Genomic DNA, 92,457 nt, shown 5'->3' with positions numbered 1-92,457 from the left:
AACACGCCTCTAAGCAAGGCAGATGAGTCGGTCAACAAGAAAATGACAAAGAAACGACACTGCCCTGAATTTGCCGCGCAGGCCCGTCCAAGCGACCAAGTGGCCCCACTCTATATATGCGAGCCTTGAAACGGCATACCGCGGCTCCGCTGCCGCACCTTGCCCACGGCGCGAAATCATCGCGCGTGTACTGCGCAGAGCAGTTGACCAAGTGAACGTTATCAATTAGGTGAACGTTCACAACAAAGACGTCAGACGCCGATTCGCGGCGCGGGGAGGATAAAATGACGATTTCCAAGACTCGTACTCTATCTGCTTATGTGTCGGGTGCGTCTGCCCTGGCGCTGGGCATGGGGCTGCAGCCAGCTTTTGCGCAGGATAGCACCGCCGACGAACAGCCCGCTGAAATCGTGGTGACAGGCATTCGCGCGAGCTTGAACGCCGCCAGCGACATCAAGCGCAACGCCCAGGGTGTGGTCGATGCCATCTCCGCCGAGGATATCGGCAAGTTCCCCGACACCAACTTGGCCGAATCGCTGCAGCGTATCACCGGCGTGTCGATCGACCGTTCGAACGGCGAAGGTTCAACCGTGACCGTTCGCGGCTTCGGTCCTGAATTCAACCTGGTGCTGCTCAATGGCCGCCAGATGCCGACATCGACCTTGGGCGATGGAGCGAGCGCGCCCGCCAGCCGTTCCTTCGACTTTGCCAATCTGGCATCGGAAGGCGTTGCAGGCGTCGAGGTCTATAAGTCGGGGCGGGCTACCCTGCCCACCGGCGGCATCGGATCGACCATCAATATCAAGACGCCCCGCCCTCTCGATCGGCCGGGCCTCAAAGGCAGCGTCGCGGTCAAGGGTGTCTATGACAGCTCGCGCAATGAGGGTGACCCGATCACGCCTGAAATATCCGGCATCATTTCCGACACTTTCGCCGACGGTCTGTTCGGCATTGCGGTCAGCGGATCGTGGCAGAAGCGGAAGGCCAGCGTCAACCAGGCCAATGTCGGCTGGCGCGACGGATATCTTGGCTCCGAAAATAATTGGGGATCACTGCCCCAGGCAGGCGATCCACGTTTTGCCAATATTGAAAACCGCCCCGGCCCCAATGACGTCTATCAGGTCCAGCAAAATGCCAGCTACGACCTTAATGATATCGAGCGCGAGCGGCTGAACGGCCAGATCGTGTTGCAGGTTCGTCCCGCTGACAATCTGACCGCGACGTTAGACTATACCTATTCGCGCAACACCGTGCAGGTGCGCAATTCCAACGTCGGCATCTGGTTCAACTTCAATGATGTGTCGAGCGCCTGGACCGATGGTCCGGTGGCCGGTCCGAAATTCTATTCCGAACAGTTCGGTGCCAATGAAGGCAAGGATCTGTCCTATTCCGGTTCGCTGGTGGAAAACCAATCGACCAACAAGTCGCTGGGCGCAAACCTGGCATGGGATGGGCCGGGCGGACTGCGCCTGGAACTCGACGCGCATCATTCGACGGCAGAGTCGGGCTCAAACAATCCCTATGGCACCAGCACCTCGGTCGGCACGGCTGTGTTCGGCGTGCGGAGCCAGACGGTCGATTACACCAACGACCTGCCCATCATTTCGGTCGAAATGCATCCGGGCAACAATGCGTTGGACGCCGGGAACATCCAGGCGACCGGCAATGCGTTCCGCAATGCCTATTTCAAGGATCGCATCAACGAAGGCCAGCTGCGTGGCAGCTATGATTTCGAAGGCTCGATCCTCGACAGCCTCGATTTTGGCGTCACCTATATCGAAAACAAGGTGCGGTCGGCCTACGGCTTCATCCAGAACGACACATGGGGCGGATCGACCACGAAGGACCAGCTGTCCGACGACCTCTTCACGCTCGAAACCCTGCCGGACAAGTTCAAGGGCTTGTCGGGCGCGGGCGACGCGGCGATGCTCCAGCAATTCTATACGTTCAATTTCGAGAAGATGGTCGGTTTCCTCGACGATCTGAACGGCATCTGCGGCGGCGATGGCAATTGTCTGTCGAGCTTCACGGTCGATCGCCGAATCCGCGAACGCACCATCGCGCCTTACCTCCAGGCCAATCTGGCCTTCGACGTTGCCAACCGTCCGGCTCATTTCCGTGCGGGCGTGCGCTATGAAAAGACCAAGGTCCGTTCGTCCGCGCTGGTGCCGATCCCGACCGGCACGCAATGGGTGTCCGCCAACGAGTTCAACCTCACCTATGGCACTGGCAGCGACTTCACCACCTTCCGGGGTGATTACGACAATTGGCTACCCGCCATCGACGTCGATTTCGAACCGATCGAGAATGTGAAGCTGCGCGCAAGCTATAGCCATACCATTACCCGCCCGGACTATGCATCGATGCAGGGTGGTCGTACTGTCGATCAACTGTTCCGCATCGGCGGCGGCACCGGCAGCCAGGGCAATCCGGGCCTGCTTCCCTATAAATCGAAGAATATCGATCTGTCGGCCGAATGGTATTATGCGCCATCCAGCTATCTGTCAGTCGGATTTTTCGACAAGCGGGTGCGCAACTTCATTTCGAGCACCCGGATCGACACCGATGCGTTCGGCCTGACCAACCCGGCGGATGGCCCACGCTATCAGGCGGCCGTCGCGGCATTGGGCGCCAATGCCAGCACGACCGATCTGCGCAACTATATCTTCGCCAATTATCCGGCCTCGGTCATCGTCGACAGCTTCGATCCTGCGACCGGCAATTATACCGGCAAGATATTGGGGCTGCCCGAAGATGGTGCGGTGAATTTCCAGGTGTCGACCCCGATCAACTCGGATCAGAGCGCGCATCTCTATGGCTTTGAATTCGCCATCCAGCATAATTTCTGGGACACGGGATTTGGCACGATCCTGAACTACACGATCGTTCGTGGCGACGCGACATACGACAACAGTCAGCCGTCCAGCGTTCCGCAATTTGCGCTGACGGGCCTCTCGGACAGCGCCAACGCCGTCCTCTTCTATGACAAAAAGGGTATTCAGGCGCGTATCGCCTATAACTGGCGCGACAAGTTCCTGGGCGGAACAGGTCCCAACCCCTTCTATATCGAAGCCTATGGCCAGGTGGATGCCAGCGCGAGCTGGGAGTTCAAGAAGGGCTATACCGCCTTTGTCGAAGCCATCAATCTAAACGGCGCCAGCCGCCGTGGCCATCTGCGTAGCGAAAACAACGCCTTCTTCGCTTCGCCCGGCTATGCCCGATATGGCGCGGGCCTTCGCGTCAACTTTTGACGGGATGACTTGATTGAAGTCCGGCACGATGGAACAAGGCCGCACCTGAACCGGTGCGGCCTTGTCCCGCATCAGCCGGGTGGAGAGACAGCGGTGATGTGACGGGACACCGGCACCTCCGCCAAGGAGCCATTAGAGCGTCATGACCCAGCACCAGATCCTTGATTCCCTGACCCATCGCACCCTGCGTGTTCGGACCGACAGCGGAGCGGCATTGGGTGATGCCGTCATGGCCTGCCTGTTGATGCCCGCCGAATTCCGCCAGGCGCAGGCGCATTTTCCCATATTGTTCCGGCGCGACCTGGAAAGCGGCACCCTCTCGGCCGTGGCGTTGTTCGGCTTTGCCAATGGCGAAAATCTCTTTCTGGAAGCAGGTCATTGGGATGCGGCCTACAAACCACTGGCGCAGGCGGTGCAACCCTTCCTGATCGGCCGTTCGTCGGATGGCAGCAGGCCGCCGCAGGTCCATGTCGATATGGGCAGCCCCCGACTCATCCATGAAGGGAACGAAGGCGTTGCCCTGTTCGACGAGGCAGGGCAGCCCTCCCCCTGGCTGGACAGCATTGCGCAACGGCTCGGCGACCTGGATGCCGCCTTTCAGGCCAGCGCCGATTTCTTTGCTGCGCTGGAACGTCATGCGCTGCTCGAACCCTTTACGCTGGACGTGCCATTGGTCGATGGGACGCGGAACAGCCTGGTCGGCTTTCACATCATCGACGAGGAGCGGTTGCGCGCGCTCGATGCCGTCGCGTTGGATGAGCTGCACCGGGCCGGACATTTGATGCCATTGTTCATGGCGGTGGCGTCGATCGCGCAGTTCAACGAACTGGTCGCGCGCAAGAATCGTAGAGTGGCCGGTGGCTGAGGCGGCTCTGGTCGGCCTGCCTGCGGTCAGGGTGCTACAAGCCACCGACGATGCAACGCTGGATACTTTGCTGCGGGAAGAAGATACGCCTTTTGTCGTGCGGGGACTAGTGCGCGACTGGCCGCTGGTGCAGGCCGGTCTGGAATCGTATGGCGCCGCCCGCGCCTTTTTGCTGGCCCATGCGCGTGACCGCGACTTTGTGGTGTCGATAGCGGAGCCGGATGCCAAAGGACGCCTGTTCTACGATGACGCCATGGCGGTCAATTTCCGCATGGGCAAAGGCAGGTTGTCCGACATCTTTGCACAATTAGATGCGGCCGAAGGACGAGATATGGCGCAAGCCCCCACCGTCTATCTCGGCTCCGTCGATATGCAGGAGTTTTTCGACGGACTGGCCGACGTACACCCCATGCCGATGGGTTCGCGCGTCCCGTTGACATCCCTGTGGATCGGCAATGCCAGCCGCATCGCGGCGCATAACGACTTTCCCGATAATCTGGCCTGCTGCGCCGTGGGGCGTCGCCGCTTCACCCTGTTCCCGCCAGACCAGTTCGCCAATCTCTATCTTGGCCCGATCGACATCACCCCGGCGGGACGGCCGATCTCCATGGTCGATTTTGCGGCCCCCGATTTTGCAACCTATCCGCGTTTCCGCGATGCGCTTGCGACCGCCCAGGTTGCCGAACTGGAGCCGGGGGATACACTCTTCATACCATCCCTTTGGTATCATCATGTCGAAGGGCTGGCCGATTTCAACATATTGGTGAACTATTGGTGGCGCGACACGCCGCGTTATCTGGGCCAGCCCTATAATGCGCTGCACCATGCGATCATGACCATCCGCGACCTGCCGCAAGAGGAGCGCGCGATCTGGCAAGCGATGTTCGACCATTATGTATTTTCGGGCGGTGAGGCAGCCCGCGCCCATCTGCCGGCAAAGGGCCGTGGCGTGCTGGCCCCGCTCGACGCAGAATCTGCGCAACGCACGCATCATTTCCTGCTGAGGAGCCTGTCGCTATGAGCACGCTACCCCCGCCTCGTCGCATCGTCGTCGCCGGTGGCGGCACGGCCGGTTGGATGACGGCCGCCGCACTCGCCCGCACGCTGGGACCAGTGGCGCAAGTCACCTTGGTCGAAAGCGAGCAGATCGGGACGATCGGCGTGGGCGAAAGCACCATCCCGCCGTTGGTCGCCTATAATCGCATATTGGGCATCAACGAAGCCGACTTCATGCGCGCGACCCAGGCGACGTTTAAGCTGGGGATCAATTTCGAGAATTGGCGCGTGCCGGGCGAAAGCTATTTCCACAGTTTCGGCGGGACCGGCAAGGATCATTGGTCGGCGGGATTCCAGCATTTCTGGATGCACGGGCAAGCCCAAGGGCATGACGCGCCCTATGGCGACTATTGCCTGGAGTTGAAGGCGGCGGAGGCAGGCCGCTTTGCGCATCTGCCCGACGACCGGATGAACTATGCCTATCAGCTCGATTCGGGGCTTTATGCCCGCTTCCTGCGGAGGATGGCGGAAGCGGATGGCGCCCAGCGGATCGAAGGACGCATCGCCAAGGTCGAACTCGACAGCGAAAGCGGCGACATTGCCGCGCTGCGACTGGACGGCGATCGGCGGATCGAAGGTGACCTATTCATCGACTGCACCGGCTTTCGCGCATTGCTGATCGAAGGTGCCCTGCATGTCGGCTATGACGACTGGACCCATTGGTTGCCTTGCGATGGCGCGGTGGCGATCCAGACCAGCAGCGTGCGGCCGCCCGTCCCCTACACCCGCGCCATCGCGCATGAGGCGGGCTGGCAATGGCGCATCCCGCTGCAGCACCGGCAGGGCAATGGCATCGTCTATTGCAGCAGCTTCCTGGACCCGAACGCTGCGCTCGAAAAACTTCTGGCCTCGGTCGAAGGCGACAAGCTGGTGCAACCAAACCCGATCCGCTTCCGCGCCGGAGCGCGACGGCGGCAATGGCATCGCAACTGCGTTGCGGTGAGCCTGTCGGGTGGATTCATGGAACCGCTCGAATCCACGTCCATCCACCTGATCCAGCGCGCCGTGCTGCGTATCTTGCGGATGCTGCCCGCGGGCGCCGTCAGCCCGCTCGATATAGCAGAGTTTAACGATCAACAGATGACGGACATGGAGCAGATCCGTGATTTCCTGATCCTGCATTATAAAGCGACCGATCGGCGCGATACCCCCTTTTGGCGCCATTGCGCGGCCATGGCGGTCCCCGACAGCCTTGCCCACCGCATGGAATTATTCCGGCAGACCGGCCGCGTCTTCCGCAAGAATGAGGAACTGTTCGCGGAAAATAGCTGGGTCCAGGTCATGATGGGTCAGGGCATCACCCCGCAAAGCCATCACCCCATAGCCAGCAAGCTGCGGCCCGACGAACTGACCCATCTTCTGGCGTCGCTCAAGGACCAAGTGTCCCGTACCGTGGCAAACCTGCCGGAGCATGCAGCCTATATTGCGCGCTATTGCAGCGCGCAGGAGCCGGTGGCGGCATGATCGCGCGCATCCTCATCGCCGCGCTACTGTGCGCCAGTGCCGGTGAGGCTGCTGCCGCGCCGGAACAGCCGGACTGGCACAAGGTCTGGGCCGATGAATTTGATGGTCCGGCACTGGACCCGCGCAAATGGAACCTTGCCGACAATTGCTGGGGCGGCGGCAATGAAGAGCGGCAATGCTACACCCCCTCTGCGACCAACCATCGCGTCGCCAATGGCATATTGGACATCATCGCTCGGCAGGAAACGCATGATGGCCCCGCCTTCCCGCAGGACCAGCGCACGACGCCGGACAAGGCGCGCGCCACCCGCACCAAGCCCTTCACATCGGCGCGCCTCTCGACCGATGGCAAGGCATCGTGGCTTTATGGCAAGGTGCAGGTTCGCGCGAAACTGCCGCAGGGTCAGGGAACCTGGCCCGCCATATGGATGCTGCCCGAAGGATGGGATTATGGCGGCTGGGCGCAGTCCGGCGAGATCGACATCATGGAGGCCGTCAATCTGGGCACGCCTTGTGACACCTGCCGAGGGCAGGTCGAAGATCGTGTCCTGGGGACGATCCACTTTGGCGGTCTCCCGCCGCGCAACCGCTATATCGGCGACGAAACGCCCATGCCGCCCCCGCTTGATGGCTTCCACGTCTATGAAATCGAGTGGGACGCCACCGGCATCGTCTGGCGAGTGGACGGCGTGGATTTTGCGCGGCGCGCGCCACATGAATGGCACAGCCTGGGGTCCGACAAGCCAGGCGCACCGTTCGACCGTCCCTTCCATCTCATCCTCAACCTTGCCATCGGCGGCCACTTGCCCGAAGGACGCAACAGCAAGGGCGTCGATCCCACCGGCTTTCCCAAGACGATGCAGATCGATTGGGTGCGTGTCTGGCAGAAAGACGCCACTCCCCCGACGGAGAATGGGCAGTAAATGGCGCGACGGCGGCTGGCAGTCACGATCAAACATGTTGCGGCAGATGCGGGCGTATCCCTGCAGACGGTGAGCCGCGTCATCAACAGCGAACCCAATGTCCGCCCGGAAATGCGCGACCGGGTACAGGCGTCGATCGATCGGCTGGGCTATGTGCCGTCGATCGCGGCGCAACGTATGAGCGGATCGCGCTCCTACCTCATTCTGGCGCTCAATGACCGCGAACGCACGATCGCGGACTGGCGCGCGCGGCAGGGCACGGACTGGGTCGACCAGATGCTGCTGGGCGGCATGCTGGAATGCGCCGAACATGGCTATCGGTTGATCTTCGAACTGGTCGATACCCATGCCGATCATCTGGAGCGTGAACTGGGTGCCGCCCTGTCCGCGCTGCAACCCGATGGGGCGATCCTGACCCCGCCCCATTCGGACAATCCGCGCATATTGGCGACGCTCAAGCGCCATCATGTCCCCTATGCACGTATCGGGGCGCAAGGGCGGGACGATGGCGCGCTGCCTGCGGGCATCCGCGTGTCGATGGATGACGAGGGCGCGGCGCGACGCGCGACACGGCACTTGCTGGACCTCGGCCATCGACGCATCGGCTTCATTTCAGGGCCCGCCGAATATCGGCTGTCGGGCTGGCGCGTCGATGGCTGGCAGGCGGAAATGGCGACGGCGGGCCTGCCTACCGAAGCCCTGCTGGAAACCGGCGATTTCGGCTATGCGTCGGGCCTGCGCGCGGCGCAGGCGTTGCTGGCGCGGGTGGATCGACCAACGGCTATCATCGCCAGCAACGACCAGATGGCGCTCGCCACGATCGAGGCGGCGCGCGACGCAGGCCTCGCCATCCCCGCCGACCTGTCGCTGGTCAGTTTCGATAACACGCCACTGGTCCGCTTCACCACGCCACCGCTGACCGCGGTGGACCAGCCGATCGCCGAAACGACGGCGATGGCCGTGCGACTGCTGATCACCGCGCCCAGTGTAACGCTCGATCCGCCTGCGCCCGTCATCATTCCCATGGGCCTGGTCGAACGAGCTTCGACAGCGCCACCGCCCGATGTCGCCTAAGCAAGCAGCAGCGGGCAGCGATAGCCGATTCCTGTTTCTCTATGCCCTCGCATGGGCGGGTGCCGCCATCGCCTACACCCCGCTTCTAACCATCCTGCTGCCGGTGCGCGTCGATCTGCTGGCGGGGACCGACAATGTGCGGTGGCTGGCTGCGACCACCTTCCTTGGTGCCATCGCCGCCAGTCTCGCCAATATCCTGTTCGGCTGGCTCAGCGACGTGACAGGGCATCGCCGCCTCTGGGTCGCAACCGGCTTGCTCTTGTCCAGCGGGCTACTTTGCCTGTTTTCCCATATCGAGCGATTGGGGCCACTGATCCTGCTGATTCTGGCGTGGCAAATGGCGCTGAACATGATGTTGGGACCGCTAGCCGCCTGGGCGGGCGATTGCGTCCCTGATAGGCTAAAGGGTCGGCTGGGTGGACTACTCGCCTTTGCGCCAGCGTCCGGGGCACTGGCCGGGGCCTTGGTTACAATGCCCGGCCTCGCCGATCCGCCTTGGCGCTTCGCGATGGTGGGCATGATGGCGATGGCTTGCGTCCTGCCGCTAGTGCTGTTGGGCCCATCGGGCGAGGTCGCCACACGGCGCTCGCACGGCGCGGCCATAGCCCCGCTACCCTGGTTGCGCGCGATGATCACGCGCATGTGGTGCGCCCGCCTGCTGGTCCAGATCGCGGAGGCCGCCCTATTTGCCTATCTTTATTTCTGGTTTCAGACGATCGACACACGCTTCGACGACGCCATTACGGCCCGCATCCTGACCATGGTCCTGTTCCTGGCGGCACCCTGTGCCTTGATGGCCGGACGCTGGGCCGACCGTCGCGATCGGCCGATAGCCCCGCTCTGCATCGCAGCCCTGATTGCCGCAATTGGCCTCACCGCCATGGCCCTGGCGCGTGGGCCAGTGGCGGCGATCGCCGGATTCATGCTGTTTGGCCTTTCCACCAACATCTTCCTGGCGCTGCATAGCGCGCAGACGTTGCGGGTGCTGCCCGACGATGGACGACGGGGCCGCAATCTTGGCCTGTTCAACCTCACCAACACCGTGCCCTCGCTGATCATGCCGTCGCTGACCCTCGTGCTGGTGCCGACGCTCGGCTTTTCAGGACTATTCGCAGTTCTGGCTTTGCTGTCCGCCATCGCAGCCATCTTGCTGCGCGATACAAAACGGCACTGACGACCAATCGGCGCAAAAGGCTTGATCATGCTCGCAAGCCATGACAAACAAGCGTTGAGAACGTTCACAGAAAATTACGAGGAAGGATGCCGATGCGCTCAGCAGCGGGAATCATGATCATGGCGCTGGCCATTGGCGGCAATGTACAGGCGTCGGGGCAACCGCGGACATCCGCCAATCCCGTCGTTGTGCCACCGGAAGCGAAGGCAGACCCGTCAGTCTGGCCCGCGGCCCACAGCCCGGCCGCCATTACCGATCGCCAGACCGAAGCGGCCATCGACCGCCTGATCGCGCGCATGACGGTGGAGCAGAAGGTCGGACAGACGATCCAGGCCGACATCAGCGCGATCACTCCGGCCGAGCTTGCCCGTTATCCCCTGGGATCGATCCTGGCAGGCGGCAACTCCGGCCCATTCGGCAATGAGCGCGCCGACGCCGCGACCTGGATCAAGCTGGTCAGCGACTATCGCGCCGCGTCCGAAAAAGCGGGGGCTGGTGTCCCCATCCTGTTCGGCGTCGATGCTGTTCACGGTCATTCCAACCTGCCGGGCGCGACCATCTTTCCGCACAATATCGGCCTTGGTGCCGCGCATGACCCCGAACTGATCCAGCGCATCGGCGTTGCCACCGCAGCGGAAATTGCCGGGTCCGGGATAGAATGGACCTTTGCCCCGACATTGGCGGTGCCGCAGGATCTGCGCTGGGGCCGCAGTTATGAAGGCTATGCCGCCGACCCGGCGCTGGTGAAAGCCTATTCCAAGGCGATGGTGGAGGGTCTACAGGGCGACCTGCTGCCCGGCAAGCCGCTCGGTTCGGTCCAGGTCGCGGCAACCGCCAAGCATTTTCTGGCCGACGGCGGGACCGAAAATGGCAAGGATCAGGGCGATGCCCGACTGCCCGAAGCAGAGTTGATCCGCATCCATGCGCAGGGCTATCCCGCCGCCATCGACGCAGGCGCGCTCACCGTCATGGCCAGCTTTTCCAGTTGGAACGGCGCGAAGAACCACGGCAATCCGACGCTGCTGACCGATGTCCTAAAAAAGCGGATGGGGTTTGAAGGGCTGATCGTCGGCGACTGGAACGGTCATGGACAGATCCCCGGCTGCACCGTCACGGATTGCGCAGCCTCGATCAATGCGGGGCTGGACCTGTTCATGGCTCCCGATAGCTGGAAGGGATTGTTCGATGCCACGCTGCGCGATGTGCGCAACGGCACCATCCCGATGGCGCGACTGGACGACGCCGTACGGCGCAATTTGCGGGTCAAATATAAGCTTGGCCTGATGGGGCCGAACCGGATCGCGCGCGGTGACCCGGCACTGGTCGGGGCCGATGCGCATCTGGCGATCGCCCGCGAAGCTGTCGCCAAGTCGCTCGTTCTCCTCAAAAATGAAGGCTCATTGCTCCCCATCCGTCCAGGCGCGAAGGTGCTGGTCACCGGCCCCGGCGCCGACAATATGGCGATGCAGGCCGGCGGCTGGACCATCACTTGGCAGGGCACGGACACGAGCGCTGCGGATTTCCCCAAAGGAAGCACGATCGGCCGTGCCATCATCGATGCCGTCAAGCAGGCGGGCGGCAGTGGGCAACTGGCACCCACCGGCGATTTTGCCGACAAGCCGGACGTCGCGATCGTCGTCTTCGGCGAACAGCCCTATGCCGAATTTCAGGGTGACGTGTCGAACCTCATCTTCCATGGTCAGGATGGCGAACGCGAACTGCTCGCCAAATTGAAGGCGCAGGGCATTCCGACCGTCGCGCTTTTCCTGTCGGGCCGCCCCTTGTTCGTCGGCCCAGCGTTCAATCTAGCCGATGCTTTCGTTGCCGGCTGGCTTCCCGGATCGCAGGGCCAGGGCGTTGCCGATGTGCTGGTGGCGGGCAAGGACGGCAAACCGCCACGCGACTTTACCGGTCGGCTGCCCTTTGCCTGGCCAGCGGACGCCCGCTCTCCTGTCACTGCGCCCCTTTTCCCGGTCGGCTATGGCTTGGATTATGCGCACCCCCATGCCCAAGGCCCCGTGAATGAAGATCCCCGCGTCGAACAGGGGCCAGCGGTCAGCAACAGCCTGTTCCTGCGCACCGGGCGGGTGCTCGATCCATGGCGGCTGGGTCTCGACAGCAGCGTGTCCATGCGCGCCGTCGACATCGCGGCGCAGGAAGATGCGCGCCAGTTCAAGTGGAGCGGCAAGGGCGATATCGCCATTGACGGCCCGGCCGTTGACATGTTGCGGCAACTCAATGGCGGCTTTGCCCTGCGCATCGACTGGCGGATGGATGCCCGTGGCACTGGGCCCGTTTCGATCGCGATGGGCAATGCGCGGCTGGATGTCAGCGCACTGGCGGCGGCAGCGCCGCTGGGCCAGGAAAGCAGCATCCAAATCCCGCTCCAATGTTTCAAGGATAAGGGTGCCGATTTCAAGGCGATCGGAACCCCGTTCCGCATGGGAGCGGATGCGCCGATGACGGTCAGCCTGCGCAATGTGCGGATTGAGGGCATCGGCACGCCTGTTCCCTGTCCCCCATCCCTCCCCTGACGCTGCGAATCACCGCGAGACGCTGAAGCCGTAAACGGCATCGCGACATGGCCCGCCTCTTCACCAGGAGGCGGGCCATTTTTTGATATTTGATGTTGGGCACGCGAAAACCCGGCGCTTGCGGTCGGCTCACCGGGTCAAACCGGCTCGCGCAAGCGGGTCGACAACGACATATGTTAGCGCTATCACATAGCGAAGCGATGGCGTGAGACGTTTCAAGGCGTCCACTCCATCATGCCGCGTCGGATAGAATGAGGAGAGGGATTGATGGATATTGGCCTGGGAATGATGGGTCGGCTGCTGCCATTTGCCGCATTGGCACTATCCAGCACGGCGGCGCAGGCCGAGCCAGCACGCTTCGAGCGCTTCACCTATGAAGGCCAATCGATCGAGCAAGTGAAGGCCGGGCCGGGCGAATATATCAATCCCATATTGTCGGGCTATTATCCCGATCCGACCATTACCCGCGTGGGCGACGACTATTATCTCGTCAACTCCTCCTTCGCCCATTTCCCCGGCCTGCCGATCTTCAAGTCGAAGGATCTTGTGAACTGGGTCCAGATCGGCAATGCGATCGACCGGCTGAGCCAGCTCGATTTTACCGGCCGCCGCACGTCGGAAGCCGTCTTTGCGCCAGACATCAGTTGGCATGATGGCGTCTTCTACATCGTCAACACCTGCGTCGCTTGCCGCAACAACTTCGTCATCACGGCCACTGATCCGGCCGGTCCTTGGTCCGACCCCATCTGGCTACCCTTCGAAGGGATCGACCCATCCATCTATTGGGAAGGGGATAAAGCCTATATCGTGAACAATCGCGCGCCCGATGAACCGCCGCGCTATGACGGGCATCGCGCCATCTGGATTCAGGAATATGACTGGCGCGCCGGCAAAATGGTCGGCCCCAGCACCCAGTTGATCAATGGCGGCGTCGACATCAGCAAAAAGCCGGTATGGATCGAAGGTCCGCATATTTTCCGCAAGGATGGCTATTATTATCTGACTGCAGCCGAGGGCGGCACCAGCGTCAATCACTCCCAGGTCGTGCTGCGATCGAAGAAACTGCGCGGCCCCTATCTCCCTTATGCGGACAATCCCATTCTCACCCAGCGGGATATGGACCCCAACCGGCCCAATCCGATTGGGTCCGCCGGGCACGCCAAGTTGATCCAGACGCAAAAGGGGGACTGGTGGGCGACCTTCCTGGCGGTACGCCCCTATGAGGGCGACTTCTACAATATCGGGCGTGAAACCTTCCTGCTGCCCGTAACATGGAAAGATGGCTGGCCGATCATTCTGCCCCGTGGCGAAAAGATACCCCATGTCGGCAAGGTGCCTGACCTGCCCGCCCAGCCTAGCCCTGCGCTGCCGATGAGCGGCAACTTCACCTACACCGATGATTTCGACGGCGATCGTCTGGCGATGCAGTGGATCGGCATCCGCACGCCCCACCAACCCTTCTATCGCGTGAGCAACGGCGCGCTGGAACTGGACAGTGGCACGCCGCTTGGCGATCTGAACGGAGTTCCGGCCTTCGTCGGACGGCGGCAGCAGCATGCTGTCGCCACCATGTCCACGACCATGCGCTTCACCCCGGAGAAGGACGGCGACACCGCCGGGCTGGCGGCGGTCCAGAGCGACCGCAGCCATATAGTGTTCGGCATTACCCAGGTTGGCGGTAAAAAGATGGTCGCGCTGACGTCGCGCGACAATGCCGATACCGATATGCTGGTCGCCTCCGCGCCGCTGACCGCCACCGGCCCCGTAACGCTCACCATCCGCGCCGATGGTGGCAAGATGGCGTTCGACTATGAAGTGGAGGGAAAACGGGCGACGCTCAAATCCGATCTGGACGCGACGCTACTGAGCACGCGCAAAGCAGGGGGGTTCGTTGGGACTGTCGTCGGTCCCTATCGCTACACCCCTGCATCCTGAAAAGGGCTTCTCATGACCATCAAGTCATCCATCGCCCTGCTGGGGCTGTCGCTGGCCGCCACTGCCCTGCCCGCGCAAGTCTGGCGCGCGGACCAAGGCGATGGCACCTATCGCAATCCTGTCCTCTTCGCCGACTATCCCGATCCCGACATCATTCGCGTCGGAGAGGATTTCTACTTCATCACCACCACCTTCGCCAATGCGCCAGGCATGACCATCCTTCATTCGAAGGATCTGGTGAACTGGCAGATTGCCGGCCATCTGATGGACCGGCTGGAGGGCAACCCCCGCTATGATCTGAGCGATGGCGGCGATTATCGCCGGGGCTTCTTCGCGGCCAGCATGCGCCATCACAAAGGCACTTTTTATGTGGCCGTCAGTCCGATCGGGCTCAACACGCGCATTTATCGCGCGAACAGCCCGACCGGCCCCTGGACCTATACCGAACTGGATCGCCACGCTTTCGACCCGGCGCTGTTCTTCGAGGATGATGGCCAAGCCTATCTGATGACGTCGATCGGGACGGACGGCACAGTGACATTGCTGACGATGAACGAGGACGTCACCAAGATTACCGCGTCCAAGGTCGTCCATTATAACAAAGGCGCTGAAGGATCGAAGATCATCAAGCGCGCGGGCTGGTATTATCTGTTCAACGCGCTCCCTTCCAAACTGGCGCTGAGCGTCTCGCGGGCGCGCAGCTTGCAGGGACCGTGGGAGACCCGTCCGCAGATCGACGACACCAGCGGCGGCCATCAGGGCGCATTGGTTGATCTGGCCAATGGCGAATGGGCCGGCTTTGTCATGGTCGATGCCGGATCGATCGGCCGGATGACCAATATCAGCCCGGTATATTGGCAGGACGACTGGCCGATATGGGGCACGCCCGACGCACCGGGCCGCGTACCCGACCGCGCGCCCAAGCCGATCATGGGCCACCCCTTTGCCGAACCGCCCGCATCGGATGATTTTTCCGCATCGACATTGGGCCTGCAATGGCAATGGAACCATAATCCCGATGACCGCCGCTGGTCTTTGCGCGAACGGCCAGGCTTCCTGCGGCTTCACGCAACCCAGGCCGACCGGCTGTGGACGGCACGCAATACGCTGACGCAAAAGGGGCAGGGGCCTCGCAGCAGCGCTATCGTCAAAGTGGACATGCGCGGGTTACGCTCAGGCGATGTGTGCGGCTTTGGCACATTCGGCAAGATCAGCGCGCAATTGTCGATCGTCGGAAGCGACAAGGGTCGCCGCGCCCTGACGATGATGGTGACCGATTCCACGGAGGATGGCCCCCGCACCGAAACCCGCGTCGCATCCGTACCCGTGTCTGGCCAGACGCTCTGGCTGCGCACCGACATGGACTTCGTCCGTGACGAGGGCCGCGTCGCCTACAGCAGCGACGGACGAAAATGGACTGGCGTAGGCGATCATTTCCCGCTGAAATTCGACTGGCGCACCGGCACGTTCCAGGGGCAGCAATTCGCCCTATCCTGCTATAATGCGCGGCCGGACGGCGGCTATATCGATATCGACAGCTTCACCCTGTCGCCCTTGCCCGAAGCGGTGGAGGAAGCAAGGCCATGAAATTCAGCCGTCGCGAGAGCGTTGCGGCGATAGCAGCGGGCACCGCTGCCCTCTCAACCGCGCGCGCGCGTGGGGCAGTCGCTCGCCCGCCCTCACCTCTTATGCTCTGGTATGAACAGCCCGCATCGGTGTGGACGGAGGCGCTGCCCGTCGGCAACGGGCGAATGGGCGCGATGGTCTTTGGTGGTATCCGTCAGGAACAATTGCAACTCAACGAGTCCACCCTATGGGCGGGCCAGCCCTATGACCCGGTCAACCCTGCGGCGCGGGCCGCGCTATCCAAAGTCCGCGCGTTGATCTTCGAAGGCAAGATTGCCGAGGCCGAAGCCCTGGCGAACGACGCCGTCCTCGCCACACCATCCACGCAAATGCCCTATCAGGGCTTTTGCGATCTCATGCTGGATTTCCCTGGCCTGGGGCAGACGTCTAACTATCGGCGCAGCCTGGATCTGGACAGCGCCATGACAACTACCCGATTCACCGCCGATGGCATCGATCATAAGCGCCAGGTGATTGCGTCGGCAGACGATCAGGTCATCGCAATGCGTGTGACGGCATCGGGCGAAGGACAGCTCAACGTCGATATCGGCCTGGCGTCCCCGCACAAGATCGTCGCGGTCGAGGCCGACGGATCGGCAAGCCTGTTGATGACCGGCCGCAATGGCGATGCCGCCGGCATTAACGGCGGCTTGCAGTTCGCCGCCCGCCTGTTCGCTTCGGCAGAGGGCGGGCGGATCGAGCCAGGTGCAGGCGGCAGATTGCTGGTGCGCGGCGCCGATGCGGTCACGCTGATGATCGCCATGGCGACCAGCTATCGCCGGTTCGACGATGTCAGCGGCGATCCCGTAGCTGCGACCCAGGCCACGCTGGATCGCCTGCGTGGCCGTTCCTTTGCGCGGGTCGCGGCGGACGCGACCGACGCGCATCGGCGGCTCTTTCGCCGCGTGTCGATCGACCTTGGCCGATCGGCCGCCGCAGACCTGCCGACCGACAAGCGCATTGCCGCGTCGCCGACCCAGGACGACCCGGCGCTTGCAGCGCTCTATTTCCAATATGGTCGCTACCTGCTGATCTCTTCCTCACGGCCGGGCGGCCAGCCTGCCAATCTGCAAGGCCTGTGGAACGACAGCCTCAACCCGCCCTGGGGGTCGAAATATACGATCAACGTCAATACCGAGATGAATTATTGGCCCGCCGAGACCACGCATCTGGGTGAGTGCGTCACACCGCTGGTCGATATGGTCCGCGACCTCGCCGTCACCGGCGCGCGCACGGCAGCGACCATGTATGGCGCCCGCGGCTGGGTCGCGCATCATAATACCGACCTGTGGCGTGCCAGCGCCCCCATCGACGGTGCACAGTTCGGGCTATGGCCGACCGGCGGCGCATGGCTCTGCACCCATTTGTGGGATCATTATGATTATGGCCGGGATCGCGCATTCCTGACCTCCATCTATCCGCTGATCGCCGGAGCCGCCCGCTTCTTCCTCGATACGTTGCAGCCAGAACCAAAGACCGGCTACCTCGTCACCAACCCGTCGATGAGCCCGGAAAATCCGCATGGTCATGGCGGCACCCTATGCGCCGGGCCGACCATGGACATGGCGATCCTGCGCGACCTGTTCGGTCAGACGATCGAGGCCGCGCAAATCCTGAATGTGGATGCTGACTTCGTGGCCGAACTGGAAGCAGCGCGCGCGCGCCTGGCGCCTTATCAGGTTGGCCGACAAGGACAGTTGCAGGAATGGCGGGAGGATTGGGATGCCGATGCACCCGAACAGGATCATCGCCATGTCTCTCATCTCTATGGGCTTTATCCCTCGCACCAGATCAGCGTCGAAGACACGCCGGACCTGGCCGCCGCGGCGCGCCGGACGCTGGAAATTCGCGGCGATCGGGCGACCGGCTGGGCAACGGCATGGCGTATCACCCTATGGGCGCGGTTGCGCGATGGCGATCATGCCCATCGCATATTGGGCTACCTGCTCGGCCCCGATCACAGCTATCCCAATATGTTCGACGCCCACCCGCCCTTTCAGATCGACGGTAATTTCGGCGGAACGGCCGGGATCGTCGAAATGCTGCTTTACAGCCGTGGCGACGTCATCGACCTGCTACCCGCTTTGCCAAGCGCATGGCCGGAAGGACGTGTCACCGGACTGCGCGCGCGCGGACGGTGCGGCGTCGATCTCGCTTGGCGCGATGGGCGGCTCACGCGCGTCACGCTGCACCCCGACATGGATGGCCAAAGGACCATAAGGCTCGGTAGTCGTCGCGCAACGGTATCGCTCAAGGCCGGACGCGCCCTCATGCTTGAAGATGGAGATTTTGCCTGATGACGAAGGTTTATGTCCGGGGCTTGCTGCTCGGCCTCACTGCCCTGGCGGCCAGCACCAGCCTGTCTGCCCAGACAGCCGATCCGCTCGCGCCGCAAGGCCGTTGGAGCGCCTATCAGGGGGGCAGTGCCGCCCTGCCGCCCATGGGGTGGAACAGTTGGAACGCCTTTTTCACCGAGATTGATGAGGAAAAGCTACTCGGATCGGCGCAGCGGATCATCGACAGCGGCCTCGCCAAGAAGGGCTATCAATATATCAATATCGACGATGGTTGGTGGCTCAAGCGCCGGACGAATGACGGCAAATTGCTGATCCGTTCGGAGAAATTCCCATCGTCCCTGCGCGCGGGCAAGGGCGACCCGTCTTTCCGTCCCCTGACCGACAAGCTCCATGCGATGGGGTTAAAGGCGGGCATTTATTCGGACCTTGGCCGCAATAGCTGTTCGCAGGCCTATTCGACTGGCGAAGCGCAATTGCCCGAAGGGTCGATCGCTGAACGCGAGGTCGGACTCTATGGCCATATCGATCAGGATATTCGGCTCTTCTTCGCCGATTGGGGTTTCGATCTCATCAAAGTGGACGGATGCGGCATCCGCGCCTTTGGCGATGGCAGCGCACCGGTGAAATCCGGTAAATATCGCATGCTCGCGCCCCTGATCGACCAGGCGTCGGTCACCCGCTCGGATGTTCCCGCGGTGCAGGGACTGTTCAGCCAGATCAACCAGTCGCTTACCCGTCATAACCCGGACAATGACTATCTGCTCTCGCTCTGCGTGTGGGGTAGCGCCAATGTGCGCGCCTGGGGCAAGGATTATGGCAATAGCTCCCGCACCAGCGACGATATCACGCCCCATTGGGCGCGGATGCTGACGAACTACGACAGCGCGGTACGCCGGGCGCTCTATGCCCATCCAGGGTCGTGGAACGATCCCGACATGCTGTTCATCGGTCAGGGCGATTTCGACGCTGAGCATCTGACCGAAGCGCGATCGCATTTTGCGCTCTGGGCGATGATGAACGCGCCGCTGCTGATCGGCGCGGACCTCCGCAAGACGCCGCAATCCTTGATGGATATTTTCGGCAATGCCGACCTGATCGCCGTCAATCAGGATCCCGCTGGCCATCAGGCCATTGTCGCCTTCGACAGCGATTCATTGCAGATATTGGTCAAGACATTGGCCAATGGCGACAAGGCGGTCGCGCTGTTCAACCGGGGCCTTGCGCCGGTCGATGCCATGCTGACGGCCGGTCATCTCAAATTCCGCGACGACAAGGCTGTGGCTTTGACCGACCTTTGGACGGGCGAACAGAGCCGCTTCACCGGAGAGCAAGCCTTGAAGGTTGCGCCACGACAGACGCTTGTCTTCATCGCAAAAGGCGATCGGGCCTTGGCAGATGGCCTTTATCTGTCGGAGCAACCTGGCAATATCAACCCGGCCGTCGATGGGGTTACCGCACCTGCGGCTGATCCCACGATCTTCCGCTCCATCCCCGGCTGGCGCAGCACGAGAGGATTGGGCGAACGCCCCATCTATGCAGGCTGGGGCGGCGCACAGCCCGATGCGACCCCCTATAACCAGCCGCTCGCGATCGCTGGCAAGACCTATGCGTCCGGCATGGCGTCCTTGCCAATTCACGGCTGGAAATTCGGAACAAAGGCTATGGCCGCCTGACGGCCATGGCTGGGGTCGATGACAGTGCAGCGGACTCGCGCCATGGTGTCCGCTTCGCTGTCTATGGCGACGGCAAGCTGCTGACGCACACGCCGGTAGTTCGCCGCGGCGAAACGCCAACGCCGATTGCCGTCGATGTAAAAGGCGTCGCCCTCATCGAGATGGTCGCGCAAGCCGATGACGGGGTTCCGGGCGAAATGCTGCCCGTCAGTTGGGGTGACGCGGCCCTGCTACGCTGATCGCCATGATGGGTGGGCGGTGTAGTAATCCGCCCGCCCAACATAGCCTCATTCCCTAACGACCTGTACCGATCGGCAGCTCGAACGAACCGACCGGTAGAGGGGCCTCGTCATAGAGGTTGGTGACCGGCGAATCCGCCCAGCCATATCGCACCCGCACGGCTGGCTGACCATCACCTGCCAGCCGGATGCGCAATCCTTCCACCTCGCCGCCGACATAGCGACAGCTATCCGCCGCTTGCCCGCACAGCTCAAAGCCGATCGCCTGCGCGGCGCTACGCGTCTGAAGGGCGCCCGTTAGCCCTGAAAATTCGATCATGGCCCCGCCGTCCGGCGTAGCAATGGCCTTTGCCGCCTGCGGACCGCTAGCGGAATGCCGTTCGCCATAGGCAACCGCCCGCATCGACCGCGCGAGGCGGCGACCCAATTCCTGCTTCTCTCCGGGATGAATATCGAACGGATCGCCCAGATCGATCGCCGTGGCCAACGCCGCATTGGGGTCCGCTGCCACGGCCCGATATTGCGTATCGCGCATCCGTGCCCAGCCGCTCTCCGACGGTTTCGTCGTCGGCTTGCCATAGGCGGCGAGCTGCACGATGACGAAGGGCAGGTCGGGCGCGCGAAATTGTTCGCGCCATTCGGCCATCATTGCCGCCAGCCGATCGGCATAGCCAGGCAGATCGACATCGGACTCGCCCTGATACCAGGCAACACCCTTCAAGCCGATCGCACCCAGCGGCGCGATCATGCCATTAAAGAGCGTGCCCGCGCCGGTCACATCAGCCCATGGCACACGCGGCGCGCCGGGGGGCGATTTGGCTGCCACGGCATAGCGCCACTTGTCGCCCAACGGCACATCGCCCCCATCGGCAAACCGCAAGGCCATGTCGCTCGCCGGTCCCAGCAGCCCACCATTGGCATAATTATCCATCACATTGATGATCAGGACATTGCGACCCGCCTTCAACAGACCCGGTGGCACGGTCAGGCTGGTGGGCTGCCATGCCTTGGCGCTCATCCCCACGGGACTGCCATTGATCCAGACCCGGCCGACATCATCCATGGTGCCCAAGGACAGGGTCGCCGCCTCGGCTGCCTGCGCAGCCGTCAAAATGATTTCCCGCCGGAACCAGACCATGCCGTTGAATTCGGAGAGAGCACTGACGCCCCATTCTTCCCATGGCCCCAATTTCGGCACATCTGCCCAGCCAAGGGTACTGCCGGGCTGCCAAGGCTCTTGGCCGACAGCATCGCCGGTGGCTGCGCGCCACCAACCTTCCCATTCGGCGCTCGCCGCCCGTTCGGCTCCGATGGGATCGCTGGCGTGCAACTTCACCATGGCGGAGCGATCGGCGCGACCGATCGCGGCCTGGGCCACTTCCCCCATCCAGGGGCTGATCTGCGATCCGCCCCAACTGCTGGAGATGGCGCCGATCGGAACGCCCGCCGTCTTGCGCAGGTCTCGCGCCATATAATAGCAGGCAGCGGAAAAATCGGGCACGCTTTCCGGGCTGGCCGTCTTCCACGACACCGCACTGGCAAAGTCCTGCCGTGCCTGGTCCGCCGCTTCGCGCGGAACCGTAATCAGGCGCAGTTGCTCATCCGACGAATTGCGGATCTGCCCCATGGCATCCTGCGCATTGCGCACTTCCAATTCCATGTTCGATTGGCCTGAACATAGGAAGACGTCGCCCACGACCACGTCCCGCGCCGTCACCTGCCCCTTGTCGCTGCGCGCCGACAATGCGATCGGTCCAGCCTTGGTAAGCGCGGCAAACCCCGCTTGGAACCGCCCCTGCGCATCCGCCGTCACGACCTGGGTCGCCGCGCCCAATGTTATCGTGATCATCTCGCCCGGATCAGCCCTCCCACGGATCAGGGCCGGACGATCGCGCTGGATGACCGAATGGTCACCAGATAGCGCATCGAACACAGGTGCTGCAGCCGCAGGCATAGCCATCACCGGGAGGAATCCCATAGCTACAGCCGTGATATACCGATTTGAGCGCTTCATATGTGATCCTCCCGCTATGCAAATTGTGCCGTTCCGCGCTTGCAGAACATCCGAACGGCGCCGCTTAGAAGCGCCGATCAGGCTATTAATGTTAACGCTACCTTTTGGTGCCGTCATTTTCATTCGTTTGACAAACTGGAGGTCTGACCCGCCCGCTTATCGCGCGCCCTGAAAGGCGAGATGCGCGCTGAAGAAGGGCAGCAGCTTATCCTGAAATCGCCAAGCCACCCGGTTGGTATGATCGCCCTCATAGATTTCGAAACTGTTGGGAATGCCATAGCGATCAAGCACGCCATGCAGCGTCTGCGCATCAGCTTTCAATCCATCCTTGTCGCCGACATCGATGGCGATCGCGCGATAGCGGCGGAGATTGCCGATATATTGATCGACGAACGCCAGCGGCGCATTCGCTGCCCATTTGGCCACGACATCGGGTTGCACCACCCCGTCCTTGACCGGCATGTCCAGATAGAGGGGCGGCTTTTGCGGGTTGGGCGACCAGGCGGCAGCCGTCGCCAATTGCGCGCGCAACATGAAGGATAGCCCAGCCGAATCGGCGGGCGACTTTACCGATTCGAGCTGTTTGAACACGGCCGGATCGATCTGCGCCGGATCGCGCGGCGACAGGCAGCAGGGGCTCATCATATAAAGCGCACCGAATATATCGGCATGTTTCATGCCGATGCGGCTGGTCCCGTAGCCGCCCATGCTATGCCCTGCCAGCCCCCGGCTTTCGCGCTGCGCGATCGTTCGATAATGGTCGTCGATATAACGGACCAGATCGCGCGCCACGAAACTTTCGAAATCGCCGGTCGTCACCGAACTGGAATACATCGACCCATTATGGATCGTCTTGGAATCGGGCAGCACCAGGATCATCTCCTGCGTGCCTTTGGCAAAGGCGCCTTCCACGGTCCGGGGAATGTGGATTTCCTTCGCCCATTCCTCCGCGCCGATCGAATAGCCGTGCAGCGCATACACGACCGGATAACGCCGTGATGGTTCGCGACCATAGCTGGGCGGCAGGATCACCAACACATCGCGGTCGCCCGCTTCGCCTTCCAGATTGCCCTCGATCGTCGGAGCATGCACCTTGATGCGCTCGATCGTTACCGGCTTTGCACCGGCGACAACTGGCGGCGCACCCGTCGCCACCTGCGCCAAGGCAGGCAGCGACGCCCCGGCCATCGCCAACGCCGCAACGACCATCATCCGTGTCTTGAACGTCATGCCAACCCCTCCATTTTCGTCGTCATTGTCCGCGCAACAGGCGCATCACCAGGGCACGGATCCGCCCATAATTTCCTTGGCCTAGCGGCCCCAACACCCCATGCTGCCCGTCCGGCATATGGGCCAAAGGATGGCCGTCGGGGCGAAAGACATAATGGTCGAAATAGGCGCGCCAGGCGTCCCGCTCGGCCGCTGGCCGTTCGGCAATGGCGATCATGGCGAGCAGCATGGCGGTGTGCGGCGCATCCGGCCCGGCGCTGAAACCATCCCACCAGTAATTGACCAGAATGTTGACGGGATCGAGCGCCTCGACCTGATGCCACCATAATTTGGGGAGGTAGAGCGCGTCTCCGGGGTCGAGGTCCACCATAACGGCCCTCGCTCGCGCGGCCGCAAAGCGAGGATATTGCGGATCGTCGCTCGCCGCCCCCGTGGCCAGCGATATCGGCTGGCCCGACAATGTATGGTCGATCGGCCCGACATAGAGATCGCCGATCGCATCGGGCGGATAGAGGGTGAAGCGTCGCCGCCCGGCTACTGCGCAGGCCAGATTATCATAGGTGTCATAATGGCAGGCAACGGTCGAGGCATTGCCCAGCCATATCCGGGGGCGGACGTTCGGCGGCAACAACGCGCATGGATTCGCCTCGGCGAAACCGGGGAAATGATGATCGGTCGGCAGCGAACCCAGATAGCCGGTCTCGCCCGCATCCTGCGCGTTGGCGGCGATACGCGCGATCGCTTGCCGCACGGCGATGGTTTCCCTGGAAAAGTTGAAGCCGCCAGGCCCATCGCCATAATGATAGCGCCCACATAAATTTGGCGGACCAGCGAAATATTCCGCTGTCGATCCGCTGTCGAATCGCGCCAGATAGGCAAGCACGGCGTCATCGCTTTGCGTGCCCATCTGCATCGCAGGCCAGTCGCTACAGACTCCCCGAATCACAATGGGGTGGCACGCCTGCGCCAAATGTCGCAAACCTTCGACACCCCCGATCTCGGTAGCGGTTCGTTCCAGGGTCGGGACAGCGGCACTGGCCATCGGTCAGCCGAACCGTCCCAGCCTGTCGTTCCGCCGACGCGCCATCAGGCTTATATGCTGCAGCGATCCGGCGATGGCGTAGGCAAGGCGCAGATGCCCGGATCGAAACAGCATCATAACGGCCACATCGTCCAGATCATCGAGACTATCGAGGCTCACCGTATAGAGCCCATCCAGCCGCACCGTCTCCCCATCATCAAAGCTGAGCGCGATGTCGATCGGCTCGATCAGCTGGTGCGCAAGCAAGGCGGCGATGAAGGCTTCGGTCGCCTCCATCCCCGCAACCAGGCGGCTTAGCGCCTGTTGGACGACGCGCAATTGTAGGGTGGGCTTCCCTTCCGCATCGAACAACGGGTCACCATCGCCGGATGCAAAGCGGGGATGATCCGGGTCGAAGGCGATATTCTCCTCGGCCGTGAAGAAGCCTTCGCGATCCGCCTCCAGCGCCCGAAAGGCGGGACGATCATCGGGCGAATCCACCAGATGCTCGCCAGGCTTCAACCCGGTTAGCGCCCCCAGATAGAATCGGCCCGTCTCGGCATGTTTGGAAAAAAGAATCGGGCAGGCAGCGGCAGCGGCCAGGATTTCACCAACGACGATTCGCACGAACGGACCAGATCCATGGTCCGGTGCCCGCATCCGCAAACCGGCGTGCGCCACATTATTGAGCAACTGAAGCGATTCCATACCCTCTCCTCCTGCGGCACATTCTCACGCTGCCGCCGCCCTGTCTGGACGCATTTTTCGTGTCCGACCGCCTAATCACACGGGGCGATATTTACACATACAATTTCGCTTGATCGCCCGTTTCGATAGCGCTACCATTTACGCCTAGAAAAGAAAAGGCTTGGGTGAGGATCAAATCCGTTCGTGCGACGGTCCCTCCCCCCAAAGTCTGAAACTGTGATCGTGCGTGACAATAGTGTCGCGACGTTCGGGCGAGAAGAAGTGGGAGTAAGGGGAGGATCATGAAGACAGATTTCGATCGCGCTCGTTTGGCGAAGCGCAGCCGCAAGAGCCTGGCGGCGACAGCCAGCGGCTTGGCCCTGGCAATCGCCTTTCCGGCCGTTGCGCAAGTGGCCGAACAGGCGACCATCACGAACCCTGCCAGCGAAGCGGACATCGTCGTCACCGGCATCCGTGGGTCGCTGCAACGCAACCTAGACATCAAGCGTAACTCGGCTGGTGTCGTCGACGTCATTTCGGCGGAAGATATCGGCAAGTTCCCGGATTCCAACGTCGCCGCATCGCTGCAACGCCTTCCGGGCGTGTCGATCAACCGGTCCGGTTCGCGCGGCGAACCTGATGGCATCACCGTGCGCGGCTTCGGCGGCGACTTCAACGAAACGCTGATCGATGGTCGCCGCATCTCCACCGCGACCGGTGGCCGTTCGGTCGACTTCTCCTCGGTCGGTGCCGATTTCGTCGGCCAGCTCGCCGTGCTCAAGACGCCTGACGTATCGCTGTCGAGCAGCTCGATCGGTGCGACCGTCAACATCTCCTACCCCAAGCCGTTCGACAGCCCCGGCACGCGCGTCGCGTTCAGTGCCGCTGGCTCGATCCAGGACGATGCGGGCAAGGTGGTGCCGACCGTCGGTGCCCTGTTCAGCAAGACCTTTGCCGATGACACGCTCGGCATCCTGATCGACGGCATCTACACCCGCCGCGATACGCAGGTGAACCGCGTCTATGTATCCGGTTGGCAGGGCGGCCTGTACGATCCTTGTCAGTTGGCAGGTAGCACTGCGACGGTTTGCAATCCTACTCCTGCCAGTAAGACTGTTGTCGGCTGGTACGGCCAGCAATATGGCGCCGATCAGCGCTATACCAAGGATGAGCGTATCGACGGCCGCATCGCCCTGCAATGGGCACCGTCCGACGACATCGTCCTGACGCTGGACGACAATTATTCGCGACAGAAGATTGTCACTGACATTTCCGGTTTCGGCGTCTGGTTCAACCAGGACTCAATGCGTAATGTCCAACAGGATGAAAACGGCACGACGATCGACTTCGTACAACAGGGATCGCCAACCGATTTCACCGCTGGCACCGATACCCGTGTGCTGGAAACCAACCAAATCGGTTTGAACATGGTGTGGGACGCGACGTCCAACCTCAAGATCGAGGCGGATGCCAGTTATTCGAAGAGCCGTCAGAACCCGGATGGTGAAATCAGCAGCGAAAATGGCGATATCGGCTATGGCGGCGCGCTGGGCACTGCAAACGGCATTCGCGTGTCCGGTAACAGCAGCAAGGCGTTCCCGGAACTGACGGCCTTTGGCCCCAATGGCGATGCTTCGCGTTGGCTGGACCAGACCATCATCGGCTCGCACGTCACCGTGCGGCAGCAGCAGGTCAACAGCGACGAGATCAAGCAGTTCCGCCTCGGCGCAACCTGGGAACAGGATAATCTGACCATCAAGTTCGGTGGCCGCTATATGGAGGATGAATTCACGCTCCAGAACAGCAGCACCTTCACCAATAACTTCTGGCAGGCTTATGCGGGCTATGGCGGTCCGTCCGGTCAAGGCAGTGGTGTTCTGATGCCCGCCAGCCTGATCCAGGGCGTGATTGGCACCAACAACTTCATCCCCGGCTTCTCCGGCGTCCTGCCACCCGGCCTGCTGAAATATGACGCTAAGGAATATCAGCGTATTCTGGAAGGCCTCGGCAATCCATATGCGCAGAATGTGCCGGGCTTTAACTATCCTCCCCCGACCGACCCTAACAACGGCCTGCTCAATTATCGCGGTATGTTTGATCTGTTGTTAGACCCAGGCAGCGTTCAGAATGTGCGCGAGAAGACCTGGTCGGCCTATGTTCGGGTAAATTTCGAAGCCGATGTCGCGGGTATGCCCTTCTACTTCAATGCAGGCGCGCGAGAAGAAATCACGAAGCTCGTATCGGCTGGCATTGGGCGATTGCCAACCTCGATCACAGGCAGCACAGCTGATCCAACTTTGCTCACGGTAGGCTTCGGTGAATCTCAGCCTATCTCCACGAAGAGCAGTTATTCCTACTTCCTGCCGAGCCTCGACATGAAGCTGGAACTGACCGACAGCCTGCACCTGCGTTTCGACGCTTCGCGCACGCTGACACGCCCGGCGCTGAATACGCTTACGCCGGTTCTTAACGTTGGCGTCGGCCAGCGCGTCGGCGCCCTGACGGCAACGGGCGGCAACCCCAACCTGAAGCCCTATCTGGCCGATAACTTCGACCTCGCGATGGAATGGTATTACCAGCGCAATTCCTACGCCTCCGTCAATTTGTTCCTCAAGGATGTGACGAACTTCGTGGTTGCGGGTACTCAGCGGCAGACGATCAACGGCGTCGTTGATCCGACCACCGGCGCGCCTGCAGTCTTTACCGTGTCGCAGCGGGTCAATGGACCGTCGGCCACAATCAAAGGCGTCGAACTGGCATGGCAGCATGTTTTCGGCGACAGCGGCTTCGGCTTCAACGCCAACGCCACCTTCGTCGAAACCAACAAGCCCTATGACGAAACCAATTTGTCGCAGAGCGGCTTTGCCGTGACCGGGCTTGCCAACTCGGCCAACCTTGTCGCCTTCTATGACAAGGAAGGCTTCCAGTTCCGTACCGCCGTCAACTGGCGCGACAAATATCTGCAGGTCTTTGGTCAGGCCCAGAACAACTCGGCCTTTGGCGCGGAACCGACCTTCGTCAATTCCAGCCTGCAGATCGATTTGAGCACCAGCTACCAGCTGACCGAACGGTTCAGCCTGTTCGGCGAAGCGCTCAACATCACCAACGAAACGGTCAGCACCCATGGCCGCTTCTCCAACCAGTTGCTTGATGTGTACGCGTATGGCCGCCGTTTCACGGCGGGCGCACGCTACCGCTTCTAACGGTTCTCGCCCTGGAGGGGATGTCGATTGACATCCCCTCCTTTTTAATGGTGACTTCTCTCTTATGGTTCATCCTGTCCGCAACATCGTGATCGTCGGCGGCGGGACAGCCGGCTGGTTGACCGCTGGCATCATCGCGGCCCGCCATCGCACCCGCATTGGCCAGGGTTTCAGCGTCACTCTGGTCGAATCCCCCAACACCCCGATCATCGGCGTGGGAGAGGGAACATGGCCGACGCTCCGCACCACCCTATCGCGCATGGGCGTGTCGGAATCCGATTTCTTCCGCGAATGCGACGCCGCTTTCAAACAAGGCGCACGCTTTGATGGCTGGACCACCGGCGCGGTCGATGATGGCTATTATCATCCGCTCATGCTCCCGCAGAATTTCGGGCAGGTGAACCTTGCCCCGCATTGGCTGGCAAGCAATCAGGGCGAAAGTTTTTGCGACAGCGTCAGCGCGCAGGGCCGCATCTGCGACGACGGCCTGGCCCCCAAAACAATTGCGACGGCCGAATATGACGCCCTCGCCAACTATGCCTATCATCTGGACGCGGGTAAATTCGCGCCTTTCATCCAACGCCATTGCTGCGAAACGCTGGGCGTGCACCATGTACTGGCGGATGTCCAACAGGTGCTGATGCACGAGAATGGCGACATCCGCGCCATACAGACCGCTCAGGCAGGCGAGATCGAAGGCGACCTGTTCGTCGATTGCACCGGCTTCAAGGCGCTGCTGATCGAAGGCGCGATGAAGGTGCCGTTCAAGGACTGCAACGACGTCCTGTTCTGCGATACGGCATTGGCGATGCAAGTGCCCTATGAGCGGCCGGATAGCCCTATGGCATCCCACACCATCTCGACGGCGCAGACATCAGGCTGGATCTGGGACATCGGCATCCAGACGCGCCGCGGCGTCGGCCATGTCTTTTCCAGCAGCCATATTTCCGACGAAGAGGCCGAACGCGAACTGCGCGCCTATATCGGCCCGGCGGCCGATGGGCTGAATGCCCGCAAGATCAAGATCCGTTCGGGCCATCGCGAAACCTTCTGGAAAGGCAATTGCGTGGCCGTGGGCCTGGCCGCCGGTTTCCTCGAACCGCTCGAAGCCTCCGCGATCGTGCTGATCGAATTGTCGGCCAAGATCATTGCCGAACAAATGCCCGCCTGTCGCGAGGTGATGGACATCATCTCCTCGCGCTTCAACGCGACGACCCACTATCGCTGGGGCCGCATCATCGACTTCCTCAAGCTCCATTATGTGCTGACAAAGCGCACCGACAGCGATTTCTGGCGCGACAATGTGCGCGATGAAACCATACCGGATCGCTTGAAGGAATTGCTGCTGCTCTGGCGCTACCAGTCCCCCTGGTTCCATGACGAGTTCGACCGCGTGGAGGAGGTCTTCCCGGCCGCCAGCTATCAATATGTCCTGTACGGCATGGGCTATCATACCGAAGTCGATCCCGCCTCGCTCAGCCGGGATCATCGCCTGGCCGATCGCGCCCGCCGTGAAAACGCCGCGCTGACCGACAAATTATGCGCCGGGCTACCCCGCCACCGGGATCTGATCAACAAGATCGTCGCGCACGGACTGCCGCCGGTCTGACCGGCGGCAACCGTTACCGCTTACTGCGTCCCCTTGCTCAGATGGTTGGCCGCATTGGCCAGTTCGATCCACGCTGCGCCTTCAGGAATGACATATTCATTCTGGCCCCAGAAATAGGGCCAATCCTCGTGATTTTCGGGGAAGTCCGGCTTGATCACCAATATGCCCGGCACGACGCCGCCTGCGATGAAGGAAAAGTCCGCCCGGTTATTGCCATAGGCGACTTCCTTCGACATCGTGCCGACACCCGACACGAAGGATATGTCCGACGCGGGATGGTGGCCGGTCAGGAACGCCATGCCATGAAATAGCGCGTCCGGCCCGACAATATCAGGGAAGGCCCGATGCAAAGCCTCGACCGTCAGCGCATAGCCAAGGACGGTCCCTGACCCCGCCCATCCGCCAGTGGTAATCGGGACGGCGAAGGGGTTGGCGCGTGCCATCTCCACGCTCTGCGCCTGCCAACGGCGCACCGCCGGGATCATCCCGGTGCGATAGGAAGCGGGCATGTAGGGAATCGCCGCGACAGCCGTCTGCGCGTTGAAGCCAAAACCCTTTTCGATGGCGGGCCAGAGCGCCTGCACCTTGGCGGCATAGACCGGCTTGCGGGTGGTGCGCAGCAGTTCCACCGCCGCCGCGAACATCTCCGCATCAAGCGGCCCGCCGGTGGTGTTGCCATGGCTGAACAAATCGGGCGCCTGCCCCTGTTCCTGCTGCCAGACCCGCTCGGCAGTTGCCAACGCGTGCTGCGCCAGCGCATCATCCTGCCCGCGCAACACCCGCACGGCGGCCGCCAGTCCTGCGATCGATCCATAGTTGAGCGCCGATGATTTGCTGGTGAAGGCCCAGCGATCGTCCGGCGTTCCGCTCCGCCCATTGCGAACCTCGCCCGGTTTCAAGGCCGGGTCATAGGGCAGCCCATCGGTCTTGTTCACTGCATCGCCCAAATGCGTATATTGGGCGACATCGGGCTCCACGATGCCATGAATGGCATGGCCGACCGCGTCGAATTGCGCCAGCAATTGCAGGGTGCCATGCGCCACCTGTTGCACCATGTCGGGCTTTCCGTCGGGCACATGCATTTCGACATACCGCCGCGCCTGGTCGACGCTTACCGTATCGCGATCCAGCCGATACCGCTCCGCCGCATCGGCAAGCGAGCGCACCACCTGATATTGGGATTGGGTGCGGATATCGAAATCGCCCGCATCATACCAGCCGCCGACGTTGAGGCCCGGAATATGCTCGCCCGGCTTGAAGCGCGTATCGGTCGTCGGTCCCTGCCGGTACAGGTCGATATGTTCATGGTTCAGCGGTGCCTGACGCGCATCGTCGCGATGGGAATCGCCGTGCCAGCTGCGATAGGCTTCATTGACCGACATATGGTCCATCGCGACCGGGAAATAGACATCGTTGGTCGGATGCCAGGCATCGGCATAGACATCCTGCGCGATGCGAAACGGCGCGGTGCGGACATCGCCATATTCCAGCATATAGAGTCCCGGTTGTTTAACGGCGCTGAAATCGAGTTGCAGATAATGATAACGCAGATAGTCGCCCCAGGGCTTCAGCGGCCCGGTTGCCACCGGCACCGCCGCGCCGTTGGCGTCCAGGCGCAGCAATTTGAGCGGTGGCCGTCGCTTGTCGTTGCGATCCAGTTCCACCGTGGCGATCTTGGGGCCATCGGGCGCATAGCCAAGCTGGGAATGCGCGATGACCGGCGTGCGCAGCCAATCGGGGTCGGCCTGCGGCTTCACTGTCCACTGCAGCACCGTACCGGTCTTGTTTGCGGGCAGGATCGATCGCAACACGAACCAGCCATTTTGCGCCTGATTGCGTCCATCATAGAGCTCGATCGGCTGATCGCTGCTCACGCTGATCCGGCGCGCGGGGTCTTCCGGTGCCAGGACGAAGCGGCGACCGCTGGCCATCGGCAGGGGTTCGGCACCCGGCCCTTCGCTCCGCCCGCTGGCCGCATTACGCTCCGCTGTCATCTCCATGGCGCTTGCAGGATAGATCGGGAAGGTGCCGGTTCGCTCGTCCGCCATATAGGCATGGTGGAAATAGGCCGACGGCAGTAATTCCAGGTTGAACCCGGCCTTGCCCGCCAAGGCCTGCGGCACGGGCTTGTCGAGAATGATGCTCAGTTCGACCGTACCCCCGCGCCGCTCGGCGCGAATGACATATTGCCAATCATGGGCGGCATAACGCAGCGTCGTTTCCACGACCCCGGCCTTGGCATCCACCTTGCGACCCACCAGCGCACCGATCGCATCCCATTGTCCGGGTGTCGCCGACAAGCGCACGTCGCCATTGGTCGCGGTGCGCATACCCTGCTGGATGATTTCGATACCGCTGATCTTTGCATCCGCAAACAGGCCGTCATACCAGTTGGAAAAGGCCAGAACATTGACCGCCGGGCCTTCGAAATAGCCCTTTTCGTTCAACTGCAAGGCGGGTTCGCTCGGCGTCTGCGCGATTGCCGCCGTGCTGCTCAGCAGCAGTGCAATCCCGACGCAGGAGGCTCGTAAACGCTTCATGTCTCTCTCCCTTGATTGCGCTACCATCATCCGGGCCGCAATTCTCACACCTTATATCGCAGCGATTATAGATGGGCACAATATCCAATAGGCTGATTGCCATGCGCTTATGATAGCGCTATTCATGATCGAAACATGAAGGAGAGACTGATGCCCCGGACGCGACGGATATTGCTCGGAACCCTGCCCTTGGCGATGGCCTTGTTGACCGCCGGGTGCCAGCAGAGCGCGGACAATGCGCAGGCGCCAGCCGCCAATGCCGCAGACGCTTCGAAATATCTGTCCCAGCCGCTGGTCAAGGACATCTATACCGCCGACCCGTCCGCCCATGTCTGGGATGGCAAAATCTATGTTTACCCCAGCCACGATATCGACGGACCAACTGCCGAGGATGATCTTGGCAGCCATTTCGAGATGCGCGACTATCGCGTGCTGTCGATGGACAAGATCGGCGGGCCGGTAACGGTCGGGCCAGTGGCGTTGGACGTCAAGGATGTGCCGTGGGCGGATCGCCAGATGTGGGCACCCGACGCCGCGCGTAAGAATGGCACTTATTATCTCTACTTCCCGGCCAAGGACAAGGAAGGCGTGTTCCGCATCGGCGTTGCAACGTCGAAGGATCCGATGGGGCCGTTCAAGGCGCAGCCACAGCCGATCAAAGGCAGCTATTCGATCGATCCCACCGTCTTCACCGATGATGATGGCGCAAGCTATATGTATTTCGGCGGCATCTGGGGCGGCCAGTTGCAGCGTTATGCCAACGGCAAATATGATCCGAACGGGTCGAAGACCGACCTGGAACAGGATGACAAGCCCGCGCTGCTGCCCCGCGTGGCCAAGATGACCGGCGACATGCTGGAATTCGCCGAAACGCCGCGGCCGTTGCAGATCGTCGATGAACAGGGCAAGCCTCTGCTGGGCGGCGACCATGATCGCCGTTTCTTCGAAGCATCGTGGATGCACAAATTTAACGGCAAATATTATTTCAGCTATTCGACCGGCGACACCCATTATCTGGTCTATGCGGTAGGCGATTCGCCCTATGGTCCCTTCACCTATAAGGGCCGCATCCTTGAACCGGTGGAAGGCTGGACCACCCATCATTCAATCGCCGAATGGAATGGTCGCTGGTGGCTTTTCTATGCCGACACACAATTGTCGGGTCAAACCCGCCTGCGTAACGTCAAGGTTACCGAACTGCATCATAATGACGATGGCAGCATCCGCACGATCAACCCGATCCTAAGCGGCGCAGCGACGAAGAGCGCAGCCCAGTGATTACTACGGCCGGGGAAGCCATTGCTTCCCCGGCCGCTGCTTGTGCGCCGACGCCATGAGCGACGACAATGCCCAAGGGCCACGCAGCCCTTTTCGACAAGACCGACGTCGCAACGACTCATTCAGGGAGACATGAGGATGAAGGCATCTTTGCTACGCTGTGCTGCGGGCGCGATGATCCTGGCCGGCTTGACTGTGCATAGCGCGGCTATGGCCAATGACAGTTGGAAAGAGGCGGATGCCAAGGCGCGGGCCATCGTTGATCAATTGACGCTGGACGAAAAAGTCGAACAACTCCTCAACGTGGCACCGGCCATCCCCCGGCTCAAAATCCCGGCCTATAACTGGTGGACCGAATCGCTGCATGGCGCGATCGGCGCAGTTCCGACCACCAATTTCCCAGAACCGATCGGGCTCGCCGCGACATTCGATGCGCCGCTGATCAAGACGGTTGCGGCCACCATCAGTACGGAGGTGCAGGCGCTTCACACACTCGGTCGCCAGACCGGCCATCTCGGCAAGATCGGCACGGGCCTCAACACCTGGTCGCCCAACATCAATCTCTTCCGCGATCCCCGATGGGGCCGCGGCCAGGAGACCTATGGAGAAGACCCGTTCCTGACGGCCCGGATCGGCGTGGCCTTCATTCAGGGGATGCAGGGCGACAATCCCGATCTGCCCGACATCGTCGCCACACCCAAGCATTTCGCCGTCCATAGCGGGCCGGAACCAAGCCGCCACACCGACAATATCTTCGCGACCAAGCGCGATCTGGAGGACAGCTACCTGCCCGCCTTCCGCGCCGCCATCGTCGAGGGCAAGGCCGGGTCGATCATGTGCGCCTATAACCGGGTCGATGGCCAACCCGCCTGCGGGAGTCCTATGTTGTTGCAGGATTATCTGCGCGATGCATGGGGCTTTACCGGCTATGTCGTGTCCGATTGCGACGCCGTCGTTGACATATATGACAACCATAAATTTGCGCCCGACGCCGCAACCGGTGTCGCGGTCGCACTGCGCCAGGGTGTCGATAGCGAATGCAATAATGCGACGCTCAATGGCCAGACAGGTCTGGGCGATCGCTACAAAGCCTCGCTCGCGCGCGGCTATATCGGCATGAGCGACATCGACACCGCGCTCGTCCGGCTGTTTTCCGCGCGCTATCGCAATGGCGACCTCCCCGGCCTCTCGACCCGCAAGCCCAATGCCATGCCGGTCAATCGGATTGGGACGGCGGAGCATCAGGCGCTTGCCCTGACCTCGGCGGAAAAGAGCCTGGTCCTGCTCAAGAATGACGGCATCCTGCCGCTGAAGGCCGGAACGAAGATTGCCCTGGCCGGCCCGCTGGCCGACGCCACGCGCGTCTTGCGCGGCAATTATTCCTCGCCCCGCAGCGCTCCGCCCATTTCGGTAGCCGACGGCATCCGGCAGGCGATGCCCGGCTCTGCGCTCACCCTCATCCCCTTTGGCCCCTCCATTACCGATGGCGATCCTGTTCCCGGCACAGCGCTGTTGACCCCGGACGGCAAGCCCGGTCTGCGCGCCGAATATTTCAATGCCAGCGGGGATGTTGATTTCGAAGCCACGCCCGTGCTGACCCGCGTAGAAACAAGCCTCGTTTCCCGCGCGAGTGAATTCCAGCAGGTGTCGAAACGCTATAAGGTCGTCTGGACCGGCTATCTGGTCGCGCCGGAAACGGGGCTGTATCGCGTCGCGCTGACGGGCGTCAAAGGCACCGTCTCGCTCGAGGGCAAAGCCGTGGTCAGCGCCGAAGACTATTCGCGCTGGGCCGAACCGCTCGATCTGACCGATGTTCGCATGACCAAGGGCCAGCGCTATGCCATCCGGCTCCAGGGGGAGAGCAGCATCGCGCCAAGCCCTACCATCTTCTGGAAGCGCATTTCCGACAATGTCGATCGCGACCTGGCGGACGGCGCGAAGGATGCCGATGTGATCGTCGCCGTCGTCGGCCTGACGTCCGATATCGAGGGCGAGGAAATGCCGGTCAAGATCGAGGGCTTTATCGGCGGCGACAAGACATCGCTCGACCTGCCCAGCGATCAGCACGCCTTTCTGGAAAAGGCCAAGGCGCTGGGTAAACCGCTGGTCGTGGTTGTCATGAACGGCAGCGCGGTCGATCTATCCTGGGCCAAGGATCATGCCTCGGCCATCGTCGAGGCCTGGTATCCCGGCCAGTCGGGCGGGTTGGCGGTCGCCAATGTCCTGTCGGGAAAGACCAATCCGGCCGGACGCCTGCCCGTCACTTTCTACAAGAGCGTCGATGATCTCCCACCCTTTACCGACTATGGTATGGACGGGCGCACCTATCGCTATTTCAAGGGGACGCCCGTCTATCCGTTCGGCCACGGCCTCAGCTATACACAGTTCAGCTATGCAGCACCCACATTGGGCGCGACGGACACCATTGCCAAGGACGGCCTGACCGTACGCACAGTCGTCACCAATAGCGGCGCACGGGCGGGCGATGATGTCGTCCAGCTTTACGTAACGCCCCCCGGCTTCGATGGCGCACCCCGCACAGCCCTGCGTGGCTTTGCCCGCGTTTCGCTCAAGCCGGGCGAAGGGAAGGAAGTCGCCTTCACCTTGTCGCCCCGCGACTTGAGCTTCGTCACGCGGGATGGCGTGCGCGCGCTCATCCCCGGCGACTATCAATTGAGCATCGGTGGCGGGCAGCCGGGCACCGGCAGCCCGGTCCAGACCGTCGGCTACACCATCCGCGAGAGGGTCGACCTGCCAAAATGACAGGCGGCCATCTGGGACAGCTAAATAGATAAAAGGCAAAGGAGAGATGCAGATGAAACGCATATTTGGTTTCGCCACAATGATCGGAGCAGCCACTTGGCTCATCACAGCGCCGATCGCGGCCCAGGCCCAGGACGACAAGATGGTGCCGATCGCCATCCCCGCCCAGCCGACCGCCATTGAACTGGGAACGCCTGCCCTCCCCGGTGCCACCGCCAAAGAATCCTGGCACAGCCAATATGGTAGCCTGTTCGCCCGCAACGTCACGGTCGCAACCCTCACACCCTTCCTGCCCGATCCCGCCAAGGCGACCGGCGCAGCCATCGTCGTGGCGCCGGGCGGCGGATTTCGAACCCTGTCGATGAACAATGAAGGCTGGGATGTGGCCAAGGCGCTGGCTGATCGCGGCGTTGCCGCTTTCGTCCTGAAATATCGCCTGCGCCAGACGCCAGCGGACATGCCGGCCTTTGAAAAGTCGATGCAGGAGATGTTTTCCACTACCGCTCGACCACCCCGCCCAGCCCCCGACCCCAATTTCGGCGACCTCTCGCCTCAGATCGCCGATGCCCGCGCCGCCTTCGCGCTGATCCGTCAGCGCAAGACCGAATGGGGCGTCGATGCCGATCGGATCGGCATGGTCGGCTTTTCCGCCGGGGCCATGCTGACCATGGCGACGGCGCTTGCGGGCCAGGATGCCAAGCCTGCCTTCATCGGCAATATCTATGGCCCGCTATCCTCCATGAAAGTCCCGGCCGACGCGCCGCCGCTGTTCGTGGCCCTGGCCGCCGATGACCCATTCTTCGCCAATGGTGGCATCGCCCTGGTCGACGATTGGCGTGCCGCCAAGCGCCCGGCCGAATTCCATCTCTACGAACGCGGCGGCCATGGCTTTGGCATGTATCAGAAGGACACGACCAGCACCGGCTGGTTCGACGCCTTCGTGCGCTGGATCGGCATGCACGGCGCGCTCACGCGCTAGGCCTATTCATTCACCTACGCTCTGCGTCAATCTTCCACTACCGTTCAGGCTGCATGTTCGATAACGCTGGGCATGCAGCCTGCGAATCCGGGTAGAAGGACAGAGAGCGGATAATGACGATAGCGCGTATTTTTGCCGGATCTTTGCTTGCCTTGGCGACAATCACGCCTGTAGCGGCCCTCGCGCAAGCAGGCGATGCCGTGAAGGGCAAGGTGGTATTTGCCCGTTGCGCGCTCTGTCATGACGTAAAGCCTGGCCCCAAGAAAATGGGTCCGGCACTCAACGGCCTGTTTGGGCGGACGTCAGGAACCATCGCAGGCTTCACTTACTCGCCCGCCATGCAAAAGGCGAAGATACGGTGGGATGCCAAGACATTGGATGCCTTCCTCGCCAAACCCAGCGCTGTCGTTCCGGGCAATCGCATGGCCTTTGCCGGTGTGCCGCAGGCTGCGGACCGCGCCAATCTCATCGCATATCTCAAGGGTGCCACGAAGTAGCTTCCGGCATCAATCATGGCGGTAGAGGTGGGCGATCTGCGCGGCGATGTCGCGTGGCGTCAGCCGCCCCGGACGATACCAGTCCGCCACGCTGTTGAGCTGCGACAGCAGCAGATTGCGATAGAGCGACCGGTCGATCTTAGCCGGTAGCGGCAGCGCGGCGACGATAGCGCGGAACAATTGTTCGAACCGGTCGCGCCGTTCGACCAGCGCCACGCGCACGGCGTCGGGCACTTCGCGAAAATCATTCATCATCGGCATGGTCAGCGAATCGGGATCGAGCTGGACTTCCAGCAGCGCGCCACAGGCCGCTTCCAGCTGTGCCCAAGGATCGTCCTGCGCCGCTACGGCCGCTGCGATCCGCGCCTCGGCACCGTCCAGCGCGGCGTGATGCAGCTCGACGAACAGCGCGTCCTTCGATTTGATATGGTGGTAGAGTGAGCCGCCCAGCACGCCAGCCGCCTCGCCGATGTCGCGCATCGACGTGCCGCGATAACCCTTGCGCGCGAAGAGTTGCGCGGCGATCGCCAATATCTGACCCCGCCGCGTGCCCGCGCCGTCCGTGTCTTCACCCTTGGCCTGTGCGTCTGTCCTGCTCATGCAGCGCGACCTAGCATATTCGATCGCCAGAGATCATCCGCCTTGGCGTGTGCGGAAAGGGGCACTGCATTATTCACTTGCAACTCTCCCCCGGCTTACTGTATCCCAAGCATACATTCTATCGGGAGCAGGATCATGGAAAACCAAGAAGACGTCGTTTCCTTTGCGGTCGAGGACGGCATCGCCTGGGTGAATTTCAATCGCCCCGCCAAGCGCAACGCGATGAGCCCCACGCTGAACCGCCGCATGATGGAGGTTCTGGACGAGCTGGAATTTCGTGACAATGTCGGCGTGCTGGTGCTGAGCGGCGAAGGCACGGCCTGGTCTGCGGGCATGGACCTGAAGGAATATTTCCGCGAAACCGAAGCCGACGGCCTGCGCGGCGTGCGCAAGTCGCAGCGCGAAAGCTATGGCTGGTTCCGCCGCCTGCGCTGGTATCAAAAGCCCACCATCGCCATGGTCAATGGCTGGTGCTTTGGTGGCGGTTTCGGCCCCCTGTTCGCCTGCGACCTCGCCATTTGCGCCGATGAAGCGCAGTTCGGCCTGTCCGAAATCAACTGGGGCATCCTGCCCGGCGGCGGCGTGACCAAGGTGGTGGTCGACCTGCTGCCGATGCGCGATGCGATGTGGTTGACGCTGACCGGCGACCTGATCGACGGCAAGCAGGCGTCGGCCATGCGACTGGTCAATGAAAGCGTGCCGCTCGACCAGCTCAAGGACCGCACTCGCGAGGTTGCCAACAAACTGCTGGCCAAGAACCCGGTTGCGCTCAAATTCGCCAAGGATGCGGTGCGCCGGGTCAGCACCATGACCTATGACGAGGCGGAAGATTATCTGGTCCGCATGCAGGAAGCGGCCAATTTCCACGACAAGAGCGAAGGCCGCAAGGAAGGCATCCGCCAGTTCATCGACGAAAAGAGCTACAAGCCGGGTCTGGGTGCTTATGACCTGACCAAGGCGAAGGCACCGACAGAGGGCTGAGCAGCCCGATCGTCCTGAAACGCACCGGGGTCCGCCCCGGTGCGTATTTTCATGTTTGCGATATATCCACATCCATGAATTTGTGGCAGAATGTCCTTCAACCGGAGGAGGATTTTCATGCCCATAGCCACGACCCATGTCGGCAGCCTGCCGCGCGGCGACGCCCTGACCCCGTTGTTGCTGGCCCGCGACAAGGGCGAACCCTATGACGCGCAAGCCTTTGACACGCAAGTCCAGGCCGCTGTTACAGACGCGGTCACCGCCCAGATCGACGCCGGCGTCACCATCGTCAGCGATGGCGAATTGGGCAAGGTCGGCTATTCCACCTATATGATCGAGCGGTTGACCGGCTTTGGCGGCCATATCGACCGCAGGCCCGCCGCCGACCTCGCCCCGCTGCCCGAATTGCGGCAGAAGCTGGCTGGGATCATGGGCAGCCAGGAATTTACCCGCGCGTCCTGTATCGGCCCGGTGCGGCTGGTGACGCTGGAACCGTTGCATGACGATATCCGTCGTTTCAAGGCAGCGCTCGCGCCCCATGGCGAGGGCGTTCGCGCTTTCATGAATGCGGCTTCGCCTGGCCTGATCACCGCCTTCCAGGTCAACCGCCATTATCCCAGCCACGAAGCCTATCTGGCCGATCTTGTCGATGCGATGCGCGAGGAATATGAGACGATCGTGGCGGCAGGGTTCGACCTGCAATTGGATTGCCCCGATTTGGCGATGTCGCGCCACACCGGCTATCAGGATGCGAGTGACGAGGAATTCCTCAAGATCGCCTCCGCCAATGTCGATGCGCTCAACGCCGCCACCGCCAATATTCCGCCCGAACGGATGCGGATGCATATCTGCTGGGGCAATTATGAAGGCCCGCATGATCATGACATTCCGCTGGAAAAGGTGATCGACATCATCCTGCCCGCGCGCCCGGCCACCGTCCTGTTCGAAGCCGCCAATCCGTGCCACGAACATGAATGGGCGGTGTGGCGCGACGCGACCATACCCGATCACAAGATCCTGGCCCCCGGCCTGATCGACACCTGCTCCAACTATGTCGAACATCCCGAACTCATTGCCCAGCGGATCGAGCGTTTTGCCGGGATCGTCGGCAAGGACCGGGTGATCGCCAGCACCGATTGCGGGTTCGGCACCTTTGCCGGATATGGCAAGATCGACCCGGCGGTGACGTGGAAGAAGCTGCGTTCGCTCCGCGCCGGTGCGGACCTTGCGGACGCGCGGCTGTGAGCGAAGAGGAGCGCCGCGCGATCGAGGCGGATTGCGCCAGGCTGATTGCTCGCTACGCCAATCTCAACGACGCGGCCGACTGGCAGGGCGTGGCCGATCTCTATGCCGAAGACGGACGGATGGCGCGCCCGACCGCGCCGGACGACTGGACGCGGGGGCGCGCGGCGATCCTCGCCGCCTTCCTCGCCCGACCGGCGCGGACGACGCGGCATGTCTGTTCCAACGTCGTGATCGACGTGACCAGCCCGACGCAAGCCGTCGGCGAAAGCGCGATGCTGCTGTTCACCGGCGAAGGCGCGCCCAAGGTCGGATCGTTCCACGACCGTTTCGTCCTGACCGCGGCGGGATGGCGCTTTGCCGAACGGCGCGGTAGCCTGACCTTTTAACGGAGGGCGCCCATCATGAATGCCACCACGCCATCCACCGTCAAATCGGCGATGCGGACCATCGACATCATCGAATATGTCGTGGCGCGCCCGGCCGGTGTGGTGGCGCAGGAGATTGCGGCGGGCCTCGCCATTCCGGTGAGCAGCCTGTCCTATCTGCTCGCGACATTGGTGGAGCGGCATTATCTGGCGCGGGAGGGGCGGCGCTACCTGCCCGGCCCGGCACTGGCGCGGCTGGGGTCGCCGCGCGTTGCACTGTCGCTGGCGGACAAGGTGCGACCGCTGGTCCGGTCGCTGCGGACGCAGACCAACGAAACCGCTTCCTTCTTCGTGCGCGACGGGTGGCAATTGGTGGCGATCGTCACCGAGACGGCGGAACAGTCGCTGCGCTATTCGATCAGCGTGGGCACGCGTATTCCGATGCACAGCCTGGCGGCGGGCAAGGCGTTGCTCGCGAGCCTGGGCGACGAGGAGATCGACGCCTATTTCGCGCAGGTGCCGCTGGAACCGTTCACGCCGCAAAGCGTGACCGACGAACAGGCGTTGCGCACCGAACTGGCGGCGATCCGCGCGTCGGGCGTGGGGCGTACGCGCGAGGAATATACGCCGGGCATTTGCGGTCTGGGCATGGCGGCGGTGGTCGATGGCGTCGCGGTCGGCGCCTTCGCCGTCGCCATCCCCCTGCCCCGTTTCACCCCGGACCTGGAAACCCGCGCCGTCGCCCGGCTGGATCAGGCCGTCGCGCTGTTCACTGCGGCTGAGGCACCGCCGGTTTAGCAACACATGGGTCACAGCGCGAAGTTCACGATGTCGTCGGGCAAAAAGACCCAATGGTGCGTCAATGGTCCCGATAACGTACCGTTCAGGTAAGGCTGAAGCCACTATTGGGTCACAGTGACGCGACGGCGACGCGCCATTGGCGCGACACAGGCTCTGCCTGGCCATGGCGTGCGTCGGACGTGCTTTGGCGGGCTGGTCCATCTATCAGGATAGATCAGAGGAAATCCTACATTGGAAGGGGTTTTGATGCCGTGCCTATCCTTGGCTCCAACATGAGTGACCGCAGCATGCCAGCACCGATTCTCTACAGCTTTCGCCGCTGTCCCTATGCGATGCGGGCAAGGCTGGCGTTGGCCGTGAGCTCCATGGCTGTGGAACTGCGCGAAGTGAAGCTGTCGGCAAAGCCCGACGCGATGTTGGCCGCCTCGCCCAAGGGCACCGTCCCTGTGCTGGTCTTGCCCGATGGCACCGTCATCGACCAGAGCATCGACATCATGCGATGGGCTTTGACGCAGCATGATCCAGAAGACTGGCTGAGCCGCGACGATCCCACGCTCGTGGCGGCCAATGATGGCGCGTTCAAACATGATCTGGATCGCTACAAATATCCCGACCGTCATGGCACGCAGGCGGAAATCCATCGCGCAAGCGGATTGGCCTTTCTGCTGGAGATCGAACAACGGTTGGTGCGGTTCCCGCATCTATGCGGCCCGGCGCGCGGGTTCGCCGATGCCGCGATCATCCCGTTCGTGCGGCAGTTCGCCGCTGTCGACCCGGCCTGGTTTGCCATGCAGTCGCTGCCCAACCTTCGAAACTGGCTGTCCAGCTATCTGACGTCGGACCTGTTCGGTGCGATCATGATGCGCGTTTCGCCGTGGCGGCCGGGGGATGCGCCTGTGCGTGTGCGCTGGCAGGCAAGCGACCCGGACCGATAGAGTATCCGTGATGGTCAAGCGCATGCTGTGGTCCAGAGACGATCTGCCCTGAGTAGCGCATTTGCGGTGACGATGAGCTTTCGCATGATGGCTGTGATGGCGATTTTGGCGGGTTTTCCGGCAGCGATGAGCTGGAATGATTGGCACAGCAATAGCGGTCGCCGCGATTTTAGTCATCTACGAATCATTCGCAGGGTAGCAGCGCACTCAGATGTTCAGAACCGTCAAAGGTTGAAGCGGAAGCCGTAACCGATGCCCAATGTGAACTGCACTCTTCGCCCGCGCTCGCGGACGAGCGGCGAATGACCGGCCTCGCTCCCTAATCGATCGAGGCTGGTAAACAGGGTGATGGCGCTTTGCCGGTTCAGCGGGCGAAGCGCCGAACCACCGACACCATAAGACAGCAAGCCGCTCTTTGGCGAATAGGTACCGAGCCCGGATCGCTGCGACTGAATTGCATCGATGCCAAAATAGCTATCCATATAGGGTTTGCTGACGACGGTAGCGCGAGGACCGACATTGATGATCGTGCGTCCGCTGCGCATCTGATACGATATCGCCCCGTCCGCTAACACGGCTTCATGTCCGCCAAAACCGCGGCGGACTTCCAAACGGCCGCGCCAGGGGCCGATGCGTTTTTCAACGAAGCCGCCCAATTCGGCAGCAGCCGCGACATTGCCCATGCCGCGCAGCCCGTCGCTTCCGCCCGTGATCAGAAAAGGCGATCCTCCGCGCTCTTCATCACGCCCGAAGCGGACCTTGGCCAGCGGACCGGCCTTCCACCCGTTGGTGTTGACGGCGTTCCATCCCAATCCTTCGGGGATCGAAGCAAAGATCACGTCCCCATAATTGACCCGCAGATCGGGGAAGATCGACAAAGCCATGTCTCGCGACCCTTGCCACGCGGGGCTAAGGACCGGTGCCAGGCCGATCGTCACGCTCCATCCTACTTCGCCTCGGTCCAGGGGCCGACCCGCTACCGTTGCCGACTGCGTATCTGCCGTCTGGGAAAAACAGGGCTGGCCCGCACCCAGGGCGGCGATGGCCAAGAGATAGCGCATGTTCATCCTTTTCTCGGCAACCGTCGATGATGCCCAACAATTCGCGGCGACGGCCTTTTCTAATCGATCATGCCATGAACGCCAGCCTTCGCAGGAGAATTTGGGTGGGAGCCTCGCTTGCTTTCTGATTCAGACTGATTTTCTCGTCCCCAAACGAAAACGGGGGACGCCTTGCGGCATCCCCCGTTCCATTTCGCTTGTGAAAAGCGATCAGGCGTTCTTGGTGCGCCAGCCGTCGGCATAATTGTCGCGCGCGGCTTCCGAATAGGGGACCGAGGAGACGATCGCCTTGATTTCGGTCTGGACGTGGCGTTCGACGGTGGGCTTGGACGTGCCGCCATCGGGTTCGCCCCAGAGCAGGGTGACTTCGGTGCCGGGTTCGGCGACCTCGGCATCGACCATCGCCAGTGCCAGGAAGCGACCGGCGTTGATGGTGTAGCCGATCCAGGTGGACAGGCCGACCGTCTTGCCGTCCTTGAGCACCGCATCATAGGGATGCATGCAATAGACGGCGCTGGGGAATTCGAGGAACTTGGCCTTGTCGCCGGTCTGGAGCATCGAGCTCATGACGCGGACGATATCCTCATTGTCGAGCGCTAGCGTCACCTTGCGGCGGTGGGGCTGATCCTTGATCTTTTCCAGCGCTTCGCGGCCGATAAAGTCATGGTCGAACTTGACCATGATGCCATAGCCCAGCTCCCACGGATTGAGGTAATAATCCTCGATATTGTCGGAGACGAAGCTGCCGCCGAGCGAACATTTGCCTTCATAGCTGTTCTCGCTCGCCCACTCGCGGAACGCCTTGGAGCCTTCGCCGGTGTATGTGGCGGGCAGCGGCGAGGGGATCCAGCCGGATTCCAGCGTGTTGGACGAATAGGTACGGCCACCGCACAGGGTGAGGCCATAATCCTTACCCGCTTCGATCAGCGCGTTGCGGACGGTGTCATAATCCTTCCAGGGACCAAACAGCTCGTAGCCCGGCTGGCCGGCCATGCCGTGACGCAGCGCACGCACTTCGACGCCGGCGATCATGATCGGTGCCATGTGGAAGAATTTGAGGTCCGGCGGCGTTTCGCCCATTGCCTTTTCCAGCACCGGCATGGCGTTTGGCCCCTGCAGCTGGAAGCGATAATTGCGGCGATAGCCTTGGCTGTCGAGCGGACGGGCGATGGTGCGCTCGTCGCGTTCCACCGTGACGTCCCACTTGCCGGTCGAGGCCCAATATTCGACCCATTCGATCGACGGTGCGCGACCGACCAGCTCGAACTTTTCTTCTTCGAGATAGAAGAGGATGACGTCGCCGATCACATAGCCTTCGGGCGTGACGGGGGCAAACTGCTTGGCGCGGTTCGGCACGAAGCCCTTGAAGCTGTTGGGGGCGAGGTAGGACAGCATGTCGAACGCGCCGGGGCCGGTGACGAGCAGGTCGACCATATGGAAGCTCTGGTTGAACAGGACCGAGCTTTCCGCCCAGCTGCGCTGTTCGTCGCGCCAGTTGCTATATTCGCCAGGCACGCCCGGATAGGCGTTGGGACCGACCTGCTGGTTGCGCAGGAATTCGACGATGTCGCCCTTTTCGTCGAGCAGTTGCTGCAGGGATTTACCACTCATTCCATTCTCTCCTTAGACACGGAAAACATACTGAAATTGTTGCTCATGCAGGCGGCCATGACAGCCATTCCCACACAATCTGGTTGAACGCTTCGGGTGCTTCGGCGGGCATCATATGGCCCGCCCCTTCGACGACGCGCAGTTGCGCGCCGGGAATGGCTGCGACGATCGCCTCATGCTGGGCGACCGGCGACCATTGATCCTGCCGCCCCACCATGGCGAAGGTCGGGCAGGCGATCGTCGGCAGCAGGGCATCGACCGACGGGCGGTTGAGCAGCGCCTCGATCTGCGCCTCATAGACCGGCAGACCCGCCGAAACGGTCATGGCATAGAGGCTGTCCATCAGCGCCTCGTTCCGCAGGCCCGCAAAGCCGAGCATCGGCGGCAGCCATTGCGCCACCAGCGCAGCCATGCCCTGCGTCCGGCCGAGGTCTCGCAACGCATAGCGGCCTTCGCGCTCGCCGGGCTTGGGCGTGTGGACGCCGGTATCGACCAACGCCAGCCGCTCGATCCGTTCGGGGGCTTTGCGCACAACTTCCAGCGCGATGCGCGCGCCCATGGAATGGCCCAGCAGCGACACGCGCGCGGGCATATGCGTCAACACATAGTCGGCCATCGCCTCGATCCGGTCCGCACCGCCATAATAGCCGTCGATCGCGCGGCTGTCCGGGAAAGCGCTGAGCGTCGCGCCGAACATGCGCGAATCGCACATCAGCCCCGGAAGGATGATGAGAGGGCTGCCAGCGCCGTCTTGATCAGATGATTTCGCACTCATGAAAATTTCATATATACGAATGTAAGCAACTGCGCTAGAGGAAAATGCATCAAGGAAAGCCGCGTGGCCCAGCCCGAACACCATCATGGGAGAGAATGATGACCCTGCCGTCGATCCATCCGAACTGGGATCTGCCGCCCAAGGGCACGACCGATGGCTATTCGCTGGAGATCACCGCGAAGGACATCGATGCGCTGCGCGAGGCCGCGCCGACCATGGCCGCTGAAACGCCGGTGGCCGTCACCTTCCTACCCGGCGAGTCGCTGGAAGCGCGCATTGCTGCGGCAAAGCTGGTGCGGTCGCTGGGGTTTGAACCGATGCCGCATTTTTCCGCGCGGCGGCTGGAATCGGGCGATGATTTCGAAACCTATCTAGCCGCGGTCGTGCGCGAAGCGGGCGTCCAGCGCTGCTTCGTGATCGCGGGCGATCCACCCGAAGCGGCCGGCCCCTATTCGGACAGTATGGCGCTCATTCGCACCGGGGCGTTCGAGCGCGCCGGGATCAAGGCGATCGGCATTGGCGGGCACCCCGAAGGGCATCCCAATATGACGCCCGACCAATGTTTCGCCGTGCTGACAGAAAAATGCGCGGAAATCGAACAGCGCGGCATGGCCCCGCTGATCGTCACCCAATTCAGTTTCGATGCGGCTCCGGTGCTAAGCTGGCTGGCGGAATTGCGCCAGCGCGGCATCGACGCGCCGGTGCGGATCGGCATTCCGGGGCCAGCGGGGATCAAGACGCTGATGCGCTTTGCCGCCCGCTGCGGCGTCGGGGCATCGGCATCGGTGCTGACCAAATATGGCATTTCGATCACCAAGCTGATCGGCACTGCCGGTCCCGACAAGTTGGTCGATGCGCTTGCCAGCGGCCTTGGCGACCAGCATGGCAAAGTGCGCCTGCACTTCTATCCCTTCGGCGGCCTGACCAAGACCGTCGAATGGATCAATGATTATACGGCCCGCCACTGAGCGCGCATGATTACCGGAGAAGCGATGTGAGTGAAATCTGCACCCTGACCCTGCAATGCGACGACCGGCCGGGTCTGGTCGCCGATGTCGCCACCCTGTTGACCCAGCAGGGCGGCAACATCACCGACGCGCAGCAATTCAACGACAAGCTGACCGATCGCTTTTTCATGCGGGTGGAATTTGAGATCGCCCCCGGTGCCGTAGAAACGCTGCGGGCTGCTTTTGCCGGACTGGCGGACGAGCGCGGCATGGAATGGAATCTGCGCCGCCGCAACGAGCGGCAGAGGGTGCTCCTGATGGTCAGCAAGTTCGACCATTGCCTGGGCGACCTGCTCTACCGCTGGCGCATCGGTGAATTGAACATGGATGTCGTCGGCATCGTGTGCAACCATCCGCGCGAAGCGCTGACCATATCGCTGATCGGCGACGTGCCGTTCCACCATCTGCCGATCACCAAGGACACCAAGCCGCAGCAGGAAGCGCAGATCAAGGCGATCGTCGAGGAAACCGGCGCCGACCTCATCGTCCTGGCGCGCTATATGCAGATATTGAGCGACGATCTGGCGGGCTTCCTGTCGGGCCGCTGCATCAACATTCATCACAGTTTCCTACCCGGCTTCAAGGGCGCCAAGCCCTATCACCAGGCGCATGCGCGCGGCGTCAAGATGATCGGCGCGACCGCCCATTATGTCACCGCCGACCTCGATGAAGGGCCGATCATCCATCAGGATGTCGAAGCCATCAATCATGCCGACACGCCCGACGACCTGGTGCGCAAGGGCCGCGATATCGAACGGCGCGTGCTGGCGACGGCCGTGCAGCATCATCTGCAGGGCCGGGTGTTCCGCAACGGCGCACGCACCGTCGTCTTCAAGGCCTAAAGGCCCATGGCGCAGATCATCGACGGGCGCGCCATGGCGCGCACCCTGTCGGACGAAACGGCGGCGCGCGTCGCGGCGATGGTCGCGGATAGCGGCCAGCCGCCCGCGCTGGCGGTGGTGCTGGTCGGTGACGATCCGGCGAGCCAGGTCTATGTCCGCCGCAAGATCAGCGAATGCGTGCGGGTCGGCATCCGGTCGGTCGAACATCGGCTGCCGGTCGATCATCCGCAGGCCGCCCTGCTGGCGCTGATCGACCAGTTGAACGGCGATCCGGCCATTCATGGCATTTTGATCCAACTGCCGCTGCCCGCCCATATCGACGCGGCGCTGGTATTGGACCGCATCGATCCCGCCAAGGATGTGGACGGGTTCCACCCCGTCAATGTCGGGCGGCTGTCCACTGGCACGGGCGGGCTGGTGCCCTGCACGCCGCTTGGCATCATGCGGCTGCTCGACAGCGTGATCGATGATTATCGCGGCCTCAATGCCGTGGTCATCGGCAAATCCAATATCGTCGGCAAGCCGGTCGCCATGCTGCTGCTGGAGCGGGAAGCGACAGTGACCGTCACCCATATCGAAACGCTGCACCTGCCCGACATCGCGCGCAAGGCCGACATCATCGTCGCGGCGGCTGGCGCGCCGCATCTGGTGCGCGGTTATTGGGTCAAGCCCGGCGCGATCGTGATCGACGTCGGCATCAATCGCATCGCGCAGCCGGACGGATCATCGCAGATCGTCGGCGATTGCGCGACGCAGGAACTGGACCATGCCAGGGCGGTGACGCCGGTGCCAGGCGGCGTGGGTCCGATGACCATCGCCTGCCTGTTGCACAATACGGTATTGGCGGCTGAAAGGGCGAGGACATGACGGACAATATCTGCACGACCAAGGTCCGGGTGCGCGACCTGCCCCTGCTGGCCGACATCGGCATCAACCCCGACGAGATCGGACGGCGGCAACCGCTGGTCATTTCGGTCGAACTGACGCTAGCGGTGGGCCAGGTCGAGGCGATCGGCGAGACGGTCGATTATCGCAAGGTGGCGCAGGCCGCCGAAGATCTGGCGCTGGTGCACATCCCGTTGATCGAGATGTTCGCACAAAGGCTGGGCACCTGCTGCCTCGCCATGAATGGCGTCGTCGAAGCGCGGGTCAGCGTCGACAAGCCCTTTGCTTTGACGCGCGGCATGGCCGGGGCCGAGGTGACGGTCCGCCGGGGCTAAGCGCGCAATCCTACTCAAAATATGTGACGTTACTCACCCCGTTCGTCCTGAGTAGGCATTGAGCGAAGTCGAAATGGCGTATCGAAGGATTAAGCGCGTCGCTTGATGCTTCGATACGCGCCTTCGACAAGCTCTGTCGCTACTCAGCACGAACGGATGCTGCGCTATCTAGCGCGGCTCTGCCCTAGCCATTCTCATCGGCGTTGCGCATCTGCACCGCCAGCAGCACGGCGGCGGCCCCCAGCGACCCCAGCCCCAGCAGCAGCGAGGTCACCCCCCGCCCTGCCCCGGCGGCCAGCAATTGCCCCGCGAGGAATGGGCCGAGCGCTGCGCCGAAGCGTCCGAAGCCGATCACTGCCCCCGTGCCCGTCGCGCGCAAGGTGGTGGGGAAGACATTGGCGATCAGCGCATAGAGACCCACGACCGACCCATTGGCCAGGAAGCCCAGCACGAAGGCGGCAATCTGTAGCCAGAGGAAGTCGCCCGGCACCACGCCGAACACGGCCACCGCGGTGCCCGCGCCCGCCATGGCCAGCAGCAACAACCGCCGCAGGCCGAGCCAGGGCGACAGGAAGCCGAGCGTCAGCCCGCCAATCGCCCCGCCCATATTCATAAAGACCGACACGATGCTGGCGCGCGAAGGGTCGAACCCCAGATCGACCACCAGCGAGGGTGCCCAGCCCAGCGCATAGTAGAAGGTCATCATGTGCAGGCCGTAGACGATGATCAGCGCGATCGTGATGACCCGGTAGCGATCGAGGAACAGCGCGCGCATCGACGCCTTGGGCAGGTTCAGCGCGACCAGCTGCGCCGCTTGCGGTTGGCCCAGCCGGCGCAGGATAACGTTGATCTTCGCCAGCGCATCGGGCGCGCCGCGTGTGGCCAGCCAACCGATGGATTCGGGCAGGAACAACAGCACCAGCGGTATCATCAGCGCCGTCGCGCCTGCGCCAAACAGGAAGATCGCTTCCCAGCCGTCCGTGCGCAGCAACTGCGCCGCGCCCCAGCCGCCGATGATGCCGCCGACCGGATAGCCCGCCGCCATGATGCTGACAGCCAGGTCGCGGCGGCGGCGATTGGCGAATTCGGCCGACATGGCATTGATCGCCGCCAGCATCGCGCCCAGTCCAAGGCCCGTCAGAATGCGCAGCACACTCAGCATCACCACCCCTGTCGCGAAGGCGGAGGCGAGCATGCCGAACGTCATGATGACCAGGCACAGCAAAATCTGCCGCCGCCGCCCGATGCGATCGGCCAATTGGCCGAGCGTCAGCGACCCGATCACCATGCCGACCAGGCCGGTCGAGACGATGATGCCGATCGCGCTCGGCCCAACGCCCCAATCCTTCGCGATGCCAGGGGCCGCAAAGGTCACAGCCAGCACGTCGAACCCGTCGAGCGCATTGAGCAGGAAGCAGATGAAGATCGCCACCACCTGCGGCAGGCGCATCGGCCGGTCTGCCAGGATGCTGCGCGGATCATCCGCAGGCAGGGTTATGCTCGACATGGGGGACATTCTCTCCGGCACTTGTACCGTCATTGTATGCTGGCGAAACAATTTGCCAAGTCAAATCGCCGCCAGCGCCTCCCGCGTCAAAGCGAGATGAGCGCGTCGAGCGCCAACGCCCCCTTGCCCTGCGGATAGACGATCACCGGGTTGAGATCGACCTCGCGGATCGCCGGGGTCGCCGCGACCATCTGGCCGAGCCGCTGCACGACATCGGCGACCGCTTCGATGTCCATGACCGGCGCGCCGCGGAAGCCGTCGAGCAAGGGAGCCATGCGCAGTTTGCGAATCCGCGCGATGATCGCCGCGCGCGGCAGGTCGGGCGGGAGCAGGCAGACATCGTGGAGCAGTTCGGCCGCAACACCGCCAAAGCCGACCAGGATGGTCGCGCCCCAATGCGGGTCGTTGCGCGCGCCGACGATCAGCTCGACGCCCTTGCCCGCCATCCCCTCGACCAGGACGCCATCAAGCGTCAGGTCGGGGCGCGACGCGGCCAGATTGGCAGCGAGGCGCAACCAGCCATCGACCAGTTCCTCGCGGCTTTTGAGGCCGACGATCACGCCGCCGGCATCGCTCTTGTGCGGCAGTTCGGGCGATTGCGCCTTCAGTACGACCGGATAGCCGAGGCGATCCGCTGCCAGCACCGCCTCTTCCAGCGTCTGCGCCAAGGCGAAGGCGGGGAAGGCAATGCCGCGCGCGCCCATAATCTCCTTGGAGCGATATTCGGGAATGGTGCTGCCCTGCTGCGCCAGATCGGCGACAGGTTCGGCGTTGAGCGGTTCAGCCGCGAAATCACGCGCAGCCGCGCCGCTGATCCGCGCCAGCGCGCGGACGGCGCGTTCGGCGGTGGGGAGATAGGTCGCGCCCGCTTCGCGCAGCGCCGCAATGTCCGCATCCAGCACGCCGCCGCCTTCATCGACCCCGCCGATAATGATCGGCTTGGTCGGACGCAGCGTCGCGAGGGCATCCAGCACTGCGGCGAATTTGATATGCGATGTCGCAGGCGCGGTCTGGATCAGCGTCACCAATATGGTGCCTATACGGTCATCATTCACCAAAGCGGACAAGGTGCGGCCATAAAGGCCTGGATCGACCAGCCCCTGCGCAGTGACGTCCAGCGGGTTGGTGACCGGCACGAAATCGGGCAGGGCCGCGCGCAACGCCGGGCTGTCGGCATCGCTCAAGGCAGGCAGGTCCAGCTCGACCGCTTCCGACAGGTCGAGCATCATCGCCTTGAACGCGCCCGATTCCGCGATGACGCCAGTGCCGCCCGTGCCGATCGCTGCGTTGCGCGCCAAAATCTCGACCACGTCGCCCAATTCTTCGAGCGAATCGACCAGGATCACCCCGGCGCGTTCGACATGCACCGCCATGACGGCATGATCGCCCGCCATCGCCCCGGTATGGGTGGCGGCGCTCGCCGCGCCAGCGGCGCTGCGGCCCGGATGCAGCAGCACGACTTGCTTGCCCGCCGCCCGCGCCGCGCGCGCGGCGGCGAGGAAGCGAGCGGGGTCGCGAATATGTTCGGCGATCATGCCGATGACGGCGGTGTCGGGCTGATCGACCAGATAGGCGAGATAATCCTCGATCCCGCTGGCCGCTTCATTACCGGTGGATATATAGCAATTCAACGGCACGTCGCGATGGATCATCGTCGTCGCCAGCACCGCGGCCATCGCGCCCGATTGCGACACGATGCCCACCCGCCGGTCGCCCTGCGCGCGCGCTGGCGGCATGTCGATGAAGGTCAGCGACACATTGTCGCGGAAATTGACGAGGCCGAGGCAATTGGGGCCTTCCACCACCATCCCCGCTTCGCGGGCGATCCGGGCGATTTCCTCCTGGTCAGCCAGGCCCTGCGGGCCGTCTTCGGCAAAACCGGCCGAGAAGATCACCGCCGCACCCGCCCCGCGCCGGGCCAGGCCGCGCATCGCGTCCAGCACGCCGACGCGCGGGATCGCCAGGATCGCGGCATCGACGCCTTCGGGCAGGTCATCCACGGACGCGACGCAGGGCCGCCCACCAATCTCTGTACGCTTTGGGTTTACGAGGTGAATGGCCCCGGCAAAGCCTTGCCGCTCCAAATTGGCCAGCACCGATGCGCCGAGCGCGCCCGGCTTGTCCGATGCGCCGATAATCGCCACTGATCGCGGCCGCAGCAGCCGGTCCAGGTTCATCATGTCGGTCACGCGCGATCCTCCCCTACAGGCGGCAAGGCTTCGAATCAGCCGCCCAATGTTGGCAACATTGTGCGCCAGGGATACAATTTACGCAACCCGTTTAGGCGATACCAGTGTCCGCTTCGCTGTCCGATATAGGCTCTTCCCCGCTGATCTTGCGCAGCAGCACCAGCAGTTGTTCAGCCTCTTCGCCGCTCAAACCCTGGGTCATCCGAGCATCGGACTGATGCACCGCTTCGATCATCGCGCCAATCTGCACTTCCCCTTCGGGCAGGAGAAACAGCGCATTGGTGCGAAGATCCCGTCCGGCCCGCCGTTCGACCAGCCCGCGCTCCTCCAATATGTTGACCAGCTTCATCGCGCTGGACCGGTTGACGCTCAGCGCCCGGCCAAGCGCCGTCTGGTCGCAGCCCGGATTATCGCGGATCAGCAGCAGCGCAGTGAACTTGGCCGGCGACAGGTCGAACGGCGCCAGCGCGGCGCGGGCATCCGCCCCCATTACGAGATGGGCGCGCTGGATCTGATAGCCTATCAATCCGCGCAGATCGGTCCCTTGGTTCATCCGCTCCAATCATCCCTTGCCAATATTGTATCCTTAGCGCACAAATATATGCTACAACGCGCCAGCGCGGAAAGCGATAGCCAAGACGCAAGGCGCGTGACCGGATAATGCAGGAGAGAAGAGCGATGGACCATGATTTCCGCATGCTGATCGATGGCGAATTGACGCCCGGTGTCAGCCAGTTCGACGTCGTTAACCCCGCGACAGGCACTGCCTTCGCCCAATGTCCCAAGGCGGACGAGGCGATGCTGAACCGCGCCGTCGCCGCCGCCAAACGTGCCCAGCCCGGCTGGGCGGCTACCCCGATCGAAGAGCGTGCCGCGCTCGTCAACCAGCTCGCCGACGCGCTGGAAGCACGAATCGGCGAATTTGCAAGCCTGCTGACCAGCGAACAGGGCAAGCCGCTCGATCAGGCCGGCTATGAGATCATGGGCAGCGTCTTCACCCTGCGCGCCTTCGCCGCGATGCGGGTCGAGCCCAAGGTGCTGAAGGACGAAGGCGGCAACCGCGTCGTCGAACATCGCACGCCGCTGGGCGTCGTCGCGTCGATCACGCCCTGGAACTTCCCGGTCATCCTGCTGATGAACAAGCTGGGGCCAGCTTTGGTCACCGGCAATTGCATGGTCGCCAAGCCCGCGCCGACGACGCCGCTGACAACCTTGTTGTTCGGCGAAATGGCGCAGGCGATCCTGCCGCCCGGCGTCCTCAACATCGTCTGCGACCAGAATGAGCTGGGCGCGCTCATCACCGGCCATCCCGACATTGCCAAGGTCGCCTTCACCGGATCGACCGCCACCGGCAAGAAGGTGATGGCATCCTCGGCCGGGACGGTGAAGCGCGTGACGCTGGAACTGGGCGGCAATGACGCCGCGATCGTGCTGGACGATGTCGATGCGCGGCAAGTGGCGCAGAAAGTCTATCAGGGCGCGATGACCAATGCGGGGCAGATCTGCATCGCGATCAAGCGCGCCTATGTGCCCGCCCCCATGTATGACGAATTTTGCGATGAGCTTGCGAAGCTCGCCAAGGCGGCGATCGTCGATGACGGATCGAAGCAGGGCACGACGATCGGGCCGATCCAGAACCAGATGCAGTTCGACAAGGTCAAGGCGCTGATCGACGATGCGCGGACGCGCGGCACCGTGCTGGCGGGCGGCGATGCGCTCGACCGGCCGGGCTATTTCATGCCACCCACGATCGTCCGCGATCTGGACGATGACGCGCCGCTGGTGCGCGAGGAACAGTTCGGCCCGGTGCTGCCCGTGCTGAAATATGACGATATCGATGATGTGATCGCGCGCGCCAATGACAGTGACTATGGCCTGGGCGGCACCGTATGGGGCAAGGATCTGGCGCGGGCGACCGATGTCGCGATGCGGATCGATTCCGGCACGGTCTGGGTCAACCAGCATATGGCGATCGACGCCAACATTCCCTTCCGCGGCGTCAAGCAATCGGGCCTGGGCGCGGAACTGGGCGAAGCCGGGCTGCTGGAATATACCCAGGCGCATATCGTCAACGCCATTGCGCTCGAAGACGCCTGAACGGCTGACGGATACAGGCATTAGCGGGGGTGAAGGAGCGCAACGCTTCTTCACCCCCTTTTTTTGACATAATCCACCTAGTCATTCGACATATTCGACACTTTCGTTCGTGCAGTCATCATAGCCTCAACCCTTGGGACCAATCCCTGGTTGTGGCGTTTCGGCGCGCATCCGGTGACTGTGTTCCCCACCTCTTCCTGTCGCAATGAAGCTTGCTACTCGGAGGAGGCGAAGCTAGATCATAGATGATACAGGGTATCATGATTGGTTCGGGCGGTGCCGCAACGAACCACGGGGAAAAGGGACAGACGCCATGAGCAGCTTAGCGGGCCACGCGCCCCCCACCGCCTTCAGCCCCGGCGCCACGTCGCCCATGGCCACAGCCCAGGCGCGTACCCGCCTGATCGCGATCGACGCGCTGCGCGGCCTGGTCATGCTGTTCATGCTGGTCGATCATGTGCGGGAGACATTCTTCCTCTACATGCAGGTCACTGACCCGGTGGACGCGAACACGACTGATCCGGGGCTGTTCTACACCCGCCTGCTGTCGACCTTTTGCGCGCCGACTTTTGTCGCGCTCACCGGCCTGTCCGCCTGGCTCTATGGCCAGTCGCACAGCAAGGGGCAGGTGTCGGAATTTCTGCTGAAGCGCGGGCTTTTCCTGATCGTCCTGGAATTTACCGTGGTCGGCTATGCCTGGCCAACCCAAGCCCCCGCCTTCCCACCGACGGCGATTTGGTTGCAGGTCATCTGGGCCATCGGGATTTCGATGATCGCGCTGGCCGCCCTGCTGCACCTGCCGCGCGTCGCGCAATTTGCGGTGGGCTTGGCCATCGTGTGCCTGCACAATCTGCTCGACCCGATCCGGCTGACGGCCGATCAACCGGGCTATGTCGCCTGGGCAATCCTGCATCAGCGCTCGCTGATTGAATTTGGCGGCATCGCGGTCAAGACCACCTATCCCATCCTGCCATGGATCGGCGTCATCCTGCTGGGCTATGCCTGCGGGCCTTGGTTCGCCAAGGGTAGCGATCCGCAGCGGCGCATCCGTCGCCTGGCGATGACCGGCCTTGGGCTGGTGCTGGGCTTCGTGCTGATCCGCTATCTCAATGTCTATGGCGACAAGCCGTGGTTCGTTGCGGAAAATTCGACGCGCACAGTGATGAGCTTCCTCGCGCTCACCAAATATCCGCCCTCCTTGCTGTTCCTGATGCCAACGGTCGGCACGGGCTGCCTGCTACTCGCTTTGTTCGAGAAGTTCGAGAATAGCCGGGTGATGCCGCATCTGGCGCTGCTGGGTGGCGCGCCGATGTTCTATTATGTGTTGCATCTCTATGTGCTCAAGCTGATCTACAATGTCGCGCTGGCGCTCTATGGGCCGACCAAGGGCACGGTGTTCGGGGTCGACAACCTGTCCACCGTCTGGATCTGGGTCGCGCTGCTGATCCTGCCGCTTTACTATCCCACCCGCTGGTTCGCGCAGCTCAAGCAGCGGCGCAAGGATATATGGTGGCTCAAATATCTCTGAGGGTATGAACCCTCCGGGTCGCAGGCCGCCTTCCTTATCGAAGGCGGCCATTTTTCGGGGTTTTCACCAGGATCGATGGCGTAACGACGGGCAGCATTTTCATGCCGTAGGACCACGCGATTCACAATTTTGCGCCGTCCCATGCGCCATGTTTGACGTAATATATCCGTAACTCGACCTAGCCTCAATTCAACAAGAGGTGACGGAAACACCCCGCGGCCCGGCTGCCGATGACAGGACGCAATGTCCGCATCGGACCATAAGAGAAGACCAGCCGGTCCCCGTTTCGCAGGACATTTGGGAACAGCGATTTTTCATAGGGGATCATATCATGCGCACATCATCGGCTCTTCGCCTGGCGCTTATCGCCAGCACCGCCGCCATCACCCTGCCCACCGCCGCCCTTGCCCAGGCTCCGGCCGATAATGCCGAAGGCAACATCATCGTCACTGGCCTCAAGCGCCAATATTTCGGCGATACGCCGGTCAAGGAAATCCCGCAGGCGGTCCAGTTCCTGGAAGGCACACTGCTCAACGACCTCAACATCACCCGGCTCGATACCGCGCTGGAACTGGCGAGCGGCGTGTCGAAGCAGAATAATTTCGGCGGCCTATGGGACAGTTTCGCCATTCGCGGCTTTGCCGGCGACGAGAATTTTCCGAGCGGCTTCCTGGTCAACGGCTTCAACGGCGGACGCGGCTATGCCGGGCCGCGTGATGCCTCCAATGTCGAGCGGATCGAGGTGCTGAAAGGTCCGAACTCGGCGCTGTTCGGGCGCGGTGAGCCGGGCGGCACGATCAACATCGTCAGCAAGAAGCCGACCTTCAAGGAAGGCGGCAGCTTCACCGTCGCGGGTGGCAAGTGGAACACCTATCGCGTCGAGGGCGATTATAATATGCCGCTTGGCGACAGCGTCGCCATCCGCCTGACCGGTGCCGTCGAGGATGCCGAAAGTTTCCGCGACACGGTGGAAACCCGCAAATATGTGCTGAACCCGTCCATCCTGGCAAAACTGTCGGACAAGACGATCTTCACCTACGAGCTGGAATATGTGAACCAGGAAGTGCCGTTCGATCGCGGCGTGGTGGCGATCCCGACGGTGACGGCGACCGGCACCACCTATAATTTGGGTGCCATTCCGCAGAGCCGGTTCCTCAGCAACCCCAATGACGGCCCGATCAAGATCACGGCACTCGGCCATCAGGCGCAGTTGCAGCATGACCTGAGCGACGATTGGGTCGTGATGCTGGGCGCGGGCTATAAGGACACCACGTTCGAGGGCTTCTCCAGCGATCCTGAACTGGCGCTCAGCCGCCAGCGGATCGACAATGACGGCCGCACTCTGTCGCGCCAGCGCCGCTATCGCGACTATAGCACCACCCATATGGTGTTCCGCGGCGAAATTAGCGGCAAGCTGGAAACCGGTTCGATCGTCCACAATATCCGAGTCGGCGGAGACTGGGACAAGTTCGAGATTGAACTGCTTCAGAATCGCTATCGCCCGACGGCGGCGGACCAGTCCTATTCGATCGACATCTTCAACCCCAATTACAATATTCCGGTACCGACGGCGGACAAATATTCGGTGATCCAGAATTCGACGGAAGTGCAGAAGGCCTGGGGCATTTATGCGCAGGACCAGATCGAGATTACCGAACAGTTCAAGGTGCGCTTTGGCGGCCGCTATGATGATTTCAGCCAGAATATCGACAACCGGTTGGGGACCACCAACCCCGCATCCTACACCAAGTTCAGCCCGATGGCGGGCCTGGTGTTCGAACCGACCAAGAGCCTGTCCTTCTATGCCAGCTACGGCAAGGGGTTCCGGCCCAACAGCGGCGTCGATGTGAACAACAACCCCTTCGCCCCGGAAGTCAGCACAAGCTATGAAGTCGGTGCGAAATTCGTGACGCCGGATGGCCGTATTACCAGCACGCTGTCGCTCTACAAGATGAAGAAGAGCAACGTCCTGACCGCTGATCTGCTGACCGGCCTGTCGGTGGCGGTCGGTGAAGCCAAGAGCCAGGGCGTGGAGTTCGACATCAACGCCAAACTGCCCGCCGGGTTCGAATTGTTCGCCACCTATGCCTATACCGATGCAGGCTGGGCCGATGACTATGCGTCCGCCGGGGTGCTCAAGAATGATCCGCTGCTCAATATTCCCAAACATCAGGCCAATGCCCTGTTGTTCAAGAATTTCTCGATCGGCGATCATGAGGCGATGCTGGGCGCGGGCGTGAACCATGTCGGCAAACGGCTGGGCCAGACGGCGGCGGACTTCTATCTGCCCAGCTATACGATCGCGAAAATCCTGGGTTCGGTGACGATCAACGACCAGTTCAAGCTGTCGGCCAATGTCGATAATCTGTTCGACAAGAAATATTATGCCAGCTCCTATGCGGCTTTGTGGGTGCAGCCGGGCGTCCCCCGTTCCTTCACGATCCGCGGGACGTTTACCTTCTAACCAGGGGCGCGGCGGTCTTCCGCTCTGCTCGACCGTCGGCAACAGCGCCCTCCCGCTGTTGCCGACGGTTTTTCTTTATGGCCCGGACAAGGATGGCCCGCATGACCCTGCTCTACACATCCGATCCCGAACGCGGTCGCATCTGGCGCGCGATTTTCGCGGCCGAAGCGGCGGACGTGGCGTTTGTCGATCCGAGCGACCCGCATGATCCGGCGATGATCCGCTATCTTGCCGCCTGGAACCCCTCGGCCGACCTGATCGCCACCCTGCCTGCGCTGGAAGTCTTGTTTTCGATCGGTGCGGGGATCGACCAGTTCGACATGGCGCGCCTGCCGCCGCATGTGCGGGTCGTGCGGATGATCGAGCCGGGCATTCGCCAAGGCATGGTGGAATATGTGACGATGGCGGTGCTGGCGCTGCATCGGAATCTGATCGACCATGGCATTGCCCAGCGCGAGGGACGCTGGAACCCGATCAAGCTGGTGCCTGCCGGGCAGCGGCGGGTGGGCGTGATGGGCCTCGGTAATTTGGGACAGGCCGTGCTGGAGGGACTTGCGCCATTCGGTTTCGCACTTTCGGGGTGGAGCCGGTCGGCCCATGATATTGACGGGGTGACTTGCCATGCCGGGGACGCGGCCTTGCCCGCTTTCCTGTCCAATTGCGATATCCTCATCTGCCTGTTGCCGCTGACGCCGGAGACACGCGGCATCTTGTGCCGCGATAGGCTAGCGCACCTGCCTTCCGGGGCCAGTTTGATCAATGTCGGGCGGGGCGGTCATCTGGTGGAGCATGATCTGCTGTCCCTGCTCGACGAAGGTCATTTGTCAGGCGCGGTGCTGGACGTGTTCGACCCGGAACCGCTGCCCGCCGGACATGCCTTCTGGACGCATCCACGCATCATCATGACCCCCCATGTCGCCAGCATGACCCGCGCGGACAGCGCGGCGCGCGCGCTGATCGCCAATATCCGCCGCCATAAATCGGGCCAGCCGATGGAGGGCGAAGTGGCGCGAGGCCGTGGCTATTGAGGGCGCGACATTCCGTGCCGTCCGCCAGGCATTTTCGTCAACGGGCCGCACTTTTCCTCGCCCAATTGCGGCGCCTTTGCAGGCACGGCAAACTATGCCGAATAGGGCGCGATAAAAGCCCATAATCTGCGCCGGGGCGTGTCGAAATGGGGTTCATGTTCCGGTGCAGCCATGTCGTAATGCCCCTGTCACATGGCTGCCACAGCCCCCTGTAAAAGCATGCAAAGGACGATCCGCCGATGCCCAATTTCCGGCCCAAATTCATCAGCTTCGACTGTTACGGCACGCTGACCCGTTTCCGCATGACGGAAATGGCGACCGCTTTCATGGCCGATCGCATCGACGCGGAAAAGCTGCCTGCTTTCTGCAAGGATTGGGGCGCCTATCGCTTCGACCAGGTGATGGGGGCATGGGAACCCTATCAAGAGATCATCCGCAATTCGCTGCGCCGGACCTGCGAGAAATGGGGCGTCGCCTATAATGAGGCGGATGCCGACGCGGTGTACAACGCCGTGCCGACCTGGGGTCCGCATGACGATGTGGCCGGTGGCCTATCGAAGATCGGCGACAAGATCCCGCTCGTCATCCTCTCCAACGCGATGAACGACCAGATCCATCATAATGTCGGGATGCTGGGCGCGCCCTTCCACGCGGTCTATACCGCGCAGATGGCGCAGGCCTATAAGCCCCGGATGCAGGCCTTCGAATATATGTTCGATCAACTGGGTGCCAACCCGGAAGACATGATGCATGTGTCGTCCAGCTTCCGCTACGACCAGAATACCGCCACCGACCTGCATTTCGGCTGCCGCGTGTTTGTGGGGCGCGGCCATGAGCCGTCCAACCCCTTCTATCGCGATGTCGAAATCCCGCATATCGGTTGCCTGCCCGCCGTCGTCGGTCTTTGATCGGCTGATGCGCGCTTCCCCCCTCTCCTACTGGCTCGCCAGCGCGCCGCCCTTTACGGGTGGCGCGGAGGGTGGGGTCGAAGGCAAGGCCGACGTCGCGATCATCGGCGGCGGCTTTACCGGCCTGTCGGCGGCGTTGGCGCTGGCAAAGCGTGGCGCGCGCGTCGTGCTGCTGGAGGCGGGCCGGGTCGTGGGCGAAGCGTCCGGGCGCAATGGCGGTCAGTGCAATAATGGCACGGCACATGATTATGGCGCCTTGTCCGCCAAGTTCGGCAAGGACACTGCCAAGGCGTGGTATCGGGCGCATTGCGACGCGGTCGATACGGTCGAGCGGCTGGCGCGCGAAGAGGGCATCGATTGCGATTTCAATCGCTGTGGCCGGGTGAAGCTGGCGGCCAAACCCGCCCATTATGACAAGCTGGTGCGGGCGCATGATCTGCTGGCGGCCGAGGTGGACAGCAACGTCCGGCTGGTGCCGCCGGAGCAGGTGCAGGATGAAGTAGGGTCGGACACTTTTCATGGCGCGCTGATCCAGACGACCAGTGCGCAATTGCATCCCGCCCGTTTCGGTGTGGGATTGGCGGACGCGGCAGTGCGGGCCGGCGCGCGCATCTATGAACACGCCGAAGTGACGGGTCTCGATCGCCTGCCGCACGGGTGGCGGGTGACGTCCGCGCGCGGGACGATCAGCGCCGATCAGGTGCTGGTCGCCACGGGCGGCGCGCCTGCCGCTGCGCCCTTCGGCTTCTTTCGGCGGCGGATCATATCGGTCGGCAGCTTCGTGATCGCGACGGAACCGCTGAACAATGCGACGATCGACCGGCTGCTGCCGGGGCGGCGCAATTATGTGACCAGCAAGAATATCGGCAATTATTTCCGCCTGACCCCCGACAACCGGCTGATCTTCGGTGGGCGGGCGCGTTTTGCGATCAGCGATCCCCGGTCGGACCTGAAAAGCGGGCGCATTCTGGAAGAGACGATGGGCGCATTATTCCCGGCCTTGAAAGGTGTGGGCGTCGATCATGTCTGGGGCGGGATGGTCGACCTGACCGCCGACCGACTGCCGCGGGCGGGCGAACAGGACGGACTCTATTATGCCATGGGCTATAGCGGCCATGGCGTGCAGATGGCGACGCATATGGGGCAACAAATGGCGCGCGTGATGAGCGGCGAGCCGGACGCGAACCCCTGGGCTGATCTGGACTGGCCAAGTGTGCCCGGCCATTTCGGCAAGCCCTGGTTCCTGCCGCTGGTCGGCCTTTGGTATAAATGGCAGGATGTGATCCGTTGACCGACATTCTGTCTCCCCTTTCTCGCCGTGGCCTGATCGGCGCGGGGCTTGGCATGGGTGCCGGGCTGCTGCTGCCTGATGGCGCGCTGGCGGCTGGTCGCCCGCGCCGGGGTGGCCGCATCCGTGCTGCCAGCCTGTCCAGTTCGACCGCCGATACGCTCGACCCGGCCAAGGGCGCCCTGTCGACCGACTATATCCGCCACTACATGTTTTACAGCGGGCTGACCCAGCTCGACGGCCAGCTCAACCCGCGCCCTGACCTCGCCGAGCGGATCGAGAGCGCGGACCAGATTACTTGGCATATCCGCCTGCGCAAGGGCGTGACATTCCATGACGGGGCGAACCTGACCGCGCAGGATGTCGTCTGGTCGTTGCTGCGGCACAAGAACCCGGCGACGGGGTCGAAGATGGCGCAGATCGCCGAGCAGTTCGCGCAGATCAAGGCGACCGGCAAACAGGATTTGGTGATCCGCCTGACCGGCCCCAATGCCGACCTGCCCGCCATCCTTGCCCAGTCGCATTTCGTGATCCTGCGCGCGGGGACGAGCGATTTCCGCACCGCCAACGGCACTGGTCCTTATCTATGCGCGCAATTTCGTCCCGGCGTCCGCACGCTTGGGCGGCGCAACCCCAATTTCTGGAAGCCGGGCAAACCCTATCTCGACGAGATCGAGCTGATCGGTATTCCCGACGAGACGAGCCGGGTCAATGCGCTGCTGTCGGGGGATGTTCACCTGATCCTGGCGGTCAATCCACGATCGACCAAGCGCATCATGGCGTCGCCCCGTCATGCGCTGATGGAGACGCAATCAGGGCTGCACACCAACCTCATCATGCGGCAGGATCGCTTGCCGACCGGCAACCCGCATTTCGTCGCGACGATGAAATATCTGTTCGACCGACCGCTGATCAAGCGCGCGCTCTATCGCGGCTATGCGACGATCGGCAATGACCATCCGATCCCGCCTTTCCACCCCTATTATCGCGCCGACCTGCCGCAGCGCGTGCTCGACCTGGACAAGGCGCGCTGGCATTTGCAGCGGTCGGGACTGGATGGCGTGCGACTGCCTATCTATGCCTCGCCCGCGGCGGACGGGTCGGTCGATATGGCGTCGATCCTGCAGGAATATGGATCGCGCATTGGCCTCAAACTCGCGGTCAATCGCGTGCCGGCCGATGGCTATTGGTCGACCCATTGGATGAAGCACCCGCTGGGCTTCGGCAACACCAACCCGCGCCCGACCGCCGACCTGCTGTTCAGCCTGTTCTACAAATCCGACGCGGCATGGAATGAGAGCGGATGGAAAAATCCGCGCTTCGACCGGCTGTTGCTGGAAGCGCGCGGCGAGGCCGACCAGGCGAAGCGTAAACAGCTTTATGGCGAGATGCAGGGGCTGGTTCACCATTATTGCGGGGTCGGCATCCCGGTGTTCATCAACCTGATCGACGGGTACGACCGCCGGTTGAAGGGCATGTTCCCGATCGCGATGGGCGGCATGATGGGCTATCAATTCGCCGAACATGTGTGGTGGGAAGGCTGATGGCAGGCGCTTCCTCCCAAAGCGGCATGAAGGCTGCATTGATCCTGATCGGCAAGCGGTTTGCGTCGTCGTTGCTGACGCTGCTGATGGTGTCGGTCACCATCTTCATTATCGCGCAACTGTTGCCCGGCGATGCCGCGCAGGAAGCGCTGGGCCAGAGCGCCACGGCTGATCAGGTCGCGGCGCTTCGCCATGAAATGGGCCTCGATCGCCCCGCCCATGTCCGTTATGTGAGCTGGCTGACCGGCATGGTCAGCGGCGACCCCGGCCAGTCGATGGTCGCCAACATGCCGGTGGCGGAGGTGATTTCCACCCGCCTGCCCAATAGCCTGCTGCTTGCGGCGCTGACTGCTCTGGTCGCCATTCCGGTGGCGCTGTCGATCGGCATCGGGTCTGCCATGAACCGGGGCGGACGGATCGACCGGGCGCTCAATATCGCCACGCTGTCGATGGTCGCGGTGCCCGAATTTCTGGTGGCGACGATCGCCGTCCTCATCTTTTCGGTGAAGCTGCGCTGGTTGCCGTCGATCGCGATGGCATCGAGCGACATGGGCTGGGGCGACTATCTGCGCGGCGTCGCCATGCCGATCTTGACGCTGTGCGTCATCGTCGTCGCGCAAATGGCGCGGATGACGCGCGCGGCGGTGATCGACCAGATGGACCGACCCTATGTCGAGATGGCGGTGCTGAAGGGCGTCGCGCCGGTGCGGGTCGTGCTGAAACATATCATGCCCAACGCCATCGCCCCGATCGTCAATGCCATGGCGCTCAGCCTCTCCTATCTGCTCGGCGGAGCGGTGATCGTGGAAACCATCTTCAACTATCCGGGCCTCGCCAGCCTGATGGTCAACGCCGTCACCAGCCGCGACATGCCGTTGTTGCAGGCCTGCGCGATGATCTTCTGCACCGCCTATCTCATCCTGATGCTGATCGCGGACGTCACCGCGATCCTCGCCAATCCCAGGCTGCGCGCGCAATGATCGCTTCTGCTCTCAAACGGGCGAAGGCCCTGCCACTGTCGGGCAAGGTCGGTTTGGCGCTGGTCATCTTCTGGCTGCTCGTCGCGCTGTTCGGGCCGATGCTGGCACCTTATCCGATCGGCGCCTTCGTCGCCTATGATGTGTTCGACGGGCAATCGGCGGACCATTGGCTGGGTAGCGACTATCTCGGTCGCGATGTGCTGAGCCGCCTGCTGTCGGGCGCGCGCTACACGGTGGGCCTAGCGGCGGCGGCGGCTTTGCTCGCCAGCAGCACCGGCACCGCGCTGGCGCTGACGGCGGCGGTCGGCGGAGCGAAGGTCGATGAACCGCTGTCGCGTTTCATGGACATGCTGATTTCGATCCCGTCGAAGATTTTCTCGCTGGTGCTGGTCGCGGCGTTCGGATCGTCGCTGGGACTGTTGCTGCTGATCGCGGCCTTCACCTATGTGCCGGGCAATTACCGCATCGCCCGCGCGCTGGCCGTCAATCTGGCGCAGATGGATTATGTGCAGGTCGCCAAGGCGCGGGGCGAAGGGCGGTTCCATATCGCCATCGCCGAAATATTGCCCAATATGATCCATCCGCTACTCGCTGACTTTGGTCTGCGCTTCGTGTTCATCGTGCTGCTGCTGTCCGGTCTGTCGTTCCTGGGGCTTGGCGTGCAGCCGCCGGACGCGGACCTGGGGTCGCTGGTGCGCGAGAATATTTCGGGATTGGGCGAAGGGGCGCTGGCGATTTTGGCTCCGGCTGTTGCGATTGCGACGCTGACCGTCGGCGTGAACCTGCTGATCGATGCGCTGCCGGGACAGGGGAAAGGCCGATGAGCGAAATTCCCCATGTCGAAGTGCGCGGCCTGACCGTCACCGCGCGCAACGCAGCGGGCGAGATTTTCCCGATCGTCAGCGATATCGATTTTGCATTGAAGCGCGGCGAAGTGCTGGCGCTGATCGGGGAATCGGGGTCGGGCAAGACGACGATCGCGCTGACCTTGCTTGGCCATGCTAGGCCCGGCGCGCGGATTGCCAGTGGCTCCATTCGTGTGGGCGATGTCGATCTCACCACGCTCGATCGCAGCGCATTGGCGCAGCTGCGCGGCAATCGCATCGCCTATATCGCGCAGTCGGCGGCGGCGGCGTTCAACCCATCGCGCACGATCATGGAGCAGGTGATTGAGCCCGCGCTGATCCACGGCCTGATGCCGCGCGCCGAGGCCGAGGCCAAGGCGGTCGAGCTGTTCCGGGGCCTCGCCCTCCCCTTCCCCGACACGATCGGGTCGCGCTACCCGCACCAATTATCGGGTGGGCAGTTGCAGCGATTGATGGCGGCGATGGCGCTGATCACTGATCCTGAACTCGTGATATTGGACGAGCCGACGACCGCGCTAGACGTCACGACCCAGATCGAGGTGCTGCGCGCCTTCAAGGCGGTGGTGCTGGAGCGCGGTGCGACCGCCATCTATGTGTCGCACGACCTGGCCGTGGTGGCGCAGATGGCTGACCAGATCGTCGTGCTGAGCCAGGGTCGGATACAGGAAGCCGGCGCGGCAGCGCGGATCCTCCACGCGCCTGCGGATGACTATACCAAGACGCTGATGGCCGCCGCGCGTCCGGCCATTCGTCCGGCCCCGGTAAAGGCACAGCTGCCCGCCGCGCCGCTGCTGGAAATCAGGGGACTGACCGCGGGCTATGGGAAGATCGACAAGGAGGGTCGGCCGCGTATTCCGGTGCTGCGCGACATCAACCTGACGATCGAACGGGGCGCGACTTTGGGCGTGATCGGCGAGAGCGGGTCGGGAAAATCGACCATCGCCCGCGTGATCGCCGGACTGTTGCCGCCCGCCAGCGGGCAGGTGCTGCTGGATGGCGAGCCATTGCCGCCGGGCCTCAAAGGCCGCAGTCGCGAGCAGTTCCGCCGGGTCCAGCTGGTGTTCCAAAATGCCGATACGGCGCTCAACCCGGCGCATAGCGTCGGGCGCATCTTGGCACGGCCACTGGCCTTTTATCACGGGTTGAAAGGCAATGCCGCGCATCTGCGGGTCTTGGAACTGCTCGACCTCATCCGTCTGCCCGCGACGCTGATCGACCGGCCAATCGGTGGCCTGTCTGGCGGGCAGAAGCAGCGCATCAATCTGGCGCGGGCGCTGGCGGCTGATCCGCAACTCATCCTGTGCGACGAAGTGACTTCGGCGCTCGATACGGTGGTGGGTGCGGCGATTCTGGAGCTGATGGCGGAATTGCGCCGGGAACTCGGCATCGCGACGATGTTCATCAGCCATGACATTTCGACGGTACGGGCGATCTGCGACGACATTCTGGTGCTTTATGCGGGCACGATGGTCGAGACCGGACCGCGCGCGGCATTCGGGACCGCGCCCTTTCATCCCTATACCGATCTGCTGATCGGCTCCGTGCCGGAAATGCGCGCGGGCTGGCTGGAGGAAAGCCATGCCGGCGCCGCGCCGCCGCAGATTGGCGCGTCGAGCGATCATCCCGACCTGTGCCGTTTCCTGCCGCGTTGCGCCGCGCGGGTGGATGGGCTGTGCAACACGACCCCGCCGCCCCGCCATCCGCTGGCTAAGGGCAGCCGCATCCTATGCCATCATGGAGATGAAAGTTTGATCCCGTCATGAGCCGTTTCGTTCGCCTGGGCGAAACCGACCGCCCAAGCCTGACTCTGCATGTCGATGGCGCGCCAATCGCCGCGCTGGAGGGGGACACGTTGATGGTCGCGCTGCTGAGCCAGGGCGCGACTTTGCGCCAATCCGAATTCGGGCCGGAAAAGCGCGCCGGATTCTGCCTGATGGGGGCATGCCAGGATTGCTGGGTATGGACCGAGAGCGGCGATCGCCTGCGCGCCTGTTCGACGCTGGCGGCACCGGGCCAGCGCATCCTCACCAGCCAGCCGGAGGCGTCATGGCCGAACCACGCATAATCATCGTCGGCGCGGGACCAGCGGGCACCCGCGCGGCGGAGGCCTGTGTGCAGGCGGGCATCCGGCCGGTCGTGCTGGATGAAGGACGGCGCGACGGCGGGCAGATTTATCGCCGCCAGCCCGACAATTTCACCCGGCCCTATGCCAAGCTCTACGGCACCGAAGCGCCACGGGCGCAGGCGCTGCATGAGACGTTCGACGGGCTGAAGGACAAGATCGATTATCGCCCGGAAACGCTGGTGTGGAACATCGCCGATGGCCATGTGCGGACAGCGACCCGGACAATGGAATCGGCTTTACCCTTCGACGCGCTGCTGCTCTGCACCGGGGCGACGGATCGGTTGATGCCGGTCAAGGGCTGGCAGTTTGCCGGCAGCTATAGCCTGGGCGGGGCGCAGGTGGCGCTCAAGAGCCAGGCGGTGTCGATCGGGCATAAGGTCGTGTTCATGGGGTCGGGCCCGCTGCTCTATCTGGTCGCCAGCCAATATGTGCAGGCGGGGGCGGATGTCGTCGCGGTGCTGGATACGGCGCCCTATAGCGCAAGGATCAGGGCCTTGCCCGACCTGCTGGCGGTGCCGTCGGTATTGTGGAATGGCGTGGCGCTGACTCTGGCGTTGAAGCGCGCGGGGGTGATGGTCCGCAATAGCGTCAAGCCGTTGGAAATATTGGGCAACGCCGAGGATGGCGTCAGCGGCATCCGCTTCCGGGTTGGCGATGGGGCCGAACAGACGATCGCGTGCGATGCCGTGGCGATGGGGCATCATCTGCGGCCCGAAACCCAGTTGGCGGATTTGGCGCGCTGTGCGTTCGCTTTCGATCCGGTCACTCGCCAATGGTTGCCCGAACGCGATGGCGACGGGCGGTCGAGCGTGGCGGGCGTCTATCTGGCGGGCGATGGCGCGAAGATATTGGGTGCGCGATCGGCCGAGGCGAGCGGGCGGCTGACGGCGCTTGCGGCCTTGGGCGATCTTGGGGTGCCGGTGGACAAGGGCGAGATGGCGTCGCTGCGCGGCGATGTCGGCACCTATGCCAAATTCGCGCGCGGGCTGGCCACCGCCTTCCCCTGGCCCGCAGAGCAAGCGGGCGCGCTGCCCGACGAGGCGATATTGTGCCGGTGCGAAGGCGTGACGGCGGGTGATCTGCGCGCCGTGATGCGGGAGACGGGGGCCAGGGAAGCGAACCGCGCCAAGGCGTTCAGCCGGGTCGGCATGGGGCGCTGCCAGGGGCGCTATTGCGGGCTTGCTGCGGCTGAACTGATCGCGGGGCAGGCGGGTATTCCGGTCGAACAGGTTGGTCGGCTGCGCGGGCAGGCACCGGTCAAACCGCTCAACATCAGCATCGGGGATACGGACGCATGAGCGCCGCCAGCGACGTCATCATCGTAGGCGGCGGCCTGATGGGGTCATCCGCCGCCCTGTTCCTGCGTGGCCATGGCCTGTCGGTCACGCTGCTGGAAACCGACCTGATCGGACGGCAGGCGAGCGGCACCAATTTCGGCAATGTCCGGCGGCAGGGACGCCCGATCCACCAATTGCCACTGGCCAACCGCGCCATCGATATATGGCGGCGGTCGCGCGAATTGCTGGGCGCGGATGTCGAATATCTCCAGTCCGGGCATATCCGCGTCTGTTATCGCGAGCGGCCCGAACTGGTCGGGTCGATGGAGGATTATGCCGACAAGGCGCGCGCCGAAGGGCTGGACCTGGAATTGCTCAGCGGGAATGCGCTGCGCGACAAATTCCCCTTCTTCGGGGCCGATGTGCTGGCCGGTTCCTATTCCGCGACCGATGGCCACGCCAATCCGCGCCTCGCCGCGCCTGCCTTTGCACGGGCGGCCGAGCGGCTGGGCGCGGTGATCCATGAGCATACCAAGATCATCGATGCACAAAAGATCGGCGAGGATTTTGTTGTCAGCGCGGCAGATGGGCGGACGTTCCGGGCTCCCATATTGCTGGTGACGGCCGGCGCCTGGGGCAATGCGCTGTCATCGCAATTTGGCGAGCCGGTGCCGATCGTCCCGCGCGGCCCCAATATGAGCGTTACCGAGCCGGTGCCCTATGCCATCCTGCCCGCCGTCGGCGTGATGACGCCGGTGGAAGAAGAGACGGTCTATTTCCGGCAGGTCGCGCGCGGCAATATCGTGCTGGGCGGCAGTACGCGCGGGCCATCTTTTCCCGATCAGTATCGCGCCTATGTCGAGCCGCAAAATACGGTCAGCCAGCTGAAGCATATCCGGCGGCTTGCCCCGGCGCTGGGCAAGCTCAACATCATCCGTGTCTGGTCGGGCATTGAGGGCTATCTGCCCGACAGCCAGCCCGTCATGGGACCAAGCGCGACGACGAGCGGGCTCTATTATGCGTTCGGCTTTTCGGGGTCCGGGTTCCAGATCGGGCCGGGCGTCGGCGAGACGATGGCGGAGATCATCGCCAAGGGCGCGACGGACATTCCGATCGCCCCCTACACTATTGGCCGCTTCGCCAAGGGCTGATTTGCGCTATTGTCCGCTGATGACGGACAAGCGCTACACCAAATCGACCCTGCCGGAGAAGATCTGCGCGGCGTGCGGGCGGCCCTTTGCCTGGCGCAAGAAATGGGCACGCGATTGGGACGAGGTGAAGACCTGTTCGGAGCGGTGCAAGGGCGACTTGCGGCGCAAGAGCCGATGATGCCCGATCGGCCATCTGGCCTGCGTGCCCTGCACCTTGCAGGGGCGTACAGATGACGGACCTATTTCCTTCCCCGGTTGCCGCCTGCATTTTCGGCGCGAGCGGCGGCATCGGCGCGGCGTTGGCGGCACAGTTCGCGGCGAGCGACGCGATTTCGCTGGTGCATACGGGCGGGCGCGGCCCGGTGGCGCAGGGCGCGAAGATACGGCCTTTTACGTTCGACCTGGAGGATGAAGCCTCGATCGCAGCGGCGGCGCGGGCCATGGACGATGCCCCGCCCCGGATCATCATCGTCGCTACCGGCCTGTTACATGGGGACGATCTGCGGCCCGAAAAATCGCTGCGCGACCAGAGCGGGGACGCCTATGCGCGGTTGTTCGCGGTCAATGCCACCGGCCCGGCGCTGATCGCCAAACATATGCTGGCGCGGCCGCCGCGTCAGGGCAGGCTGGTCTTTGCCGCATTGTCGGCGCGGGTCGGGTCGATCAGCGACAATCGGCTGGGCGGATGGCACGCCTATCGCGCGTCGAAGGCGGCGCTCAACATGATCGTCCGCACCATCGCGATCGAACTGGCGCGGATCAACCCGGAGGCCATTGCCGTCACGCTACATCCCGGCACGGTGGATAGCGGATTGTCGCAACCCTTTCAGCGCAATGTCGCGCCGGAGAAGCTGTTTCCGCCCGAACGGTCGGCCGGGCACCTGTTGTCGGTGATCGACGGGTTGGGACCGGAGGCGTCGGGCCAATGCTATGGCTGGGATGGCGCGGTCATTCCGTTCTGACAGGTCGAGAGGAAGACGGCGAATGCGAGAGGCAAAGGATAGGATGGACGGGTCCGCCCGGCTGCTCGGTTATTGCGGGCTGTTGCCGCAGATGGCCGCCATCGGCACCACGCTGACAGGCGGGCCGGAGCTATACTGGACAGCGATGGCGGTGGCCTATGGCTATGCGGCTTTCATCTTTTCGTTTCTGGGCGGCGTGTGGTGGGGGTTGGGCCTGGCGATCGCGCAGCCGCCGCGCTGGATATTCGTCGCGGCGGTAATGCCCAGCCTGATCGCGCTTGCCACCTATCTGCCTTGGGTGCTGGGGTGGGATTGGCCGCGACCGTCGTTGATGATCCTGGCGGTGGCGCTGATCGCCTCACCTCTGGTCGATCGCCTGATCGTGCGCGGGCGGGAAGGCTTTGGCGGATGGCTCAAGCTGCGCTGGCATTTGTCTCTTGGGCTAGGCGGGCTGACGCTGTTGGCGGGGCTGCTTTAGCCGCGCCGGGCGATGCCCATTGCGCCATCATCCTGCGCCAGGCCCAGCATTTCCCCGGCCAGCGCCCTGCCCGACTGCCAGGCCTGTTCGACAAAGCCATGCGCCAGCCAATCGCCGCACATGCCGATTTGCAGCGCAGGGTTCCATAGCGCATTGGCGAAACAGCCCGAAGGCGTCGCATAGCGCCAGCGATGCGCCATGCGGACCACGGGCGTCGGCAGGGTAAGGCCGGTGGCATGGGCCAGGCCGTCGAGCAGCAGGGTGGCAATCCGGTCGGCATCCTCCTCCAGATGCGTTGCAGACCAGTCCGCCGATCCCTGCACCACCCAGGCTTCCGGCCCGGTCCGGCCCGGCTTTGCGCTGTTGCGGACAGCCCAGCCGATCGGCCCGATATGGCGGATCATGTCGGGGCCGATGTCGAGCGGTTCGGCAAAGGCGAACATCCCCGCCCAGCAAGGTTGCGAGCCGACCGTCATGGCCAGCCGGGCCATCTGAAAATCATGGAGCGATATGAGCGGCAATGCCTGTTCGACCGGCACGGCGATGACCACCGCGTCGAACGGGCCAAAGGATTTGTCCTGACCCCGGCACCACCAATGGCGGCCATCATGGGTGACGCCCGCAATCGGGCAGTTCCAGGTGACGGGATGCCGTTCGGCCATGGCCTTGATCGGCGCGTTCATGCCCGGCGTTCCGACCCAGGCATCGCGCCCGGCGACGGGCCAGGGCGCGACGACGCCCTGCGCCTGCCATTCCCCCACCAGCTGGCAGAACGCCGCGCCGCGCGCGGTGAAGTGCGACGCGCCATGGTCGAAGGCGATGGTGCCGAGCGGGCTGTCGCAACGGCGGGTGGACATGCGCCCACCCGGCCCCCGCGCCTTGTCGAACAGGGCGGGCTCATGGCCTTCTTCCCGCAAGGCATCGGCGCAGGACAGCCCCGCCATGCCAGCACCAATTACTGCGACCCGCATCGGTTCAATATCCCATCAACGCCAGCAATTCCTTGCGGCTGCCGGCATCGGTCAGGAAGCAGCCGAGCAGGCGGCTGGTCACCATGGAAACGCCCGGCGTCCGCACGCCACGCCCGGTCATGCAGCCATGCTGCGCCTCTATCACAACAGCGACGCCATGGGGTTGCAGATGATCCCATATGCACTGGGCGACATCGGCGGTCAGCCGTTCCTGCACCTGCAGGCGGCGGGCATAGCCATGCAGCACGCGGGCGAGTTTCGATATGCCCACGACCCGGTTGCGCGGCAGATAGGCGATCGACGCCTTGCCGGTGATGGGGGCCAGATGATGTTCGCAATGCGAATGGAAGGGAATGTCCTTCAGCAGCACGATTTCGTCATAGCCGCCGACATCCTCGAACGTCCGGTCGAGGTGGAGGGCGGGATTTTCCTGATAGCCGCTGCAATATTCCTGCCAGGCGCGGGCGACCCGCTTGGGGGTATCGACCAGGCCTTCGCGGTCCGGGTCGTCGCCTGACCAGCGTAACAGGGTGCGCACTGCCTCCAGCACCGCATCAGGGATGATTTGCGTGTCGGACTCGTCAAACGCGTCATGATCATGCAACATGAAGTTCATCGGGCACCCCTCGATCCGTCATTGCCACGACCGTCGTGCCGCTGCGTCTGGTTAACAATGCCGCTAAGGGGGTAGTGCCACAACATGTCCAACCGGGCATGGTGCATCAGCCGTTTACGGGATTAAGATTACGCATGTCCTTAGTAGAAATGATCGCCAACAGTCCGGTCGCGACAGTCATCAGCAATCCGCGCCTGCCCGACAATCCCATCATCGAATGCAATGCGGCATTTATGGAACTTACAGGGTTCAGCCGTGATGAAATAGTCGGGCATAATTGCCGCTTTCTGTCAGGGGCGGACACGGAGCCCTGGTTGACCGAGACATTGCGCACGGCGATCCGCCAGCAACGGCCCGCACTGGTGGAAATACTGAATTACAAGAAGAACGGCACGCCGTTCCGTAATGCCGTGCTGGTCGCGCCGATCTTCGACGAGGAAGGCGTGCTGGAATATTTTCTGGGGTCGCAGGTCGAGGTGATGGACCCGACGATCGGTATCGTCGCCCGCCGCGCCCAGGCCCATGCGCAGATTTCGCGCCTGTCGGTGCGGCAGCGCGAAGTGTTGATGCTGATGGCAACGGGCAAGCTGAACAAGCAGATTGCCTATGCGCTCACCCTGTCGGAGCGGACGGTCAAGATGCACAAGGCCGCGCTGCTCAAGGCGCTAGGCGTGTCGACCAGCGCCGACGCCATCCGCCTGGCGGTCGAAGCGGGCTACTGAGCGGTCAGTCCTTCTCCACCTCCCGCATCGGTTGGGGCGCGGGCGGGATCAGCGCTTCGGGATCGGGCCGCAAGTCATACGCGCGCATCGCGGCCTGGACAGCCTGGATCAGTTGGACCGCGTCATAGGGTTTGTTCAGCACCATGTCGCCGGGCAGGGCGTCGCGCGCGGCGAGTTGCCCGTCGCCGGTGGCAAAGAGAATGGCGATGGTGCCGCGTTGAGCGCGGGCCGCTTCGGCGAGCGCCACGCCGGACGCGCCGGGCAGATGCAGGTCGGTCACCAGCACGTCCACCGGCGCGGTCTGCAAGGCCATCATCGCGTCTTCGGTGCTGCCAGCCTCGATCACCAGGCATCCGGCATTTTTGAGGATTTCGGCGGCATGTTGCCGGATCAAAGCGTCGTCATCGACCAGTAGCACCGTCGCGCCGATCCGTGCCACGGGGGTGTCGCCGGGCTGCTGTGCAATGGCGTTGCGTTGCCGTTGGTTATCGAGGACATGCCGCAAGCGCCGCGCCAGCGCTTCGCGGGTATAGGGTTTGGAGAGCAGTTCGACCCCGGCGTCCAGCTTGCCGCCATGGACGATGGAATTTTCGGTATAGCCCGATGTGAAGAGGACGGCGAGATTGGGCAGCCGTTCGCGCGCCTTGCGCGCGAGTTCCGGGCTTTTGAGCGGGCCGGGCATCACGACATCGGTGAACAAGATGTCGATCGGCATACCGCTTTCGATGACGATCAGACCTGCCGCCGCGTCCGGTGCCTTGAGGACATTATAGCCAAGGTCGGTCAGCACCTCGACCACGGTGGCGCGGACTTCCTCGTCATCTTCGACCACCAGCACGGTTTCGGTGCCGCCGCTGATCGGCCCGCTGTCCATCTGGACCTCGGCATCTTCGCTTTCGATCGAGCGGGGCAGATAGAGGCGGACGGTCGTGCCTTCGCCCACTTCGGAATAGATTTTCACATGGCCGCCCGATTGTTTGACGAAGCCATAGACCATGGAGAGGCCAAGGCCCGACCCCTTGCCTTCGCCCTTGGTCGAAAAGAAGGGTTCGAACACCTTGGCGAGAATGTCGGCATCCATGCCCGAACCCGTATCCGACACCGCCAACATGACATATTGGCCCGGCGTCACTTCATCATGCGCGCGGGCATAATCGGCGTCGAGATGGGCATTGCCGAGTTCGATGGTCAGGCGACCCTGCCCGTCCATCGCGTCGCGCGCGTTGATGGCGAGGTTTAACAGGGCGTTTTCGAACTGGGCCGGATCGATAAAGGTATTCCACAAGCCGCCGCCCACGACGGTTTCGATTTCTACGCCCTCGCCGATCGCGCGGCGCAACATGTCGTCCATCCCGCGCACGAAGCGGGTCGCATTGACGACGCGCGGTTCGAGCGCCTGGCGACGCCCGAAGGCGAGCAACTGGCTGGCGAGTTTGGCGCCGCGCGAGACGCCCGCCATCGCGTTGTTGACCCGCTTTTCGACGCGCGGATTGCCCGCCGCGTCCTTGGCCAGCAATTGCAGATTGCCCGATATGATCTGCAGCAGATTGTTGAAGTCATGGGCGACGCCACCGGTCAGCTTGCCGATCGTCTCCATCTTCTGCGCCTGGGCGAGCTTGGCTTCCGTCCGCCGCCGTTCGTCGATTTCGGCGATCACGCGCGCTTCGAGCGTTTCGTTGAGCTGGCGCAACTGGTCTTCGGCACGTTCGCGATGGCGCACCTGCCGCGCCAGCATGTCGGCCTGTTCGCGCAAGGCGGCTTCGGCCGCGCGCTGGTGGGTGATGTCGGTGTGGACGCCGACCCATTCCATGATCTCGCCCGCATCACTGAGGATCGGCAGGGCGCGGATAGCGCAGACGCGCCACATGCCGTCATGGCGGCGCAGCCGATGTTCATGGACATACATGCGCTTGGCCGCGACTGCTTCGTTCCAGCTGTGGACGCTGTCAGCCTGATCGTCGGGATGGACCGCATTGGCCCAGCCGAAATCCTGATATTCGTCATAGGATTGGCCGGTCAGCGCGGCCCAGCCGGGTTGTTCGCCGACCATCCGCCCATCGGCGCTGTTGCTCCACAGCACGCCATGCACCGCCTCCATCGCCATGCGGAAGCGGCTGTTACTGAGCGACAGGTCGGCTTCGAACTTGGCGCGGACGCTATTGTCGATACAGGTACACATCACCCCGCCGACCGTGCCGTCGCCGTTAAAGACAGGCGTGTAGAACAAGTCGAAAATGACGGTTTGCGACACGCCGCCGCGGTTGAGGACCAAGGGCTGTTCCAGGTAGGACAGGTTTTCGCCCTTGAGCCCTGCTTCCAGCACATGCTGGTTGAAGTCCCAGATTTCCGGCCATACGCCGCGCACGGTCCCGCCCAGCGCAGCAGGGTGGTTCGCGCCTGCGATCTGGGCATAGGCGTCGTTATAGATCATGACATGGTCCGGTCCCCACATCAGCACCTTGGCCACCGGCGAATTGACGATATTGCCGACCGTCGCGCGCAATTCGACCGACCATGTGGCAATCGCCCCCAGCGCGGTCGAGGCCCAGTCGAAGCGGCGGACGATGGCACCACATTCGCCACCGCCGAAGGGCCAGCCCGGCAGCACCGGATGGGCCGCCTGTGCGCCATCGCGCAGCGCCTGCAAACCGGCGAGCAATATCGCGTCGGCATCGGCATAGACGCCCTTGGCAATCTGATCGGCGATGAAGCCGTCCCATTCGGGCGTCAGGGCGATGCTGCGAGTCTGGCGGATGGTCATCGTCCGGCGCTGCCGCGATGACGGGAATGTGTCAACTCATGTCACGGAATTTGCGCCGAACCGTGGGCCGCCATGTCCCAAAATCGGCCGCTAGTCCGGCGCCACCATCCCCGCGACCATATCCACCAGTGGCAGGCGGGCCTGCATGCGGACGGCGAGCAACGCCGTGCCGCTGACCTTGCGCTGGACGAACATGGTTTCGACCGGCGGCAGGTGCCAGCTGGCCGTATCGGCCACGACCGGCGTCGCCTGCTCGCGGAGGCGCGCGACGAAGCTGCGATCGGCGAAATCGAACAGGCCGGGGCGCAGCACATGGGCAATGATGGTGTCGATCATGGCATCAAGCGCAGCGCCATGCCGCATGACAAGGGCGGGCGACACGAAGCCCACATCGATGAGCGCCGCGCGCAGGCCATCCCGGTCGCCCGCAAGGCCAGCCCGCAACAATGTGCGATAGGCGTTGCTCGTTTCGGGCGGCACCGGGCGCGCGGCCCCGAAGTCCAGCAGCACGATTTCCCCGCTTTCGGGACGCCAGCGATAATTGGCGAAATTGGGGTCGGTCTGCATATGGCCGAAGACGAACAGTTCATGCAGCACAAGGTCGAGCAGCGCGGCCATCGACCGGTCGCGCACCGCCTGCGATGCGTCGGCGAGCGTGTCGATCGAGTCCGCTGCGATATAATCCATCACCAGCACCTGGTCCGTGGTCCAATCGTCGAGCGGACGGGGCACCAGGAAGCGGGGGTCGTCGGCTAGGCGATCGGCATAAAGCTGCATCTGCCGCGCTTCGCGCAGATAGTCGGCCTCTTCATGTAGCTGGACCTTGGCTTCGCCCAGCAGCGGCGCGATGTCGAGCGCCGAGGGCAGCAGTCCCGACAGGCGCAGCAGGGTCGCGACATTGTCGACATCGGCGTCGATACTGTCGGCGATGCCGGGATATTGCACCTTTACCGCGACTACCCGGCCATCGGGCAGGCGGGCGCGATGGACCTGGCCGATCGAGGCGGCCGCGATCGGGCTGGCTTCGAAATGGGCAAAACGCCGCCGCCAGTCCTGCCCCCATTGCGTGGCCAGTACCTTTTGCAATTGGGCAGGCGGCATATGATGGGCATTGTCGCGCAACTTGGCGAGGATGGCCGTCAGTTCGGGTGGCAGCATGTCGCCCGCGTCCAGCGAGATCATCTGCCCCAGCTTCATCGCCGCGCCGCGCAGGCGCGACAATTGTTCGGTCACGCGCTGCGCATTGCCGGGCGTGAGCAACAGGTCGCGCATTTGCGGCCGTTCCCCGCGCGCCAGCCGCCGTGCGCCCTCCGCCACCATGCCCGATGCGACGCCGCCCGCCATCTGACCGAAGGCGGCGAAGCGCGACAGCCGGGCGGAGGGCACTTTGCGATAGCGATCGCTCATCGTAGCCGCCTTTGCAGCGCCGGTCGCCAGCGCAGGAAGTAGGTGTAAAGCCCGTCGAGCAGCGCCAGGACGGGGCGATAGCGCGCGAGCAGGCCGAAGGGACGGAGCAGCGGAATGGCGCGCCACATGGCGGCAAAGGCGGCTGCGCCCTCCAGCATGCGGCCATCTTCGCAGGCGTGGAAGCGCGCCAGCAGGGCGGCACGGTCGATCGGGCAGGTGGCGTCGGCACGGGCCACATCGATGAAATGCAACCGGCCGCGCCGGTCCAATCGGCGCATCAGGTCAATTTCGCGGCGGCATAAGGGACATGCGCCATCATACCACACCGTCACGCGAGCGTCACCAGCGGCGGCGCGATCATCGTGGGGGAGGACTGTGTTCATATGGCGCGCTTCCCACGCCCAAGCCCTTGGCGCGACATGGTCTTTCGGGCACGCCCTGTCGTCAGAACTCGATCAGCGCGACCTTGGTCTTGAGATTGGCGAGATAGGCTTCCCGCCCCAGATCCTTGCCGATGCCCGATTGCTTATAGCCGCCGGTTGGCAGGATGAAGTCGTTGCTGCGGCCGTAGCGATTGACCCAGATGGTGCCGGCTTCGAGCGCACGGGTGGCGCGCAGGGCACGCGCGACGTCCGTGGTATGCACACCAGCGGCGAGGCCATAGGCGCTGTCATTGGCCAGGGCATAGGCCTGGTCATCGTCGGTAAAGGTCTGGACGGTCAGCACGGGGCCGAAAATCTCGCCCTGCACCGCCTCGCTTTGCTGCGCAGCATTTTGCAGCAAAGTGGGTTGGAAATAGCTGCCATCCTGCGGCGCTGCGGCGCGACCGCCCCCGGTCAGGACTTGCGCGCCTGCGGCCACGGCGCGCTGGACGATGCCGTCGATCCGGTCGATCTGCCCTTCCGAAATGATGGGGCCAAGCGTGCTGTCGCAGGCCCAGGTCGGCCCCATTTTGTGCGCAGCAAAAGACGTGACGATTCGGTCGATCACTTGGTCTGCGACACTCTCCTGCACCAGCAGGCGGGAGCCAGCGACGCAGACCTGGCCTGCATTGAGCGTGATCGCCCGCGCGACAATCGCCGCCGCCTTGTCGAGCGCAGCATCGGCGAAAATGATCTGCGGGCTTTTGCCGCCTAGCTCCAGCGTCACCGGCTTTGGCCCGGTCTGGGCGCAGGCGGTCATGATCGCCGCGCCGGTCGCGGTCGATCCGGTGAAGGTGACCTTCGCGACCTCAGGGCGGCGGACCAGCGGATCGCCGACCGAGCGTCCGTCGCCCTGCACGATGTTGAAGATGCCCGCAGGCAGGCCCGCTTCGATCGCCAGTTCGGCAAGGCGCACGATGCTGAACGGCGTCATTTCCGATGGTTTGAGGACGATGCTGTTGCCCGCTGCGATGGCGGGCGCGATTTTCCAGGCGGCCATGACCAGTGGCAGGTTCCACGGCGCGATAGCCGCGACGACGCCATAGGGTTCGTATATGGTGAGGCCGAGCTTGTCGGGCGTGGTCGCCGCCACCTCGCCGCCGACCTTGTCCGCCCATTCGGCAAAGAAGCGTACGGTTTCGGCGGTATAGGTCACGTCCCAGGCGCGAATTTCGTGGATCATCCGGGTGGAGCCGAGCGCTTCGAGCGGGGCGAGCGTCTCCATGTCCGCCTCGATCAGGTCGGCCCAGCGGCGCAGCACGCGCATCCGCCCGCGCGGGTCGGTCTGCGCCCAGCCGCTGCTCTTGTAAGCGCGCTGGGCATCTTCGACCGCCTGGCCCAATTGCGCCTCGTCCGCGCTGTCGAGATCAGCATAGACCCGCGCGTCGGACGGCCGCCGCACCGGGATGGCCGCACCGCGCCCGATGACACGCCGCCCGCCGATGAAATTGCTGCCCTGCGGCAAAGCGATGAGATCAGGGTTGAAAATGTCCATGGCGCGGCTTTCCTCTCGGCAGGCTGGCGGACAGAATATGGATCGTGCGCGGCATGTGTTGCAGTTGCGCAGGAAAATCTGCGCGATAATCTTCCAAAATCGGGGCGAAGGCGGCAGCCAATGCTTGAACGCGGCATTTATGGTCGCGCCGACAATGGGAATCCGACGATTCCGACCAGAACAGGCGGGCACCCCTTTCCCGCCAATGGAGCAAGACGCATGGCGACGGGCATAGAGGCGATGGTGGACCTGCGGCGCATGACCGTGGATGATCTGGCCGCTGGCCATGCCTTGTCCAGCGAACAGAAATGGCCGCACCGGATCGAAGATTGGGAGATGCTGCTGAGCCTTGGCCTCGGCTATGTCGCGGAGCGCGACGGGGCGGTGATCGGTACGGCGATGGCCTGGCTCTATGGCCTGGATGCGGCGACGCTGGGCATGGTCATCGTCTCGCCCGCTGCGCAGGGCATGGGGCTGGGCCGCCGGTTGATGGAAGCGGTGATGGCCGATCTGGGCGATCGCACCATATTACTGAACGCCACCGACGAAGGCGCGCCGCTTTATCGCAAGCTGGGTTTCGAGAGCATCGGCCCGGTGTTCCAGCATCAGGGCGCGGCTTTTTCCGTGCCGGTCGCTGAATTGATCCCCGATGAGCGGGTGCGGCCATTGGGCGCGAAGGATATGCCGTCGCTGCATGATCTGGCGCGCCGGGCCACAGGCATGAATCGCGACGCGCTGCTCGACGCACTGGTGCCGGGCGCGCAGGGCGTGGTGCTGACGCGCAGCAACGAGCCGGTCGGCTTTGCGCTGTTTCGCCGGTTCGGGCGTGGCTATGTGGTGGGGCCGACCATCGCGCCCGATGTCGGCGGAGCGAAGGCGCTGATCTCGCACTGGCTGGGGTCGAACAGCGGCACTTTCTGTCGGCTCGATATACCGGAAGAAAGCGGGCTGGGCGGATGGCTCGACGAGTTGGGCCTGCCCTGCGTCGGCCGGGTCATGCGCATGGTGCGCGGGCCGTTGCCGCAGACGGACGCAGCCGTCCAAGTCTTTTCCCTCACGACACAGGCGCTCGGATGACCCTCTTCCTCAACAACCCCGCTCTTTTCGTCGAACGCGCCTATATTGGCGGCGCGTGGGTCGGGGCTGCCTCCGGCGCTACTGTGCCGGTCGACAATCCCGCGACCGGCGCGATCATCGGCACTGTGCCGGATTGTAACGAAACCGATACGCAGGCGGCCATCGACGCGGCGGAAGCGGCTTTCCCGGCGTGGAAGGCGCGGACGGCGGGTGATCGTGCCGCTATGCTGGAGCGCTGGCATGCGCTGGTGCTGGAGAATGTCGCCGATCTGGGCCGGATCATGACCGCCGAACAGGGCAAGCCGGTGGCGGAAGCCGAGGGCGAAATTCGCTATGCGGCAAGTTTCATCAAATGGTTTGCGGAGGAAGCGCGCCGGGTTGAAGGCGGCATGATCCCCGCCCCCGAAGCCAATCGCCGCATATTGGTGATGAAGGAGCCGGTCGGCGTTTCGGCGGCGATAACGCCGTGGAATTTCCCGTCCGCGATGATCACCCGCAAATGCGCGCCTGCGCTGGCGGCAGGGTGCCCGGTGGTGGTCAAGCCGTCCGAACTGACCCCCTATAGCGCGCTGGCGATGGCGAAGCTGGCCGAGCAAGCGGGCTTTCCGGCGGGCGTGTTCAACATCGTGACCGGGATGCCGACCGCGATCGGCGGGACGCTGACCGCCAGCCCGGTGGTGCGCAAATTATCCTTCACCGGATCGACCCGCGTCGGCGCGTTGCTGATGCGGCAATGCGCGGATACGATCAAGCGGGTGAGCTTCGAGCTGGGCGGCAATGCGCCGCTGATCGTGTTCGACGACGCCGACATCGACCTGGCCGTCGCCAGCACGATGGTCAGCAAGTTCCGCAATGCCGGGCAGACCTGCGTATGTGCCAACCGGATATTGGTGCAGGATGCGGTGTATGACCAGTTTGCCGAGAAGCTGGCCAAGGCGGTTTCGGCGCTTACCGTCGCACCGGGCGACCAGCCGGGCAGCACGATCGGGCCGTTGATCAATGCCGTCGCCGCCGACAAGGTGAAGGCGCATGTCGAGGATGCGCTGGCGCATGGCGCGACTTTGTTTGCGCAGGCACCCGAAGGCGCGACGGGTGAGCGCTTTGCCCGGCCGGTGGTGCTGACCGGCGCGACGCGGGACATGCGGCTGGCGGAGGAGGAGACGTTCGGCCCGGTCGCGCCCTTGTTCCGCTTCACCCATGAAGAGGAAGGCATCGAATTGGCCAATGCGACCAGCTATGGCCTGGCGAGCTATTTCTACACCGAAAATCTGCACCGCGCCTTTCGCGTGGCGGAGCGGCTGGAAGCGGGCATGGTCGCGCTCAACAGCGGGGCGATCGCGATGGAGGTTGCGCCCTTTGGCGGGGTCAAGATGTCCGGGTTGGGCCGCGAAGGCGGGCGTTTGGGAATCGAGGAATATCTGGAGACCAAGGCGTTTCATATTGCCGGGTTGAAACTGTAACCACACGTAAAAATTCCGTTCGCCCTGAGCCTGTCGAAGGGCCGCACTTCACTTCAAGAAAGAACAGGGCTTCGACAGGCTCAGCCCGAACGGGAGTTTTTATGGCGAACAATCGCAGCTATTCCATCTCCGTCATTCCCGGCGACGGTATCGGCAAGGAAGTGATGCCGGAGGGCATTCGCGTGCTGGAGCGGGCGGCGAGCCTCTACGGCTTCTCGATCGAACAGACATGGCAGGATTTCGCCTGCTGCGACTATTATGCCAAACATGGCCAGATGATGCCGGACGACTGGAAGGAGCGGATCGGCAAGCCGGACGCGATCTTCTTCGGCGCGGTCGGCTGGCCCGACACGGTGCCGGATCATGTGTCGCTCTGGGGGTCGCTGCTCCAGTTCCGGCGCGAATATGACCAATATGTCAATCTGCGCCCGGTACGGTTGATGCCCGGCGTCCCCTGCCCGCTCGTCGGGCGCGAGCCTGGCGACATTGATTTCTGGGTCGTGCGCGAGAATACCGAGGGCGAATATAGTTCGGTTGGCGGCAAGATGTTTCCCGGCACCGATCGCGAGATCGTGATCCAGGAAACGGTGATGACAAGGCACGGCACCGACCGGGTGCTGCGCTATGCCTTCGATCTGGCCGCGACGCGGGAGCGCAAACATGTGACGTCCGCGACCAAGTCCAACGGCATTGCCATTACCATGCCCTGGTGGGATGAGCGGGTGGAAGAGATGGCCAAAAACTATCCGACCGTGACCCATGACAAATATCATATCGATATTTTGACGGCGCAATTCGTGCTGAACCCCGACCGGTTCGATGTCGTGGTCGCGTCCAACCTGTTCGGCGATATATTGTCGGACCTTGGCCCGGCCTGCACGGGCACGATCGGCGTCGCGCCGTCGGGCAATATCAACCCGGATGGCACGCACCCTTCTTTGTTCGAGCCGGTCCATGGGTCCGCGCCGGACATTGCGGGGAAGGGCATCGCCAATCCGGTCGGGCAAATCTGGTCGGCGGCGATGATGTTGGAGCATCTGGGCGAGGCGGACGCTGCCGCCGCGATCATGCGCGCGGTCGAAACCGTGCTGGCGGAACCGGGCCTGCGTACTGGTGATCTGAAAGGCACGGCCAATACCGAGCAGTGCGGCAAGGCGATTGCCGACGCGCTGGCGTGATGGGCTGGGACCGCTTAACTTCGCATATTTCCCGCCAATTGCGACATTTTGTTGCGGTCGCCTGATCCTATCGGAAAGGCGATTACGTCTTTGCAAAATCCTCCCCTGTAAGGGGAGGTGGCAGGGCCTAGCCCTGACGGAGGGGTGTCACGCTCTCGATAGGGCGACACCCCTCCACCGGCTTCGCCGGTCCCCCTCCCCTTACAGGGGAGGATCAGGAGCGGGCAGCATCCGGTCTGGGCTTTAAGAACGACCTATCATAGCATGGCGGGCCGTCTGTAGGACAGCGGCATAATATGCTGCGTTGGTTCATGATTAAGGGCGGCGATGGTCGCTATTGGTTCGATATCGGGCTTTGCGCCCGTGGTGGGACGATAGGCTGGACCCCATAACCATCCATGGCGAGCAAACCGACGATGCACCAATCCAACCAATCCCTGCTGGACATCGACCGCGATCACCTGATCCATCCCGTCACCTCCTTCCGGGGCCATGAGGCGCGCGGCGCGACGCTGCTGCAAAGCGGCAAGGGCATGTGGCTGACCGACATGGACGGCAAGGAATTGCTGGATGCCTTTGCGGGACTATGGTGCGTCAATGTCGGCTATGGTCAGGACAGCATCGCCGAGGTTGCGGCCGAACAGATGCGCCGCCTGCCCTACGCCACCGGCTATTTCCATTTCGGCAGCGAACCGGCGGTGCGACTGGCGCAGCGGCTGGTCGAGCTTTCGCCCGAAGGCCTCGACCATGTCTATTTCACGCTGGGCGGGTCGGACGCGGTGGATAGCGCGATCCGCTACATCACCCATTATTTCAACGCGATTGGCAAGCCCGCCAAGAAACAGTGTATCGCACTGGAGCGCGGCTATCATGGTTCCAGCACCACCGGCGCCGGGCTGACCGCGCTCGCCAATTTCCATCGCGGGTTCGACCTGCCGCTGCGCTGGCAGCATCATATCGCGTCACCCTACCCCTATCGCAGCGATCTGGAAGGCGATGACGCCGCGATCATCGCGCGGTCGGTGCAGCAGTTGAAGGACAAGGTCGCGGAACTGGGTGCAGACAATGTCGCCGCCTTCTTCTGCGAGCCGATCCAGGGGTCGGGCGGCGTCATCGTGCCGCCGGTCGGCTGGCTCAAGGCCATGCGGCAGGCGTGTGACGAACTCGACATCCTGCTGGTAGCCGATGAGGTCATCACGGCTTTCGGCCGGACGGGGCCGATGTTCGCCTGCGAAGCGGAAGGCGTGACGCCGGACCTGATGACCGTCGCCAAGGGGCTGACCGCTGGCTATGTGCCGATGGGCGCGGTGCTGATGTGCGACAAAATCTATCAGGGCATTGCCGATGGCGCGGCTGCCGATGTCGTGATCGGCCATGGCGCGACCTATTCGGGCCATCCCGTCAGCGCGGCGGTGGGTCTGGAAGTGCTGCGCCTTTATACTGAAGGCGGCATATTGGCGAACGGGCAGAAGGTGGCGGCGCGGTTCGACGCCGGGCTGGCGGGCCTGGCTGATCATCCGCTGGTCGGCGACACGCGCGGGCGCGGGTTGTTGGGCGCGATCGAACTGGTGGCGAACAAGGGCACGAAAGCGCGGTTCGGCCCGTCGCTCAAGGTCGCCGATCGCCTCTTTGCCGATGGCTATGCCAATGGCGTCATCTTCCGCGCATTCGCCGATAATATCATTGGCCTCGCCCCGGCGCTGTGCGCGTCCGACGCGGAGATGGACGAGATATTCGCGCGCATTCGGAAAACACTCGACGGACTGCTCGAACAGGCGGATATTTGCGCGGCGCTGGGATAAGATAAGGGGAGCAAGGCATATGTTGGGCGGACCCAGACTGGACAGGATCGACCTGAAGATCCTGACGCAGCTTCAGATGTCGGGCCGGATCACCAATGTCGAATTGGCCGATGCGGTCGGCCTGTCGCCGAGCCCCTGCCTCACCCGCGTCAAGCGGCTGGAGAAGGCGGGCTATATCACCGGCTATGGCGCGCATATCAACCTGCACAAGCTGGGCGAATATCTGACCGTTTTTACCGAAGTGACGCTGACCGAGCATCGCGCCGGGGACTTTTCCCGCTTCGAAACGCGCATCCGCAAGCTGGACGAGATTGTCGAATGTCATCTGGTCAGTGGCGGCTATGATTATCTGCTGAAATTCGTGACGCGCGGCGTGGCGCATTATCAGTCGATCGTCGAAGGGATGCTCGAAAGCGACTATGGCATCGAAAAATATTTCAGCTACGTCGTGATCAAATCGCCCTTCATCAAACATCATTATCCGATCCAGCATCTGTTCGGCGAACAGCGGTAGGATTGGGGAGGAAACGCGTTCTCGCCTGCGCGGGAACACGATAGTCTCTGGAAGATATAGTTTAGGCGATTATGTAGTTTGACAAGCCGGACACCACAATCCTCCCCTGTAAGGGGAGGGGGACCGCTCGCGAAGCGAGTGGTGGAGGGGCGTCACCCTATCGAGGGGGCGACACCCCTCCGTCAGGGCTACGCCCTGCCACCTCCCCTACAAGGGGAGGATCGATTACCGCTATAGTTTAGGGTGCTGCCATGACCGACATATCCGACCTGATCGAACCGCTGATCGCCTTTCGGCGCGACATTCATGCGCATCCTGAATTGGGGTTTTGCGAGCATCGCACCGCCGGGCGAATCGCCGAGCAATTGCGGGCGCTGGGGCTGGAGGTGCATGAGGGGATCGGCCGGACCGGCGTGGTCGGCGTGTTGCGCAACGGGACGTCAGGGCGCAGCATCGGGTTGCGTGCGGACATGGATGCGCTGCCGATCCAGGAGCAGACCAACCTGCCCTATGCCAGCACGACGCCGGGCACCTTCCATGGTTGCGGCCATGACGGGCATGTCGCGATGTTGCTGGGCGCGGCGCAGCAGTTGAGCCGGACCCGCAATTTCGACGGGACGGTCAATTTTTTCTTCCAGCCCGCCGAAGAGGGGCATGGCGGCGCGCGCGAGATGGTTAATGAAGGGCTGTTCGAACGCTTCCCGTGCGACCGCGTGTTCGGCCTGCATAATTGGCCCGACCTGCCCGCAGGCACGATCGCGACGCGGCCTGGCCCGATCATGGGCGCGGCGGACAAGTTCGAGATATTGCTGGAAGGGCGCGGCGGCCATGCCGCCATCCCGCAGGATACGCCGGATGCGATCCTGACGGCGGCTTCGCTGGTGACGCAATTGAACGCGATCATATCGCGCCGGATCGCAGCGACGGCATCGGCGGTGCTGTCGATCACGCAGATCCATGGCGGGCATACGCATAATGTGATTCCGGCTGAGGTGCGCGTGAGCGGTACGGTGCGGACCTTTGACCCGGCGGTGCAGGACCGGATCGAAGAATCGATCCGTGAAATTGCGGCGGGCATCGGCATTGCCAATGGCGTCACCGCGACCGTCGATTATCAGCGCTATTATCCCGCGACGATCAACGATGCGGAAGCCGCGCAGGAAGCCTTCGACGCCGCAGCGACGGTTGGGAATGCGCTGGTCGCGCCCGATCCGGCCTTCACGTCGGAGGATTTCGCCTTCATGCTGCAGGCGTGCCAAGGGGCCTATATCTGGCTGGGGCAGGCCAAGGGTGATGGCGGCACGCCGCTGCACAACCCGCATTATGATTTCAATGACGATGTGCTGGCGCTGGGCATCAAACTGCACGTCGCTCTGGCCGAGCGGCATCTAGCGCGTTGATCGCTAGAGCAACATGATTTTAAGTCGCATCACTCCGTTCGCCCTGAGTAAGGGCTGAGCTTGTCGAAGACCCGTATCGAAGGGTCGGCTGCGCTTATATCCTTCGATACGCCATTTGCCCTTCGGTCGTCTGCGACTCCGACTTCGCTCAATGGCTACTCAGGACGAACGGTTCTGAGTAAAGTCATCACGCTCTACAGGCTGAAGCCGAAACCGATCACGGCGGCGGTGGATTGCAACGCCTCCCCCTGCGACCGGCCGAGCGCGCGGGTGCCGCCCAGCAGCCGTTCATGGACGATGGCCGTGTAGATATTGAGTTTCGGCTTCAGACGATAGCGCAGGCGCAATGTCGTTTCCGCTTCGGAAAATCCTGCGCGCACCGCATCCCTGTCCGACGCCTGGGCGGACCAGCCGACCGCAACGCGCGGTTCGAGATAGAGCTTTTGGGTGATCGGCATGGCGTAGATGAGCTGCGCTTCGCCGGTCAGTCGCCCGTCATCCGACAGGAAGCCATAGGTCTCCCAGCTTAGCCGCGTGCCGACCATGCCCTGCACGCCGATCGCGGCATAGATGTCGCGGGGGTGCGGCTTGATATCCTTGCGCATGCCCAGCAGCCAGGTCGTATTGCCGACCGTCCGGCCATAGAAGAGGCGCATCTGGGTTTCGTCGATCTGGTTGCCGAGCGCCCCGCCGCCCTCGCTCACCAGCATCACCTGATCGCGGCTGTTTCCCCAGGAAAAGGCGGCATCCCAGAAGAAAACATCGTCGCCCTGGCCCGCGCGCAATTCGATGAGATCGAAGCCGCCGCTCACCACCCATGGGTCGGCATCCGCCGCAGCCTCCTGCGCGGCGGCAGGCGCAACGCCAGCCAGCGCGCACGCAAAGAAAAGGAAGCCCCAAGGGGCGAAATGCCGCATCTACCCTGATCCGTTTTTCGGTATCGGGAAGAGAGTAGGGCGACGTCACGGTGCTATCGCGCGAAGAGCGGCGCGCGATAGCAGGCGTGATGATAAATTATGGCCGCTCCACAGCAGCTTGTGCCGCGATCGTCAGAACCAGAAACGGATGCCCATGACGAGGCTGGCCGTCGACGCGCCTTCCCCATCAGCGCGGGCGTAGCGGGCGGTGTCGCCCAGCTTGCGTTCCCAATGGACGCCGACATAGGGCGCAAATTCGCGGGCGAATTCGTAGCGCAAACGCAGGCCGAGTTCGATGTTGGAGATGCCCGACCCGATGCCGAGTTCGGGCACATCCTGCGCCGCGATATTCACTTCGGCGGCGGGTTGCAGGATCAGGCGCTGGGTGATGCGCTGGTCATAGCTGCCCTCCATGCGCAGATGAACGTCGCCCTTGGTCGAGACGAAGGCCTGGCCCTCTACCTCGAACCAATAGGGGGCAAGGCCTTCGATGCCGATCGTGGCATAGCTGCGCTGAGGCTCCGGCCGAATGTCATGGCGAACACCCGCGACCACGTTCCACCATGGGTCGATCGCGCGGCTGTAGAGCGCCTGGACTTCCGCGCTTTCGAGCGGGCCGCCAACTTCGCCCTCCCCTTCAGTCTTGAAGGCGAAGCGGTTGATGTCGCCGCCGATCCAGCCTTCGCCTTCCCAGACATAGCCGTTCGCGCCCTTGTTCGCGCGATATTCGAGGCGGTCGACCATCAGTTGCGAAAAGGTCATGCCGCCGCTTTCCTGGATCATGGCGGCGCGGGCGCGGGCCATGACGGCGGGGTCGTAAAAGGCCTCGGCGGCATGATCGGCCGGGACTGGCGGGGCGACGCCCTTGGGGATCGCATCGTCGGCGGCCGGCATGGCATGTCCGGCGTGCGGGTCGGCGGATGCTTCCGGCGCGGGCGGCATCTGATGCGCGCTATGGTCCATCTGGCTATGATCCATCTGGGCCAGGGCGGGCGTGGCGCTGGCGAACAACGCGGCGACGATCAGGCGCTTCATGCCGCGTCCTTCGCGTGACGGACAGTGACGACGCGCATCATCCCGGCATGCATGTGCATCAGCATGTGGCAGTGGAACGCCCAATCGCCCAGCGCATCGGCGGTGAGATCGAAGCTGATCTTGCCGCCCGGCAGCACGTTGACCGTATGCTTGCGCGGGTTGTGGGTCGCATCCTCGCTGGTGATGAGCTGGAAGAAATGGCCGTGAATGTGGATGGGGTGCGGCATCATCGTGTCGTTGATGAGGGTGACGCGCACCCGTTCCATATGGCGGAAAGCGATCGGCTCCGCGCCATCGGACAGCTTCACCCCGTCGAACGACCACATATAGCGTTCCATGTTCGCGGTCAGGTGAATGTCGAGCGAGCGGGTCGGTGCGCGGACATCCTCATTCGGCTCCAGCGCGCGGAGGTCGGCATAGGTCAGCACGCGATGATCGACATCCTCCAGCCCCGTGGGCCGGTCGGCGGTGCGATCGGCGGGCATGGAGGACAGGGTCGCTACGCCCGGTCCCATCGGCATCTCCGGCGCGACCGAGGGGTCAAGCATCTTCATGCTATGCCCGGCCATGCTTTCATTGGCGGGTTGGGACAGATCGATGACGCCCCCCTGCCCCATGTCCATGCCGGACATGTCCATCCCCATATCCTTCATCGTGAGCAGCGGCCGGGCGCGCAGCGGCGGGATGGCCGCGACCATGCCGATCTGCGGCGCGAGCGTCGCGCGGACGAGGCCGGAGCGGTCGATGGCTTCGGCGATCAGAGCGTAGGCGGTTGCGTCAGTGGGTTGGACGATCACGTCATAGGTTTCAGCGATGCCGATCTGGAACTCGTCGGTTTCGACCGGCTGGACATGTTGGCCATCGCACTGCACCACGGTCATGGGCAGGCCGGGCAGGCGGACGTTGAAATTGGTCATGGCCGAGGCGTTGACGATGCGCAGGCGGACGCGCTCGCCCGGCGTGAACAGGCCGGTCCAGTTTTCCGCCGTGCCATGGCCGTTGACCAGGTAACTGTAGGTGGAGCCGGTGACGTCCGAAATATCGGTCGGGTCCATCCGCATCGCGCCCCATTCGATGCGTTCCTTCAGGGACTGGTTCTTGCCTTTGAGCAGCCCGGCCAGCGTCTGCTTCTGCATATTATAATAGCCGCCCATCTGCTTGAGCCGCTTGAGCTGGACATGCGGGTGGACCGGCGACCAGTCGGACAGGACGATGACATGTTCTCGGCTAGCCTGCACTGGATCGACGCCGGCGGGGTCGATGACGATGGGACCATAATGGCCCATCGCCTCCTGCATGCCGGAATGGCTGTGATACCAATAGGTGCCCGATTGCCGGATCGGAAATTCATAGTGGAAGGTTTCGCCGGGGCGGATGCCAGGGAAGCTGACGCCGGGCACGCCGTCCATCTGAAAGGGGAGGATCAGGCCGTGCCAGTGGATCGACGTGTCTTCCTTCAACTTGTTGGTGACGGAGAGGCGGACATTCTGGCCTTCGCGCAGCCGGATCAGCGGCGCGGGCAGCGTGCCGTTGATGGTGATCGCATGGGCCGAGCGGCCGCCGGTCGAAAAATGGCTGTCAGCCACGGTGAGCGCAATCGTCTCGCCCGACAGAACGCCCGGCGCGGGGGCCAGGCCATGGGTGCCGCTTTGCGCCCATGCGGGGAAGGCGTTGGCGAAGCTGAGGGCGGCAGCGCCCTTGAACAGGGTGCGGCGGTCGAGGGTCAAATGCGTCATGCCCCTTCATACGCGGGGCGCGGCGTCATCCCTCAAACTTTCCGACAATTTTGCGCGGGCGCGGTAGAGGCGGGTTTCTACGGCTTTTTCGCTTAAGTTCAGCAGCGCGGCGGTGTCCGCCTGGCTCAGCGCTTCGATGGTGCGGAGCAGCAGGACGTCCTTGAGCGATGCGGGCAGGGCGGCGATGGCGGCGTTGATCCGGGCGAGTTCGCGCTGCGACTGTGCCGCCTGTTCCGGGTCCGGCGCGGCGTCGGCGATCTCGCCCGCTTCGTCGATCGGCCGGGCAAAGGCGAAGAAGCGCCGCACCGCGCGACGGCGGCCCCAGTCGCGGCATTTGTTGAGCGTGATCCGCGCGATCCAGCTGCGAAAGGGGCGCGCGCCATCATAGCGGGCGAGCGCGGCGAAGGCGGCGACGAACACCTCCTGCGTGATGTCGAGCGCTTCGTCCGCATCGCCGACATGGCTGCGGGCCAGCCGCCAGACCGCATCGCGATGCCGCCGCATCAATACGGCATAGGCGTCCTGATGCCCGGCCAGCGCGCGCGCGGCCAGTGCCCGGTCATCAAGATCAACGGGCAGCGATGTCACCGGGCGGGCTGGGTCAGCGCCTTGACGACGGCGGCGTCGAACTGCGCGGCCTGATCAGGACGCAAGACGGCGCGCATGGCGAAGATATGCTGGAGCGTCTCCTTTTGCAGCGCGCCCATGACATGATGGGTCTGATCCACGGCCGCGGCGACCTTTGGCCCATAGCCCTGTTCCGCGGCGATCGCGCTGGCGAGCCGTTCATTGTCGGCACGCATTTCCGCCTCCAGCGCTTCGCGACGCTTGGCGAAGGCGGCTTCAAGTTCATGGATACGCTGTTCCTGTGCCGCATCGAGCGTCAGCCGCTGGTGCAGCAGGGCGTGAACTTCGCTTTCGACGCGCGGTTGCGGCGCCAGCCAGGTGCGCGCGACCAGCACGGCCGCGAGCGCCGCAGCAAAAGCCACCAGCGCGACCAGTACATAGCGTTTGAGGCTCATTGGCCGAGCAGGCGCGAGGGCGCATAATCCGACATGCCGATCGGTGCAGGCGCGGCCTGCGCCGGTGCGCCGGGCACGATGCTGCCCGCCCAGCCGATGCTGATGGCGAGCAAGCCTGCCAGCATCAAGCTGCGCCGTGCCGCGCCCTGCTCCCG

General features: G+C 63.1%; 74 protein-coding genes and 2 pseudogenes (1 of these 76 cut by a window edge). 51 read left to right on the top strand and 25 right to left on the bottom strand.

What is annotated here, in order from left to right:
* The first annotated feature begins 284 nt into the window (after nucleotides 1–284).
* From ACZ2HM_RS19690 to ACZ2HM_RS19635, 12 genes and pseudogenes are all read left to right on the top strand, one after another.
* Nucleotides 285–3,251: a TonB-dependent receptor gene (locus ACZ2HM_RS19690; protein ID WP_470427296.1), complete on the top strand. Its 2,967-nt coding sequence runs from the start codon at nucleotides 285–287 to the stop codon at nucleotides 3,249–3,251.
* A 142-nt stretch (nucleotides 3,252–3,393) separates the two neighbouring features.
* Nucleotides 3,394–4,116, top strand: a complete 723-nt coding sequence (locus tag ACZ2HM_RS19685; RefSeq protein WP_037474257.1) for a SapC family protein — start codon at nucleotides 3,394–3,396, stop codon at nucleotides 4,114–4,116.
* Nucleotides 4,109–5,137 carry a cupin-like domain-containing protein gene (locus tag ACZ2HM_RS19680; RefSeq protein ID WP_470427295.1) on the top strand — a complete coding sequence of 343 codons (1,029 nt, stop codon included), beginning with the start codon at nucleotides 4,109–4,111 and terminating at the stop codon, nucleotides 5,135–5,137. The genes ACZ2HM_RS19685 and ACZ2HM_RS19680 overlap by 8 nt, the downstream gene beginning before the upstream one ends.
* Complete coding sequence (locus tag ACZ2HM_RS19675) at nucleotides 5,134–6,636, top strand: tryptophan halogenase family protein (protein WP_470427294.1); 1,503 nt, start codon at nucleotides 5,134–5,136, stop codon at nucleotides 6,634–6,636. The genes ACZ2HM_RS19680 and ACZ2HM_RS19675 overlap by 4 nt, the downstream gene beginning before the upstream one ends.
* Nucleotides 6,633–7,559 (top strand): glycoside hydrolase family 16 protein, encoded by a 927-nt coding sequence (locus ACZ2HM_RS19670; protein ID WP_470427293.1) that lies wholly within the window; start codon nucleotides 6,633–6,635, stop codon nucleotides 7,557–7,559. Before ACZ2HM_RS19675 ends, ACZ2HM_RS19670 begins: the two co-directional genes overlap by 4 nt.
* Nucleotides 7,560–8,633, top strand: a complete 1,074-nt coding sequence (locus ACZ2HM_RS19665; RefSeq protein ID WP_037474250.1) for a LacI family DNA-binding transcriptional regulator — start codon at nucleotides 7,560–7,562, stop codon at nucleotides 8,631–8,633.
* Nucleotides 8,623–9,807, top strand: a complete 1,185-nt coding sequence (locus tag ACZ2HM_RS19660) for an MFS transporter (RefSeq protein ID WP_470427292.1) — start codon at nucleotides 8,623–8,625, stop codon at nucleotides 9,805–9,807. The genes ACZ2HM_RS19665 and ACZ2HM_RS19660 overlap by 11 nt, the downstream gene beginning before the upstream one ends.
* 113 nt (nucleotides 9,808–9,920) lie before the next feature.
* Nucleotides 9,921–12,341, top strand: a complete 2,421-nt coding sequence (locus ACZ2HM_RS19655; protein WP_470427291.1) for a glycoside hydrolase family 3 protein — start codon at nucleotides 9,921–9,923, stop codon at nucleotides 12,339–12,341.
* A 267-nt stretch (nucleotides 12,342–12,608) separates the two neighbouring features.
* Nucleotides 12,609–14,276 carry a glycoside hydrolase family 43 protein gene (locus tag ACZ2HM_RS19650; RefSeq protein ID WP_470427290.1) on the top strand — a complete coding sequence of 556 codons (1,668 nt, stop codon included), beginning with the start codon at nucleotides 12,609–12,611 and terminating at the stop codon, nucleotides 14,274–14,276.
* A gap of 12 nt (nucleotides 14,277–14,288) precedes the next feature.
* Nucleotides 14,289–15,863 carry a glycoside hydrolase family 43 protein gene (locus tag ACZ2HM_RS19645; protein WP_037475988.1) on the top strand — a complete coding sequence of 525 codons (1,575 nt, stop codon included), beginning with the start codon at nucleotides 14,289–14,291 and terminating at the stop codon, nucleotides 15,861–15,863.
* The gene (locus tag ACZ2HM_RS19640) at nucleotides 15,860–18,199 is read left to right on the top strand and encodes a glycoside hydrolase family 95 protein (RefSeq protein ID WP_470427289.1); all 2,340 of its coding nucleotides are present in this window, start codon (nucleotides 15,860–15,862) and stop codon (nucleotides 18,197–18,199) included. Before ACZ2HM_RS19645 ends, ACZ2HM_RS19640 begins: the two co-directional genes overlap by 4 nt.
* Nucleotides 18,199–20,111, top strand: a pseudogene (locus tag ACZ2HM_RS19635) (NPCBM/NEW2 domain-containing protein). The gene ACZ2HM_RS19640 and the pseudogene ACZ2HM_RS19635 overlap by 1 nt, the downstream one beginning before the upstream one ends.
* A 55-nt stretch (nucleotides 20,112–20,166) precedes the next feature.
* Here ACZ2HM_RS19635 and ACZ2HM_RS19630 read toward each other — a convergent pair.
* The 4 genes from ACZ2HM_RS19630 to ACZ2HM_RS19615 form a co-directional block, all read right to left on the bottom strand.
* Nucleotides 20,167–22,071, bottom strand: a complete 1,905-nt coding sequence (locus tag ACZ2HM_RS19630; RefSeq protein WP_313921801.1) for a sialate O-acetylesterase — start codon at nucleotides 22,069–22,071, stop codon at nucleotides 20,167–20,169.
* A gap of 210 nt (nucleotides 22,072–22,281) precedes the next feature.
* Nucleotides 22,282–23,355 carry an alpha/beta hydrolase gene (locus ACZ2HM_RS19625; RefSeq protein ID WP_470427288.1) on the bottom strand — a complete coding sequence of 358 codons (1,074 nt, stop codon included), beginning with the start codon at nucleotides 23,353–23,355 and terminating at the stop codon, nucleotides 22,282–22,284.
* 22 nt (nucleotides 23,356–23,377) lie between these two features.
* Nucleotides 23,378–24,397: a cupin-like domain-containing protein gene (locus ACZ2HM_RS19620; protein ID WP_470427287.1), complete on the bottom strand. Its 1,020-nt coding sequence runs from the start codon at nucleotides 24,395–24,397 to the stop codon at nucleotides 23,378–23,380.
* 3 nt (nucleotides 24,398–24,400) lie between these two features.
* On the bottom strand, nucleotides 24,401–25,084 hold the full coding sequence (locus ACZ2HM_RS19615) for a SapC family protein (protein ID WP_470427286.1): 684 nt from the start codon (nucleotides 25,082–25,084) through the stop codon (nucleotides 24,401–24,403).
* A gap of 281 nt (nucleotides 25,085–25,365) precedes the next feature.
* Between ACZ2HM_RS19615 and ACZ2HM_RS19610 the strand changes: the two genes are divergently transcribed.
* Both ACZ2HM_RS19610 and ACZ2HM_RS19605 read left to right on the top strand, forming a co-directional pair.
* A complete protein-coding gene (locus tag ACZ2HM_RS19610; protein WP_470427285.1) occupies nucleotides 25,366–28,266 on the top strand; it encodes a TonB-dependent receptor in 2,901 nt (966 codons plus the stop codon).
* A gap of 64 nt (nucleotides 28,267–28,330) precedes the next feature.
* Entirely contained in the window at nucleotides 28,331–29,875 is a 1,545-nt protein-coding gene (locus ACZ2HM_RS19605) for a tryptophan halogenase family protein (protein WP_069064146.1), read from the top strand.
* Nucleotides 29,876–29,895: 20 nt separating this feature from the next.
* On the opposite strand, the gene ACZ2HM_RS19600 is transcribed toward ACZ2HM_RS19605, so the two are convergent.
* Nucleotides 29,896–32,415, bottom strand: coding sequence for a glycoside hydrolase family 9 protein (locus tag ACZ2HM_RS19600; protein ID WP_470427284.1), 2,520 nt, complete (start codon nucleotides 32,413–32,415; stop codon nucleotides 29,896–29,898).
* 150 nt (nucleotides 32,416–32,565) lie between these two features.
* Between ACZ2HM_RS19600 and ACZ2HM_RS19595 the strand changes: the two genes are divergently transcribed.
* The 4 genes from ACZ2HM_RS19595 (at nucleotide 32,566) to ACZ2HM_RS19580 (ending at nucleotide 37,932) form a co-directional block, all read left to right on the top strand.
* Nucleotides 32,566–33,693, top strand: a complete 1,128-nt coding sequence (locus ACZ2HM_RS19595) for a glycoside hydrolase family 43 protein (RefSeq protein ID WP_470427283.1) — start codon at nucleotides 32,566–32,568, stop codon at nucleotides 33,691–33,693.
* A gap of 138 nt (nucleotides 33,694–33,831) precedes the next feature.
* A complete protein-coding gene (locus ACZ2HM_RS19590; RefSeq protein WP_470427282.1) occupies nucleotides 33,832–36,456 on the top strand; it encodes a glycoside hydrolase family 3 C-terminal domain-containing protein in 2,625 nt (874 codons plus the stop codon).
* Nucleotides 36,457–36,508: 52 nt separating this feature from the next.
* On the top strand, nucleotides 36,509–37,435 hold the full coding sequence (locus ACZ2HM_RS19585) for an alpha/beta hydrolase (protein WP_470427281.1): 927 nt from the start codon (nucleotides 36,509–36,511) through the stop codon (nucleotides 37,433–37,435).
* Between the two features lie 113 nt (nucleotides 37,436–37,548).
* Nucleotides 37,549–37,932, top strand: coding sequence for a c-type cytochrome (locus ACZ2HM_RS19580; RefSeq protein ID WP_470427280.1), 384 nt, complete (start codon nucleotides 37,549–37,551; stop codon nucleotides 37,930–37,932).
* 9 nt (nucleotides 37,933–37,941) lie between these two features.
* Here the strand turns inward: ACZ2HM_RS19580 and ACZ2HM_RS19575 are convergent, their stop codons facing one another.
* The gene (locus tag ACZ2HM_RS19575) at nucleotides 37,942–38,532 is read right to left on the bottom strand and encodes a TetR/AcrR family transcriptional regulator (protein WP_470427279.1); all 591 of its coding nucleotides are present in this window, start codon (nucleotides 38,530–38,532) and stop codon (nucleotides 37,942–37,944) included.
* Between the two features lie 135 nt (nucleotides 38,533–38,667).
* On the opposite strand from ACZ2HM_RS19575, the gene ACZ2HM_RS19570 reads away from it, so the two are divergent.
* The 5 genes from ACZ2HM_RS19570 to ACZ2HM_RS19550 all read left to right on the top strand — a co-directional run bounded on the left by ACZ2HM_RS19570 (nucleotide 38,668) and on the right by ACZ2HM_RS19550 (nucleotide 42,859).
* Nucleotides 38,668–39,513, top strand: a complete 846-nt coding sequence (locus ACZ2HM_RS19570) for a p-hydroxycinnamoyl CoA hydratase/lyase (protein WP_470427278.1) — start codon at nucleotides 38,668–38,670, stop codon at nucleotides 39,511–39,513.
* A gap of 117 nt (nucleotides 39,514–39,630) precedes the next feature.
* Nucleotides 39,631–40,758: a cobalamin-independent methionine synthase II family protein gene (locus ACZ2HM_RS19565; protein ID WP_470427277.1), complete on the top strand. Its 1,128-nt coding sequence runs from the start codon at nucleotides 39,631–39,633 to the stop codon at nucleotides 40,756–40,758.
* A complete protein-coding gene (locus ACZ2HM_RS19560; RefSeq protein ID WP_176482816.1) occupies nucleotides 40,755–41,144 on the top strand; it encodes a nuclear transport factor 2 family protein in 390 nt (129 codons plus the stop codon). The genes ACZ2HM_RS19565 and ACZ2HM_RS19560 overlap by 4 nt, the downstream gene beginning before the upstream one ends.
* A 15-nt stretch (nucleotides 41,145–41,159) precedes the next feature.
* Entirely contained in the window at nucleotides 41,160–41,921 is a 762-nt protein-coding gene (locus ACZ2HM_RS19555) for an IclR family transcriptional regulator (RefSeq protein WP_470427276.1), read from the top strand.
* A gap of 290 nt (nucleotides 41,922–42,211) precedes the next feature.
* Nucleotides 42,212–42,859, top strand: coding sequence for a glutathione S-transferase (locus tag ACZ2HM_RS19550; RefSeq protein ID WP_470427275.1), 648 nt, complete (start codon nucleotides 42,212–42,214; stop codon nucleotides 42,857–42,859).
* Between the two features lie 14 nt (nucleotides 42,860–42,873).
* On the opposite strand, the pseudogene ACZ2HM_RS19545 reads toward ACZ2HM_RS19550, so the two are convergent.
* Together ACZ2HM_RS19545 and ACZ2HM_RS19540 are read right to left on the bottom strand one after the other, a co-directional pair.
* Nucleotides 42,874–42,990 (bottom strand): annotated as a pseudogene (locus ACZ2HM_RS19545) (IS110 family transposase); the annotation flags it as partial.
* A gap of 93 nt (nucleotides 42,991–43,083) precedes the next feature.
* Nucleotides 43,084–43,737 carry a MipA/OmpV family protein gene (locus ACZ2HM_RS19540; RefSeq protein WP_470427274.1) on the bottom strand — a complete coding sequence of 218 codons (654 nt, stop codon included), beginning with the start codon at nucleotides 43,735–43,737 and terminating at the stop codon, nucleotides 43,084–43,086.
* Between the two features lie 181 nt (nucleotides 43,738–43,918).
* Between ACZ2HM_RS19540 and ACZ2HM_RS19535 the strand changes: the two genes are divergently transcribed.
* Entirely contained in the window at nucleotides 43,919–44,164 is a 246-nt protein-coding gene (locus ACZ2HM_RS19535) for a hypothetical protein (protein WP_470427273.1), read from the top strand.
* Here ACZ2HM_RS19535 and desA read toward each other — a convergent pair.
* Together desA and ACZ2HM_RS19525 are read right to left on the bottom strand one after the other, a co-directional pair.
* Entirely contained in the window at nucleotides 44,131–45,531 is a 1,401-nt protein-coding gene (gene desA / locus ACZ2HM_RS19530) for a syringate O-demethylase (RefSeq protein ID WP_470427272.1), read from the bottom strand. The genes ACZ2HM_RS19535 and desA overlap by 34 nt on opposite strands.
* A gap of 43 nt (nucleotides 45,532–45,574) precedes the next feature.
* Nucleotides 45,575–46,306: an alpha/beta fold hydrolase gene (locus ACZ2HM_RS19525; RefSeq protein WP_470427271.1), complete on the bottom strand. Its 732-nt coding sequence runs from the start codon at nucleotides 46,304–46,306 to the stop codon at nucleotides 45,575–45,577.
* Between the two features lie 98 nt (nucleotides 46,307–46,404).
* On the opposite strand from ACZ2HM_RS19525, the gene ACZ2HM_RS19520 reads away from it, so the two are divergent.
* Genes ACZ2HM_RS19520 through ACZ2HM_RS19505 form a run of 4 tightly spaced genes read left to right on the top strand, consistent with a single transcriptional unit; the run spans nucleotide 46,405 to nucleotide 49,375 of the window.
* Nucleotides 46,405–47,274 (top strand): methylenetetrahydrofolate reductase, encoded by an 870-nt coding sequence (locus tag ACZ2HM_RS19520; RefSeq protein WP_470427270.1) that lies wholly within the window; start codon nucleotides 46,405–46,407, stop codon nucleotides 47,272–47,274.
* A 26-nt stretch (nucleotides 47,275–47,300) separates the two neighbouring features.
* Complete coding sequence (gene purU / locus ACZ2HM_RS19515) at nucleotides 47,301–48,155, top strand: formyltetrahydrofolate deformylase (protein WP_470427269.1); 855 nt, start codon at nucleotides 47,301–47,303, stop codon at nucleotides 48,153–48,155.
* A gap of 6 nt (nucleotides 48,156–48,161) precedes the next feature.
* Complete coding sequence (gene folD, locus ACZ2HM_RS19510) at nucleotides 48,162–49,022, top strand: bifunctional methylenetetrahydrofolate dehydrogenase/methenyltetrahydrofolate cyclohydrolase FolD (RefSeq protein ID WP_470427268.1); 861 nt, start codon at nucleotides 48,162–48,164, stop codon at nucleotides 49,020–49,022.
* A complete protein-coding gene (locus ACZ2HM_RS19505; RefSeq protein WP_470427267.1) occupies nucleotides 49,019–49,375 on the top strand; it encodes a dihydroneopterin aldolase in 357 nt (118 codons plus the stop codon). The genes folD and ACZ2HM_RS19505 overlap by 4 nt, the downstream gene beginning before the upstream one ends.
* Before the next feature lie 184 nt (nucleotides 49,376–49,559).
* On the opposite strand, the gene ACZ2HM_RS19500 is transcribed toward ACZ2HM_RS19505, so the two are convergent.
* The 3 genes from ACZ2HM_RS19500 to ACZ2HM_RS19490 all read right to left on the bottom strand — a co-directional run bounded on the left by ACZ2HM_RS19500 (nucleotide 49,560) and on the right by ACZ2HM_RS19490 (nucleotide 53,624).
* Nucleotides 49,560–50,882, bottom strand: coding sequence for an MFS transporter (locus ACZ2HM_RS19500; protein ID WP_470427266.1), 1,323 nt, complete (start codon nucleotides 50,880–50,882; stop codon nucleotides 49,560–49,562).
* An 86-nt stretch (nucleotides 50,883–50,968) separates the two neighbouring features.
* Complete coding sequence (locus ACZ2HM_RS19495) at nucleotides 50,969–53,062, bottom strand: acetate--CoA ligase family protein (protein WP_470427324.1); 2,094 nt, start codon at nucleotides 53,060–53,062, stop codon at nucleotides 50,969–50,971.
* Between the two features lie 100 nt (nucleotides 53,063–53,162).
* Nucleotides 53,163–53,624 (bottom strand): MarR family winged helix-turn-helix transcriptional regulator, encoded by a 462-nt coding sequence (locus tag ACZ2HM_RS19490; RefSeq protein WP_037476844.1) that lies wholly within the window; start codon nucleotides 53,622–53,624, stop codon nucleotides 53,163–53,165.
* A gap of 125 nt (nucleotides 53,625–53,749) precedes the next feature.
* On the opposite strand from ACZ2HM_RS19490, the gene ACZ2HM_RS19485 reads away from it, so the two are divergent.
* From ACZ2HM_RS19485 to ACZ2HM_RS19410, 16 genes are all read left to right on the top strand, one after another.
* Nucleotides 53,750–55,168 carry an aldehyde dehydrogenase family protein gene (locus tag ACZ2HM_RS19485; RefSeq protein WP_470427265.1) on the top strand — a complete coding sequence of 473 codons (1,419 nt, stop codon included), beginning with the start codon at nucleotides 53,750–53,752 and terminating at the stop codon, nucleotides 55,166–55,168.
* A gap of 313 nt (nucleotides 55,169–55,481) precedes the next feature.
* Nucleotides 55,482–56,696 carry an acetyltransferase domain-containing protein gene (locus ACZ2HM_RS19480; protein WP_313921784.1) on the top strand — a complete coding sequence of 405 codons (1,215 nt, stop codon included), beginning with the start codon at nucleotides 55,482–55,484 and terminating at the stop codon, nucleotides 56,694–56,696.
* Between the two features lie 331 nt (nucleotides 56,697–57,027).
* Nucleotides 57,028–59,160, top strand: a complete 2,133-nt coding sequence (locus ACZ2HM_RS19475; RefSeq protein ID WP_470427264.1) for a TonB-dependent siderophore receptor — start codon at nucleotides 57,028–57,030, stop codon at nucleotides 59,158–59,160.
* A 101-nt stretch (nucleotides 59,161–59,261) separates the two neighbouring features.
* Nucleotides 59,262–60,188, top strand: a complete 927-nt coding sequence (locus tag ACZ2HM_RS19470) for a 2-hydroxyacid dehydrogenase (RefSeq protein ID WP_470427263.1) — start codon at nucleotides 59,262–59,264, stop codon at nucleotides 60,186–60,188.
* Nucleotides 60,189–60,427: 239 nt separating this feature from the next.
* Nucleotides 60,428–61,096: a haloacid dehalogenase type II gene (locus ACZ2HM_RS19465; RefSeq protein WP_069064131.1), complete on the top strand. Its 669-nt coding sequence runs from the start codon at nucleotides 60,428–60,430 to the stop codon at nucleotides 61,094–61,096.
* Between the two features lie 7 nt (nucleotides 61,097–61,103).
* Nucleotides 61,104–62,387, top strand: coding sequence for an NAD(P)/FAD-dependent oxidoreductase (locus ACZ2HM_RS19460; RefSeq protein WP_470427262.1), 1,284 nt, complete (start codon nucleotides 61,104–61,106; stop codon nucleotides 62,385–62,387).
* Complete coding sequence (locus ACZ2HM_RS19455; RefSeq protein WP_313921780.1) at nucleotides 62,384–63,928, top strand: ABC transporter substrate-binding protein; 1,545 nt, start codon at nucleotides 62,384–62,386, stop codon at nucleotides 63,926–63,928. The genes ACZ2HM_RS19460 and ACZ2HM_RS19455 overlap by 4 nt, the downstream gene beginning before the upstream one ends.
* Entirely contained in the window at nucleotides 63,928–64,908 is a 981-nt protein-coding gene (locus tag ACZ2HM_RS19450) for an ABC transporter permease (protein WP_313921779.1), read from the top strand. Before ACZ2HM_RS19455 ends, ACZ2HM_RS19450 begins: the two co-directional genes overlap by 1 nt.
* Nucleotides 64,905–65,732 carry an ABC transporter permease gene (locus ACZ2HM_RS19445; RefSeq protein ID WP_313921778.1) on the top strand — a complete coding sequence of 276 codons (828 nt, stop codon included), beginning with the start codon at nucleotides 64,905–64,907 and terminating at the stop codon, nucleotides 65,730–65,732. The genes ACZ2HM_RS19450 and ACZ2HM_RS19445 overlap by 4 nt, the downstream gene beginning before the upstream one ends.
* On the top strand, nucleotides 65,729–67,537 hold the full coding sequence (locus tag ACZ2HM_RS19440) for an ABC transporter ATP-binding protein (RefSeq protein ID WP_470427261.1): 1,809 nt from the start codon (nucleotides 65,729–65,731) through the stop codon (nucleotides 67,535–67,537). Before ACZ2HM_RS19445 ends, ACZ2HM_RS19440 begins: the two co-directional genes overlap by 4 nt.
* The gene (locus ACZ2HM_RS19435; RefSeq protein ID WP_470427260.1) at nucleotides 67,534–67,839 is read left to right on the top strand and encodes a (2Fe-2S)-binding protein; all 306 of its coding nucleotides are present in this window, start codon (nucleotides 67,534–67,536) and stop codon (nucleotides 67,837–67,839) included. Before ACZ2HM_RS19440 ends, ACZ2HM_RS19435 begins: the two co-directional genes overlap by 4 nt.
* Complete coding sequence (locus ACZ2HM_RS19430) at nucleotides 67,821–69,197, top strand: FAD/NAD(P)-dependent oxidoreductase (protein WP_470427259.1); 1,377 nt, start codon at nucleotides 67,821–67,823, stop codon at nucleotides 69,195–69,197. The genes ACZ2HM_RS19435 and ACZ2HM_RS19430 overlap by 19 nt, the downstream gene beginning before the upstream one ends.
* Nucleotides 69,194–70,327, top strand: coding sequence for an NAD(P)/FAD-dependent oxidoreductase (locus ACZ2HM_RS19425; RefSeq protein ID WP_313921774.1), 1,134 nt, complete (start codon nucleotides 69,194–69,196; stop codon nucleotides 70,325–70,327). The genes ACZ2HM_RS19430 and ACZ2HM_RS19425 overlap by 4 nt, the downstream gene beginning before the upstream one ends.
* Before the next feature lie 19 nt (nucleotides 70,328–70,346).
* Entirely contained in the window at nucleotides 70,347–70,505 is a 159-nt protein-coding gene (locus ACZ2HM_RS19420; protein WP_037476832.1) for a DUF2256 domain-containing protein, read from the top strand.
* A 52-nt stretch (nucleotides 70,506–70,557) separates the two neighbouring features.
* Nucleotides 70,558–71,289: an SDR family NAD(P)-dependent oxidoreductase gene (locus ACZ2HM_RS19415; RefSeq protein WP_470427258.1), complete on the top strand. Its 732-nt coding sequence runs from the start codon at nucleotides 70,558–70,560 to the stop codon at nucleotides 71,287–71,289.
* A gap of 43 nt (nucleotides 71,290–71,332) precedes the next feature.
* Complete coding sequence (locus ACZ2HM_RS19410) at nucleotides 71,333–71,767, top strand: DUF3429 domain-containing protein (RefSeq protein ID WP_313921772.1); 435 nt, start codon at nucleotides 71,333–71,335, stop codon at nucleotides 71,765–71,767.
* On the opposite strand, the gene ACZ2HM_RS19405 is transcribed toward ACZ2HM_RS19410, so the two are convergent.
* Complete coding sequence (locus ACZ2HM_RS19405; protein ID WP_470427257.1) at nucleotides 71,764–72,738, bottom strand: NAD(P)/FAD-dependent oxidoreductase; 975 nt, start codon at nucleotides 72,736–72,738, stop codon at nucleotides 71,764–71,766. The two genes, ACZ2HM_RS19410 and ACZ2HM_RS19405, sit on opposite strands and share 4 nt — an antisense overlap.
* 4 nt (nucleotides 72,739–72,742) lie before the next feature.
* The gene (folE, locus tag ACZ2HM_RS19400) at nucleotides 72,743–73,354 is read right to left on the bottom strand and encodes a GTP cyclohydrolase I FolE (RefSeq protein WP_313921770.1); all 612 of its coding nucleotides are present in this window, start codon (nucleotides 73,352–73,354) and stop codon (nucleotides 72,743–72,745) included.
* Nucleotides 73,355–73,488: 134 nt separating this feature from the next.
* Between folE and ACZ2HM_RS19395 the strand changes: the two genes are divergently transcribed.
* Nucleotides 73,489–74,076: a PAS domain-containing protein gene (locus ACZ2HM_RS19395; protein WP_313921769.1), complete on the top strand. Its 588-nt coding sequence runs from the start codon at nucleotides 73,489–73,491 to the stop codon at nucleotides 74,074–74,076.
* A 4-nt stretch (nucleotides 74,077–74,080) separates the two neighbouring features.
* On the opposite strand, the gene ACZ2HM_RS19390 is transcribed toward ACZ2HM_RS19395, so the two are convergent.
* The 4 genes from ACZ2HM_RS19390 to ACZ2HM_RS19375 all read right to left on the bottom strand — a co-directional run bounded on the left by ACZ2HM_RS19390 (nucleotide 74,081) and on the right by ACZ2HM_RS19375 (nucleotide 80,161).
* Nucleotides 74,081–76,837, bottom strand: a complete 2,757-nt coding sequence (locus ACZ2HM_RS19390; RefSeq protein WP_470427256.1) for a hybrid sensor histidine kinase/response regulator — start codon at nucleotides 76,835–76,837, stop codon at nucleotides 74,081–74,083.
* 90 nt (nucleotides 76,838–76,927) lie between these two features.
* The gene (locus tag ACZ2HM_RS19385; RefSeq protein ID WP_313921767.1) at nucleotides 76,928–78,244 is read right to left on the bottom strand and encodes an ABC1 kinase family protein; all 1,317 of its coding nucleotides are present in this window, start codon (nucleotides 78,242–78,244) and stop codon (nucleotides 76,928–76,930) included.
* Nucleotides 78,241–78,627 (bottom strand): thiol-disulfide oxidoreductase DCC family protein, encoded by a 387-nt coding sequence (locus ACZ2HM_RS19380; RefSeq protein WP_313921766.1) that lies wholly within the window; start codon nucleotides 78,625–78,627, stop codon nucleotides 78,241–78,243. The genes ACZ2HM_RS19385 and ACZ2HM_RS19380 overlap by 4 nt, the downstream gene beginning before the upstream one ends.
* 61 nt (nucleotides 78,628–78,688) lie before the next feature.
* Nucleotides 78,689–80,161 carry an aldehyde dehydrogenase family protein gene (locus tag ACZ2HM_RS19375; protein ID WP_470427255.1) on the bottom strand — a complete coding sequence of 491 codons (1,473 nt, stop codon included), beginning with the start codon at nucleotides 80,159–80,161 and terminating at the stop codon, nucleotides 78,689–78,691.
* Nucleotides 80,162–80,380: 219 nt separating this feature from the next.
* On the opposite strand from ACZ2HM_RS19375, the gene ACZ2HM_RS19370 reads away from it, so the two are divergent.
* The 6 genes from ACZ2HM_RS19370 (at nucleotide 80,381) to ACZ2HM_RS19345 (ending at nucleotide 87,592) form a co-directional block, all read left to right on the top strand.
* The gene (locus tag ACZ2HM_RS19370; protein ID WP_470427254.1) at nucleotides 80,381–81,238 is read left to right on the top strand and encodes a GNAT family N-acetyltransferase; all 858 of its coding nucleotides are present in this window, start codon (nucleotides 80,381–80,383) and stop codon (nucleotides 81,236–81,238) included.
* Complete coding sequence (locus tag ACZ2HM_RS19365; RefSeq protein ID WP_470427253.1) at nucleotides 81,235–82,698, top strand: NAD-dependent succinate-semialdehyde dehydrogenase; 1,464 nt, start codon at nucleotides 81,235–81,237, stop codon at nucleotides 82,696–82,698. The genes ACZ2HM_RS19370 and ACZ2HM_RS19365 overlap by 4 nt, the downstream gene beginning before the upstream one ends.
* 101 nt (nucleotides 82,699–82,799) lie before the next feature.
* Nucleotides 82,800–83,876: a tartrate dehydrogenase gene (locus tag ACZ2HM_RS19360; RefSeq protein ID WP_470427252.1), complete on the top strand. Its 1,077-nt coding sequence runs from the start codon at nucleotides 82,800–82,802 to the stop codon at nucleotides 83,874–83,876.
* A gap of 416 nt (nucleotides 83,877–84,292) precedes the next feature.
* On the top strand, nucleotides 84,293–85,678 hold the full coding sequence (locus ACZ2HM_RS19355; RefSeq protein ID WP_470427251.1) for an aminotransferase class III-fold pyridoxal phosphate-dependent enzyme: 1,386 nt from the start codon (nucleotides 84,293–84,295) through the stop codon (nucleotides 85,676–85,678).
* A gap of 19 nt (nucleotides 85,679–85,697) precedes the next feature.
* On the top strand, nucleotides 85,698–86,192 hold the full coding sequence (locus tag ACZ2HM_RS19350) for an Lrp/AsnC family transcriptional regulator (RefSeq protein ID WP_043149307.1): 495 nt from the start codon (nucleotides 85,698–85,700) through the stop codon (nucleotides 86,190–86,192).
* 251 nt (nucleotides 86,193–86,443) lie between these two features.
* Nucleotides 86,444–87,592, top strand: coding sequence for a M20 aminoacylase family protein (locus tag ACZ2HM_RS19345; protein WP_470427250.1), 1,149 nt, complete (start codon nucleotides 86,444–86,446; stop codon nucleotides 87,590–87,592).
* A 194-nt stretch (nucleotides 87,593–87,786) separates the two neighbouring features.
* Here ACZ2HM_RS19345 and ACZ2HM_RS19340 read toward each other — a convergent pair whose 3' ends face one another.
* From ACZ2HM_RS19340 to ACZ2HM_RS19315, 6 genes are all read right to left on the bottom strand, one after another.
* A complete protein-coding gene (locus ACZ2HM_RS19340) occupies nucleotides 87,787–88,509 on the bottom strand; it encodes a copper resistance protein B (RefSeq protein WP_470427249.1) in 723 nt (240 codons plus the stop codon).
* Nucleotides 88,510–88,641: 132 nt separating this feature from the next.
* Nucleotides 88,642–89,544, bottom strand: a complete 903-nt coding sequence (locus ACZ2HM_RS19335) for a copper resistance protein B (protein WP_470427248.1) — start codon at nucleotides 89,542–89,544, stop codon at nucleotides 88,642–88,644.
* Entirely contained in the window at nucleotides 89,541–91,280 is a 1,740-nt protein-coding gene (locus tag ACZ2HM_RS19330; RefSeq protein WP_470427247.1) for a copper resistance system multicopper oxidase, read from the bottom strand. Before ACZ2HM_RS19330 ends, ACZ2HM_RS19335 begins: the two co-directional genes overlap by 4 nt.
* A 6-nt stretch (nucleotides 91,281–91,286) precedes the next feature.
* Nucleotides 91,287–91,859 carry an RNA polymerase sigma factor gene (locus tag ACZ2HM_RS19325; protein WP_470427323.1) on the bottom strand — a complete coding sequence of 191 codons (573 nt, stop codon included), beginning with the start codon at nucleotides 91,857–91,859 and terminating at the stop codon, nucleotides 91,287–91,289.
* Nucleotides 91,860–91,864: 5 nt separating this feature from the next.
* Nucleotides 91,865–92,302 (bottom strand): periplasmic heavy metal sensor, encoded by a 438-nt coding sequence (locus tag ACZ2HM_RS19320; protein ID WP_470427246.1) that lies wholly within the window; start codon nucleotides 92,300–92,302, stop codon nucleotides 91,865–91,867.
* A protein-coding gene (locus tag ACZ2HM_RS19315; RefSeq protein WP_470427245.1) for a hypothetical protein crosses the window boundary here: on the bottom strand, nucleotides 92,299–92,457 show its 3' portion. 102 nt of this gene lie beyond the right edge of the window; 159 of the gene's 261 nt are visible here — the last part of the coding sequence; its start codon lies beyond the right edge, outside the window; it ends in the stop codon at nucleotides 92,299–92,301. The genes ACZ2HM_RS19320 and ACZ2HM_RS19315 overlap by 4 nt, the downstream gene beginning before the upstream one ends.

It is taken from the genome of Sphingobium sp. KKT206 (assembly GCF_055640555.1).
The sequence above is the reverse complement of the archived record's forward strand: the minus strand, read 5'-3'. Positions and strand labels throughout refer to the sequence as shown.

Coding starts and splice junctions, on each gene's coding strand:
- ACZ2HM_RS19690 (WP_470427296.1), top strand. CDS start 285: ATGACGATTTCCAAGACTCGTACTCTATCTGCTTATGTGTCGGGTGCG.
- ACZ2HM_RS19685 (WP_037474257.1), top strand. CDS start 3,394: ATGACCCAGCACCAGATCCTTGATTCCCTGACCCATCGCACCCTGCGT.
- ACZ2HM_RS19675 (WP_470427294.1), top strand. CDS start 5,134: ATGAGCACGCTACCCCCGCCTCGTCGCATCGTCGTCGCCGGTGGCGGC.
- ACZ2HM_RS19670 (WP_470427293.1), top strand. CDS start 6,633: ATGATCGCGCGCATCCTCATCGCCGCGCTACTGTGCGCCAGTGCCGGT.
- ACZ2HM_RS19665 (WP_037474250.1), top strand. CDS start 7,560: ATGGCGCGACGGCGGCTGGCAGTCACGATCAAACATGTTGCGGCAGAT.
- ACZ2HM_RS19660 (WP_470427292.1), top strand. CDS start 8,623: ATGTCGCCTAAGCAAGCAGCAGCGGGCAGCGATAGCCGATTCCTGTTT.
- ACZ2HM_RS19655 (WP_470427291.1), top strand. CDS start 9,921: ATGATCATGGCGCTGGCCATTGGCGGCAATGTACAGGCGTCGGGGCAA.
- ACZ2HM_RS19650 (WP_470427290.1), top strand. CDS start 12,609: ATGGATATTGGCCTGGGAATGATGGGTCGGCTGCTGCCATTTGCCGCA.
- ACZ2HM_RS19645 (WP_037475988.1), top strand. CDS start 14,289: ATGACCATCAAGTCATCCATCGCCCTGCTGGGGCTGTCGCTGGCCGCC.
- ACZ2HM_RS19640 (WP_470427289.1), top strand. CDS start 15,860: ATGAAATTCAGCCGTCGCGAGAGCGTTGCGGCGATAGCAGCGGGCACC.
- ACZ2HM_RS19630 (WP_313921801.1), bottom strand. CDS start 22,071: ATGGCTATGCCTGCGGCTGCAGCACCTGTGTTCGATGCGCTATCTGGT.
- ACZ2HM_RS19625 (WP_470427288.1), bottom strand. CDS start 23,355: ATGACGTTCAAGACACGGATGATGGTCGTTGCGGCGTTGGCGATGGCC.
- ACZ2HM_RS19620 (WP_470427287.1), bottom strand. CDS start 24,397: ATGGCCAGTGCCGCTGTCCCGACCCTGGAACGAACCGCTACCGAGATC.
- ACZ2HM_RS19615 (WP_470427286.1), bottom strand. CDS start 25,084: ATGGAATCGCTTCAGTTGCTCAATAATGTGGCGCACGCCGGTTTGCGG.
- ACZ2HM_RS19610 (WP_470427285.1), top strand. CDS start 25,366: ATGAAGACAGATTTCGATCGCGCTCGTTTGGCGAAGCGCAGCCGCAAG.
- ACZ2HM_RS19605 (WP_069064146.1), top strand. CDS start 28,331: ATGGTTCATCCTGTCCGCAACATCGTGATCGTCGGCGGCGGGACAGCC.
- ACZ2HM_RS19600 (WP_470427284.1), bottom strand. CDS start 32,415: ATGAAGCGTTTACGAGCCTCCTGCGTCGGGATTGCACTGCTGCTGAGC.
- ACZ2HM_RS19595 (WP_470427283.1), top strand. CDS start 32,566: ATGCCCCGGACGCGACGGATATTGCTCGGAACCCTGCCCTTGGCGATG.
- ACZ2HM_RS19590 (WP_470427282.1), top strand. CDS start 33,832: ATGAAGGCATCTTTGCTACGCTGTGCTGCGGGCGCGATGATCCTGGCC.
- ACZ2HM_RS19585 (WP_470427281.1), top strand. CDS start 36,509: ATGAAACGCATATTTGGTTTCGCCACAATGATCGGAGCAGCCACTTGG.
- ACZ2HM_RS19580 (WP_470427280.1), top strand. CDS start 37,549: ATGACGATAGCGCGTATTTTTGCCGGATCTTTGCTTGCCTTGGCGACA.
- ACZ2HM_RS19575 (WP_470427279.1), bottom strand. CDS start 38,532: ATGAGCAGGACAGACGCACAGGCCAAGGGTGAAGACACGGACGGCGCG.
- ACZ2HM_RS19570 (WP_470427278.1), top strand. CDS start 38,668: ATGGAAAACCAAGAAGACGTCGTTTCCTTTGCGGTCGAGGACGGCATC.
- ACZ2HM_RS19565 (WP_470427277.1), top strand. CDS start 39,631: ATGCCCATAGCCACGACCCATGTCGGCAGCCTGCCGCGCGGCGACGCC.
- ACZ2HM_RS19555 (WP_470427276.1), top strand. CDS start 41,160: ATGAATGCCACCACGCCATCCACCGTCAAATCGGCGATGCGGACCATC.
- ACZ2HM_RS19550 (WP_470427275.1), top strand. CDS start 42,212: ATGCCAGCACCGATTCTCTACAGCTTTCGCCGCTGTCCCTATGCGATG.
- ACZ2HM_RS19535 (WP_470427273.1), top strand. CDS start 43,919: ATGTTCATCCTTTTCTCGGCAACCGTCGATGATGCCCAACAATTCGCG.
- desA (WP_470427272.1), bottom strand. CDS start 45,531: ATGAGTGGTAAATCCCTGCAGCAACTGCTCGACGAAAAGGGCGACATC.
- ACZ2HM_RS19525 (WP_470427271.1), bottom strand. CDS start 46,306: ATGAGTGCGAAATCATCTGATCAAGACGGCGCTGGCAGCCCTCTCATC.
- ACZ2HM_RS19520 (WP_470427270.1), top strand. CDS start 46,405: ATGACCCTGCCGTCGATCCATCCGAACTGGGATCTGCCGCCCAAGGGC.
- folD (WP_470427268.1), top strand. CDS start 48,162: ATGGCGCAGATCATCGACGGGCGCGCCATGGCGCGCACCCTGTCGGAC.
- ACZ2HM_RS19505 (WP_470427267.1), top strand. CDS start 49,019: ATGACGGACAATATCTGCACGACCAAGGTCCGGGTGCGCGACCTGCCC.
- ACZ2HM_RS19500 (WP_470427266.1), bottom strand. CDS start 50,882: ATGTCGAGCATAACCCTGCCTGCGGATGATCCGCGCAGCATCCTGGCA.
- ACZ2HM_RS19495 (WP_470427324.1), bottom strand. CDS start 53,062: ATGATGAACCTGGACCGGCTGCTGCGGCCGCGATCAGTGGCGATTATC.
- ACZ2HM_RS19490 (WP_037476844.1), bottom strand. CDS start 53,624: ATGAACCAAGGGACCGATCTGCGCGGATTGATAGGCTATCAGATCCAG.
- ACZ2HM_RS19485 (WP_470427265.1), top strand. CDS start 53,750: ATGGACCATGATTTCCGCATGCTGATCGATGGCGAATTGACGCCCGGT.
- ACZ2HM_RS19480 (WP_313921784.1), top strand. CDS start 55,482: ATGAGCAGCTTAGCGGGCCACGCGCCCCCCACCGCCTTCAGCCCCGGC.
- ACZ2HM_RS19475 (WP_470427264.1), top strand. CDS start 57,028: ATGCGCACATCATCGGCTCTTCGCCTGGCGCTTATCGCCAGCACCGCC.
- ACZ2HM_RS19470 (WP_470427263.1), top strand. CDS start 59,262: ATGACCCTGCTCTACACATCCGATCCCGAACGCGGTCGCATCTGGCGC.
- ACZ2HM_RS19465 (WP_069064131.1), top strand. CDS start 60,428: ATGCCCAATTTCCGGCCCAAATTCATCAGCTTCGACTGTTACGGCACG.
- ACZ2HM_RS19460 (WP_470427262.1), top strand. CDS start 61,104: ATGCGCGCTTCCCCCCTCTCCTACTGGCTCGCCAGCGCGCCGCCCTTT.
- ACZ2HM_RS19450 (WP_313921779.1), top strand. CDS start 63,928: ATGGCAGGCGCTTCCTCCCAAAGCGGCATGAAGGCTGCATTGATCCTG.
- ACZ2HM_RS19445 (WP_313921778.1), top strand. CDS start 64,905: ATGATCGCTTCTGCTCTCAAACGGGCGAAGGCCCTGCCACTGTCGGGC.
- ACZ2HM_RS19440 (WP_470427261.1), top strand. CDS start 65,729: ATGAGCGAAATTCCCCATGTCGAAGTGCGCGGCCTGACCGTCACCGCG.
- ACZ2HM_RS19435 (WP_470427260.1), top strand. CDS start 67,534: ATGAGCCGTTTCGTTCGCCTGGGCGAAACCGACCGCCCAAGCCTGACT.
- ACZ2HM_RS19430 (WP_470427259.1), top strand. CDS start 67,821: ATGGCCGAACCACGCATAATCATCGTCGGCGCGGGACCAGCGGGCACC.
- ACZ2HM_RS19425 (WP_313921774.1), top strand. CDS start 69,194: ATGAGCGCCGCCAGCGACGTCATCATCGTAGGCGGCGGCCTGATGGGG.
- ACZ2HM_RS19420 (WP_037476832.1), top strand. CDS start 70,347: ATGACGGACAAGCGCTACACCAAATCGACCCTGCCGGAGAAGATCTGC.
- ACZ2HM_RS19415 (WP_470427258.1), top strand. CDS start 70,558: ATGACGGACCTATTTCCTTCCCCGGTTGCCGCCTGCATTTTCGGCGCG.
- ACZ2HM_RS19410 (WP_313921772.1), top strand. CDS start 71,333: ATGGACGGGTCCGCCCGGCTGCTCGGTTATTGCGGGCTGTTGCCGCAG.
- ACZ2HM_RS19405 (WP_470427257.1), bottom strand. CDS start 72,738: ATGCGGGTCGCAGTAATTGGTGCTGGCATGGCGGGGCTGTCCTGCGCC.
- folE (WP_313921770.1), bottom strand. CDS start 73,354: ATGAACTTCATGTTGCATGATCATGACGCGTTTGACGAGTCCGACACG.
- ACZ2HM_RS19395 (WP_313921769.1), top strand. CDS start 73,489: ATGTCCTTAGTAGAAATGATCGCCAACAGTCCGGTCGCGACAGTCATC.
- ACZ2HM_RS19390 (WP_470427256.1), bottom strand. CDS start 76,837: ATGACCATCCGCCAGACTCGCAGCATCGCCCTGACGCCCGAATGGGAC.
- ACZ2HM_RS19385 (WP_313921767.1), bottom strand. CDS start 78,244: ATGAGCGATCGCTATCGCAAAGTGCCCTCCGCCCGGCTGTCGCGCTTC.
- ACZ2HM_RS19380 (WP_313921766.1), bottom strand. CDS start 78,627: ATGAACACAGTCCTCCCCCACGATGATCGCGCCGCCGCTGGTGACGCT.
- ACZ2HM_RS19375 (WP_470427255.1), bottom strand. CDS start 80,161: ATGGACATTTTCAACCCTGATCTCATCGCTTTGCCGCAGGGCAGCAAT.
- ACZ2HM_RS19370 (WP_470427254.1), top strand. CDS start 80,381: ATGGCGACGGGCATAGAGGCGATGGTGGACCTGCGGCGCATGACCGTG.
- ACZ2HM_RS19365 (WP_470427253.1), top strand. CDS start 81,235: ATGACCCTCTTCCTCAACAACCCCGCTCTTTTCGTCGAACGCGCCTAT.
- ACZ2HM_RS19360 (WP_470427252.1), top strand. CDS start 82,800: ATGGCGAACAATCGCAGCTATTCCATCTCCGTCATTCCCGGCGACGGT.
- ACZ2HM_RS19355 (WP_470427251.1), top strand. CDS start 84,293: ATGCACCAATCCAACCAATCCCTGCTGGACATCGACCGCGATCACCTG.
- ACZ2HM_RS19350 (WP_043149307.1), top strand. CDS start 85,698: ATGTTGGGCGGACCCAGACTGGACAGGATCGACCTGAAGATCCTGACG.
- ACZ2HM_RS19345 (WP_470427250.1), top strand. CDS start 86,444: ATGACCGACATATCCGACCTGATCGAACCGCTGATCGCCTTTCGGCGC.
- ACZ2HM_RS19340 (WP_470427249.1), bottom strand. CDS start 88,509: ATGCGGCATTTCGCCCCTTGGGGCTTCCTTTTCTTTGCGTGCGCGCTG.
- ACZ2HM_RS19335 (WP_470427248.1), bottom strand. CDS start 89,544: ATGAAGCGCCTGATCGTCGCCGCGTTGTTCGCCAGCGCCACGCCCGCC.
- ACZ2HM_RS19330 (WP_470427247.1), bottom strand. CDS start 91,280: ATGACGCATTTGACCCTCGACCGCCGCACCCTGTTCAAGGGCGCTGCC.
- ACZ2HM_RS19320 (WP_470427246.1), bottom strand. CDS start 92,302: ATGAGCCTCAAACGCTATGTACTGGTCGCGCTGGTGGCTTTTGCTGCG.